At 57.4% G+C, this 115343-nt stretch carries 90 protein-coding genes and 3 pseudogenes (1 of these 93 running past the window's edge); 46 read left to right on the forward strand and 47 right to left on the reverse strand.

Annotation, left to right across the window (positions count from 1 at the left end; all coding sequences use genetic code 11):
• A partial coding sequence (locus GA0061098_RS26945; RefSeq protein WP_129590941.1) for a plasmid pRiA4b ORF-3 family protein occupies window positions 1-378 on the forward strand: 378 nt, incomplete at its 5' end.
• A 1921-nt stretch (window positions 379-2299) separates the two neighbouring features.
• Here GA0061098_RS26945 and GA0061098_RS26955 read toward each other — a convergent pair.
• The 3 genes from GA0061098_RS26955 to GA0061098_RS26965 all read right to left on the reverse strand — a co-directional run bounded on the left by GA0061098_RS26955 (window position 2300) and on the right by GA0061098_RS26965 (window position 9308).
• Window positions 2300-4438: a di-heme-cytochrome C peroxidase gene (locus GA0061098_RS26955; RefSeq protein ID WP_091964146.1), complete on the reverse strand. Its 2139-nt coding sequence runs from the start codon at window positions 4436-4438 to the stop codon at window positions 2300-2302.
• Between the two features lie 174 nt (window positions 4439-4612).
• Window positions 4613-5983 carry a hypothetical protein gene (locus tag GA0061098_RS26960; protein WP_245323615.1) on the reverse strand — a complete coding sequence of 457 codons (1371 nt, stop codon included), beginning with the start codon at window positions 5981-5983 and terminating at the stop codon, window positions 4613-4615.
• Between the two features lie 103 nt (window positions 5984-6086).
• Entirely contained in the window at window positions 6087-9308 is a 3222-nt protein-coding gene (locus GA0061098_RS26965; RefSeq protein WP_245323618.1) for a hypothetical protein, read from the reverse strand.
• 1529 nt (window positions 9309-10837) lie between these two features.
• On the opposite strand from GA0061098_RS26965, the gene GA0061098_RS26970 reads away from it, so the two are divergent.
• Together GA0061098_RS26970 and GA0061098_RS45680 are read left to right on the forward strand one after the other, a co-directional pair.
• Entirely contained in the window at window positions 10838-12301 is a 1464-nt protein-coding gene (locus tag GA0061098_RS26970) for a RelA/SpoT domain-containing protein (protein WP_091963742.1), read from the forward strand.
• 104 nt (window positions 12302-12405) lie between these two features.
• Entirely contained in the window at window positions 12406-12759 is a 354-nt protein-coding gene (locus GA0061098_RS45680; RefSeq protein ID WP_091963745.1) for a hypothetical protein, read from the forward strand.
• A gap of 241 nt (window positions 12760-13000) precedes the next feature.
• Here GA0061098_RS45680 and GA0061098_RS26980 read toward each other — a convergent pair whose 3' ends face one another.
• The 3 genes from GA0061098_RS26980 to GA0061098_RS26990 all read right to left on the reverse strand — a co-directional run bounded on the left by GA0061098_RS26980 (window position 13001) and on the right by GA0061098_RS26990 (window position 17081).
• Window positions 13001-13969: an NAD(P)/FAD-dependent oxidoreductase gene (locus GA0061098_RS26980; RefSeq protein ID WP_245323659.1), complete on the reverse strand. Its 969-nt coding sequence runs from the start codon at window positions 13967-13969 to the stop codon at window positions 13001-13003.
• A gap of 8 nt (window positions 13970-13977) precedes the next feature.
• On the reverse strand, window positions 13978-15972 hold the full coding sequence (locus GA0061098_RS26985) for a LodA/GoxA family CTQ-dependent oxidase (RefSeq protein ID WP_091963751.1): 1995 nt from the start codon (window positions 15970-15972) through the stop codon (window positions 13978-13980).
• Between the two features lie 83 nt (window positions 15973-16055).
• Entirely contained in the window at window positions 16056-17081 is a 1026-nt protein-coding gene (locus tag GA0061098_RS26990; RefSeq protein ID WP_091963753.1) for a catalase family protein, read from the reverse strand.
• 207 nt (window positions 17082-17288) lie between these two features.
• Between GA0061098_RS26990 and GA0061098_RS26995 the strand changes: the two genes are divergently transcribed.
• From GA0061098_RS26995 to GA0061098_RS27030, 8 genes are all read left to right on the forward strand, one after another.
• On the forward strand, window positions 17289-18524 hold the full coding sequence (locus GA0061098_RS26995; protein WP_129590944.1) for a zinc metalloprotease: 1236 nt from the start codon (window positions 17289-17291) through the stop codon (window positions 18522-18524).
• Between the two features lie 9 nt (window positions 18525-18533).
• Window positions 18534-19169, forward strand: coding sequence for a hypothetical protein (locus GA0061098_RS27000; RefSeq protein ID WP_091963758.1), 636 nt, complete (start codon window positions 18534-18536; stop codon window positions 19167-19169).
• 375 nt (window positions 19170-19544) lie between these two features.
• Window positions 19545-20042 (forward strand): tyrosinase family protein, encoded by a 498-nt coding sequence (locus GA0061098_RS27005; RefSeq protein ID WP_165637629.1) that lies wholly within the window; start codon window positions 19545-19547, stop codon window positions 20040-20042.
• Between the two features lie 101 nt (window positions 20043-20143).
• Window positions 20144-21043 (forward strand): tyrosinase family protein, encoded by a 900-nt coding sequence (locus tag GA0061098_RS27010; RefSeq protein WP_208610685.1) that lies wholly within the window; start codon window positions 20144-20146, stop codon window positions 21041-21043.
• A 36-nt stretch (window positions 21044-21079) separates the two neighbouring features.
• Window positions 21080-22852, forward strand: coding sequence for a hypothetical protein (locus tag GA0061098_RS27015; RefSeq protein WP_129590946.1), 1773 nt, complete (start codon window positions 21080-21082; stop codon window positions 22850-22852).
• Window positions 22849-23661 carry a hypothetical protein gene (locus GA0061098_RS27020; RefSeq protein ID WP_091963767.1) on the forward strand — a complete coding sequence of 271 codons (813 nt, stop codon included), beginning with the start codon at window positions 22849-22851 and terminating at the stop codon, window positions 23659-23661. Before GA0061098_RS27015 ends, GA0061098_RS27020 begins: the two co-directional genes overlap by 4 nt.
• Window positions 23662-23893: 232 nt before the next feature.
• Window positions 23894-25717, forward strand: coding sequence for a multicopper oxidase family protein (locus GA0061098_RS27025; RefSeq protein ID WP_091963771.1), 1824 nt, complete (start codon window positions 23894-23896; stop codon window positions 25715-25717).
• A gap of 12 nt (window positions 25718-25729) precedes the next feature.
• Window positions 25730-25987: a plastocyanin/azurin family copper-binding protein gene (locus GA0061098_RS27030; protein WP_091963773.1), complete on the forward strand. Its 258-nt coding sequence runs from the start codon at window positions 25730-25732 to the stop codon at window positions 25985-25987.
• A 156-nt stretch (window positions 25988-26143) separates the two neighbouring features.
• Here GA0061098_RS27030 and GA0061098_RS27035 read toward each other — a convergent pair whose 3' ends face one another.
• The 3 genes from GA0061098_RS27035 to GA0061098_RS44035 are packed head-to-tail and all read right to left on the reverse strand — an operon-like array spanning window position 26144 to window position 29710.
• A complete protein-coding gene (locus tag GA0061098_RS27035; protein ID WP_091963775.1) occupies window positions 26144-26644 on the reverse strand; it encodes a hypothetical protein in 501 nt (166 codons plus the stop codon).
• Between the two features lie 13 nt (window positions 26645-26657).
• Window positions 26658-29444, reverse strand: coding sequence for an outer membrane protein assembly factor BamB family protein (locus tag GA0061098_RS27040; RefSeq protein WP_129590947.1), 2787 nt, complete (start codon window positions 29442-29444; stop codon window positions 26658-26660).
• A gap of 29 nt (window positions 29445-29473) precedes the next feature.
• Complete coding sequence (locus GA0061098_RS44035) at window positions 29474-29710, reverse strand: cupin domain-containing protein (RefSeq protein ID WP_129590948.1); 237 nt, start codon at window positions 29708-29710, stop codon at window positions 29474-29476.
• A 2255-nt stretch (window positions 29711-31965) separates the two neighbouring features.
• Here GA0061098_RS44035 and GA0061098_RS27055 point away from each other — a divergent pair.
• The 3 genes from GA0061098_RS27055 to GA0061098_RS27065 all read left to right on the forward strand — a co-directional run bounded on the left by GA0061098_RS27055 (window position 31966) and on the right by GA0061098_RS27065 (window position 37012).
• A complete protein-coding gene (locus GA0061098_RS27055; RefSeq protein ID WP_091963787.1) occupies window positions 31966-33561 on the forward strand; it encodes an anti-phage dCTP deaminase in 1596 nt (531 codons plus the stop codon).
• Window positions 33562-33626: 65 nt separating this feature from the next.
• Window positions 33627-35501, forward strand: coding sequence for a toll/interleukin-1 receptor domain-containing protein (locus GA0061098_RS27060; protein WP_165637630.1), 1875 nt, complete (start codon window positions 33627-33629; stop codon window positions 35499-35501).
• The gene (locus GA0061098_RS27065) at window positions 35498-37012 is read left to right on the forward strand and encodes an argonaute/piwi family protein (RefSeq protein WP_091963793.1); all 1515 of its coding nucleotides are present in this window, start codon (window positions 35498-35500) and stop codon (window positions 37010-37012) included. The genes GA0061098_RS27060 and GA0061098_RS27065 overlap by 4 nt, the downstream gene beginning before the upstream one ends.
• Window positions 37013-37379: 367 nt before the next feature.
• Here the strand turns inward: GA0061098_RS27065 and GA0061098_RS27070 are convergent, their stop codons facing one another.
• Window positions 37380-38150: a DUF2971 domain-containing protein gene (locus tag GA0061098_RS27070; RefSeq protein WP_165637631.1), complete on the reverse strand. Its 771-nt coding sequence runs from the start codon at window positions 38148-38150 to the stop codon at window positions 37380-37382.
• Window positions 38151-38635: 485 nt separating this feature from the next.
• Between GA0061098_RS27070 and GA0061098_RS47480 the strand changes: the two genes are divergently transcribed.
• From GA0061098_RS47480 to GA0061098_RS27095, 5 genes are all read left to right on the forward strand, one after another.
• Complete coding sequence (locus GA0061098_RS47480; protein ID WP_430649278.1) at window positions 38636-39151, forward strand: recombinase family protein; 516 nt, start codon at window positions 38636-38638, stop codon at window positions 39149-39151.
• A 166-nt stretch (window positions 39152-39317) separates the two neighbouring features.
• Complete coding sequence (locus tag GA0061098_RS27080) at window positions 39318-41147, forward strand: AAA family ATPase (RefSeq protein WP_091964156.1); 1830 nt, start codon at window positions 39318-39320, stop codon at window positions 41145-41147.
• 2 nt (window positions 41148-41149) lie between these two features.
• On the forward strand, window positions 41150-41794 hold the full coding sequence (locus GA0061098_RS27085; RefSeq protein ID WP_245323660.1) for a 4Fe-4S single cluster domain-containing protein: 645 nt from the start codon (window positions 41150-41152) through the stop codon (window positions 41792-41794).
• Window positions 41795-42125: 331 nt separating this feature from the next.
• A complete protein-coding gene (locus GA0061098_RS27090; protein ID WP_245323622.1) occupies window positions 42126-48077 on the forward strand; it encodes an AAA domain-containing protein in 5952 nt (1983 codons plus the stop codon).
• Window positions 48074-49438 (forward strand): coiled-coil domain-containing protein, encoded by a 1365-nt coding sequence (locus GA0061098_RS27095; protein WP_091963801.1) that lies wholly within the window; start codon window positions 48074-48076, stop codon window positions 49436-49438. The genes GA0061098_RS27090 and GA0061098_RS27095 overlap by 4 nt, the downstream gene beginning before the upstream one ends.
• A 174-nt stretch (window positions 49439-49612) precedes the next feature.
• Here the strand turns inward: GA0061098_RS27095 and GA0061098_RS44040 are convergent, their stop codons facing one another.
• Entirely contained in the window at window positions 49613-49837 is a 225-nt protein-coding gene (locus GA0061098_RS44040) for a hypothetical protein (RefSeq protein ID WP_129590949.1), read from the reverse strand.
• A gap of 123 nt (window positions 49838-49960) precedes the next feature.
• Window positions 49961-50164 (reverse strand): hypothetical protein, encoded by a 204-nt coding sequence (locus tag GA0061098_RS27105; protein ID WP_129590950.1) that lies wholly within the window; start codon window positions 50162-50164, stop codon window positions 49961-49963.
• A 644-nt stretch (window positions 50165-50808) separates the two neighbouring features.
• Here GA0061098_RS27105 and GA0061098_RS27120 point away from each other — a divergent pair.
• The 3 genes from GA0061098_RS27120 (at window position 50809) to GA0061098_RS27130 (ending at window position 55176) form a co-directional block, all read left to right on the forward strand.
• Window positions 50809-51195, forward strand: coding sequence for a hypothetical protein (locus GA0061098_RS27120; RefSeq protein ID WP_091963815.1), 387 nt, complete (start codon window positions 50809-50811; stop codon window positions 51193-51195).
• A 641-nt stretch (window positions 51196-51836) separates the two neighbouring features.
• The gene (locus GA0061098_RS27125; protein ID WP_091963818.1) at window positions 51837-54365 is read left to right on the forward strand and encodes an ATP-binding protein; all 2529 of its coding nucleotides are present in this window, start codon (window positions 51837-51839) and stop codon (window positions 54363-54365) included.
• A 115-nt stretch (window positions 54366-54480) separates the two neighbouring features.
• Complete coding sequence (locus tag GA0061098_RS27130) at window positions 54481-55176, forward strand: hypothetical protein (RefSeq protein WP_091963822.1); 696 nt, start codon at window positions 54481-54483, stop codon at window positions 55174-55176.
• Between the two features lie 850 nt (window positions 55177-56026).
• On the opposite strand, the gene GA0061098_RS27140 is transcribed toward GA0061098_RS27130, so the two are convergent.
• From GA0061098_RS27140 to rpmD, 4 genes and pseudogenes are all read right to left on the reverse strand, one after another.
• Window positions 56027-57222 (reverse strand): IS3 family transposase gene (locus GA0061098_RS27140; protein WP_430649279.1). Its coding sequence is split into 2 segments (ribosomal slippage): window positions 56027-56961 and window positions 56961-57222, totalling 1197 coding nucleotides; the frame shifts between segments, so codons are not numbered across the junction.
• 48 nt (window positions 57223-57270) lie between these two features.
• The gene (locus GA0061098_RS27145; protein ID WP_091963827.1) at window positions 57271-57465 is read right to left on the reverse strand and encodes a hypothetical protein; all 195 of its coding nucleotides are present in this window, start codon (window positions 57463-57465) and stop codon (window positions 57271-57273) included.
• Window positions 57466-57595: 130 nt separating this feature from the next.
• Complete coding sequence (locus GA0061098_RS44045) at window positions 57596-58396, reverse strand: hypothetical protein (RefSeq protein ID WP_245323664.1); 801 nt, start codon at window positions 58394-58396, stop codon at window positions 57596-57598.
• Window positions 58391-58567: pseudogene (rpmD, locus tag GA0061098_RS46295) on the reverse strand (50S ribosomal protein L30); the annotation flags it as partial. The gene GA0061098_RS44045 and the pseudogene rpmD, both read right to left, overlap by 6 nt.
• Before the next feature lie 318 nt (window positions 58568-58885).
• Between rpmD and GA0061098_RS45685 the strand changes: the two are divergent.
• The 3 genes from GA0061098_RS45685 (at window position 58886) to GA0061098_RS27170 (ending at window position 61589) form a co-directional block, all read left to right on the forward strand.
• The gene (locus GA0061098_RS45685) at window positions 58886-59245 is read left to right on the forward strand and encodes a hypothetical protein (protein ID WP_208610690.1); all 360 of its coding nucleotides are present in this window, start codon (window positions 58886-58888) and stop codon (window positions 59243-59245) included.
• A 107-nt stretch (window positions 59246-59352) separates the two neighbouring features.
• Entirely contained in the window at window positions 59353-60210 is an 858-nt protein-coding gene (locus tag GA0061098_RS44050) for a hypothetical protein (RefSeq protein ID WP_129590951.1), read from the forward strand.
• Window positions 60099-61589 carry a hypothetical protein gene (locus tag GA0061098_RS27170; RefSeq protein WP_091963835.1) on the forward strand — a complete coding sequence of 497 codons (1491 nt, stop codon included), beginning with the start codon at window positions 60099-60101 and terminating at the stop codon, window positions 61587-61589. Before GA0061098_RS44050 ends, GA0061098_RS27170 begins: the two co-directional genes overlap by 112 nt.
• Window positions 61590-61595: 6 nt before the next feature.
• Here GA0061098_RS27170 and GA0061098_RS27175 read toward each other — a convergent pair whose 3' ends face one another.
• The 3 genes from GA0061098_RS27175 to GA0061098_RS27185 all read right to left on the reverse strand — a co-directional run bounded on the left by GA0061098_RS27175 (window position 61596) and on the right by GA0061098_RS27185 (window position 64202).
• On the reverse strand, window positions 61596-62330 hold the full coding sequence (locus tag GA0061098_RS27175; RefSeq protein ID WP_129590952.1) for a hypothetical protein: 735 nt from the start codon (window positions 62328-62330) through the stop codon (window positions 61596-61598).
• Between the two features lie 119 nt (window positions 62331-62449).
• Window positions 62450-63361: a nucleotidyl transferase AbiEii/AbiGii toxin family protein gene (locus GA0061098_RS27180; protein WP_091963841.1), complete on the reverse strand. Its 912-nt coding sequence runs from the start codon at window positions 63359-63361 to the stop codon at window positions 62450-62452.
• Window positions 63348-64202 carry a type IV toxin-antitoxin system AbiEi family antitoxin domain-containing protein gene (locus GA0061098_RS27185; protein ID WP_091963845.1) on the reverse strand — a complete coding sequence of 285 codons (855 nt, stop codon included), beginning with the start codon at window positions 64200-64202 and terminating at the stop codon, window positions 63348-63350. Before GA0061098_RS27185 ends, GA0061098_RS27180 begins: the two co-directional genes overlap by 14 nt.
• Before the next feature lie 391 nt (window positions 64203-64593).
• Between GA0061098_RS27185 and GA0061098_RS27190 the strand changes: the two genes are divergently transcribed.
• Window positions 64594-66363, forward strand: a complete 1770-nt coding sequence (locus GA0061098_RS27190; protein WP_091963848.1) for an SIR2 family protein — start codon at window positions 64594-64596, stop codon at window positions 66361-66363.
• Entirely contained in the window at window positions 66360-67760 is a 1401-nt protein-coding gene (locus tag GA0061098_RS27195) for an argonaute/piwi family protein (RefSeq protein ID WP_091963850.1), read from the forward strand. Before GA0061098_RS27190 ends, GA0061098_RS27195 begins: the two co-directional genes overlap by 4 nt.
• Before the next feature lie 14 nt (window positions 67761-67774).
• Here the strand turns inward: GA0061098_RS27195 and GA0061098_RS27200 are convergent, their stop codons facing one another.
• Window positions 67775-68482 carry a hypothetical protein gene (locus GA0061098_RS27200; RefSeq protein WP_091963853.1) on the reverse strand — a complete coding sequence of 236 codons (708 nt, stop codon included), beginning with the start codon at window positions 68480-68482 and terminating at the stop codon, window positions 67775-67777.
• 496 nt (window positions 68483-68978) lie between these two features.
• On the opposite strand from GA0061098_RS27200, the gene GA0061098_RS27205 reads away from it, so the two are divergent.
• Complete coding sequence (locus tag GA0061098_RS27205) at window positions 68979-69173, forward strand: hypothetical protein (RefSeq protein WP_091963855.1); 195 nt, start codon at window positions 68979-68981, stop codon at window positions 69171-69173.
• Here the strand turns inward: GA0061098_RS27205 and GA0061098_RS27210 are convergent.
• Genes GA0061098_RS27210 through GA0061098_RS27220 form a run of 3 tightly spaced genes read right to left on the reverse strand, consistent with a single transcriptional unit; the run spans window position 69137 to window position 71462 of the window.
• Entirely contained in the window at window positions 69137-69919 is a 783-nt protein-coding gene (locus GA0061098_RS27210; protein WP_245323623.1) for a tyrosine-type recombinase/integrase, read from the reverse strand. The two genes, GA0061098_RS27205 and GA0061098_RS27210, sit on opposite strands and share 37 nt — an antisense overlap.
• Complete coding sequence (locus GA0061098_RS46300; RefSeq protein ID WP_245323626.1) at window positions 69916-70842, reverse strand: B12-binding domain-containing radical SAM protein; 927 nt, start codon at window positions 70840-70842, stop codon at window positions 69916-69918. Before GA0061098_RS46300 ends, GA0061098_RS27210 begins: the two co-directional genes overlap by 4 nt.
• Complete coding sequence (locus tag GA0061098_RS27220) at window positions 70839-71462, reverse strand: hypothetical protein (protein WP_165637633.1); 624 nt, start codon at window positions 71460-71462, stop codon at window positions 70839-70841. Before GA0061098_RS27220 ends, GA0061098_RS46300 begins: the two co-directional genes overlap by 4 nt.
• A gap of 536 nt (window positions 71463-71998) precedes the next feature.
• On the opposite strand from GA0061098_RS27220, the gene GA0061098_RS44055 reads away from it, so the two are divergent.
• Window positions 71999-72223 (forward strand): helix-turn-helix domain-containing protein, encoded by a 225-nt coding sequence (locus GA0061098_RS44055; protein ID WP_283808005.1) that lies wholly within the window; start codon window positions 71999-72001, stop codon window positions 72221-72223.
• 119 nt (window positions 72224-72342) lie between these two features.
• Window positions 72343-72477: a type II toxin-antitoxin system prevent-host-death family antitoxin gene (locus tag GA0061098_RS47485; protein ID WP_129590976.1), complete on the forward strand. Its 135-nt coding sequence runs from the start codon at window positions 72343-72345 to the stop codon at window positions 72475-72477.
• Window positions 72478-73213: 736 nt separating this feature from the next.
• Here the strand turns inward: GA0061098_RS47485 and GA0061098_RS44065 are convergent.
• Entirely contained in the window at window positions 73214-73423 is a 210-nt protein-coding gene (locus GA0061098_RS44065; protein WP_129590955.1) for a hypothetical protein, read from the reverse strand.
• A gap of 259 nt (window positions 73424-73682) precedes the next feature.
• On the opposite strand from GA0061098_RS44065, the gene GA0061098_RS27235 reads away from it, so the two are divergent.
• Both GA0061098_RS27235 and GA0061098_RS27240 read left to right on the forward strand, forming a co-directional pair.
• Window positions 73683-75470: a hypothetical protein gene (locus tag GA0061098_RS27235; RefSeq protein ID WP_091963876.1), complete on the forward strand. Its 1788-nt coding sequence runs from the start codon at window positions 73683-73685 to the stop codon at window positions 75468-75470.
• Window positions 75471-75472: 2 nt separating this feature from the next.
• Complete coding sequence (locus tag GA0061098_RS27240) at window positions 75473-75982, forward strand: nucleoside 2-deoxyribosyltransferase (RefSeq protein WP_091963879.1); 510 nt, start codon at window positions 75473-75475, stop codon at window positions 75980-75982.
• Window positions 75983-75987: 5 nt separating this feature from the next.
• Here the strand turns inward: GA0061098_RS27240 and GA0061098_RS27245 are convergent, their stop codons facing one another.
• From GA0061098_RS27245 to GA0061098_RS45690, 3 genes are all read right to left on the reverse strand, one after another.
• Window positions 75988-77142, reverse strand: a complete 1155-nt coding sequence (locus GA0061098_RS27245; protein WP_091963881.1) for a pentapeptide repeat-containing protein — start codon at window positions 77140-77142, stop codon at window positions 75988-75990.
• On the reverse strand, window positions 77139-78485 hold the full coding sequence (locus GA0061098_RS27250) for a T6SS phospholipase effector Tle1-like catalytic domain-containing protein (RefSeq protein WP_091963884.1): 1347 nt from the start codon (window positions 78483-78485) through the stop codon (window positions 77139-77141). The genes GA0061098_RS27245 and GA0061098_RS27250 overlap by 4 nt, the downstream gene beginning before the upstream one ends.
• A gap of 302 nt (window positions 78486-78787) precedes the next feature.
• Entirely contained in the window at window positions 78788-79144 is a 357-nt protein-coding gene (locus GA0061098_RS45690) for a hypothetical protein (RefSeq protein WP_129590956.1), read from the reverse strand.
• A 211-nt stretch (window positions 79145-79355) separates the two neighbouring features.
• Between GA0061098_RS45690 and GA0061098_RS27260 the strand changes: the two genes are divergently transcribed.
• Window positions 79356-80147, forward strand: coding sequence for an alpha/beta fold hydrolase (locus GA0061098_RS27260; RefSeq protein WP_165637635.1), 792 nt, complete (start codon window positions 79356-79358; stop codon window positions 80145-80147).
• Between the two features lie 24 nt (window positions 80148-80171).
• Window positions 80172-80879, forward strand: coding sequence for a helix-turn-helix transcriptional regulator (locus GA0061098_RS27265; RefSeq protein WP_091963892.1), 708 nt, complete (start codon window positions 80172-80174; stop codon window positions 80877-80879).
• A 1001-nt stretch (window positions 80880-81880) separates the two neighbouring features.
• On the opposite strand, the gene GA0061098_RS27275 is transcribed toward GA0061098_RS27265, so the two are convergent.
• Entirely contained in the window at window positions 81881-82495 is a 615-nt protein-coding gene (locus GA0061098_RS27275) for an acyl-homoserine-lactone synthase (protein ID WP_165637636.1), read from the reverse strand.
• A 212-nt stretch (window positions 82496-82707) separates the two neighbouring features.
• On the opposite strand from GA0061098_RS27275, the gene GA0061098_RS27280 reads away from it, so the two are divergent.
• Window positions 82708-85125 (forward strand): TRM11 family methyltransferase, encoded by a 2418-nt coding sequence (locus GA0061098_RS27280; RefSeq protein ID WP_129590958.1) that lies wholly within the window; start codon window positions 82708-82710, stop codon window positions 85123-85125.
• A gap of 455 nt (window positions 85126-85580) precedes the next feature.
• On the opposite strand, the gene GA0061098_RS46305 is transcribed toward GA0061098_RS27280, so the two are convergent.
• The 3 genes from GA0061098_RS46305 to GA0061098_RS46310 form a co-directional block, all read right to left on the reverse strand.
• Window positions 85581-85913 (reverse strand): pyruvate kinase, encoded by a 333-nt coding sequence (locus tag GA0061098_RS46305; RefSeq protein ID WP_347337542.1) that lies wholly within the window; start codon window positions 85911-85913, stop codon window positions 85581-85583.
• A 21-nt stretch (window positions 85914-85934) separates the two neighbouring features.
• On the reverse strand, window positions 85935-86411 hold the full coding sequence (locus tag GA0061098_RS27295) for an Lrp/AsnC family transcriptional regulator (protein ID WP_091963905.1): 477 nt from the start codon (window positions 86409-86411) through the stop codon (window positions 85935-85937).
• Between the two features lie 498 nt (window positions 86412-86909).
• Window positions 86910-87542: a Tm-1-like ATP-binding domain-containing protein gene (locus GA0061098_RS46310; protein WP_245323632.1), complete on the reverse strand. Its 633-nt coding sequence runs from the start codon at window positions 87540-87542 to the stop codon at window positions 86910-86912.
• A gap of 422 nt (window positions 87543-87964) precedes the next feature.
• Here GA0061098_RS46310 and GA0061098_RS27305 point away from each other — a divergent pair, with 422 nt between their 5' ends.
• Window positions 87965-88564, forward strand: coding sequence for a hypothetical protein (locus GA0061098_RS27305; protein WP_091963907.1), 600 nt, complete (start codon window positions 87965-87967; stop codon window positions 88562-88564).
• On the opposite strand, the gene GA0061098_RS27310 is transcribed toward GA0061098_RS27305, so the two are convergent.
• Window positions 88538-88723 (reverse strand): hypothetical protein, encoded by a 186-nt coding sequence (locus tag GA0061098_RS27310; protein WP_245323661.1) that lies wholly within the window; start codon window positions 88721-88723, stop codon window positions 88538-88540. The genes GA0061098_RS27305 and GA0061098_RS27310 overlap by 27 nt on opposite strands.
• A 668-nt stretch (window positions 88724-89391) precedes the next feature.
• Between GA0061098_RS27310 and GA0061098_RS27315 the strand changes: the two genes are divergently transcribed.
• A complete protein-coding gene (locus GA0061098_RS27315) occupies window positions 89392-89604 on the forward strand; it encodes a hypothetical protein (protein ID WP_091963911.1) in 213 nt (70 codons plus the stop codon).
• Between the two features lie 977 nt (window positions 89605-90581).
• On the opposite strand, the gene GA0061098_RS27330 is transcribed toward GA0061098_RS27315, so the two are convergent.
• The 5 genes from GA0061098_RS27330 to GA0061098_RS44080 all read right to left on the reverse strand — a co-directional run bounded on the left by GA0061098_RS27330 (window position 90582) and on the right by GA0061098_RS44080 (window position 93556).
• A complete protein-coding gene (locus GA0061098_RS27330; protein WP_347337543.1) occupies window positions 90582-90881 on the reverse strand; it encodes a hypothetical protein in 300 nt (99 codons plus the stop codon).
• An 11-nt stretch (window positions 90882-90892) separates the two neighbouring features.
• Entirely contained in the window at window positions 90893-91051 is a 159-nt protein-coding gene (locus GA0061098_RS45200) for a hypothetical protein (protein ID WP_165637637.1), read from the reverse strand.
• Between the two features lie 30 nt (window positions 91052-91081).
• Complete coding sequence (locus tag GA0061098_RS47020; protein WP_283808006.1) at window positions 91082-91558, reverse strand: AAA family ATPase; 477 nt, start codon at window positions 91556-91558, stop codon at window positions 91082-91084.
• Window positions 91558-92715 carry an ATP-dependent Clp protease adaptor ClpS gene (locus GA0061098_RS27335; protein ID WP_283808007.1) on the reverse strand — a complete coding sequence of 386 codons (1158 nt, stop codon included), beginning with the start codon at window positions 92713-92715 and terminating at the stop codon, window positions 91558-91560. Before GA0061098_RS27335 ends, GA0061098_RS47020 begins: the two co-directional genes overlap by 1 nt.
• A gap of 616 nt (window positions 92716-93331) precedes the next feature.
• Complete coding sequence (locus GA0061098_RS44080) at window positions 93332-93556, reverse strand: hypothetical protein (RefSeq protein WP_208610686.1); 225 nt, start codon at window positions 93554-93556, stop codon at window positions 93332-93334.
• A 937-nt stretch (window positions 93557-94493) separates the two neighbouring features.
• Here GA0061098_RS44080 and GA0061098_RS44085 point away from each other — a divergent pair.
• Window positions 94494-94709, forward strand: a complete 216-nt coding sequence (locus tag GA0061098_RS44085; protein ID WP_129590961.1) for a hypothetical protein — start codon at window positions 94494-94496, stop codon at window positions 94707-94709.
• 524 nt (window positions 94710-95233) lie between these two features.
• Here the strand turns inward: GA0061098_RS44085 and GA0061098_RS27340 are convergent.
• The 3 genes from GA0061098_RS27340 to GA0061098_RS27350 form a co-directional block, all read right to left on the reverse strand.
• Complete coding sequence (locus GA0061098_RS27340; RefSeq protein ID WP_245323634.1) at window positions 95234-95545, reverse strand: hypothetical protein; 312 nt, start codon at window positions 95543-95545, stop codon at window positions 95234-95236.
• A 146-nt stretch (window positions 95546-95691) separates the two neighbouring features.
• Window positions 95692-96336, reverse strand: coding sequence for a hypothetical protein (locus GA0061098_RS27345; protein WP_091963916.1), 645 nt, complete (start codon window positions 96334-96336; stop codon window positions 95692-95694).
• Window positions 96311-97225, reverse strand: coding sequence for a DNA-processing protein DprA (locus tag GA0061098_RS27350; protein WP_091963919.1), 915 nt, complete (start codon window positions 97223-97225; stop codon window positions 96311-96313). Before GA0061098_RS27350 ends, GA0061098_RS27345 begins: the two co-directional genes overlap by 26 nt.
• Before the next feature lie 1159 nt (window positions 97226-98384).
• Here GA0061098_RS27350 and GA0061098_RS27360 point away from each other — a divergent pair.
• Window positions 98385-98669 (forward strand): hypothetical protein, encoded by a 285-nt coding sequence (locus GA0061098_RS27360; protein ID WP_091963925.1) that lies wholly within the window; start codon window positions 98385-98387, stop codon window positions 98667-98669.
• Window positions 98670-98844: 175 nt separating this feature from the next.
• Here the strand turns inward: GA0061098_RS27360 and GA0061098_RS45205 are convergent, their stop codons facing one another.
• Window positions 98845-99168 carry a hypothetical protein gene (locus GA0061098_RS45205; protein WP_165637638.1) on the reverse strand — a complete coding sequence of 108 codons (324 nt, stop codon included), beginning with the start codon at window positions 99166-99168 and terminating at the stop codon, window positions 98845-98847.
• Here GA0061098_RS45205 and GA0061098_RS27370 point away from each other — a divergent pair.
• Complete coding sequence (locus GA0061098_RS27370) at window positions 99167-99487, forward strand: hypothetical protein (RefSeq protein WP_165637639.1); 321 nt, start codon at window positions 99167-99169, stop codon at window positions 99485-99487. The genes GA0061098_RS45205 and GA0061098_RS27370 overlap by 2 nt on opposite strands.
• Before the next feature lie 1299 nt (window positions 99488-100786).
• On the opposite strand, the gene nodU is transcribed toward GA0061098_RS27370, so the two are convergent.
• On the reverse strand, window positions 100787-102448 hold the full coding sequence (gene nodU / locus GA0061098_RS27375) for a nodulation protein NodU (protein WP_091963932.1): 1662 nt from the start codon (window positions 102446-102448) through the stop codon (window positions 100787-100789).
• Between the two features lie 747 nt (window positions 102449-103195).
• On the opposite strand from nodU, the gene GA0061098_RS46315 reads away from it, so the two are divergent.
• The 3 genes and pseudogenes from GA0061098_RS46315 to GA0061098_RS27390 form a co-directional block, all read left to right on the forward strand.
• Window positions 103196-103447 carry a hypothetical protein gene (locus GA0061098_RS46315; protein WP_245323636.1) on the forward strand — a complete coding sequence of 84 codons (252 nt, stop codon included), beginning with the start codon at window positions 103196-103198 and terminating at the stop codon, window positions 103445-103447.
• A gap of 184 nt (window positions 103448-103631) precedes the next feature.
• On the forward strand, window positions 103632-103844 hold the full coding sequence (gene tnpB, locus GA0061098_RS47490) for an IS66 family insertion sequence element accessory protein TnpB (protein WP_165637640.1): 213 nt from the start codon (window positions 103632-103634) through the stop codon (window positions 103842-103844).
• 286 nt (window positions 103845-104130) lie between these two features.
• Window positions 104131-104452, forward strand: a pseudogene (locus tag GA0061098_RS27390) (DUF736 domain-containing protein); the annotation flags it as partial.
• 140 nt (window positions 104453-104592) lie between these two features.
• On the opposite strand, the gene GA0061098_RS27395 reads toward GA0061098_RS27390, so the two are convergent.
• On the reverse strand, window positions 104593-105918 hold the full coding sequence (locus GA0061098_RS27395) for a DUF3422 family protein (RefSeq protein WP_091963937.1): 1326 nt from the start codon (window positions 105916-105918) through the stop codon (window positions 104593-104595).
• A gap of 1341 nt (window positions 105919-107259) precedes the next feature.
• Here GA0061098_RS27395 and GA0061098_RS27405 point away from each other — a divergent pair.
• From GA0061098_RS27405 to GA0061098_RS27415, 3 genes are read left to right on the forward strand one after another with little or no spacing between them, the layout of a single operon-like run.
• Window positions 107260-108840: an amidophosphoribosyltransferase gene (locus GA0061098_RS27405; protein ID WP_245323638.1), complete on the forward strand. Its 1581-nt coding sequence runs from the start codon at window positions 107260-107262 to the stop codon at window positions 108838-108840.
• Complete coding sequence (locus GA0061098_RS27410; protein WP_091963941.1) at window positions 108837-109517, forward strand: HAD family hydrolase; 681 nt, start codon at window positions 108837-108839, stop codon at window positions 109515-109517. The genes GA0061098_RS27405 and GA0061098_RS27410 overlap by 4 nt, the downstream gene beginning before the upstream one ends.
• Window positions 109518-109520: 3 nt before the next feature.
• Window positions 109521-110486 (forward strand): NAD(P)-dependent oxidoreductase, encoded by a 966-nt coding sequence (locus tag GA0061098_RS27415; RefSeq protein ID WP_091963944.1) that lies wholly within the window; start codon window positions 109521-109523, stop codon window positions 110484-110486.
• Between the two features lie 658 nt (window positions 110487-111144).
• Here GA0061098_RS27415 and GA0061098_RS27420 read toward each other — a convergent pair.
• The 4 genes and pseudogenes from GA0061098_RS27420 to GA0061098_RS27435 all read right to left on the reverse strand — a co-directional run.
• A pseudogene (locus GA0061098_RS27420) lies at window positions 111145-112606 on the reverse strand (NAD-dependent succinate-semialdehyde dehydrogenase).
• Between the two features lie 9 nt (window positions 112607-112615).
• Window positions 112616-113545 carry a dihydrodipicolinate synthase family protein gene (locus GA0061098_RS27425; protein WP_091963949.1) on the reverse strand — a complete coding sequence of 310 codons (930 nt, stop codon included), beginning with the start codon at window positions 113543-113545 and terminating at the stop codon, window positions 112616-112618.
• Between the two features lie 170 nt (window positions 113546-113715).
• A complete protein-coding gene (locus GA0061098_RS27430) occupies window positions 113716-114867 on the reverse strand; it encodes a glycoside hydrolase family 88 protein (protein WP_091963951.1) in 1152 nt (383 codons plus the stop codon).
• Window positions 114868-115089: 222 nt separating this feature from the next.
• Window positions 115090-115343 carry the 3' end of a CaiB/BaiF CoA transferase family protein gene (locus GA0061098_RS27435; RefSeq protein ID WP_091963954.1) on the reverse strand. 976 nt of this gene lie beyond the right edge of the window, so only the last 254 of its 1230 coding nucleotides appear in the window; its start codon lies beyond the right edge, outside the window; its stop codon occupies window positions 115090-115092.

A 115343-nucleotide genomic window follows, 5' to 3' on the forward strand; every position in this document is an offset into this window, starting at 1 on the left:
GATGCTCGCAAGACGCGGCTCTCCAATATCGTTCAAGAGACCGGCGCGAAGACGATCCATTATCTCTACGACTTCGGCGACAGCTGGGATCACGTGATCAAGCTCGAAAAGTGGTTCGACAACACGACAACGGAGGGACTTCCGTTCTTGCTCGAGGCCGCTGGCCGTTGTCCTCCGGAAGACGTCGGCGGTGCGCCGGGTTATGCCGAATACCTCGACGCCATCGGCGACCCCACCCATCCAGAGCACGAACATATGCGCCTCTGGGGCCCGGAGCGGTTCGATCCCAACGTCGTCGACCGGAAGGCGCTCGAAGCCGCCGTCAACGCGTTGTCCGACGCATGGAAACCGCGGCGACGCGCCACGCGAACAAGATAGGCGTCAAGCGCCATTCAAAAGGGCCGCAGAGCTACGCTTACGCCCGAAGTGAGATCACACTCGAATCGGTTAGCTTCGATACTGAAACAGATAGCCACCTATGGTTCACAAGCAATCACGCCGCCGACGGGAATGATCCGCCTGGTGCATGCGCGCGAACTGACTTCCGATCGCTTGTCAGTTGCGCGTACTTCCAGGCTCGCTGACGTCATGCGCGGCCGACGACGCAACCGTTCTGACGAACTTGTTCGTGAGAGCTGCAGAATGGCAAGGCTTGCGGGACAAAGAGGACGAGAGCGTAATCTCACCTTGATCAGCGCCACCTAATAGGCTGTGCGATGCAAGCAGTCGACGCCTTGCGGTCTTCTCGCCCCTTCCGTTCGCCCTGCTGCTGGCTGGGTCGCTGATCAGGTCAGCCGCAGCGCATCGTATCACGTTACCCCTTCGTGCTCGATCACCACGAGCCATCGTGCAGCGCCCGCTCCGGAAGGTCTTCGGCGAGTGTCCAGCACTCTCCGCGTATCCGATTCGAAGTCACCACAGCGCTGCCCGTAGCAGTCGGAGGACCTCGCTACGGCCGGAGTGACAGTTCGCGACAGATTGCTCAATGGTTCCAATCAGTCGACGCGACATGTCAGGCCTGATATCTTTCATTGAGCCTCCTGCTCCGTGTCATCTTATTCAGCTGGAATAGTTTACTCGAACTTGCGGAGGTCCGCGTCTCTGCGTAGCAAATCGCCCAAGTTCCTTGCGGGCTGCTTGGTGAGTCACCAGATGCCGCTAAGATCCCGCTTCGCGAGACCCGCTGGCCAGTCCCTGAATTGACCCGTTAACGGCGACCCATGCCGTCTCGCGCTCTTAGCCGTTCCGGATCAGCTTCCACGACGGCGCGCTCCCGAATGCTTCCAGTTCGCGGGCGCTTTGCTGATGGATTCGGATCGGCGGGCTTAATCCTGTTTGCTTGAGCCGGTAAGTTCGCCGGCACCGCTACTTTCGGATGGAGATCGACGAGAACCTTGCTGAGGCCACATCGAGGGAGCACTGCTCAACGCGGTCTGCCCAACTTGCCTGAGAACTTCGACGGACGTCTCGCCGCGAGAGGCGGCTTCTAGAATTTTGGAAGCGACGTGCGCTCGGATGCCGGTCTCGTGCCGCGACAGATCCTTGCACACTTCATCCAGAATTCGACGGAGACAGGCGATAGTTTCGGAGTTGAGCATACAAGGTCTCCTCCAATGGAGCGGTGCAATGACTGCACTGCACGGCGAATCTCACGACATAAATGTTAGCAATTGCCAATGTGAACGGCGGGCGAGATTGGCGCTTAAACCTCTTCACTTAAGGTTGCATGATCATACAATGAAGAACGTCGCGCGTCATCAAGTCTAATGTCTTTAGAAGATTACCGACATGCTCGGGCAAGTCGTTCGATAGTGTGATGGTCTTGTCCACGCCAAGCTGAGCCTCGCGGTTGAACGTATCCGCTACGCGGCGCGTCATCAATGATCGGCGATTTGTTCGATCTCGTGAACCCAACAAGCGATGACGCAGATGGCCCGCGTGCGCGATCCAGTTCACGTTCCGAGTAGATGTCTGCGCAATCTACATGCGCAGCTCGAGAGCACCTCCTGAGTTAGCAGCACCGAAGAACATCACGGCTCTACTCCTGATAAACGCTCTAGTCCCGGCCAGTTCAGCCTTGCCTGATTGAATTCATCAGCCAAGCCTGGCGCGCCCCGGCACGACTTGGCAATCGAATCAAGGACCGTCGCCGTCATCCGATCCTAGAAAGGAAGTCCGGCGACTCTCTTTCACTGAGTGACACGTCCTCAATACGCGGATGAGTTTACGCGGATAGTGTTCTTCCCAAAGGTCAGCATGGTCTACCGTCGGGCGACGAGCTTCCAAGGTAACGGCTTTCTTACAGCGTCTTCAAATACTCTAGAAGCGCCCGCCGTTCGGCGTCGCTCAATTCTGGCCCGATGACTCCAGCCGGCAGCTTCGTTATATCGGTTTCCTTGCCCTCAAAAGAATGCCCGCGATTGCTATTCCCAAGCAGCGATACGTTGAAGTCCGTCAGGCCGGCCGCGCAGGCGTCGTTCGCTCGCACTTTCACAACGAGCCCGCCGTTAACAGGATCGAATTTGCGACTGCCAACGCAGAAAGAGCTCGGCCGCCGGCCCTGCGGTAATAACATGTCCTTTAGCGTCGGCACGGACCCGTTGTGCAGATACGGAGCTGTTGCCCAAACACCGTCCAGCGGACGCGCGCGGTACTGAGGTTGAAAGGCAAGGACTTCTTCGTCCTTGCCGTTACGGCGCGCCCGCGCTCCAATGTATGCTCGCGGGTTTTGGCAATTCTTCCTCGGCCCCCACATCTGCTGCTTGGTATCTTCGGAAGAGTTGTTCGCGAGGTTCCATTGATCGATCGTCTTGCCCACGACATCCATCAGCGCGAGGACAAATAAGGGATTTGCCGCATTATCGGCCGGAAGGCCGCACCCCCAGGCTTTGTTCAGGTCATCGACCGGATTGAGGCCGAGTGACGCGGGTAAGTGAACGCGCCGGGTCGTCAGGACATTGGATTGCTGAGGATCGGTGCCGATCACGTTCACCGGCAGCTGAGCGACGTTGAAATAATGGCGTCCGCCGATCTCCACCCAATTCTTTTCGCCCTTGGCAGAGCGGTCCGGGTTCTCCGGCTTCCAGAACGAATCGTCCGGCCACTTTGCATCGAATGCGGGATCATTGACCGGCCCTCGGTGGCATTCAAAGCAGTGCGAGCGATAAAGATCGCGACCTTTCTCAACGAGTTTTTCGTCGATGGCCCAGGCCGGGTCGCCTCGGAATCTGTCCTGCGCATCCTTCCATCGTGGCGCGACAAGCCCGTTGAATTTCCTGCCGCTTGCTTCCGCCGACGAAAAGGGATCGGTACCACGCAAAAGCTCCTCGAAACGCGCAATGTCCGACAGATGGATGGATGATTCAAAAAGCGGCCGTCCCGGCGCGGGTGCCCTCATATTGATTTTCGCGCTGACGCCGAGCGCTTCGCCAGAATTGCGAACAAGCTCGTTGAGAACAGAGGCGTCATACTGCGCCCAAAGGAAGTACGGCGTGTCCCAGATCGGCGGAAAACTCACGGGAGCGTCGTTCCGCGCAAAGTTGCCCTTGAGGAGCGGATCTGGGAGTTCGCCGGTCGCCGGATCTAGGAAATTGGTATAGAAGACTTGGTTGCCGATCCGGTTCAAGGCATCAAGTCGGCCGAACCCCTCGTCGAGATTCGTCACGCCCTGCCTCGTCAACAGGCTATCATTTGCCGCCTTTTGCTTCTTGATCTTTTGAAATGCGAGCTCCAGATCACGTCGAAGCTTCCCGCGGTCGACGCTTCGACCTTCAATGTTTTCCAGCCGGTCGGCGAAGCGTTCAAACCGCCAACGCAACATCAGCGTATAGCCGATCGATAACCCAATGACCCGTTCAACCTCGCCAAGATTGACCATCGCTGGCCCGCCATCGTAGCGAATGCTGACATTCTTGTACTCGAGATGCCCGGTATGACAGGCGGCGCAGGTTAGTCCGATCTGATCTTCGTAGAAGCCTCCCGTTGTCGGGTCGACGCCCCCTTTCAGGATCGCGAAACCGACAGGCAAACCATTGGCATTGTCAGGCGCGCTCGCTGTCCAAGTGGAGCTAACGCCCTTGGCGTCCTCCTGATAGCCGTACGCAGGTGAGCTAGCGTCAAACTCCTTTGAGCTCGGACTTGGGATGAAACCAAGGCGTCGCAAATATTCGTTATCGGTCAGGCTCGTGTAGCGGACCGACAACTCAGGACGCTCCAGAGCCAGGAACCATTTATAGGGCACAGGAATAGTCGCCGTGCCTTGGGACGTGTGGTGGAACCAGTAACGCTGCCGCGAACTCCAGTTCTGCGGCAGCCAGTATGCGCTGTCGATTTTCGATGGTGCGGGCAGTGTCGCGGGTAGCAATTGGGCAACCAGATTTGCGTCATTCTTGACTTTAAGCGCCGCATCGCGAAGCTTCTCGGGTGCGAAATACGCCATCCCTATTGACGCCGCCACGACGAATACAATCGTGGACACGAGAGCGACGACGTGAGGCCAGCGCCTCACCACGCCACCCACCCAAGAGCTGAACGAACGTGCCCCCATCCTAAACTCTCCTTGAATCTCAAATGCGCCTGCTGCGCGCGAGCGTGCCAGCCAGCAATGCGCTTATTACTTGTTCAGCAATTGGCCATTGATGAAGGTGACGACGTCAGCGGTCTCGGCTGCCGCGCGCCGCGTTATGGTCGCGGCCGCTGGGCCACCATGCAAGAACGAGGGAAACCAACCGAAATTGCGAACATTCCAGTCTTCTTTCGGTAGAACGGCTCGGTTCACCCCACGCACCGCGAAGCCTTGCAGTTTCCTGGCCAGCGGCTGCGCGGTTTCGGTGTGACAGCTCACGCAGTCCGTATTGAAGAAATGACTCTTCTTCGTATCCGCAATGACATTGACGATCTCGAGTACGCGGCTATTGGGGACGTTGGCATCGATGAAATCGGCCGTCGAAACACCCTTACGATTGGCAAGCGGCAGAGGAGGATTCTGCAGCGCCGCGTGGCGACACGTCGTTGGATTCTGGTTATTTGTGGCAGGCCGCGGGCGCACGTGCGTCCCGCCGACGATGCTGAACATCTGCGCGGCATGAAGGCCATCGAGCGTCGGGCCAGGCACTGGAATCAACCCGGCCTGCGGGTCCCTTAGCATCGAGACGAAAATCCAGGGTTCGGGCGGTGAAATCCCCATGACAGCCATGGTGTTGAGACGCTGCGGCGAGAGATGCTTTTCCAGTAAAGCTTTAACCGCATCACGAAACGGCTTTGCGGATGCACCGACAAGGCCCGGGTGCACGTTCATGTCACCGGCAGTCGAGACCTTGACATTGCCGAACTTTCCTGCCGCAAGTTGATCACGCAAAGATGCAACGTCACGAACGATTGCCTTGAAGGCTTGATCGTCAGGTTTAAATCGGGGGAATGGCGCACAACCATCAAGAGGTGGATCGGGCTCAAGGTTGAATCCGAAGATAAGATGACCGGCAGTATCATGGACCTTGAATCCTTCAGGGCCATTGGTCACCGGCTGAATGATCAGGCGGATTTGCGGTTGCCGGCCAAACTGGGCGATGACATCAGCAGATAATCCCGGGGCTCCCGGATCGATCCGGATGCCCGCAACGAACCAGGCATCGATCTTTTTCACGGTATCAGGCAGCTGAATGCGGCGCGCGCCCGAGGCCGGCACGCCTTCGCGTTCTGGCTTTTCGGCGTTTGCGATAAAACGCGCGAAGTCCTCGTCGGACAAAAGCCGCTGCGGAGCCCCAGCGGGGCCGGCGAGATCGGAAACCGCGATCAGATTACGGAGGTCTGCCGGAGCCTTGGGTGGAGGAAACAGGATAGACACATCGTTGGCCGAAAGCGGCTTCGATGGCGTGTCGGCCCGGACTGTTCCTGCTCCCCAGGCACCGGCGACAATCAGCCCAGCTACGGACAGACTTGTCAACAGCCGACCAAGCTTTGACTGGCGGATTTCACCTTTTGCCATCGTCGGCAATTCCCCTGTAGGATTGAAAAATCAAAAGCACGATGTAGACCGGTTTCCGGCACATAATCCCCCGCACGCGGCGCGCGGCCGGGGATCAGGATGCTTACTCGCTGCCGTAAAATTTGCTCTGCAATGTCTTGAGTTGCGTCGGATGTAGCGCGTCTTCGATGCAGTCGAGAAACATCTGGCTTCTTGCATTGACACGCTCCCTATCGGCTGGGCCATGCTCCATGTCGGTTTGCAACGCGCGAACGGCGATCCAGTCCTTCGACGAATCCTTGAGTAGCTCGAACAGCGTTCGGTTCTGATAGGGACGAAGCCGAAAGTGAGCGAAAGCGACCTTGGCTGAGATCTTCGCATCACGCAGCGCGTCGGGAAACGTGAGGAGATCGAGCCCCGCCAGTTCTCCGATCTCCTGCATTTGATTCTGCGCTTCCTGATATTGCTCGCGTCCCACCAGTTGATACATGCCTCGCGGACGAAACAGCCAACCGTCGTCCGTTCCCACCTGGTTTCCGAACGGGTTGCCCTCGTAACCAAGAACAAAGTTGGCCAACTCCTTGGGATGGTTTAGCAATGCGTCCATGCCGACGGGCGGTTTGTTCGTGGCCGCTAGGTCGGCGTTGTTCTTTTCTATCCGATCGCGCCATTTGCGCGGCAGTTGCGAGACCGCGCTGTAAGAGAAGTCTTCGCTGCTGCGTGTAAAGTCGGCGCTGTCGTAGGAGATTGCCCCCAGGATATAGGCCAGGATCCGCGGATCGGACTCCTCGATGCGGTCCCATTCCTGCAGCAAGGCTTTGACCCGCTCGGCCTGGAAATATGCCATATAGCTCTTTCGATATGGCGGCACCGGCGCGGGAGCCGGCGAATGGTCCTTGATGGACTGCGCCAGCTGGTGCTCGTACGCAGACACTTTATCCTGGTATTTCTGACGGCCGCGCTCCTGCAACCACTTGCTCTCATAGCAGGCAAGTAACGGCTGCGGTTTGATCTTTGGAGCGGGCCTGTATTCTTTGTCTAACTCGTCAGCGTAAGCCGCCTGAGCAAGCTTGGCTTGTTTGAGCGTTTCAAAGGCGGATGCGACGGATCCGTTCAAGAGATGAAACAACTTCACTTGCAGGCAATCGGCATTGCTCTGCTTCTTGCGGGATTGATCGAAGTCATCCTTTGGCACACAATCCCAAAAGCGGCCGCTGCTCAGCGAGATGAGATCTTCGGTTTTCTGGGATAGCGTCCAGCCAAGGGGCAGGTTGTAAAACGAGCCTGTTATGTCGATTCGACCGAACGTTGGGAAGCGTTGCACGCTGGCCGTTACGTCGCTCGTTGGCCGACGATCGATAATGTTCGCGTGGTTGAGGGCAACATAGGTCCGAGAGCTTCGCGTGCTCAAGAGCGCGCGCACCGGCTCCATGAGCTCACCGAACATGAAAGAGCCGTGATCTCCGAACTGACCGCTCACCAGCGACAGCAGATAAATCCGGAATTTTGGCGCGTCAGATGTGCCCTTGATGCTGTTGAGCCGTTCAATCAAATCGAGCGCGGTCTCTATTCCGGAATTCTCGACATATCCTCCGTCCACAAGGCGCGCCTGCGGATTGGCGGTAATACAATCATTCCGCAAGGAGACCGTCGCTGCCGGCGTCACCCATGGAAACCGCGCGCTCGTGAAGGCCGCAGCGCTAAGCGGAATCCGCAGAGAGTGGCTCTTGACAATTTGATCGGCTCCGGTGCCGGCACGATCAAGCATCGAGAGAATACAGAGGTCTTTGTCTTTCGCGTGGAGCGGGTCGATATCGAAGGGAGAGAGGACAACGCGTTTGCCGCTACCGGCATCTGTCGTGTTCAACAAAAGAGCCGGCATATTGTTGGAAGGTGTCCAATGTGACTGAAAATCGGCCTTTAGCAGATTGGATTGGTCGCCGGCGCCCTTTTGGTTCTTGAGCATTCTGTCTACAGCATTCTCGAGCGTGTACTCCAGAAAGCGCGCGCGATCAAAGCTTGGGATAGCGAGCGGAGAAAACAGCTGGGTGAAGTCGGTAAATAGAAAACCCGCAACCAAGGGCGAGAGAAAATCCGTTTCCAAGACACTTGCAACGCGCTGTTCTACCTGCCCAGAGGCATCGATATCCTCAGCCCGGCCGACGCCGGCCAGAAAGTCGGCGATCTTCGGGCATGTCTTTGCGTCGGGAGCAATCCTATCAAGTGGCGCATCGTCGGCATGAAGCGCAGCTGCGAAGATTGCCGAGCCGACGCTGCCTCCGGAGACGCCGCTTATCGCAAACAGATGCTGGCGAAATGCCGGACAGAGATCCTGCATCCTGGCAAGAAAGCGCGCCGCATTGTTGGCCGCGTAGATGCCTCCGCCCTGGGCGGCCACAATGAATACCGGATATTCTCCGAGCCTCTCGGCCTCGGCCAGGCGCGGTTTTTGCCGAAGCCAATCCCGAAATGCTTCGGCTGCAGAAATGCGCGTCTCTTCTGATGGGCCAGTCGCTCCGGCCACCCTGCGCAGCCCGTGGTCATCGCCTCCGAACAATGAGGCAACCAGGAATAAGCCGCCAAACACAACAGGTATAAAAGGAAAATTGAATCTGATCGTCAGCAGCGCAAAGTGCGTGGTGAGACCGGCCACGCATATCGTAAAGAAAGCGATTACGCCGAACGATCCGACGAATTGTGCAAGCCTGTCCGGAAACAAAACGAACCCGGTCGTACACAGGGCGATGCCGCCGATCGTGAGCGCGAGAAATCTATAGCGGATGAAATAGGCGATGTTTGCCCGGTTCGCGAGTGCGGCCGAGCGGTCCTTTGATCCCATCCGCCAAGCGAATACGACAAACAAGGCGAGCACGATCAACATGAAAAGCGCAAGGATGAGCAGCACGTTCCGCTCGAACGCGAGCGCTTGATCCTGGATGCGGAAGATGCTTCCGACTTCCTCGACCTCACCGATCTTTTCAGCCGGGCGCGAGGCGAGTTGACCGGCCGTCGCGGCGATGATCGGCAACGCACCGAGTACAATGGGTGCAACTTTGATATAAAACGCCACGCGCCCCCTCGCGGGCGGGATATGAGGCAGGGTTGCGGCGCTAAGCTGAAAAGCGGCCGCCCAGATCGTTAGCGCAATCACGCCCACGGCGACGAACTCCTTGAGCGTTACCCACCCAATGTCGTCAGCGGCTATCCGGTAGAGCTCCTGAATCTGATCTGGCAAGTACAGCAAAACTGAAATGAACACTGAAAAGATAGCGATCCACCGGAGGTTGCGCGACAATGTAAAGAGCTGCTCGCGCACAGTCATCGCCTCAATTTCCATACTGTCCATCGAAGATAGTCCTGAGCGAAAAAAGGCCTGGATTCTGCAAAATCGTACAGCCCTCGTCGAAGGCATTCGGCGGCCCGCGACAAATTGACGGGAGATCTCCTGTCGGCACCGCCCTGGAAATTGAGAACATAACCTACAGTAGTAGCGGGATTTATCGAATATTCTCTTGAATCGTCAAGAGATTTTCGATGCTGAGGATCAACACCCGTGATGTCAGCGTTTTCCGCTCTCGATCCGCCACCTTGCGCACTTTTTCTTCATTCATTCGAATAGAGCGCAACAATCCCGCATGGCCAGCTCGATCTCATCATCAGCCGAACCGACCTCGGATCATCATCACTCGCTATGGCCTCAACACTTGGCACTCGCGGCGCTTCAGGCAGTCTGCCGCTTTATTGAGGTCTCGCGATCTCACGCCGCTTGAACTCACCGATCCACAACTTGCTTATCCAGCCGCTGAGACACGTGACGTCGGCTCGTCCTGGTTCGTTCCGGGTCGCCACCAGCACATCCGCAGTGCTAGCCGTCGGACATGTCTCTCCCACTGCTCGACGGAACGTTCGAGACTGTTCCTGACGTGCCTGTAGTAGACTGCGCAATCCTTGATGCGGCAGTTCCGCTTAACGAGCACGGCTCGCGGTCGGACGGCGTTGGGCAGGATCCGGCCGCACGCCTTGTACTTCCCGATGAGCAGGTCGCAATCGACGACAAATCTGGAAGGACCGCGCTACCTTTCTCCGGCGCGAGCTGGTGTCAGTCACTCCAAACGACGGATACGCCGTGGGATAGATCTTTCGACCCGACGCGGCGTCGGCGCGTCGTTCAACTTCCTACCTGTAGTGCGCCCGCATCGCCGCGCTTCATGGATGCGGGCGCAAGCTCAGCCTCCTCGGTTCAGACCAGATGGACAACCTCCTGGGAGACCACAGCTAGGCGCGGGCTCATAACGCGCCGCCAGCCATAGCCGGACAGATGCGTGTTGGACAAAGGCAAGATAGTTTCGGGTATTCTCCTTCGCTGTTGGATCAGTCGGTCTCTTCGATGATGCGACGCTCACGGGGCTCGACAAGTCTCGCCGCGTTGAGGTCGGAGGAGAGGGTCGTCAGAGCAAAGAAGCAAGACAACTTCTATCTCGGCAGGCGCAAAGCCGGCGCATCGACCGGTCCGACATGCAACTGCTTTCTCTCATGCCGCTTGAACCAGCATCCTACGTGCACTTGACCGGCCGTTGCCAAACTCGAGGAAACTATCTTTGGCCGGCGGCGCGCCAAAGGCCGCCTCTGTACTTCGGGCTGAGCAGCCTGTAAGTTGCATTTAAGGTGAGGTAGATGTACGGGCGCGCGCAGCCGCGGATTTTTGCGCAGGCGGTTCAGACGATAAGGTCGTCTATCCACTCGATCGTTCCCGATGATCGATTTCTTGCGACGGTGGCGACCAAGTTCCCATGAATATTTGCCGACGCGCTTTTTGCGTCGTCTCCTTCGGTAAAATTGTCGTTCGCGAATATTGGGCGGAGAAAGAATGCGGCAATGAGTGATCTCGCTAAGGTAGAATCGTTCTGCTCAAGGAATCGGGCGGGTTTCAAGCGGCTTGTCGAAGAAGTCCTGGCAGCCTGCGAGCAGGTTGAGGATTCCACGGTAGGTCTGATCTATCGTTCGTACAGTAGGGGAGAAAAACAGGCCGGCGGAGAGGAGCTGAAAGACGCAGCGAAGATTTTAGACAAAATCGATCCTCCGCTCACCGATGGAAAATTGACGGAGCTTCATGACATTATTGGAGTAACGATCGTCATCTACTACCCCGATGATGCTTTGCAGATACTCGACATGCTTTCGGCCGTGCTTGGCAAAAAGGGAATCCGACCAGTCGGAGACCCGAAGTGGCATAGCGGAGGGTACCATGCGTTGCACGCCGTATTCCGCTCCAGTGGAGGGGCTCATGCCGGTCTACGTTGCGAAGTCCAGATCAAGACGGTACTTCATGATGCCTGGTCGGCGAAAATGCACGACCTTACCTACAAGCCCGCCGGCGCGATCGATGGTCGATTAAGCGGCCTAATGGGAGCAATTTCGAGCCAGATCGAAGGAATCGAGCAACAAAGCATCACTATACGGAATATTATAAATGGCAGGCACAGCCTTGAAACCAGAGCCTTCCAATCGCTTTGTGAGCACATGATTTCGGTTTTAGGAGAAGGAAGACTCGAACCACTCAGGGCGGGAAGTCCAGAAGCTGCGGCTCTATGGGAGCGCATTGATGTTCTTCGAGCCGAATCCGCCGACGGCAATTACGATGTCCATAGATTGAACGCTATTGTCGACGAGATCGACACGCTTTGCGCACAACCTCCTCTTGTGAAGTTCGGCTGGTTGCTTATGACAAAAGTGGCGAGCGGGCTACTTTTCGGGGACCGTTCGCGAGAACTCAGCATTCAGATCGAGCGGTTCATTGACTATTCGACGAGCAATCCTGCTGACCCAGATCTGAAATCTGAGGTATTGCTTTCGATACCCAACGCTTTTTATGTGGCAGGCGATCTGAGACGGGCTGCGGAATACTGCGAACGCTTGACGTCTAGCAATCTCACCGGAAGGTTCGACGCAGACACGCAGCTCGTGCTGAACTTCAATCGCATCACATATCTCTTGGAGCTAGAACATCTTCGGCCAATGAGAAACAAGTCACATCTCCAGACCTTGAAGGCTGATGTGGAGAAGATTCTCGGAGATGAGCGATTTCAGAAGTTGGATGCACTCAAATCTGCGTTCATGGACACACAGGGTCTGTTCAGGATCGTGTTCGGAGAAACACCAGCGGAGGTCCGGCAAGGAATCGAACTCTGCACAGAATCGGTAAAACTCGCCGCGGAATTTGAGAGGGACGTCGCCGAGGCCTGCTTAAACTGGCGCCTGGAAGCGGGCTGGCTGCGCTACTTTGACCTTACGGCCAAACCCGAGAAATTCAGCCCAAAACGATCGGACGGCAAATCATAGTAACCCTCCTCAGTGGAACTAAGACATCACTACCGCAAGCTTCAGATTCTTGCAATGCGGAAGTTCGACGGTCAGATAACACTTTCTTAAGGACTTTCAATACCATGCATATTGTGAAAGTTCCTCTCGCGGGTGGAAATACCACTGAAATCCAGGTCCCTGAGGGGATCTATAAGATTGCCTGTTCCCTCCCCTACGGGCACCGCTTTTACTTCGTCACGGACACAGGTGAAGAAATCCCGATCGCAAAATTGGCTCAGAAACGTGCTCGGCCCGATGGCATCGCGAACGCTGCACTCCTGATGCAAAAAGCCTCTTCCGGAATGATTCCGAAGAGGGAACCCATTTCCGTCACCCTCTTGGAAAATGGCCTATTCCTAGTCCTTGACGGTAATTCAACCGTCACGATAGCAAGAATGGCATCTTGGCCCGCAGTTTGGTGCAAGCGCAAACCCTGAGACTCTTATTATTCTCAATGCGCGTGTTCATGTTTTGTTCACAACCCAGAACCGGTTCGGTGGACCAGACAGACTGAAGTCAGGCGATGTTGTTCGGTTGCTCAGCCAAGGAAAAACGCCAGCGTGCCTGTCAGAGTCCCTCGGGGACGAGCTCAACGTCATCTTGCGCGACGAAACCGAGAGCTCGGCGAACGAAGCACGTAAGCCAGATCCGCACCGCAGGCTATTTTAGCCAATAACTTCACGATCTGAAGGGCGGTGTAGCGTTGTAGATGCTGAAGCGCCCCGCTTCACTGCGAACGAAAGTTGCGGTGACCGCGTCAGAATACAATCGAGCTGCGGTCGGACTCAATCGATCGGCCGACAACAATGCACCCGTAGCGACCAACGCGGACGACAAAGCGTTGAACAGCCCCTGAGAGGCGATCGGATCGAACGCCATCGCCGCATCGCCCACTGCAATCCAACCTTCGCCCGCAGCTTGTGAGAGGATGCATGCGGATGCGTCCACGCTGAGTAGCGCGTGTCCAGCCGGTGTCCCGGAGGCGCGAATGCGCCAATTTTGTACGCGCCCTTGCGGTCCATGGATGCGGTAGGACCAGGTCGGTCCATCGCTGCGATAATCGAGCCACGATGCGGAGTCGGCAGTCGCGTCGACGGCCGCATCCTCGACCAGTTCGGCGACCATGCGATCCCGGACGGCCACGCGTGCACCCCGACGCCGCGCGATCGCGGCGGCGCGGCCGGTGGCATCGACGACGATTTCCGCAAGCACGAGTTTCACCCCGGATGTATCGCTTACACGACAGATAACCCTGCGGTCCGGCATGACGCCGATTGCGCGCAACCCGCAGAACGTAACTCCGGCGGCGACAGCCTCTTCGCGAAGGCGCTCGTCGAAACGGACGCGATCGACCACATAGCCCAGGCGGCAGGGATGACGCAAAAAGTCTTCGTACTCCCGCTCGCCCGAGCGGCTGGTTCGCCGAATGCCGAGACAGCCCCTCGCGATCGCCGGATCGGCCAGCAGATGATCGAGTCCTAGCGCCGCGACGGTGACAAGCGACGCCGGCGCGAGGAGCTCCAGGCGAGTCGTCCGAGAGTTGCCGGATTCCGCGACAACGACCGCGCGGCCCTTGAGGGCTAGTAGGCGTGCGGCGGTCAACCCGGCAGGCCCCGCGCCGACCACGAGACAGTCGGTGCGCAACACGTCCAAAGTCAGATCTCGCCTTGGCGATAGGTCCGCTTCGGCGGCGGAGTCGTCGTGCGCGCGGCGCGCCGCTGCGCCAAACCTGCCATCGCCTGCTGCGAGAAAAGGCTCTCGATGTTTTCGACGGCGTGGTACTTCGGATCGGTCGTAACATCGATCGGCACCCCGTTATCGGTGCGTCCCTGCTCGACGCGCACGTCCTGCACAGGCAAAGATGCAGGCGCACTCTTCACCGGCAGCACCATGCCGAGCTCTGACCATTCCGCAATCATGTTCGACAGGCGGTCGTAGTAATCGTTGCCGCGGATGTCGCGCAGCCAGTCCACCCGGTTCATCAGGTGCTTGAAAGTCTGCTGTTGCGTCGCCTCACCGAGCGGCACGATCGCGGCCGCACGTAGATAATTTCCGTCCGCCAGAACCTGATCAGGTGCACGGGCCCCCCAGAACGTCGGCATCGACAGGAATGTCGAGGGGAAATAGTCGGCGGCCGAATTGCATGAGGTATGATCGGTCTGCCAGGGCACGCCGAGGAAACGGGTGAGGCAGCCTGCGGCAACACCGTCGTGTGGGCCGTTCGCTCCGGTGCAGACTGCCGGCGTGAGAGTGCTCCCAAAGTCCTGCCGCGCAGGTTGCTCGCCGGGCAGGATTTTCAGACGATACGCTGATGTCCACATTAGAGGAATCCGCATCACCCATGTCATCTCCATCGCGGGATGGAACGGGCCGCCGAGACAGTCGTGCAAAGGCGCGCGCTCGAGATGCGCGACCTGGACCTCGGGAGGCAGAGCGAAGAAGTCCTGCGGCTGCGCCGGCGTATTCGACGACCCTTCGGCCTCAAATGTTCCGGCGGCCCAGCGCTTGAGGTGCGCGTACTGAGTCTTGGTCACGGCAAGCAGCGAATTCGTGGGCTTCGGCGGATTGCCGAAGAACTCGTCGACCGCATCGCCGAAGATCTGCGGGATTTGATCTTCGATCAGGGCGCCACCCGCACCTGGATCGCGAAACAACGCCAACGCTGCGGTGCGCCACGCCGCATTCGTAGGAGACCCGTCGTTGAGCTTCGCGACGACTTGCGGATTCTGCACGTCAAGCGGCGAGCCAAAGCCATGCACCACGAAAAGTCCGTGATTGACCCATTGCAGTCCGGTCAGGCGCTGAAACACCGGCAGCACGTCATTGGTGAACGAGGTCTTGACCGGTCGTGGAATCCATCCCTTGTCGTAGAAGACCTCCCGCACCACGTCGTCCATCGTCACGAGACCGAACAGGCCTGGCGCGTAATTCGGCGGCGTGACGCAGACATAGCCGGGCTCTGCATCGATAGGTGCACGCCCCGGAAAAGTCACCTGCGCCCGCACTGGCCCGTCGCTGACGTCATCGTGCCAACCTGGATTGTTGGCGAATGTGAGCGGCCGTATCCCTCTGCGGAACGGCTGCGACACTCCGTTGCCCCCCAGGAAAATCAGCCGTCCGTCGCCGTCGGTGCGAAGCTCACCGAGATAGACCGGCGAGCCCCAGAACGCGCCGTCATCCAGCCTGATCGGGCCAGCCGTCTGCCCCGTAATGCTTTTTGGCGCTGGAGTGATGTCGAGCTTCCACCTGGCGTCTGGCGAAACCAGCTCGCGGTTTCGCTGCAACGCGTTGTGGCTCAACGCGCCGAGGTCCATCGCCTGGTTGAAGTCGTACCAACCGGCCTTGAGGTTTGCGATGGTGACGCGCCACTCGATCTTCGCGGAGGCGGCCGTCACCTCCTGTACGCTGCCGTCCTTCATGTGGGCGTAGATGCGGAAGCGCGCGGCCTGGCGCTTGATCTCTCCGCTCGCGGTACGGAAGTCCTCGACAAAGCGGGCCGGCTGCTCCGGCGTCGTGCCCGGCAGGGTCGGCGCGCCACCGATCACTTCGGGGCCGATAACGTAATCGTCGGCGCCTTGGGCATTGCCGACGCGGGCGACGCCGATCGGCGGATAGATTTTCAGCGCTGCAATTGCGTTTGGATCGACCATCGTCTGACCTCGAGATCAAAAAGATTATTAAAAACAAAGCGAGGGCGGTCGCACGAGAATTGCCGCATGCCGTCGGCCACCCATCAGCGTGGATGGTCCGGCTCCTCCATCAGCTGTCCGTTCAGGCTGCGCCTCACGGCGGCCGAGGCCGGATAGGAGATGCGCCTTGCGTCGGCAATCGAGCCGAGCGGCCTGTTCTCGTACAAGGTCCGCCATGGCGAGAACGCAAGGCTCTCGCCATAGGCGGCCTGACCCGCCTGATCGATGTCTTGCGCCGGAATATCCAGCCGGGCGACGGGCACGAAGGGAGAGATCGTCTCCTCCCAGCGCTCGGTTGCGCGATCGAGGGGCGTGACGCTGTCGTCGACGAACGATTGCGCCTCCATCACGAAACTGATCGCACCGGCCTTGAGCCGCGCCTTAATATCCTCCGCGAGATAGACCGGGGATGGGCCCGGCGCGGCGGTCTGCACCGCTTGTGCGGGAATGAGACGATATTTGACGATCTCCTCGCCCACCGCATATGGCAGCGTGCTGTAATAACGCGCCGCCGCGAGACTATTTTCTTTCTTTGCCATCTCATTCAGGATCAGTAACGACCGCTTGTGGATTGCGGTGAAAGCGTTCGTTTCGTCTTCCGACGAGATCGCCGCCATTTCCTGCGCGTTGTTGACAAAAAAGATATCGCTGTTCTGGAAGATCAGGTCGGCCGTAGACGCGAGTGGATTGTCGGTTGCCAGCGTCGGGCCTTTGACCCCGAACAGCTTGAGCGCGAAGCCGAGGGTGTTGTTGTTCTGATCCGGAATGTTTGGCGGCACGTCGCTGGACCAGCGCATCCAAACATCATAGGGGCCGCCTTGCCACAGCCCCTTGCGAAGCTTCGCTGGGCACTCGTCCGCGACCGTTAGCTTGCCCTTCGCGGCGCCGTGCTGCTTGCGGAAGACAGCACGTTCGGCGGGCTTTTCGCCGGCCTCGATGCGCCGCTTCTGAAACTTGTCGATGAACGAGGCACGGATGTCCTCTATCGGCTCGATCACCGAGGGTGGCGGCACTGTGCTCTGCGGAGCAACCGCCGCGCCGAGCCCGCGCGACAGAAAGCGATGCAACATCGGACGTCCTCCCGGATCACAAAAATCGTTCGCACCAGAACTTTAGCGCGCTGGAGCCGCTCCCGGTACTGCATCTGGCGGCGTCAGCCGTGCGCGTCAAAACGACCGACCGGCACCGGCTAGCTTGATTCAATCTTAGCGAGTACTATAATTTGACCATACACCCGACGCCCACCTGAAGTCCACACTGCAAAGTGAAAGCCGAGCGTGTTGCGGGTCATCAAAACCGGAAAAATCACCATGTGCATGATGTGTGTGCATCGCGGTTCGGGCGTTCCCAGAATAAAAACTCGCAAGCGCCGCGCGCTCGGTCTAGCTCAGCCGCAGGCCGGCGTGCAGGTGCGCGGCGTCGAGATCGTCCAGTGCGTTCAGGACCTGGCGAACTCGGTGCCACTGGTCGCCGATAAAGCGACGATCGTTCGCCTCTATCTCGAGCCGACCTCGCTGTCGCAGCCCGGGCAGATCACAGCCGAAATTGCCTGGAGCCGGAGCGGAGGCGGAGACACGTTCCTCCCCGCCATCAACTTGCTTCGAGTGAACCCGGGCTCGCCTTTCAGCCTCCGCGAACAGCGGGAGGATCTCGACAAGAGCCTCAACTTTCGCCTGCCGGCCGAGGCTATCGGCGCGGGCCAGCTCAACTTGCGCATCAGCCGCATCTTCCAGCCCGGAGGCGGTGACCTTCCGGCGCCGGCGTTCAACATCGCGCCCATACCATTCGCGGCGGCCCCGCCGCTGCGTATCCGGGTGATCGGTCTTCGGTACAGGGTGGGCGCGACGACCGTCACACCCGCTGCGGTGCACTTTTCGTATCTCAGGTCGTTTCTCAATCGCGCCTATCCGGTCGCCACGCTCGAATGGTCCCATATGGTAGTGGACGCGGACTTTACCGCGCCGTTCAACGACTCGACCGTCGACCTCGCCAATGCGCAGATCGCCGCACTCCGGAGCCGCGAGGTGAGCAGCGGCGTCGATCCGCGCACGCACTATTACGGTCTGGTCGACGACAACGCGTCTGCCAACTTCATGCGCGGAAAGGCGTTCGCCATTCCGGGAACGGCCCAGCCTGATACTGTAGCTTCCGGACCCGCGGGTGTCCCTAACGGCTTTGCTGGCGATCGGGACGCCTCATATGCCGACTGGTACGGCGCTCATGAGCTCGGGCATACGTTCGGCCGGTTTCATCCGGGATTTCCTCCCGGTTCGCAGGACGCAAGCGATCCGCAGTTTCCCTATGAGAACGGTTGCATCAGCAAGCCGGACAACAAATATATCGGTGTCGACACCGGAGATCACGAACTCGGCTTGCCGGCCGCTGCCTTGCCGGGCCTCACATATCACGACGTGATGACCTATGCAGACAACCAGTGGCTATCGGCGTACACTTATCAGGCGATACTCACCCGGTTGCTGGAAGAGGACGCCCTCGGCCCGCCGGTCGCCTAGGAGGATCCGATGAAGACCGAAATCAAGACCGGATCATTCGTTCACGTCGTCGCCACCATCAACAAGACCGCTGGCGACGGCAAGATCATGTACGTTAACCCCTCAATTTCCACGGTTGCGTCGGACGCCGCCACCGACGACGAGGTGGAGCTTGTGGCCTACGACGCCAACGGCCAGGAAGTGTATCGTAACCCTGTCGTCGTCCGCCGATCATCCGCCGAACCCGACCGGCCGAACGATGTCGGCCTGATCCAGGCGGACCTTCCGCGCGTCGCTGGCATGAAGTCGGTAAGCCTCCAGCTCAAGGGGAAGGAGGTCAGCCGGTACGAAGCCGGGGCGGCGCCTCCCAAGCCGGCAGCAGGCGCGTTCGGGCTTGAGCTTGGCGGAGCTGCGGCAGCCAGCCGGCGGCCATTGAAGATCAACCAGCTCGCCGGCCTACAGCCTGTTGCCGGAGTGACCTACTCGGTCCAGGTCAGGCCAGACAACAAGTCGACGTGGGACACGATCGCGGTGAGTCGTCCCACTCCCGAGGTAGACGTCGATCGCAATCAGTTCGCGGGCGCCAAACGCGCCGAGGTACGCGTATTGCGGACGAGCGGATTCGATGAGGAAATCATCGCGGAAGATACTGTTGATTTGAAGTAGGCGCGCGAGCGGTCACCAGCTATACAAGGCCCGCCGGAGCTGCTATCTTACGTTGCAAGCGGGGATCGAATAAAAAATAAGAAAAGCGTATCCCGTGAGATCGATATTGCTACGCCTGCGAGATTTTAGAATGGGCGCAGGCAGGGATTTACTGACGCTTGCGCCGCGACTGAGCCTCTTCATGATGCCTTGCGGGTTATGTTTCGCAAAGGATTTGTCCGCAGCTTCGACAGAAACATAACGTACTTTCTCGATCTCGTAGCGGAGAACGAATGAACCGTTCCTTTCTGAAACGATGACACCAAGAGGACGAGCATGCTGGCAGCCGCTCTGGACAGACGAAATTTCGTTGCGGGAGGCCTAACGAGTCTCGCAATGCTTCTCACCGAATCCGGCGTCAAACTCAATGCGCAGACACCTCCCGTAAGACGGGAGGTCCATGATCCGGCAGCGGCACCAATGCTCCAGCTGTACAAGCGGGCCATCAAAGAGATGAAAGATCGGCCGGTCTGGGATCCGACGAGCTGGTGGTTTCAGGCGAATATTCACTGGACGCCGCAGCAGGATGATTCGAAAGGATGCTACGAAATCAATTGTTTCAACGCGCTGTTTCAGCCGCTGCCTGGCGCAACGCCGGAAGTACTCGCACGCATCCAGGCATCGCGCAGATTGGTCGCAGGAGAGGTGCCCCTAGATCCGTCTGTTGGTGTAGGACGTGATCGCATCTGGTTGAAGTGCCCACACCGCACCTACGATTTTCTGCCCTGGCATCGCGTCTACCTTTACTTCTTCGAGCGCATTATCGAGAGCGTTGTAGGTGAGCCGTTTGCTCTGCCCTACTGGAATTATCTCGATACCAGATATCGAGATTAGCAAAGGAAAGTGATGGCAGCGATAATGCACTCTACTATTCGGACCGCAGTCCGCTATGCCGCGATCCGAACGACCCGTCCGTCCCTTCATCCGAAAAGCCGTTGATCCGCGACAGTGATTTGAACTGGCAAACGGCTGCCGACCAGCGCTTTCTGGAGCGAGGGGATGTCCTGGGCCTAGACCGTGGATTCTCTTTCCAGCTGGAGAGCGCGCCTCATGATCTGGTTCACGGCCGCATCGGCGTGATCACGGATCAGAATGTCCCCCTTGGAATGGCTACGCCAGCACTAGCGGCGCGTGATCCGATCTTCTATTTGCACCATTCAAATCTCGACCGCCTATGGGAATGGTGGAGGAACCAGCCGCCACTCGAGGGTGATCCGCCTCGCACGCCTGAGTACATATGGACCCAAGAACCCTATCTATTCGTCTCGCCGAACGCTAAGAAGACCGGATTTACCGCAGGAGAGTCTTTCGGAATGGTCGGGACGGCTTACAGTTACGATCAGCTGGCCCCAGTTCCGACGGCCGTGGCTGGATCCCCCCTGGCTGCTTCCTCACCTCGCCCACCAAACCGAGTGAGCCGAAGCGACGACGTCCTGTCCGTTACTCCCCGAGGATCGGCGGCGACACAGCTCGCTCCCGAACCGGGCGCGGGGGCGCCCGTAGCTTCACCGTCGAGCCGTTGGATATTGCGATTTTCGGAAGTCAGTTCGCCAGCTGCGCCCTCGGGTGTATTCGATATCTACCTTGATGGGCCGGGCGCGGGCGCAGTTGCTGGTCAGCCTGCTGGAAGTTTTGCGCTTTTTGGTACGCACGATCATGCAATCGCAGGACACGCCGGCCAAACGGCTTCTGACAAGGTTATCGAAGTCACGAACCGCATGCGTGAACTGATCGCGCAGGGCATCGATCCGGCCAGTGTGAGGGTTACTGTAATCTCCAATTCCACCAGCGCAGCCGCCGTCAGAATTGGGAGAATAGAACTGTTCAGTCGCTGATTACTATATCAGCGCCCTTTTTCATTTAGAGTTCCTATGGCGCCACTACTCAACGAGAACCATCGCACGACGAGTGATACAAATGCCCTCAGCTCTGGTGTCCCGCGGGCGGATACAAGAGCGTTCGCATGGTCTCGCCTGTCGGCCTTCGCATTGTTGCTACAGCTGCTCGGCGCCTCAGGCATAGCCTCGGCCTCCCCGCCAGTGCTGGAGGGTTTGCAAGCGCCGAGCCAAGTGCCACGTGGCCTCGTGCTGGTTCAGGGCACGAACCTCGGTAAAGCTCGCATTATTTGGGATGCCAATTCGCCAAATCCGAAGGTCCTGCGCGGAGCCGTTCAAGGCGCTGTGATGTTCTCGATTCCTCCCGGCGTGTCTCCCGGTTCTTACGCTGTCGCCATCGAGAACGACGAGGGTCGTTCATCTCCAGTTACAATGACCATTACTGGCGCTGCACCAGCTGCGCTTCCTAGGATCGACGACATCAGTCTTCTTGATACCAGATTTGACGATGGGGGAAGGGTTCGGTGCGTTCTGTACATTCAGGGCGCAAATATGGATGTAGGCGCGACCGTACTCGTGGATGGCGTCGACCGCACTTCAGACGCGCACAAGGCGCTCTTCAACAATATGTTTGGTGCGAATCCTGCGGTGCTGGGATTTCCCATAAGACATTATCTCTCGCGCGTCGTACCTCTTGACAGCTTCCCTGCCGGGTCGGAAATCCGCGTGCAGCTACGGAATGAACTCGGAGAGTTGAGTCTGGAGCGAATATTCAAGCTGCCTCTGGATGCAAGCTCCCTGGACAGTGATGGAGACGGTATCCCCGATGTCGTTGAGATCAACGGTTATCTCGGGAGCGAACCCGGCAGCACCTTGGTCGATATCAAGGCACTGGGCGCCGATCCGTTTCGCAAGGATATATTTGTCGAAGCCGATGTCATGGACGGCATGCTGTATCGGCCAATCGAGCGACTGGGAGCTACGCCAGGTACGTTCGATATAGCGCGGGAGATGTTTGCAAATGCCCCTATTTTGAATCCGTTCGGGCCAAACGGCATCAATCTGTTTGTTGATTCCTCGGGCTCTGTTCCCTCATGGGAGCTGCTTGAGTTCCGCTCGACGCATGACCTGGCAACCCGAACTGCAAGTTTTGCTCTTCTGAAGCAGGACCACTTCAGCCCCTCGCGCCGAGGTCTTTTTCACTATGCGATCTGGGCAAGAGCCCATCCGCTGGGATGGAGCGGCGAGAGCAATATCGATTTTGACGGGTCGAAGGTCGGTAACGACTTCATGGTAACGCTCGGAGATGCTCCAGTTCAATACCAGACATTGAAGTCCCAGGCTGCGACATTCGCACACGAGCTCGGTCACAATCTGGGCCAGCGGCACGGCGGCACAAATCACTCCCGTTTCAAGCCGAACTATTGGAGCGTTATGTCTTACGCTTGGCAGCTTCGAATGAGTCAGGCTGACGCATTCCGTCGACGGTATCCGACCTGCACCCGGATCTACTATGCGACGGATGGGGCTGAAGAAATAGATGGCACTGTGCCTCAGGTGACTGGCTTTGTGATTGACTATTCGGAGGGAATTGGACCGGAACTCGCCCCCAATGCGGGTAGCCTGAATGAACAAGTCGGGGTGTGCGGCTCGCCTATCGACTGGAACAAGAACGGCGTCATCGATTCCCAATACGTGACCGCCGTTGTCGACGAGGATGAGCCCGCGGCCACCAAGGTGACGGACTACCCGAATTGGCCTAATCTCCGGTTTGACGGTCCACGTCTCGGTGGGAGGGTCACACCGTGATTGTCCTGAGTCTTGCTCTGGCTGCGCTGACGACAATCTCCGCTCTCGGTGGCGCTTCTAATAGCGGGCGCTTTCGAAACCCACAGTTGGTGCAGGCTGATCCGACGATCGACGCCCTGAGGAATAAGCTGCAGCAGCAGGACGCCGTTGAGAACCGCTTGCGTGCTGTTGTGCCGCCCGGAAGAATGCAAAATACGGACCTGAACCAAGCCGTTAACCCGCCGACGTCGACAAGCGACGCCGACAAGATTGGCCGCGTGCAGCGCCTGATAGAGGAGATGGAACGCAGGAAAGGTGCAGAAACCGGTACCGTTCGGGTGCACCCTTCGACAGGCGGCACAGTTCGGCTGGAATTTGATGTGAAGAAAATGAATCGTAACTTCACTGCAGGTGTCGAAGTTCCGATGGGAAATACGATCGCAATGCCGCCCGATCCTGCCATTGACGCGGTGATCGCACCCGCAGACGTTGAATATCGGGTCAATTCGGACCACGCCTCCGAAGAACAGGTGGTGGCGGTAAAGCGAAACAGTGAAGTGCTCGCCACAGCGTTCCGGTCCGGCGAACTACCGGTCTCCCTCGACGTCCAAACAGCGAACCTTAGGGCCCGTCAAATAGCCGGCCCGGCAGGAGAGCTCGCTGTAGCGGTGACAGTTGGCGCCGAGACGCGAGAATTGACTCCGGGAATGTCGAGCCAGTTCGGCAACATTGAGGTCTCGATACAAACAAGCTCCAATCGCTCCAATACCAAGCAATACAACGAGGGGCCGGCTTACGCACTGCGGTTGCAGGTGCGGTCGATAAAATAACTTTCAGGCTCGGGACCGCTGAATACCATTCTCCTGAGCCGGAGTGAATCCTCAGCTCGCTTCAGGCGCGCACGTGTCGGAGCGCGAAGAATACCTATCTCTACCCGTTAGTTTGCCGCAGGAGAATGGCCGGTAATTCCTCGCCGGTCCTTCAGGCAATGCGTAAGCTGACATTTTTTCTTGCCTGCCTGACAAGCAGCGATAGAATAGCTCTGGTTGTGGATACAACGAAATGCACGGAGCAATGATGCTGTCTCGATGCAGTATTTCAGCCCCCTATATTGCTATTGTCCTCCTGGCCCTAATTGCGAGTACCGGGCTGGCTTGCGCGCAGGTGCCTGTCACGGACCCTTGCGCCCCCTACCCGCGCAATCCGCAGCAGCGTGAGGCTTGGATCAAAGAGCTCATCAGAAGCTTTGGCTTTGCCGATTTTCATGAACCTGCTGTCGTCCGACCGACAAACCAAAGCGCCCCCTACGAGCTCGTTGTCCAATACTCGAAGGGGAAGAAAGTCGCAGGGTGTGATGTTGAGCTTCGCTCCTATAACGGCGATCTCGTTGGCTCCACCATTCGCGCAAGACCGGGTGATACGCTCTACATCCGCCTGACGAACAAACTGCCAGATGTGACGCATCATCACCCGCAGGATCCACATCCGGCTGACCATGACGGTGATTTCAGCTTCAATATCACCAATCTTCACACACACGGGCTGCACACCTCCCCGTCCGGCTACGGCGACAACGTTTTCCTGGAGATACGGCCAGAGAAGTATCCGGGTGACCCCAAGGCTACGCAGCTGTATCGGATCCACATCCCCGACAAGCATCCGACAGGTACCTTCTGGTATCACGCTCACTTTCATGGCAGCACCGGCGTGCAGGTTTCCAGCGGGATGGCAGGAGCTCTCATCATCGAGGGTGGTCAGGATGCAAATGGTGGGCTGGATGCCGTACCCGAAATCAAGGCTGCCGAACAAAAAGTCTTCGTTCTTCAGCAGATAAGATTTGGACCTGACGGAAAGCTTGAGGACTTCGACACGGCAATTCCGGACCGGCAGTGGTCGCGTAACATTACAGTAAATGGCGTGTTCGTTCCGACGATCCGGATTCATCCGGGCGAGGTGCAGCGATGGCGCTTTGTTCATGCGGGCGTCGAAGACAATATCGCCCTGGCACTCGACGGCCATCAGCTCCATGAAATCGCAGCAGATGGACTGGCCTTGGGTCGCCGGGTGGACTGGCCAGCGGCCGAGCCTTCTCAAGAGGGTGTCCGCGAGTTGCTGCTCGGTCCCGGTTACCGCAGTGACGTTCTGGTCAAGGCCGCCCCTCTCGCCCCTGGCGAGACATCGAAGGAGTACTTCCTGCGAGACGGCATGTTGCCCGCCGCCCTGTCGTTGCAAGCCGCAACCGCGGCAATCCGGGTCGCGCAGTCAAGAGCGGCCTTCAATGCAGGGGATCTCATTGCCGACATCGGAAACAAACCGCAACGCATCATTGCACGAGTGCTCATTGAGGGCGCCTCCAGAGACATGGCATTGCCGAGTGGCGAAGAGCTGCGTGACCGTGTCCCGAGCGACCTCGTTCCGATCAGGGACGAGGAATTGACCGACGCGGAACAGTCGGTGCGCTTCGATGGCATGAGCCGCCGCTCCTGTACCCCGGACGGCAATTGCCCGATATGCCAGACCGAAACTCCCGACTGCAAGCTTCATTTTACGTCGAATGAACGAGTCTTTATGCCCGAGCATGCGCCGCGCGTGCTCAAGCTAGGTCAAGCATCCAAATGGACCATAACAGGTGATGGGATTTTCCCTCATCCTTTTCATATTCACGTCAACCCGTTCGAAGTAGAGCGCGAGGAGCCCGCGAAGGATGGCAAGATGCAGCAGGCGAAACTTTGGAAGGATACGATCATCCTGCCAGCCGGTGGCCAACCAAAGCCGATAGTCATCAGGTCTCGATATTTGGACTACGAAGGAGAGTTTGTCATGCATTGTCACATCCTCGGACACGAGGATATGGGAATGATGGAACGCGTCAAAATTGCAAAGTAAGGACCCTGTCTCATGGCCAGCTATAATGTCACGATCAAGAATTTCGCTTTTTCCCCGTCGCAAATTGAAATCAAACAAGGGGACAAAGTCATATGGACAAGTGAGGATACTGTTGCGCATACCGTAACGGCTGATGGTGGCGAGTTCGACAGCGGCGACATGGTCAAGGGTGACCCGCCCTTCGAGCATACGTTTGGAACGACCGGAGAAATCCCGTACCACTGTGACCATCACGGCGGAATGAGGGGAAAGGTTACCGTAAAGACATAGAAGGGAGGCCTCCTCACTTTTGGAAGGGCGTCCTGCACAAGTCGGACAGATTTGTCTCTGGTTCGCCTGCGCGCCAAACCGGCCCTCAGACAAGGACGGCCCCGTCCGTTAGAGACGAGACTATCGGTAAAGCGCCGAGTGCGGCGGCTGGCTTGGTTATTGATCTGCGAGCTGGATCGTCCGAAGAACCACTGAGTCATCCTCGGTCTCAAGCGTAACCGTGTCTGTAGGCCCCACGATCCAGAATTCGCCTAACCCGCGTTCCCGCCAGTTGCCGTTGATGATTGTCGTGAGCTTTCCTGCCCTCAACTCATAGATCAGAAAGCCGCCTTGGGCTTTGAGCGGGAGCGAAGACCCTGCCCCTGCCGCTGGCGAAGCCGCCGTAGTTGAGCCAGCCACGCGGGTGCCAGGGCGCAGACTTATTTCCTGATAGTGAAGTACCGGCACGTCCTGACCAGCACCCCCCGCTTGTGGCACTGCAGCTGGTCGGTTCCTCCCGACGACGCGTTGAGCGATCAGCGGGCCGGAGTAGCGGTCGCGAGCGAAAATGCCTGCCGTATTTGCGGCAGTTTGTGCCCAAACGGGCTCGCGAGACAACGAGAGTATGGCGATGGCGATGGCGATGACGATGAGGACGCGAAGTGGGACGCTGCTCATCGATGTTCTCCGGTTATCTGGCCATTTCGAGCATGTAGAGTACGCCGGCGGTTGTCGCAATGAACACTCGGCCATCGGCGAGGACGGGCTCGGTGAAAATGCGGTCACTAGTGTTACCGGGGTCAAGATCGATGTCCGCGAGGATTTGAGGACGGGGAACGAGTCTGAAACCGTTGGGCACGCAGTCCGCCTGTAAAACCTCCGGATTATCGCATATCGACCCCGCCGGTGGCCAGACCGATGGATCTGCGAGCACAACGAGGTGCCCTTGGGCGGTGCCCAGAAACACGATGCCCCGCGTGACCGTCGGCGGCCCAAGCTGGTAGGCCGTATTTTTCCTCGTGCCCGGAATGTCTGCTACCCACCGCACTGGACCAGAAGGCCCTACGCAGACGTCGAGCGCATGCAACCGGGTGAACCCGGGTGGTACCTGCCCGGCTTCCACCGTATAGCCACCGGTCGTCGTGATGAAAGTGTCGCGCCAAGCAGCGCCCGGAATCAGATAGCGCGTATCTCCGTGGGTTCCGCTTGTAAAAGGGATGCCCGTTGGAGGAAATTGCCAGCGTACCACCGGATTTCCCCCCGCACCGGCACCCGCACGTGCAGCATAGCTCCAGCCATCCTTCTGCGTCGAAGCAACCGTAGCTCCGCAACGTGCGTCCAGCAGGGTAGGACCTGACGCCCAATCGGGATCATCGTCCATGTTGAATGGCACCGGCTTGAGCTTCCACTCGAGTGCGCCGGTTGCGGCATTCAGTCTTAGCAGACTTAGCGAGTGATCGACACTTGGCTGCGGTTGACTTCCGCCGTTCCAGAGCCGCGCATTACCGGTTGTCGCGTAGATTGCATTGCCCAACAGTCCCCCCGCCAGTGAGGACCAGATTCCGCCGCCACGCGTGCTCGTAGCCTTGAAATCGAAGGAAGCAACGATGTTGCCGGAATTGATGTCGACCGAAGCGACACGCCCGTTCTGGATCGGGCTATCTGCATGGTTTGCGATCCCCACATACACACGATTTCCGATTACGAGTGGCGAGGAGTAACCGATATTCTCGTGCAGTTCTCGCCCATCGCCTGGTGTGAGCCCATTGAGAGCCGCGATCTCTGGAGACTTCCAGATTTCCGCACCGGTCGCGGGATCGAGAGCAAAGAGCCGACCGCTGCCCAACTTGCGTCCGACAGATTGGTCGGGCCCCCCGAAAATAACTGCATCTCTCTCCCTGACCCTGCCGATTGACGCGCTCGCCGGCAGTCCTTCGGAAGAAGGGTTATGTGCGGAGACTGTCTCATATTGCGAGCGCAGCGCTGGATCGCCGGCCTTTGGATATTGCCAGAGCAGATTGCCGCTCGCCGCATCGATAGCGTAGAGCCTCCCATTGCCGTTTCCGATGAAAACACGCCCCTGGTGGACGATGGCAGATGCGCGGAAACCGCGTGGATCATCCGGTGGCTGGAACGTCCACTTTACCTTAAGCGTCTTGACCTGTTGCGGGTCCGCCAGTGGAGAGTCGAACGGCTGCTGCGCGTCCCGCAGTCCACTGTGCCGGAAAGCAGGCCACTCCCGCGAACAGACTTTCGGATCACGGTCTCCACAGCCGGCGTTGGCGACGTAAACGAGATCCGCCACACAACGTCCCATCGACTGCACCACTGATATCTTCTCGCCTTCCTTTATCGCGCGCGTCAGAGCGACCTGGGCACCACCTCCATCCCCGATTTCTTCAGCCTCTGCGTAAATGCTGATCCTTGATCCGGGGACGAACTCCACTACCTCGATGATCGTATCACCCGGTAGCGGCTGACGAATCTTTGCGGCGGGCAGCTGGCTGCAGGGCTTCGCCGGCGTCTTCGGTCCCGGTGCACTGGCAGTACACAGTGCCTGAGTTGCCCAGTAGTTGCCGGTCCCCTTCCCGCGAGGGTTCAGTCCAATCTGTTGCGCACCGCCAGGAGTGGGCTGTCCCCCGACCTGGTTGGGATTCGGTATCATGTTGTCAGTGAACACCTTGATATCGGCACCGTTGAGCAGCGGACTCGATGCCGGCCCGCGCACCACAGCAACGGGGGCACCTTCATACACCGTGTCAACTACCGGCCCCGGCAATGAGGACGGTTGCGACTGCACAATCTCGGCGCGCGACCCCGGACTGACATCGCGGCAAATTCCGGACTGCGCGGTGATGCGTTGCCCCTTCCGAAACGCGGGGTTCACGAACGTATAGGCAAAATCCGCGTTACCACCTATCTCGGTTTTCGGACCGAAACCACCGCCCGCCAGCGGATCCTCGGCAAATACTTTCCACCATGCCCCAGGGATTACGTCGGCAATGCCGACTGCCCGCCCGCAATCGTAACAAGGCGCCGGATTCAACCGCGGCTGCGGCAGGCCTGCTGGATAGTCATCCTTGTAGGACGTGACCGTCACCGCATTCGAAGGCTTGCTTTTCACTCCACCCGCAACCTGGACAGCAGTGATGACTTGCCCGATTTCAAATGGCGTCGCTACCTTGATCGGCTGATTGGCGATCTCGGACGCAGTGGCCGAACCAATGGGATTTGGTTGGCCAGCAAGGTAGATCTCGATCTGCGCATCCGGAACGTAGCCGTTCACGACAACCGTCTGAGCGCATTCGTAGATCGGTCTTGTGAGCAGGACCGGCGAGACCACCTCCGGATTGTTTTGAAATCTTCCGCCACCCGGTTGCAGATGCGGGTCTCGCTCGGGCGCTGGCTGTGCGCTCACGACAGGGCAACCGACCATCATTGCGCTCACGATGATGGAAATGGCCAAACGAAACTGCATGCGCCCCTCCCTTTCCAAAAAAAGTGCTCTCAGTGCCGTGCTGGCGAAAGCACAATCAGTCGCGCGACAAAGGGGCGTTCCCCGCCAGTATTGTCGACTGCAATCCGCTGGTCGCTATCGAGCGCAATGACAGCGCCGGGACGCACCTGCTGGGACTTGCCGTCAACAATCAGAGTCGCTTCACCGGCCTCTACGTCCAGCATTGCACGACCAGGCGCGGCAAGTTCTTCGGAGGCTTTACGCGCACCGACCAGCAGGTCGATCACCTCGACAGTCCGACCTCCCGCGTCACCTTTGAAAATTGATCGGCTGAGCAGCCCGGGCACGAGTTGTCGATACCCGCCAGGCACGTCGACCTGAGCAAAGGCACTTTTGACTGGGACAACTATCGAGATTGATATGAGGACTGCGCCGCAACAACGGGAACGGATCGCCAGAAGCATATCATCCACCTAAATAAGAAGACCAAATCTTGCCACTTGACTGCAGGCCAAACCTTCAGACCTGTCGCATTCGGACATGCGGTATCAATGTTGGCTTCGAGTCAGAGCTACACACTTCTCGAGATAAAGCGCCTCTGGAAAAAAGGCCGGCTTACTTCCCTTGGTACCACTTGAAAACTTTTTTCGGCGCTAACAGAATTGCGGCTACATTTCGAAATCCTTTCGTTGATCCAAACTTGCCGAAGCCTAGAACTTGGAAAAGTGCCTTGGCCCGCGACTGGTATCCTCCCCGGAGCGACCACGATCTCGCCGGCGTAATCTTTAGCTCACGACTGTTTGTCGCACCTCCCGCTCGGGCATAAAGCTTAAGTAGCATTATTATTCGCTCACGCTTTTATAGATTTCAATCTAAAAGAGTGACAGCATAGCTTACTATTTTCGCGAGCTCTTACCTCCGCTCATAACGTTAGGACACTGAAATCGTCACGACGGCCTGGGCAACTTCCGCGCGGGGGCACAAACGAGGTGAGTAACCGCGGCACGACCTGTTGACTTAATGGCCTGCGCGCGCCGCCCAGATAGACACCGGACGCCGCTTGGCCTAACCGGGACACCCAAATAGGTGGTCTCTGCTTCTCCGTCCAAGTGGAGTGAAGCCCCCTCTTGAGGCCGGCTGGCACCGCTCACTTATCCGACAAGCAGCGGGGACGCCAGTACACCCAATCCATTGCCAGCCAGGAGGTGACCGACATGCGAGCGAGCGACATCCTGGATCATCTCGTCTCGTGATTCGACGGCGGCTCTCCGCCAGCAACGTTGCACCTGGTCGATGACATAACTGTTCCAGGGATTGTCGCGCTTTATGTTGGCGCGGTTGCCGGCATGTTCATTCAGGCGTTAATAATGGTGGATATAGCAACGGGGTGGGCGGAACGCTTTCCGCTCGTCGTGCGTGAAGGAGCTCTTGTGGTCGAGGCTCTCAAGCGCGCAGAACCTATTCCCCTGGCCCATTCGTGGGCTCGATTTTGATAACGACAGCGCCTTCATGAACGACGCGGTCGTGTCGTGGTGCTGTTCTCACCCTGTCGAAGTCCCTTGTTCCAAGGCCTACCAAGAGAAGGTCAGGCGTTCGTTTAATAAAAGAACTGCCCAGATTAGGGAGTGTTGGTTGCGGTCAGGGGTAACACTCGATTGCTTGCGATTTGATAAGAGGTCCAAGGTTTGCTGCATGCGAGGACGCTTACGGGCCATTTGATTAAGAGTGAGCCTCGACGCGAGAACATCAATAACTTACCGGCCGCACCACAAGGGTCAGCCTACCCAAAGTGACGTATTGTCGGGTTATCGGCGGACGAAAACATCGAGAACACGACGTATCGTCGCCGTCAGCCTCGCCATCGATCCGGATGCGGTGCCCGGTATCAAGAGCAATGTCGATGATGCTCTGGTCCTTTCGTTGACGCGCTGCCGTCGTCGTCAATGGCGCTTCGGCCACTTCCCGCGGCGGTGCGGACGATCCAATCTCGACCGCCACGAAGGCGCTATGAACTCGCTTCAGCGTGCTTGCAAAGCTCCTTGCGCCACCTGGACAGCTGACTCACATGAGGCCGGCCATGCGAGCCGCCGCGGAAACACTGGTACCGAGCTCACCGATGCTGCAACAACTCGCTCCTTCTCACCCAGCGACCAACGCGCCGCCGCTCTACCGATGTGATCACCTCCGCTCTCGAAATCGTCCTCGCGCTTCTCACGCTGGCGATTGTCTAATCAAAGTCGAGGTTGGAGGCGGCTTGACCGCTTCGTGACACCGGACGCGTGCGGTTTCGGATTGCATAGGCAGCAGATCAACTACTTGATCCTTATAACTAATTTTTCTGCTAGCGACAAGCTGTTACACAGCTATGTGCCGCCTTTACCGCCGACAGCCATTAGGGCCTCGATAGGCGTTCGATTGGTCGCCTACCGAGCGCGGAGGAACGCTCCAAGCGCTCCTCGTGGAAAAGTTGGGCTAACCGCCGTTTTCAACTCAGAATCACAGTACAATTCGAAGTTTGGTTAGATCATTCAACGGGGCGCAAATGGAAACGCAGGTAAGCTCAGCTCCGGATGCCTCTTTCACATCCGTCAAGACGGCCAAAGCGCTGGTTGCAGAACAAGCCAGCAACGAGATCGTGTTTGCAGTTGTCGGCTATGTCGGATCGGGCACGAGCGAAATCGCAACTACTTTGAAAACACTCCTGGAAAATCCGGCCCTGCCTGGCGGCCGGTATGAAGCTCACATCTTGAAGGCGCGCAAGGTCATTGAAGACTGGGCAATAAACTCCGGTGAGACCGTGCCGGTCACTCCGCAGAACGACCTAGCTACTACAACGAGATTTCAAGACCTAGGCGACAAGATGCGAGCAGGCGGCGATTACGCAATAGTTGCGAGACGTCTGGTTGATGTGATTCGCCTCACCCGCGCGGCTAAGCTTGGTATCAGTAATCCGGGCGAAGACCCTGTCCCTCCCGATGGTGTGCGAAGAGCCTACATACTCGATTCCATCAGGCACCCAGCAGAAGTCGAGCTATTACGGCGCGTCTATCAGGACGCATTCGTTTTGGTGGGAATTGTTTGCGAGGCCAAAGTTCGTCAGAACCGCATAGTAAATAAATACACAAATGCGGGCGCGGGAGATGCAGAGAAGTTCATGAAGAGAGACGCTCGCGATATCGAGAAGCATGGGCAGCGTGTCTCTGATGCTTTTCATATGGCCGATTTCTTCGTCGATAACACGACCGACCAATTTCTCGAAGGGCAAGAACCGAATCCTGATTGGGACATAAGCGATAATCTATCACGACTTATCCGAATCATGACCGTCGCAGACGTTGTTCGGCCGACCATTTCGGAAACCGCAATGCATGACGCATATGGAGCTTCCCTCCAAAGCGCATGCCTGTCGCGCCAAGTGGGTGCCGCACTCCTGGACGCCACGGGAAATATTGTCGCCACCGGAACGAATGAAGTGCCACGCGCAGGAGGGGGCGTTTACGGCGAATCCTTTCAGTCTCACCAGGACGACCACCGCTGTGTATTCCAAAAGGTCGGGAAGTATTGCAGCAACACAAGAGAACAAAATACCATCATCAACAAACTTATTGAAGACATTCCAGAGTTACACGCTCTCGACAATATTCGTAAAAATAAGCTGCGATTGGACCTGCGCGAGAGCCGCGTCGGCGACCTTCTGGAATTTAGTCGGGCAGTGCATGCGGAAATGGACGCTGTCTTTTCAGCCGGCCGGAAGGGCGTCACTACGATCGGGACCCGACTATTTGTGACGACATTCCCTTGTCACTATTGCGCCAGAGGCATCGTCGCCGCAGGCATTGATGAGGTGCAATACATTGAGCCGTATCCCAAAAGCCAAGCCCTATCACTTCATCCGGACGCGATTACGATCAACGCGAAGGACTGGAGGGAGCCAAGCAAAGGTGGAAATAAAGTGTTGTTTCGAGCCTTCACAGGAGTCGCTCCACGTCTTTACAAGCGGGCGTTCCTCAAAGATCGAGACCTGAAAGACTCAACCACAGGCAACTTTCAAATTGGATCGCCGGAATGGGGCTCGCCATGGCACCTTCATGGTGTCAGCTACGTGGAACTGGAATCAGCTCTAGTGAAGTCAAAATGATGGGCCGCCCTGTCAGACCAAAAGCTAATTTTCTTCGATTGGTCGACTCCGGCCCTGCGGAGCCCTTGACTGAAAACTCTTTCGCTCGACCAGCATGGCAAAACACCTTGTTTGCCAGCGCGAATCCTTCGCTGATTGTCATCGTCGACTGCGAGCATGTCACCGAACATGAGCTAACAACGACACTTGCCGGCTCGAAACCAAAGTACGTGTTAGACATTCGTCGCGTTCCCCGATTTGACATCGGTCGCCTTACGCGACGCGCTGCTTTTGTAGCGTTCCAGGCCGCTGGAGCACAATATATCGATTTGACGAGCATTCATCGCCAGAACAAATCTAGTTCAGCCCCCGACAGCATTGGACGAGCGATTAATGACGCTCTTTCTTTTTCGTCGAAAGATGGCGCGATAGCAGTACTGGTTGAGAACAATCAATTTTCTGAGGACTACATCACTGCTGTTTTGGACGCATTGCCTTCGGAGAACGATGAGCCCTGGGACGTGTTTAGAGTCCCGCTTGCTGCAAGCGCCGTACCAGCACCGAGCTATCGTGAAGTTGTCTTCATTAGTCATGCGAACCCGAAAGACAACGAATTCGCAGTATGGCTTGCTCAACAACTCACCCTTTGCGGATATTCCGTTTGGTGTGATGTGAACAACCTTTCGGCCGGCGACAGATTTTGGGAGGACATTGAGAATTGCATCCGCAATCGGTGCGCCAAAGTCATAGTGGTGTTATCGAAAACTTCGCAATCGGCCTCCGGCGTCCTCGACGAAATTGATCTAGCGATTCGGGTGGAAAGGGCATCTCAGCTCACGCGATTTGTTCTGCCAGTGCGACTTGATGATCTACCTTTCGCTGAAGTTCGTGCCAATCTCGGGCGAAAGAACATAATCGACTTCCATAAGAACTGGGCATCGGGACTTAAAGCGATCATAGATGCCCTTGCCCGAGATCGAGTGCCTCGGATAGACAGCGCGGGGCTTAGCGTCCTCAATTTTGGCGCGCAAAAGAACCACGCCAATCGCGTGATTGATCGACCCGAACGGTTGACGAGCAATTGGTTGGCGATCAGAAAGCTTCCGCCGTTCGTATACTATTACGACGTTGCGGCACCCCTAGAGCAAGTCGATGCGATAGCCGCCGCCATGCGAACGCCTTCGTTCAGGCATCTTCGCCTCATCGGGACGTTTTCTGACGCGAAGCAATTCGCCCTTTCCGATCACCCCGATATACTGACCGAAAGATACAAGGTCGGCATTGAAGACTTTCTGACTGGTCACTCAACGAATGCCTCTTCCGTGAAGCCACGTGAAGCGCACAACATAACGATCAGCATGTTGCGCCAAGCTTGGAACAAAGAAATGGCTGACCGAGGCCTCAGAAGCTTCGCCATGGCCTCCAACTCTCTTGCTTGGTATATGCCGTCGAATCTTTTGGACCGCAACACAGTCACCTTCCTCGACTCCGACCAGAAAAAGCGCAGGAAGGTGATGGTGAACTGGAGCGAGCGGAGAAAGGTCTTCTGGCATTTCGCGGTCGAGGCCCGCCCCAGCCTTGGACTTCAACCAAGATATACACTTCGCCAGCACGTGATTTTTACGGCTGACGGGCAGACACCGCTTGTCAGCAAGGAGCGGATGCATGTGCTGCGCAGGCGGTTTTGCAAGAGTTGGTGGAACGACCGTTGGCGCGATCTGCTCATTGGATTTGTGGCATGGCTAAATTCTTCAAACGGGTTGACATTGGACGCGAGCTTGCAGGTAGAGCTCGACCAGCAACTCCTAAGCTTCGTCTCCCCTGTGTCTCTCGAAAGTGATCAAGACATCATCGACGGTCACACCGAGACGGATGATGACGAGCTTTCGGATGATGACTTTGACGTCTCGGACGAAATGGACGATCTGGGTTCAGATATGCGGGATACTAGCGAAGCATGATTGAATCCGATCGGATTGAACTCGTGCCGGAGCCAAAACTAGAGTTTGGCTTTAGGCAACAATTGGAGGACCCCCGCGACGGTCTCTTCCTCTTCGGACCTATCGCTGATCATCGTAAGCCAGCCCAGATTCGTGCAGGGGTAATAGGGACGCAACAAGGCGTATCTATCTTCAGAGAATGGTTAAGGAAGGTTAGCTCGTTCATTCCCGCTCCGGCTAACAGTGCATCCCGCCAATTCGCGTTTCCAGGGTTTGAGGCCGCTTTCCGCACGCCCTGGCCAATAAACTCCGTTGCTGAGCTTGCCGTATCTGCAACCGACGTCGGAAACGCGATCCGCCAGAGTGACCGTCACAAAGCTATTTATGACACCGTTTCTCTGTTTGAACGTTCAATTAGGAGGCAACTCCGAGATGACGACGCGCAAGTGGACGTTTGGTTCGTCGTGATCCCGGACGAGGTTTGGCGACTTGGGCGACCGCTATCCAGACTGAGCAAAGCTGAAGCGATAATTTCCAAACCTTCGATGGGGGCCCGCGTCGCTCGGCGACTATTCCGCGAACCTTCGTTGTTCTCCGAGGAAATGAACGAAGCGGAGATGTACCGCTACGAATTGAACTTTCATCATCAGCTAAAGGCGCGATTAATTAGGTCGCGGGCTGTTGTTCAAGTTGTACGCGAGAGCACCCTTCTAGTAGGCGAAATTGACGACGCCTCCCAGAGGCGACTACAAGATGGCGCTAGCGTCGCGTGGAATCTCTGCACTACCGCCTACTTCAAGAGTGGGGGCCGACCTTGGAAGCTAGCCAACGTTCGCGAAGGGGTCTGCTATGTTGGGCTCGTCTTCAAGATGAACACGACGGATACCACTCAGGGCAACGCGTGTTGCGGGGCGCAGATGTTCTTAGACTCAGGGGATGGGCTAGTCTTTAAGGGAGCAATGGGCCCTTGGTATTCCGGCGAGACGAAGGAGTTTCATCTTCCTAGAGTTGAAGCACGGGCTTTGATGTCTAGTCTGCTTCAATCCTACTATGACGAGCACAAGCGAGAACCTGTAGAGTTATTCATCCACGGCCGTACTCGTTTTAGCGACGAAGAGTGGCAGGGCTTTCGCGAAGCTGTTCCCGAAAATGTAAATCTAGTCGGAGTACGGATAACTCGATCTCAGGAGATGAAGCTGTTTGCGACGGGTCGTTTGCCAATCCTACGTGGCACGACCTATCGGCTCAGCCAAAGGCGTGCATTGCTTTGGACGAGTGGTTTCATTCCCCAGCTTGGAACGTACCCCGGCCGTGAGACGCCGAACCCACTTCTTATAGAAATAACGCGGGGAGAAGCAAATCTTTCAACGGTTGTTGCGGACGTCATGGGCTTAACGAAGGTGAACTTCAACGCATGCCTCTTCGCTGATGGATTGCCTGTGACGTTGCGGTTCGCGGACGCTGTCGGAGAAATCTTGACGGCCGCACCAATCTCGGAAGGTGCTCCGCTGCCGTTCCGGCATTACATTTAGCGAAGAAGCATTCCTCGCTCCTCACACTTGGTACCCGCGAGGCCGGGCGAGATCAGCTCGGGGTCCCAACTATGAGCGGCTTCCTCGTAGCAACGGCAAGCGGATCTCTCCCCGTGCCCGGTCAGTGGATTGGAAACAGCACAACGCGCCAATGCCTACCAAAACCGCCTAGCGCCGAAGCAAGAATCTAAGATCACCGAGGCTTTGCCTGTCGCGAATGCCCCCTATAACGAGCGCAGCGATGAGAGCGAAGAATAGCAGTGTGGAAATCTTACCTTCCACGCTGAAACCGGACCAGCCGACAGACACACGCTCGCGTTCGTGATGATTTTCATCTTGCAGTACCTCCCGCAAGGCCGTCGGCTAGTTAAAGCGAAATTAGCGATTCGGACAAGGAGTCAATTCTCCAGAGATGGCTCGCCTGTTGACACAGTCTAAGCGGGGTTATCTCGACCGGGGGCACGCTCGGCTCCAGGGGAACTATATTGAAGGACTTCAGCGCAAGCTTGGCTTTGAACGTTGTGACGTTGTTTCTCAGATAGTGCCTGTCAACAATCCTTCGCAATTCCTCAGACCGCAACGAAGACTGCGCACCGATGATAACTTCGGCTAGTTGAAGCTCGTTATCGAACGGCAGAAAATGTAATCGCCCTTCCTCGGTGCAATTCTCTAGCGGTACGAGGATGCGATGCTCGTTCTCGTACTTCCAGCTCGCGAACTTGGTTTCGATGATTGCGTCTTCTAAAGCCTGGTCGGCTGAGTCGCCTGAAAATTCGGTCATTCTCTCGGTGACGTACTTCACCTTACGCAGGATGTTGCGTTTTAAATTGAAGCCCAAGCAAATTCCGGTGTGCCTGGCGCCGTAGTGCGTCCACAGTACCGGGTCTACCCAGTCGCCGCTAAAGCAAACTGCGCCGTTCATTTCGTCGAACTCGCGTTTGAACTTGCTCATTGACTTCCGCAGGATCGAGTTCGCGAACTTCGGCGCTAATAGTTCGAATGGATCGTTCAGCAAGCTGAAGCGTGCCACCTTAATGCGGCCGAAAACGATATTGCTGAGCGCGTGCTCGGCTGAAGTGATATAGTATACCCGCTGATATTTTTTATCCGGCGGGACGGTAACGGCGGCGCTGCCCATTTTCGAATGGTAAGGCGGGTCCGTCCAAAATCGGCGTAGGTGATTGTTCAAAGGCATCGCTCTAAATCCAGGCGCTACGAAAGAGCCGCGCAGCCAACGCTGCATCAAATCATGGGGAAAGGCTGACTGCCAAGCGGTCCGATTGGGATTGCTAGCGGAAATTCATGTAGCGATGAGCTTAGATAACAGCGATCACCTGTGACGCTCCGCCGGCCAAAGCCGCTTGCAGGGTATCGTATCTGAGACGTGACCTCGTGGCGGCGGCTCGATGCTTTCCCCCCGTACCCCCTAGCCAACTTCTGAAGCCTTCTTCATCCAATGGAATGACGGGGGTTTCCGGCCGCGCCTCTCGCTGCATTCGCTTCGATCACACTAGCGCTCATCATCTTAAGTCCTGAGTCGATTTGACTCACGCCCTGCCTGTTGGCGAGCGATTCCGGCCTCACTAACAATGGTGTCTGTTAATGGGCAGTGAGAGCGGAAGCATGAAGGCGAAGCAACGGTTTGTCGCTTACTATCGAGTGTCCACGCGCAAGCAGGGAGCGTCAGGCCTAGGCCTAGAGGCACAGAGGATTGCCGTAGGTAACTATCTCGGCGACCGCACAGCGAAGGTGGTGGCTGAGTTCACTGAGGTCGAGAGTGGGAAGCGCAGTGACAGACCAGCCCTGGACCAAGCACTCACCGCAGCGCGGGTGCACCAAGCAGCCCTAGTGGTGGCTAAGGTGGATCGGCACACCCGATCGGTGGGCTTCCTGTCGAGGCTCCTGGAGGCAGGTGTTGATGTGAGGTTCGCAGACCTCCCCGCCGTTGAGGGACCCATCCTAAAAGTCCGAGATCTACCTGCATTCCGATCGCTCACGGCGCCGAAGATGGGCCTCTCTTTTAGCGGGTCCGAATTGCCTTCAAAAACTCGCCGCCTGGCCAAAAGACGATCTCCTAGAGTTAGCGGTTGCCGGCGCACACGATCTGAAGCGCTTGGCCGAGCAGATCGCCAACATTAGTGATGTCCCTGATGCGCCGGATGTCCCCTTCCGACCTCGATCGAGGCCGCCCTTGTCGTCATTCGTCGCCTTATCCCATTTCCCTATGGATTCATGGGAAATACCCTCGAAATCGGCGAGTATGATAGCTTATAGTCGCGTCTTACGCGTACAAGGGGGGTTCTCGGTGCAGGACAGTTCGGTGGAAAGAGCCAGATGGCTCCGCGATTTGCTGCGCTTTTTGCCTCTGCGCAGCCAATTCGTGCTCTCCGGCAATACGCGGGACCTCCAGATCCACGAGGTCGGTCCGGGTGAGATGACCGCAGCGCCGTTATCGAGGGTTCTGCCGGACGTTTTAAAGGCAGCTGGTTATGGGCGGATCGCATGGTTCGATCTTCTGAACGGATTTCGGGACATTGAGCCGGCCGACGGAAGCTACCTCACTCAACTGGGTCTAGTGCCGACTGCTGGCACAGCGGCGGGCGGGATCGATCTGTTATCGACGACGCTCGAACGGCACGTCATGGCTGAAGGCCTGCCCTCCGCCCTTATCGTCGACTTTGCCTCAAGACTGATCGCTCGAAACGAGGCCTTATCACCTGCCGAGCACCAGCTTTTCGCCCGGGCGCTGATCCTGTCTCATGCGGCGCGGCCGCGTCCGGCGGGCGATAAGCGGCTGCCCTTCTTCAATACGGTCGTCTGGATCGTCGACAAGGAGGGTGACCTGCCCGATTGGTTCCTGATCGGAAACCCGAAGATCAGACACGTGCCCATCGGGCGACCGGATCATCTTGCGAGAAGGAGCATGATCCGCTCCCTTGTCCGAAGTCTGCCCGGCGCGCAGAACGCGGACCAATCTGAGCTCGAAAAGTGTACTCAAGGATTCGTGGACGAGACTGAAGGCCTTCTGTTGCTCGACGTCAGCGCGGTTGCGCAGCTCGCCCGCAGCGAAGGCGTGCAGTTCGATCGGATCGGGGATGCCGTGCGGCGCTTCAAGGTGGGCGTGACTGAGGATCCCTGGCGCAAGATCAGTCGCGACAAGATCACTTCGGGTGAAGAATTCGTCAGACGCCGCGTCAAGGGACAGTCCCACGCAGTCACGCATATGCTCGATATCGTCAAGCGCGCGGTGACGGGGATCGGACCATCGCCGCGCGGCGGCCGGCCAAGAGGTGTCGTCTTTCTTGCCGGGCCGACCGGTGTCGGCAAGACGGAACTCGCAAAGACCATCACCAGCCTGCTTTTCGGCGATGAATCTGCGTATATCCGCTTCGATATGTCGGAGTTCAGTGCCGAGCACTCGGACCAGCGGCTGATCGGGGCACCGCCCGGCTACATCGGGTATGACGTCGGAGGCGAGCTCACGAATGCGATCCGTGAAAAGCCGTTCAGCGTTGTCCTGTTCGACGAGATCGAAAAGGCCCATCCGAGGATTCTCGACAAGTTCCTGCAGGTCCTCGACGACGGCGTCCTCACTTCGGGACGAGGCGATCGTGTCTATTTCTCCGAAGCGTTCATTGTCTTCACCTCGAATTTAGGCATCTACGTACCCGGGCCATCTGGTGAGAGAATTGCCAACGTCACACCCGAAGAGACCTTCGAAGCCGTGCGGAGAAAGGTCCGAAGCGAGATCGAAAAGCACTTCAAACAGGTCCTCAACCGGCCCGAGATATTGAACCGGATCGGAGAGAACGTCATCGTTTTCGACTTCATCCGGACCGAGGTCGCAAACGAGATTTTCGATCAGATGGTCGACAATCTGCTCAAGGACGTCAGCTCGCGGCGCTATGACGTGACGTTGACCGGAGCTGCCCGGGAGGTCCTTCGCGGCCTGTGCCTTTCTGATCTTTCAAACGGCGGCCGCGGCATCCGCAATCAGGTTGAATTTCACCTTATCAACCCACTGTCGCGAAGTCTCTTCGATCGCGGAGCGGAAGCTGGACACAGATACAGGATTGAACAGATTCGCCCTGGGCCATCGACCACGATCGATCTCGTGAGCGAGCAGTCCCCATGAGGATGGTCAATCTGTCGCGCATCCATTTTCCGGTCACAACTTTGGGGCCGGGCCGAAGGATCGGGATCTGGCTTCAAGGCTGTTCGATCCGCTGCCCAGGATGCATCTCCATGGACACCTGGGCGCACGGACGAGGAACGACGACCGTAGAGGAAGTTGTCGAGGCAGTCTCGCCGTGGCTGTCGACCGCCGACGGGATCACGATTTCGGGTGGCGAGCCCTTTGATCAGCGCGAGGCTTTGTTCGATCTTTTGGCGCGGCTTAGAACTCGAACGAAGGCGGACATCCTGGTCTTTACCGGCTACCGGTGGACCGCGATCTCTGAAGCGCTAGCCACATCGCCATCTCTGATCGACGCGATCGTTTCCGGCCCATTCGATATCGATGAAAAGCAAACCCTAGCGCTTCGTGGCAGCGACAATCAGGAGCTGCACCTGATGACGCCCCTGGGCCGCGCCCGGTTCGCGAGTTTCGAGCGGCCGATCGACGAAAGAGACCGCACCTTCGACGTTATGTTCGACGATAATGGCGACGTCTGGCTTGCGGGCATTCCGGCTCGCGGCGACTTCCGCCGCCTGCGAAATATGCTCGAAAGCGGCGGATCGACGCTGAGAATTTCGGAAGATACACGTTTCCCCTCTATTTAGAATTTTGCTGATGATCAGACTTTGCCCGAACTGCAATACCGAACGCCCCGTCAGCGAGATCTTTTGCGAAGGCGCGTTGAACGGCCAAACCTGCGGCTGGGACCTATCGGCGGTCGATATAACGCCTGCGGCATCGGCGAGACCAAGGCCAAATCCAGCTGTAATTCCTCTTCCGAGTACCCCGACCTGCCGAAACGGTCATCAGGGCTCTCCTGGCGACCTGATCTGCAGCCTATGCGGCGAGCCGATCATCGACCGGAGCGAGGCACCCTCACCGACCGCGCCCATTCCGGCACCACAGCCCGCGCCAGCGGCCGGCCACGAAACGGTCGTGGACGGTTGGCATCTGCAGGATCGGATCGCCTCGTCCAGCACAGTTCGCGAGCGCTTCGTCGCCACGCGCGCCTCAGACGGACAGCGAGGAATACTTACGCTTTACGCTATAGGCTCGGAACCGGACCAAGCCATCTACGATTTGCTCTTAAAGCTTCCTCGAGATCACGTCCCGGAATTCTTCGCAACGGGTCGCTGGCAAGATCGCGCCTACGAGGTCGCGGAGGAATTCAAGGGGGGCACTCTGGCGGATTTTGCCGTCGATCCAGGTGATCCGGCGTCTCTTGCAACATTGGTCGGCGAACTCGCCAAGGCCGTTCACGCTCTCACCGAGGCCGGATTGCGACATAGGGATCTGCGGCCGTCCGTGGTCTTCGTGCGGTCAAAAGAGCCACTTGACCTCGTCATCGGGGGCTTCGGCTCGGCACGGCTCTCCGAATTCGACCTCGATATCGTGTCTCCGCTTGAAACCACTCGCTATATGGCCCCCGAGGCGATCGCCGGCGGGGTCGCCCCGGCGTCCGACTGGTGGAGCATGGGGATGATCTTGTTGGAGAAGATCACCCAAGGCGCGTGCTTCGCAGGCATCAATGAGCAGGCCTTTCTGATCCACATTCTCACCAACGGCGTACACCTCCCCGAAAATCTGGATGAGCGGATCAACACGTTGCTGCGCGGCCTGTTGGCGCGTGACAGGCGTCAGCGTTGGCAGTGGAAGGAAGTTCAGGCGTGGCTACGCGGAGAAAGCGTATCAGCGCCAGCGCCCGATACCGCGGCCGACACAGAGGGGGGAAGCTCGATTTCGCTTGGCGGCAAGCAATATCGATCTGCTAACATGTTCGCATTGGCAGCGGCGGAAGCTGCGAACTGGGACCAAGCCAAGGCGCTTGTCCTCAGGGGCGCCGTTGCAAGCTGGACTTCGGAGGCCGGCTTCGAAGCGGCTGTTGCGGCAGGTCTTCGGCAAATTCTGCGGACTGAGGACCTTCAGGAGGATTTGAAGCTCTCCATCTCACTTAAAACCCTCAATCCGTCGATGCCTCTGATCGTCAGAGGCAATATCGTCACACCGGGTTGGCTGCTGGACCACCCGAGCGACGGGTACAGTCTGATCACAGGTCCTGCACCCGACCTGCTGCGGAAGATCGATCCGGACGATTGGCTCTGGCGCCTGAAGGTCCGCTCGGACACGGTTCGTAAGCGACTGGACCAACTCGAAATCGCGGTCGACGAGGATGCTCTGCGCGTTCACCTGCTGTCCACCTCTATGGCCCGCCTGGCTGCGCTCTGGGAAGAACGGCGAAAGTTTTTCCCCGATACCGACCATGCCGGCGTAGCAGCGCTCACTGAGCGGCGCATTTCGGCGGAAGAAGACCTCGTCATCCTGCTCAGCGCGACCTCTAACCAGTTCCGCTCGGTCGCCGAGGTCATCGAAGAAGCAGAAAAGGAAGCGTCGACGGCCGGGCTCGGCAACTTTTCGGCAGAGGAGGCGACAATGCTCCTCAGCCGCCCGCGTCGCGAGATCTACCAGGCGATTGACGAGCGCATTCAAAACTTCGCCAGATGCGGCATCAAGGACGTCGACGAGTGGGCGGATCAGTTTCGGCTGGACAGACGGATGCCCTTAGGGCGCTCGCTTGCCCTTCTTTGTGTGCCCGCCGAGACGTGGAGAGCGCTTCCGAAGCAAGGCTATGTGTCGACGATCTTGGACTTCTTCGCCAAGCGGATTTCAGGCGGCGTATTGCGCGGGCCACTGACGCGCATGCTGATCGGCAAATCAGCCAGGATCGATCTCACCGAGCTCAATACATCCAGAGTGCCGGCAGCTGAAATTCTCGACCAGCTGCTTGGTCGTACGAACCGGACCGTGAACGTCGATCCGGCGGCTTTCGCCGATGGCGACGGGCTTGAGCGAAGGTTGCGCTCCTTGCACTCCCATGCATTGCTCTACCGGCGCGATACCGGCATCGATGGCCTGTTCATGGGATTTCCGTTCCTGATCATGCGCGATCATCGGCCGAACGCGAGACCGCGGATTGCGCCGGTCCTGCTGTGGCCGGTGCGCGTCAATCCGGAGGTCGGAAACCGCGGTCATGTCTCTTTAGGTTATGGGCGCGAGAGAAATCCCGATACCGAGATCGAGCATGTTCTCGTCAATCCCGCACTCGAAGGAATGGTCGGCGTCCCCGAGGCGAGACGTTGGCAGGAAGCGGCCAACGAGCTCCTGACCCATGCAAGCTTGTCCGTCCAGGCGGTAATGGACGCTTTCAGCCGATTGGCCAAGCCTATCGGCAACGAATTGACTGCTCTTCCCGGAAAGGACGTCGAAGTCAGCGCGCAAGAACGGCAGCTGGTGCCAGCAGCCGTGCTGTTCCATCTGGCCTTCATGGGCCAGGCGGTGATGAAGGATCTCGAGACGCTCCGGGGCTTGCCGCCGACGGCCACAGCACTCGAGGCCGCCCTGCGCCTGAACGAGCAGCAGGCGGCGCCTTCGGCATACCCTCTAGTGAAAGAGGCCGACCGGTACTTTACTGCGGATAGTGATCCCTCGCAGGAGGCGGCCGTCCTCGAAGCACGTCAGGCCCCGGGATTGGTGATCGAAGGACCTCCCGGAACCGGCAAGAGCCAGACCATCGTCAACATGGTCGCGGACGCCATCGGCACGGGAAAATCGCTCCTCGTGATCTGCCAGAAGCAGGCCGCTCTCGAGGTGGTCCGCAAGCGCTTGGATAAGGAACGCCTGACGGATCGCTTCGTCATGATCACCGATGCGCATCGCGACCGTGAGCCGATCGTCGGCTCAATCCGTTCGCAGGTCCAGGCTTTGCACAACCTGTCTCCCGGAGGGTCTCCGGCCTGGAAGCGAGAGCGCGATCGCCTCGCGGCCCGCATCGAGACGCTCGAGACAGAGCTGGATCGTCGCCAGGATGCACTTCATTCCGAGGATGATCGAACCGGGTTGTCCTATCGAGCGCTGCTCGGCGAACTGCTCGAGATCGAAGAAGGCAGCCCGAAACCCGTTGACGCTCCGGAAATCCGCCCGTTGCTGGCAGATCTACATCCCGCGGACGTGGCGAGGATGGAGGAGAATTGCGGCCCGCTCGCGAAATTCTGGCTTCCGTCGAAATTTGAAAACAATCCTCTGTCCGCCCTCAAGCCCTTCAATCCCGATCGAGGAACCGCGGCCGCGCTAGCCTTGCACCTGCAGGCATTTTTGCAAGCCGACGCGCGGCAGGAGCAGACCGATGCTGAGACGGCGAATTGTCTGAAAATATCGGATGCGGCGGAATTTCAGTCTTGGCTCGCCGAAGCGGCTGAGCTCCGCTCGATCAGCGATTCGGTCTGCGCAAATCTCGCGCGATTGCGGCCGCTGTTTCGGAACGTCGAGGATGGGACATCGGAAGCAGCGCGCATTCTGGAGGGCCTATCGGCGATGAAAGAAATTTTCTCGTCGCTCGACGGCCCATCCTACAAACCGAACTTTTGCTCCAAGCTCATCGCCTTCAATGAGGAAGAGCTCTGCTCTGCCGGGGAACTCGCGGGCCAAGTTCGCTTGCCAGCAAGCGCCCTACAATGGCTCAACCCGCTCCATTGGTTGCGAACGCGCCGTGTACGCCAGCTCCTTGCGTCATTGCAGCTCCCGCAAGATAACGACGCCATCAGCTCGTTGTATTATGCGGTCGAGCTCGAATTGGCCATACGCCAGCCAAGGCACGAACTCGAGCAATATTTCATGGTCCTGTTCGGCCGCGCCCCCAATCTGGATTCGTCGCCTGGTAAGCTCGCCGATTTCGCCGAGCGCCTCGCCTCGTTCCTCAATGGTCTGGGAGGCCACAATTTGCTTATCGATCGGTGCCCGAACCGGCTTGAGCTGGAGAGAGCGCTCTCGGCCGGAACGACTGAGGAGCTCGGCACGTTCTTTGAGCTGGCTGAACTCGCGCTCAGAAGGCATGACACGCGAGAGGAGAGCCGCGCCGCATTGGACCGGCTCACGACCTATTTCGACGAACTGTGGCTTGGAGTGAGATGCTCGGCGATCGAGAATGGTCGCTCTAATGCGAGCGCCATTGACCAGATCGTGCAGGCTCTGCCGATGCTGAGCAGCTACCAGGAATATCGACTTCGCTCTTCGCGCCTGGACGACAGGGAGCGCGCCATTTTCGCCACACTCAGGTCCAGAGAGTCCGAGCTTTCGGAACTGGCTTCCGAAGACCTCGACGCCAGCATTCGCGCCGCTATAGGACGCGAGGCCCGTTTAGCATGGAAGGCCGATATGGAGGGCGCAAATCCTGACGTCTTGTTCGACGCGGACGAGCTAGGTGCCAAGGTAAAATCGCTTGCGCAAGCCGACGCGCAGATCCGGCAGTACAACCGGGATCTTCTGGTCCAAGGTATCGACGCAGCAAATGTGCGTCCGACCAGCGAGTGGGACGCGATCACCAGGCTGCGTGGCCCAAGAGCGCTAAGATTGCGTGAATTCATCGATCGCGGTACTCCGCTCGGCCTTTTCGCGCTCCGTCCGGTCTGGCTCATGACGCCAGATGTCGCGAGCCGCGTGCTGCAACCTCGCGCGGGACTCTTCGATACCGTCATCTTCGACGAGGCCTCGCAGATGCCAGTTGAGTATGCGCTGCCCTCCCTGTTCCGCAGCAGGCTCGTCGTCGTCAGCGGCGACGAAAAGCAGATGCCGCCGACCTCGTTCTTCGCCAGCAAGGTCGAGAACGACGAAGCGGCAATATTCGACGGTGAAGAACCTGAAGAAGGAGCCAGCGAGGAGGAACGCGAAGCCTTCGCGGAGACGTGGAATCGCAGAGAGATCAAGGATTGTCCTGACCTCCTCCAACTCGCCCGCTCCGTACTTCGGACCCGTACTCTGCAAGTGCACTATCGTTCTAAATATCGAGAGCTGATATCATTCTCGAACGCATCGTTCTACGCCAACGGCCTTAGCGTCCCCGTTCGCCATCCCGTAGAGACAATCCGCAGGCTCAAGCCGATCGAAGTCGTGCGCTCGGACGGCACTTACAAGGCCCAGACGAACCAAAAGGAAGCCAGCGATGTCGTACAATACCTATCGGAGCTTTGGGAGGATTCATCGCCACCGTCGGTCGGTGTCGTCACATTCAACCGCAAGCAGGCCGACGCCATAGAAGATGCTTTGGAAGATCGCGCCGAAAACGACGCAGCGTTCCGAGAGGCATTGATGCGCGAGCGCGAACGTATCGAGCATGGCGAGGATATGGGCTTTTTCGTCAAGAACGTGGAGAACGTGCAAGGCGATGAACGTGACATCATCGTTTTTTCTACGACATTCGGCCGCAACGAACACAGCGTTTTCCGCAAGAGCTTCGGCGCGCTAGGCCACGCTGGCGGCGAGCGCCGCCTGAATGTCGCGGTAACACGTGCGAGAGAAAAGGTGGTCATCGTCACATCCATGCCGATATCAGAGATATCGGACCTGTTGACGAGGCGGAGTGGTCCCAGGGTGCCGCGCGACTATCTGCAAGGCTACCTGGAATATGCCAGGACGGTATCCGATGGTCTTGCAGACTCCGGAAAGACGCTCCTGGACCGGATGGTAACCGAACCACGTCCCCACCACGAAGCTGGACGTCATGAGGACGACGGCTTCACCAGGTCCGTCGAAGCCTTTCTGGAAGCGAATGGCTATAAGCCCAGTCGGGCCCGCGATGGCGGCGCATTCAGCCTTGATTTTGCCGTGACCGATCCCCGGACCGGCCTCTACGCCATAGGCGTGGAATGCGATGCGCCGCGACATCATTTGCTTCAAAGAGCTCGTGCTCGCGAGATCTGGCGTCCCAATGTGTTGGGAAGAGCCGTTCCTTATGTCCATAGAGTTTCGTCGTATGCTTGGACTCATGCTGGAGAAGCCGAACGCCTCCGGCTCAAGAACGCTGTCGAGCACGCGCTTCGTGGGGGAGGACTGCAATGAGCGGACCTAAAGCCTTCAGGATCGTTACCCGAGCCGAGATCATCGCCATCTGCCATCGCAACCTGGCGCGGCTTGACGCCGCAATCGAAAGCTGGACCTCCGCCGGCAAACGCAACGGGACCATTGAGCAGAAGGACATCGACAAAGTCATAGTCCGGCGAGATGAGCTTCGTCGCCTGCTCGAGGCCGATCGTTTCATCGAACTCCAGAAACAGGTTGCCGCTGAGATCGCCTTCCTTCAGGCGGATACCGAGCGCCGGGTTGAAAGAGCTGCCGAAATGGCGGCCCGTTCGAACCGCGAATTCAGGCGCTCGAAAGCGGCAGCCGAAGCGCTGCTGCAGAGGCTGCAAGCTTTGAAAGTCGAAATTCCCGCCGACATTCGAAGCGAGCTCAGTGGCTCGACCGGATCTACCGAGCGCTTGGAACCGGCCATGGCAAAAGCGCTGCTGCTGCTTCCTTTTCGGGCACAGGATAGCGCGACAGACCGCCAACGCGAGCTTGCTACTCGCCTGGGCGCGGGCGAGCGCCGTGACACCCTGCGGGACTGGATTGCCGGGCAAGCTCAGGAGATGGAGGATCCCGCCTTGGGACGCGTCGATGCTCTTCTCGGCGAGTTGCGTGGGCTTGGCATCGATCCCTCCACATTCTCGGACCGTGTCGCGCAGTTGGAAGCAGAGCCTGCGGCTCGAAGATCGCTTATCGCAGATAGCCTTCTGTTGGACCTGGCCGCGGCCGTAAAGGACGGCCGCGCCAACGGCCGACTAGCGGACGAGCTTCGGGCGCGACGTGCCGAGCTTTCCGTGATGAAGTCAGCAGAGGCTACCTCGCTGCTGACCGAAATCGAGGAAGCCCTCGCCTCTCCATTGCCCAGCAATGGGCAAGACCTCGTCAAACGCGCCGACCTTCTCATCGAGGAAGAATTCAAGGCGATGGCGGCCGAGGAGCGCAGGCGCGCGGTGCTCGAAGGTCTTGCCGGTCTGGGATACGAGGTGTCCGAGGGAATGGCGACCGCCTGGGTCCAGAACGGTCGGATCGTCCTGCGTAAAGCGGCCAATCCTGGCTATGGAGTAGAGCTCTTGGGCGGATCGAGATTTGATCTCCTCCAGGTGCGGGCCGTCGGTATCGGCAGCCCGGCCGAAGCTCGCGACTCCAACCGTGATCGTGACATGGAAACGATCTGGTGCGGTGAGTTCGATCGCCTGAGAGCGTTGGTCGCTAAAGCAGGTGGGCACTTTGCAATGGAATTCGCAAGGCCGGCCGGCCAATTTCCTCTCAAGATCGTGTCAGCTCCGGATGTAAGCCACGGAGCGGAAGTTGTTGAAAGTTCATATCGAGCACTATCAATCAACCCGCTCAATTAGCAATTTGCAAGAATCCAGCTACTGACCTAACAGAGATCATCTCGCGCATGTCCGCGAAGATCACACAGCCCGAAGTATTTCTTTCGCGCAGTCAAGAGCTGTTGCGGCAACTCCTTTATAGCCGTCCCTTATGATCAGACTGTCTATTGCCCCGCGCACAAATTCGGATTTAGCCTATCGATCTGAGCGATGGTTTCGATCACGTTCCTTTCGATATGGGTTCACCTCGCGGATCAGTTCGGCGGAATGATCGACGCTCGCTGCAGCCATATCAAAGAAATCTCGCGGTTTGATATTCGCTCCACGAAAGATGATCACCACACCTCGCAAGATCTTCGCTACGCAATCGCTTTGAATTGCTTGACGGCAGTCTGCCATTTCGCTCGACGAAACGCTCATGCCTTAAGTCCCATCCTGTAACGCAGAAAAAACACTGGATCAACGCGAAGAACTGCGGCTGAGCCTCTCATCCGATTGGACACGCCGGGCTGCATTTCATCCCGGCCCTCACCCTAGAGAGTTCTAGCGCGTTATCCGAATATCGCCTGCGTCTTCTGGCAGGCGCCGCTCGCCATCAAAGTCATTGTGCGAGAGCAGCGCTCCCAAACCGAACAGAACCATGCCGTCAGCCCAGGTGAGGATGGCGGTGACAAAAGCCGAAGTGCCGATCCCAAACGAGCTAGCCCAGCCAAAGAGAGTGCCCGCATTGAAGAGAAGGCCGATCACGCACCAGAGCAAAACAGCGCAGTTAGAAAGCCCCTTCCGGGACCCTGGCGGCTTCGTAGCTGAAACGTTCGGCTCCCATTGTTGCCCACGCGTAAAAAGCGCCCCATCGAATGGTCGCGCCTCGAGTCCTGCCTCTTCGCTTGTTATCGATGAGTGCCGTAACGGTTGCCAGTTCTCGAATTGACATAAGTCCCGCCACGGTGTGATGAGCCGGATCCGCCCAAATAGCTGCCGCCATGACTGCTAGTGTGATGTCCGCCGCCGTAGCTGACGCGCCCTCCATGTCCTCCGCGTGCGTTTGCTTGTCCGATCACGCCGAGCAGCAACAGACCGGCAGCTATTGCAATCAACTTCATATTTTGCCCGCCCCTTTCGAATGTGCAAGCGTATCCAAGCGCGGCCGATGCGGGATTACAACCTTTGATACGGCGCAAATATGCAGCTTTACGCCGGGAACAGCGGGAGCGGAGCCGTTTTCCGGCGCGAGCAAGGCGCGCCCTCGTCCCCGAAACTTCTCGACCTCCAAATGGAGTTTGAACGCCCAATCCGATCGAGCAGAAATACCGCAGATGAAGGACCCGCTACGCTGATTATCATCATGGCCGCGATGGTAACGTAGGCCTGCTACTTGCTTGGAGCCAACATTGACATCGCAGAAAATTTCCACCCAGTCGACTGCTGCAACCGATCGGGATCTAATCTTCGTCGTGATCGAGCGTCACCGCGAGCTGTCGGCGCATTACGACGCGGCCTTGTCCGTATCGGCGAAGCTCAATGGGGGCGCCGGGTTCGATGCCGCCGACGAAATCAGCAGTCAAAGGAACCATGCTCTCGCGGAGCATGCGAATGTGCTCATCCGTTCAGCGCCGACTACAATCGCGGGCGTGATTGCTCTGACCCGTTACGTCGGCAGCCTACGAGAGTGGGAGCTTCCCGATGATGATGCATGGTATCGGGTTTTCTTAGAAGTGCTGGCAGACGCGATCGATGGAATCGCCATGGCGCAGCGGCTTGGGCGAGACGGGGATTAACATGACCCTCGCCTTCATCTTCCGCGGCATACTTTTCTGGGGAGCCATTGCTGCGCTACTCTACCTCCTGTGGAAGTTGCCCTTCTGAAGCTCGACGATTAGGGACTCGCCCGAGCCAGTGTCGAGGCAATCAGGAGCGGCGGCTTTTCAAAATCGCCCGCTCCTGGAACATGGCTGAGATATCAGTTTCGGTCGCCCTGCCCGAAGCTGATCCGTCCTGAAATCGTCGACCGCGGCACCGGGGGGATTATGCTGAGGCCGTATCGATGCTTCTCGGACAAGCCGGAAGCCGATTCAGAACACCGATGAACCTGGCTTGGTTCCTCGGGGCCTGACGTCCTCAGCCAATGCGGAGATGTTCCGCGCTTATCTTGAGAACGTCCGGCTTTCAGCTCGTACCTGACCCGGGCGCCTTCCGCGAGGTTGGTGTACCCGACACGGCGAATCGTTGAGAGGTGGCTGCGCGCGCCACTTTCCTCCAGCCATTTAGAGAAGCCGGCTGCGCATCGACTGAACGAAAGTGGCGTTGATATGTCGGCCCGGGTATGCCACTCAAACACACAGAATGGTAAAGAACAACTATCGCGAGTTAACGCGCGACCTTATGCAGCCTTGGTTCTTATCGAAATTGGTCGAATCAAATGTCTTTCGAGCATGACGTTTTTGTAGCTCACTCAGCGGGTAAGCTCGATCAAACCTTAATCGAAATGTTTTTGCCAAAAGGGCAGATCAGGAACATCGAAGGACCGATGTGGGATTACAAGGTGGGCTTCTGTAATCCTAAAGCGACCGTTCACGAAGAAGCCCTACTGTGCTGCGAACTGCTCAACGATATTGCTGCTCTGTACAATGCCTTCGGAGGCTACCTAGTTGTAGGATTCAAAGACGAGCAAGCTGCTCATTTCCGACGCTTCCTCAATAAGGACGACTTCGACAAGCTTGCAGACCGGTACCTAAGGACCTACCTCCCTATCGCTCCTTTCCATACGAAGTCGCAAATTGGCGGGGATGTCGCAAACGTTCTGATTATTCACGTTGCCAAGCGAGCGGTCGGACCGCCCATTGCCTACAAGCGGAACTCTGCGTTGCGAGAGGATAAGAGTTCGGTCTTCAAGACCGACGATATTCCGCTGCGGTACGGTTCAAGCACCCTGATCATCAATCAACGACATGACCTATTGATCTTTGCCTTCGGGGATCGAAAGGCTGACGTCGGAGAACTGCCGGGGCCGTTGAATGAAATCGATAACAATCTGCCAGCCCGCGACCCCAATTTGATCGAATTTATTGGCCGTCGCGAATATCTAGTTCAACTATGGAATTGGCTCGCCGACGTTCGCAATCCTGTCAAGGTTCTCACCGCGCTGGGCGGCACCGGAAAAACCGCGATTGCCTACGAGTTCTGCGAACAACTTGTGAAGTCGAGGTCGGAAGCATTCGCAAAAGTCATCTGGCTGACTGCAAAATCGCAAACCTATGCCGCGATGCTTCAGAAGTACGTTAGTACGACCAGAACAGACTTTACAAACATCGACACTTTCTTGGATGCATTTTTGCGGGAACTAGGTTGCCTAGACTCCGATTTTGAGGAGTTCGATCTCCTTGAAGACAAATTAGACTTTGCTAAGGAGATCGTCTGCGACGTTCCAATTCTGCTTGTCATCGATGACTTGGATTCATTGGACCAAGATAAGCAAATCGAACTGTATTCGCGTATTGCCCAGTTATTCGACCAAGCACTTTCGAACAAACATCCTAGTCGGGTTCTGTTTACATCGCGACTGGAGCCCAACGCGGGCGCAAATCGGCTCATACGCATCGCTGGCTTTTCAACCGAAGAGTCATTGGATTTCACTACATCTCTAATAGGCCATCTCGCCGGAACTAACACTTGGGGTCCTGAGGTTTTGAGTTGGATGAATGCAATTCAAAATGCGTCGAAAGGATCGCCGATTTTCATCGCATCGATACTGAGACTAATCAGCTTTGGCGATGACGTGGAAACTGTGATCAAAAATTGGTACGAAAGGGATGGTGAGGAGGTCCGTCGATTTGCGTTCAAGAGAGAAATTGACAGTCTCAGCTACGCCGATCTGCGGGTGCTATACGTCCTTCAATTGATTTCGTCGTCCACCTTTGAGGAGTTGATGGACGTTCTCTCTGAAGACCGCCAGGCATTGCAGGCGTCTCTTTTGAGAGTTAGTCAATTTCACCTATTCGCTTCTAGCGGAAACCCCGCCACGGGCGCTCAAATCAGTGTGCCCGAGCCAATTCGCCTCATGGTAAAGATCACAGAGGAGCGCCTGAGCGACAGCGACGCAGACGAGCTAAAGAAACGAACTGCGACTGCCGTTGGCAGAGCCAAGGATGGTCAAAGTGAACTCGGTCAGCGACTGCGTGGCATTTCGCTCCTGTGGACGCGCAAGCGGTTTTCCGAAGCGTTGGCTGAGGCTCGACGTGCCACAAAGGATTTTCCCGGAAGAGGTGAGGCAAGCTTCGCGCTTGGCAGAACCTATCTCCTCCAAACTCCACCCGACTACGACAAGGCAGATGAAGCTTTTAAGGAGGCTAGTCAGAAGAAATTCTCCTCCCGAAGTCTGCTCGAATACTGGAGTCTAACGCGACTAAAAAAAGGAGATATCAACGGGCTCCTTAAAATCACAGGACCATTCTTGGCGCCTAATCTCTCCGGCGCAGCCTTGCTTTACCGATTGGCCGGTTTTTATCGGCTCGCCATCACGCGCGAAAAACAACGAGATTACCCCGTGGCGTTGAGAGATTATCAAAGATTGATGACAGAAGCCGGAAACGCCCTGAGAGAACAGCGAACGGAGCCCGTCACGGCCTACGTGACACGGTTAGCATCTGTCGTGCCCGATTACATGGTAGACATTGCTTATCGGTACTACCAACGTGAGAGTGTTGACAGAATTTTGGAGCTGGCGGCAATTTCGACTCAGGAAGGATTTCCGCCGCTGCAAACGATGAAGAAAATTCTGTCCGATGTATACGCACAGTCTAACCGAGCCGCGACGATTACCGCGTTGCGCAAGAGAACAGACCAATGCTTTCGGATAGCAAAGGCTCTCGTCAAGGCTCTAGGGAAGGAACATCCGCTAGTCAAGGAAGCGTTCAGTACCGCACACAAGCTTCAGGCATTAACGCGTTAGAAGCGCTGAGACCTGCTTTCTCCATTTTGTGGATGCGCATATTTTCCCATATGCCGGTCGGAGGCTTCGCAGCGTGAAGATTAGCCGCCCCCCCCTTCCATTTAAAGAGGCGCCAATGCTCGATGCCTATCTGAAAAACAAGGTAAAGCTTCCGACCTACGTCGATGGCGCGCGTAGAGCGATCGAGGACTCAATTACGTCCACGCTATTCACTCCGCTTAAGTTTATGTCTCCGCAAGATGCTGGGAGGATACTGTCTTGGCTGATCCAACCCACATCCGCGCGCGCCATTGAAATAACCCGAATCGACTTCTGGCCTCGCTTCCGAGTTGATGAGGGCGCTTTGAATGCTTACACGATTGAGCCTGATCTAATCTTCGACGGGCAGCTTGACCAAGAACCTGCGCGCTGGATTGTCGAAGTAAAATGGGATGCAGATCTACTACGCTCCCAAATTGAGGAGCAAGCCCGCCTGTGCGCTAGACCCGGCGCTCGGACCTTCCATGTATCATTAGTTAAAACAGCCGCTCTTGAAGCGTTTCAAAGCCCAAGCAGTACAATCATTCAATGGTACCAACTACTGTCCTCTCTTCGCCGCGCTTACGGTCAGGAAACAACGGCCGGAGCATCTGCGGCTTGGTGCATCGATGCGATAGCATTTCTCGGAAAGCTTGGCATCGGACCCTTCAACGGATTTGCTCACCTCAACCTGGAGAAGGTCCAAGTTGGAGAGTCCTATCGCTTCTCGCGACGGGAATGGTCACTGCCCGAATTGATTGACGTGACGCCCTCTCTGTTTTCCCTCGCTTGACGAAAGAGTCAGATGTCCAATATTTACAATTCCTTCTTGAACGTCGTTCGGGTGACAAGCGAGTTGTCGTCTTTGCAACAGACGGCTCGCGATCTGTTCAGTGCTCCGGCTGGCTTTGACCTCTCTTCCTTTCGGTGGGCGCCGCATGAAAGGGATGCGGAACACGAATGGCTTTGTGTCTGGTCGGCTATTAGCGCCACTGTCCTAGCCCAGGGCCCGCGAAACAATAGGCCAATCGGTAGACTCATAATTTGTATGGACCTCTTCCGAGAGACCGCCCCCGCCACCGTTCGCACCGTGCTACCCCATGCCAAAGAAAGCTTTCTAACGATCGTCTTCATCGCGGGAAACAATGTGACTGACCAAACCTATGATCCACTTAGTCTTCAGTTCGATACGGACGGTTGGCCCCTATGGGCCGAGAGTTACGTGCCGCATGAGGAAGGAAGGCTCCTTCAGTATCTAGACGAGAAGGAAAAGGAGCAGGACCAGTCTTGGGCCAAACGAGCGTGGTTGTTTGCTGTCCCGCTACCGGCTCTTGATGATAGAGATTGCTTTCGCAAACAGATCGTGACTCCGTTTTGGAACGCCCTCATGAGTCTGCCAGGCGGCTCGATATTTCCGGCTGATAGTGCTGCCTTGAAGTTCCCGCTGCCGCAGCCCCCTCATTGATCATGCAACGCTATCCGTCGGCCCGTACAGAACTTGATCCCTCGCAGAAGCGATTGATTCTGGTTAGCGCTAAGCCCGGCTCTGCAACTTTCGCTTCCAACGAGCTTCAGGTTTGAGATAGTGAGGGTTAAGGAGTTCTGTTCCTAGTCGTTATTCGAGTTGACCTGAGCCCCAAAGGTCATCCAGCGATGGGCGGAATCCTTTGGTCATTTGAGCCTGTGTGGCTTGGTGATGCAACGGGACGGGGCGCGGAGCCCTCGACACAGCGCAGCGTCCCGTCCCGTTGCATGTCGGACGCTGTTAGCTTGGCGTAAGTTGATGGCGGCAGGTTGCCGATCCCGCTGTGCGGACGAACGGTGTTGTAATCGACCTGCCATTCGGCGAGCAGCTCCCGAGCATGATCGAGTGACGAGAACAACGTCTCGTTCAACAACTCGTCGCGCAGTCGTCCATTGAAGCTTTCCACGAAGGCATTCTGCTGCGGCTTGCCCGGCGCGATGTAGTGCCACTCGATCCGGGTGAGCTGCGACCAACGCAGGATGGCCATGCTGGTGAGCTCGGTCCCGTTGTCGCTGACGATCATCGTTGGGTGGCCTCGTCGGGCGATCGCGGCATCGAGCTCACGACCCACCCGGATCCCCGACAACGACGTGTCGGCCACCAATGCGATGCATTCCCGGGTGAAGTCATCAACGACAGCCAGGATACGGAAGCGTCGGCTGTCGGTGAGCGTGTCGCTGACGAAATCCAGTGACCAGCGCTGGTTCGGTCCCTGCGGCAACTCCATCGGAACCCGTGTTCCGAGAGCTCTTTTGCGTCCACCTCGCCGGCGAACCTGCAGCCGCTCCTCGGCATACAGCCGCCTCAGCTTCTTGTGGTTGATAAGCACGCCTTCACTGCGGATCATGAGAAGCAGACGGCGATAGCCAAAGCGCCGGCGCACCGACGCCAACTCGCGCAGCCGGACGCGAATGGTCGCGTCGTCAGGCCGAAGGCTGAGATAACGCACCGAGGACCGATCAGCCCCAATCACTTCACACGCCCGCCGCTGACTGACCTCAAAACTCGAACAAAGGTGAGCCACAGCCTGCCGCCTTGCAACGGGCGTCACCATTTTTTTGAATTGAGGTCCTTTAGCATGGCGTTGTCGAACATCGCCTCGGCCAACAGCTTCTTCAGCTTCGCATTCTCGTCGGCAAGGACCTTGAGGCGTCGAGCTTCGGATACGTCCAGGCCACCATACTTGGCCTTCCACTTGTAGAACGTCGCGCTGCTGATCCCGTGCTTCCGGCAAACATCACCGGTCTTCGATCCTGCCTCGTGCTCCCGCAGCGCCGCAATGATCCGCTCTTCCGTGAACCTCGACTGCTTCATCTCCGTCTCCCTCAAGGTGGACGGATTCCACCCATTTTTGGAGGAAGTTCAGGGGCTCAGGTCATCGGCCGCAAACTCCTGCGGCGTCTGCTCGGTGAGCACGATATCCCGATTGAGCATGACAATCCGGCCCTTGTAGTCCTTCTCGGGCTTGAACTCGGGATTGGCTGCGGGATCAAATGGCTCGACGAACGCGACCTGTTCGACAGGTACCAGCTTCTTTCCGATGGTGATGACTTTCATGTTGGATCTCCTTTGTTGTGTGGGAAGGAGATTCAGGTGTACCGAAAACAGGCGTGATCACGGATCGAAAGGGTTGGGAATCGGCATGGAAGGAATCGGAATCCTTGGCGATCCATGGCCAGGCAGCAGCCTATCTACCAAACTCCGGGCCGCGAATGGGAAAAGTAAGACCCGTCAGCCGTGCCTGTTCAAAGGGTCGTTGAAGCCACGCGAAATGATCAACGTTGCGCTTGAGCTGGATGCCCTCTTTTTCGATCGCGTGCTTTTCCATGGGACCAAACGGATCATCCGCACGGTGCCGCCCGAGATGATAGAAGTCGGCCCAGTTCTCAAGGTTTGATTTTCTCCAGGCATATCCGCTGCCGCAGAAGACAAGAATGCCCGGACCCAGCCGGATCGCCTTGGCCGCGGCAAGCCGCTCTTCGAAGGCCATCGTATATTCCAGAAAGTGAGAACGCGAAGTGAAAGCGTCCCCGTAGATCGCCCCGCCCTGCTTCTGCGGGTTGACGACAAATTCAACGTTACTGGGGTGATGTTTTTTGCGCTGCTCGAATTTTTGATAGGCCTCGCGCGTAGCCTTCGTTTGAGGCCGCACGGTTTTCACTTCGACATAAAGATTGTCTTTCCCTCGATCGATAACGAAGTCGATCCGTCGGCCGTCAGGCAGCATATCCGGTTCATATTCAATGCGCGCGTTCGAAAGCGCAGGATCGTTGGCGAGGAACTTGGCCATCGCCATTTCATTCACGACTTCAATCAGGCGGCTGTCGTCCTTGCCTTGGCTGGCATGATAGGCCTTAACGGCACTCTCGAATTGGCTCCACAAAACGTTGCCGCGCACAATCCTGTTGCCGGCCCCAACCAGTATAGTCTTGTATTCCCCGGTGGCCTCTTCGACAAACGCGTCGAGATAACATGTCGCATAGAGCACACGGATGAGGTGTTTGACCTTTACAAGCTGTCCCCGCGTTGCCGGCGTGCCGAGAAGTTCGACGATGCGGCCGATCCGATTGAGGCGCAGGCCCTTGAGAATTTAGCGCTGATAGGCCGGTCGGCGAATGGGGCTACCGGTCTGTTCCACCGTAATCGTCGATGGCGGCACAACTGTCTCCTGATCGAGCGGATGATTTTTCACATAGGCGAGGCACAAGCACACACGCGTATGAACACCGTAACGGTTGTAAACCTTTTGCAGTGCACCCTTTTTCCTTTGACTTCAGACCTGCCAAAAAAAAGAAAATGAGCACGTTCCCTCGGCTCCCTTTTCGAAGCTCTAGGCGGGCCAGGATAGCGGGATTACCTGTTTTTGGCAGGACGAACAAATGGGCCAAAACAGCGAGGTGAAAGCGAACACTCCCCGCTGCCCCGGGAATGTCCTTTGCAGCCGCCGAGGACCAACCAATAGACATCGGGAGGACACATGGAGCCGAAGGCCGCCAGCTTGAACTTACGTGCTGACGACATACTGGAAGGTGCTGCTGCAATCGCAGAATTCCTGTTTGGATCACGGGAGCATCGGCGCAAAGTGTATTATTTGGCCGAGACGTCGAGGCTACCCGTCTTCCGGTTGGGCTCCGTTCTCTGTGCGCGCAAGTCGGTGCTCGCAGGATTCATCAAGGGTCAAGAAAAGCAGCCGATCAGATTGCTTCATCTTCGGGCGCAGATCGTTGCACTGACTGGGACCATACGCCAACTTGAGCAGGCCGGGTTCGATACCTCAGAAACGCGTCACCTCGTTGCGAGGCGACGAGCCGAGCTCAAAGGCATGTCGCGCCGGTAGCACTTTGTCCGATCAACCGATCTCGTTCCACAGACCAGCTCTGAAGCGTTGCGGTCCTGCACTTGACCGCTGCCGTCATTTGGCTTTCTCTCGCTTCGGGAGGCGCAATGACGGACTTAGAACAAGGTTTGCCGGGCTATGAACGATTAGAATTGCCGCCCGATCCTGAACTCGCTGATACGCAGGATTGGGACGCTGGCCAATGGCAAACCGATTTTGAAGCCAGCCTCGAAGCAGTGACCTTGTTTTTGAGAATTCGTGATCCCGTTGCGATTCTCGCCCGTACCGCATCGCGCTTTATACTCACCAACCCGCGCATCGAACGTCCAGAAGCGCCGAAGCAGGTCGAAGTTGAGCTCACGCAGATATTGATGCTGCTCAATCGGCACCGACCATCAGCCAATCCGGTCTCGCCGAACAATCTGGCAAGATACTGGCGCCTTGTTCGGCGGCACCTGCGCGGGTTTATGAACAAGCAGCCGAATACAGGCAATGAGTCTGATATCGAGAGGTTCGTGAGCCGCCGTGCTCGTCTTTTCACTCTGTACTATCGAAACATATTTTCACGGGAAGACTGTGAGCACGCGCTGAACGGAATATTGAGGCAAGTTGATAGCCCCTCCGAGGCCGCGCTCGGCTACAGGCTCTCCGATTTGTTTCGCGCCGCCATTCGCATGATGGACTTGGTCCAGGAACGTTTTAAGATCTTCACAGAGCGTTTGCACAACCTTCTCGATACGAAGCGACGATCCGAGCTGGTCGAATGTATCGATTCTTCTGTTCCTCATATCCGCTCGCAAACCGCGTATGGGGAAATTGCACGAACCGGTGGGTCGATCTGGAGGATCTCCGGATGGCTGCATTTCAAATGTCGGAGTTCGCGCACCCCTGGATCTACACACTTTCACGAGCAGATCTCGACGCCGCCTTTCCCGCACCAATCGTCGACGCGCTTTACAGCCTAGCAATTAGACCGAACAGCCTTTCGGAGATCAATCACGAGTACATATACCTGAACAATCCCATCTGGCGGCGCCCCTACGTCCTCCTTGATGATGGGAGCCTCTTTGCGCCGCTGCCTCACCTCATAGTCTCCTTCCCATTCGTAATCCTCGAATCGCTAATGGAGGGTCACCGCTCGCTCGAAGTTGCTTATGAAAGCGCGCGCGCAAACTATCTTGAAGAGGCAATCACAGATCTTATCACGACCGCCATGCCAAGCGCATCCGTTTATCGTGGCGTTGCCTGGGATGATCCGGACACCGGCCAGGTTTGGGAGAACGATGTTGTCGCGGTGGTCGGCAATTTCATCTTTATCTTTGAAGCGAAGTCAGGCCGCATCAAAGACGCCGCTCGGCGCGGCGGCTCGCTGAGCCTACGAAAGAATTTCAATGAACTCTTCGTGCAGCCCGGCGTGCAATCGGGCCGCCTGCAGAATTACCTTAATACCCGCCAGAAGAGCGCGCGTTTGAGACTCAAAACTTCGGGACAGCCGATCAACCTCAATTTAGACAAGCCTAAGGTGGTGTTCACTTTCAGCATCTGTATTGAGCACTTCGCCTCGCTTACCAGCGCCCGTCATTATTTGAAAGAGCTTGGCTTGGTCTCCGAGCAGACGCCCTGGGCGCCCGTCCTATCGCTCGGCGACCTGCAAATGATCGTTCGGTTTCTGGACAGCGAGGTGTCACTCATCCATTACCTTACGCGTCGGGCTACGCTCGAACAGGTTCTCGACTTTGAGGGCGATGAGCAGGACATACTCTCGGCCTACCTGACAAACGGACTATGGGTGGACCGAGACGCACTGGATGGCAAGCGCATCGTCTTTTTTGCCTCGGACTCGCTGGTGCGTAGATCCAAAATGCCGCGGGCGGACAGGACTGTGGTCGACGTTCATGGCGTCTCACTGCCGCCGTTGTGGGAGGCGATCGTCCGCGAACTCTATCGCGATGGTACGCAGCGTCACCGGTTCGACATCATCAACGTCATTCTCAATCAAATGCCGCCGCAGCTTGCGGAGCTCGAACGCAGAATCCGACGGTTCAGGCGCGGAGTTCCTTCGCCCGAGGACGACATCTCTTACGTCACGTTCCGGATTGGCAGCAAAGTATTCGCATTGGCCATCCATCTGCTAAAAAAACTCCCAGACCGGCAAGAGTGGCACGAGATGGGACGCAATGTGGCTGCCGATCTAATGCCGGACGAAGGGAGCGTCGAATGCGCGGTTTTCCTATTCGTGCGCCGCACACGGCACGCCACCTTCGACGGAGCAAGCTTCTACCGGTATATCAGGCCACCGCAATCTGATTCAACGCAACACCCTCAGCCACGCGGCCACATCTAAATGGATCTACTTGTATTTCTTTTCCGTTTCGCGCTGAATTGCACCTGAGAGCAACTTAGCGTTTTCAATCACGTCCGTGAAATATGGTTCGTCCACGACCAATTCCTCTCCGACCGCCCCTCGTCCTTTCCTTCCGGCTTTTTCTACATAGATCTTGTTGATCGCGCCTCGGTTGTGAACGATCACATCGCGCGACGCCTTCATTTCGATGAAGCTTTCAAGGATCTCGGTCTTGATGTCGATCGAAAGAACCTTCGCGAATTTCTCCAAGTAGTCCTTTGGTTTCGCGAATAGCAGTTCCTGACAGCGCGATTCGATCACGGCTTCGAGAAGGACATCGCGATCCTCCAATTCAAGAAAGAGATTGAGAGGGATGTTCTTGTCGCCAATCAGGACTAGCTTCTCCGGCTTATCGAGGATCGCAATTCTGAGGCAATCTTGAATAAATGCCTCGACGCGAGATACTATTGCCACGATATTTGTTTCGAAAATTCCCCGATCGCACTGCGCTTTAAACACGTCACCGACATCCCTATCGCGCCGTCTGCTCACGACATCCTGGTTTCGTTTGGGTACCGAGTATTCCTTCTTGGCACTCGACTTGCTGTTGCGCAGCTCCTCCGCCTTTTTGTCCAATTCAGGCCGAAGCAGATGCGTAAATATCCAAGCATCATTGAGGTAGCGAAAGAGTTGAATGTGCTTGTCGTAGATCTTTCTGGAAACCGGATGCTTGCGCGTCACTTTGGTTATCATCGCCTATGGACTGGATGTGAAAGGAAGAGACCAAAAGCAGGCCAGCATAGCATGCTCCCGCAACAGTTGTAGTTCCCTTTCGGCGGAAGAAGGCCCGCGCTACTGCGCTATTTGATGAGAACCTTTTCAAGATCGGCGACAAGTCGATCCCGTTTTTCCTTGGAGAGCTTGTCGAGGTTCTGCTGGCGCCATTTGATGGCCGGCAGATTGGTAGCATCAGATACGCCGAGAAGATCCCAATCCGGTTGACCACATTCGAAGGACACAAGGAATTTTCGGTGATCCTCGGGCATCTTGCCGACGATCTCATCGACGAGTTTCTTGCGCGCGTCTATCAGCTCGTCCCTCGACACGGGCTCGTCGGTCATCCCTTCGAAGCCGTGAAGGAATTCGTCGCTGATATCTTTCTGAGGAGAGCCAAGCACCTCGAACATCGGCCGGTCGTGACTCAAGAGATAAACGATGAAGGCCTTGCGTAATTCGTCCGTAATTCCTTCATTGGCCAGCAGATCGCGAATATCGAACAGGTCACGCGGATGCTGGCGATCCAAAGCGGCGACGATTTTTCCGCCATAGAGGTCGGCGAAGGAAACCGAGCGGGCCTCTGCAAACCCAAACTCGCCTTCGACGGCGGGACGCACGGAGGTCAGAACAGGCTCAAAGACGCAACCGCGCAGCACCGGCGTGACTTCAATCTTGATCTGGACGAGCTGGCTACGAACGACAAGTTTGACGATGGCCCCCTCTTTTTGGGTTTCGTGGACCTGTACACTTGGGATTTTCTCTTTGATCTTGCCGACTAAGCGCTTCATCGCCCCGTCAATGTCGGCAAGGGATTCAGCTCGCGGTGCTATGGGAACATAAGTGAGATCTATATCCACGGAGAGTCGGGGCATGTCGCGAACGAACAGATTGATCGCGGTGCCGCCTTTCAGGGCGAAGCACTCTTCCTCGGTGACGAACGGAAGAGCGCGCAGCAGTAGCGCGACCTGCTTTTTATAAACGTCAGCGAACGCCATCGAGGTCTCCGGGGACGGTTATCTGATAGGCAGGATTGAGGACGCCACCTCTAACGAGCATGCGTTTGCCTTGGCCCAGATCGACGGTTTCTTTGCTGAGGCGTTTGAGCCAGGCATGCTTGTGGCGATCTGCAAAGTAAAAGAAGAGGCGTTTGACCTTCACGCTCACACAATCTTGCAAGAGCTTTTGTAGGCGGTCCGGCCGAAGATTGGCGAGGCCGCCAAGCAGTGTATCGACTTGCTCGAAACTTTCACTATTGGGCAATTCGTCGAGCAGCTCAAAGGCAGCGCGCTCAGGCGTCGATAAGGTCAAGGGCCAATCCCATTGTCCCCAGTTCAATTGAGCTACGTCACCTCCGCGAAAGGCCGTGACGTCGAGCATCTTCCCGGTTTTGACGTTCCAACGGACACTGCTTATGCCTTTTGCGACGGGCTCGTTTTTGAAGAGCCGCCGGTCGTTGTGGTAGACGAACTTGACGGACAGCGGCAGCTTCTGAACCCAGCGCGGCGGCGCCTTTGGTCCGTAGAGATGAACGCGCGTCGTCGATTGCGGGAGGTAGTGTGCATAGCCTTGCAGCTCGAGCGCCGTCCGCCCGCCAACCACAAGCGGTGAATAGTTGAGGATGGTTTGTAGGGATATGACGACCTGCTGCCAGCTTAGGGCGCCACGCGGACGCCGGAAGACACCTCGGTTGGGCTGTTCGAGCCACCCTGACTTTACGTACAGGTTTTGAAGCTGGGTGGAGTAGCCGTGGCGTTTGAGCCAAGCTGAATCCACCAGCAGCCCTTCCGGGAGGAGCTTGTCGAGCTGGTTTAGAAGATGTCCCTTTGATCTAGTCATGCTTGACAATATAGCATATATTCAAACCGATAGCTAGTTTGAAGATTCTCACATAGATCAATTAATACTTGATAATCTCTAAGAACAGCAAACCAGCCAGAATGCAGCGTAAATTTATGCGGTTCTTTCAGTACCAGCCGCGGCGGAGCCGTCTTAGACAGCCGGATGCCGGCTCGGCAGGCCTTCTGAAAGCTGTGGACAGCCGGAACACCCCATTCACGCGAAAGAACAAATCACGCACGCTTCGGGAGCAATTTTTGCGAGGCCTTTCCGTCCCCGATCCGCATCGCGACCACCGATCGGCCTTCCCTCGCGCCCACCAACCCAAAGGCGATTACACAAGTAATATTTATCAGTGGTTGTATGCGCCCAGCAAAGCTAGCCTGAACCAATGGAGCAAGCAGAGTTCATCCGCATCGTAACGGAAGCGCCAGGCATGTTTGCTTGGATGCTCGGCGCGGGCTCGTTCCAAAGTGCAGGCCTACCTACAGCCTGGGATATCATTTGGGATCTAAAGCGGCGCTACTACTGTTCTGAAGAGCACCAGGAAGTTTCGTCGAACGATCTGCAAAACGCTGCGGTCCGCGAGAAGATCGAATCCTATCTGATGTCGCGCGGCTTTCCCGCGTCGAGCGATCCCACGGCCTATAGCCGAAGTTTTGAGTTGATCTTCGGCGCCGACCTCGAACGGCAGAGCCGTTATCTGCAAGCCAAGCTCTCCGAAAAAGCATCATCCCTCACCCTCGGTCACAGAGTCTTTGGCGGCCTGTTCAGCACGGGAGCAATCAAGGTCGTGTTTACGACCAACTTCGATACGGTCGTCGAACGCGCTGTTGCGGAAGTGACCGGCAAGAGCCTCGCTGCATTTCATCTCGAAGGCAGCTACGCCGCAAAGCAAGCACTGAACAACGATGCCTTCCCGATCTACTGCAAGCTTCACGGCGACTTTCGCTTCACGAGCATCAAGAATCTTACGGAGGACTTGAAAACACAGGATGCCGAGATGGGCGACTGCCTTGTAACGGCCTGCAATCGATTCGGCATGATCGTGGCAGGCTACAGCGGTCGTGACGAGAGCGTGATGCAGCTCCTTCACCGCGTTCTTGACGGCCCCAATCCATTCCCCCATGGCCTTTACTGGACGACCCTGAAGGGGCGGCAGCCGCTCCCGGCCGTGACCGCGCTATTAGAAGCGGCTCACGCCAAGGGTGTGCGCGCGGAACTCATTGAAATCGAAACCTTCGATTCCATGATGTCGCGGATCTGGAAGCAATTCCCGGACAGGCCAAAAGAACTGATCGAGAAGATCGACCGGACCGGCTCTCAAGCCGTTTCTATTCCGCGCAAGGGAGCAGGCACCGGCGAGCCAATTCTCCGCCTGAATGCGCTTCCGTTGATACAGCTACCCGACACTTGCCTTGAACTCAGTTTTGCGGCCCCCAAGGACTGGGATGATATTCACGCCGCGGAAAAGCAGGCACGTAATCAGATCATTGCGACGAAAGGCTCTTCGATTTTGGCGTGGGGCAGCGAACAAACCTTGCGACAAGCGTTTGGCAGGGATCTCAATTCCTTTTCGCCCTGCTCGATCAAGGACCGCCTCCAGGATTACGCGAACAATCTCCAGCTTAAGGGCTTCATAGAGCGTGCGATAGGCCTTTCCCTTATCCAAGGGAAGCCGCTGCTGATGCGGGATTGGCGCGGCGGATCGGTCCTTATTCTCGATCGGCTACATCTTAATCTGGACCTGACACGGGGCATCTCTCAATGTGTCGGGGGCAGTCTGCATGGCCGGATTGATGGCATGGTCTCCGCGATAACCCCGGATCATCCCAAATCCGAAGAAGTGTGGTGGGCCGAGGCGGTCAGGCTCGATGTGGACGAAATTGACGGCCGGTTCTGGCTTGTCCTGAAACCCGATGTCTGGATTTGGCCTAAGCACGTACGACAGCAAGCCACGAGTTTTCTGGATGAGCGGCTGGGAAACCGGTTCAACAACCGGGGCGACGCATTGCTCTCGGCATGGATCAATGTCCTGCTTCCCAGCTCGGGGCGGGCGGCCGATCACGTTTTGAAGCCATTCGAAGGACTGGAGGGTCCCGGCTCGCCGAAGATCGTCGTCAATGCGCGCACGGCTTTTAGCCGGAGGATGATTGCATGACTGCATCGCCTTCGGAAATGGATGGATATGCGACGATCCCCGAACCGGACCTCGTTTTTGCCGGTAACGGCTTGGACAAGCATCCCCTCCGTGGCCTTCTTCAGCATGGCCCGTATAGCCTGCCGCTCGGTATCCCAACGCGGGTACGCGTCGCCTTACTGGCTCCGAAGGGGTTGCTGCCAAAGCTGGACGGCATTCTCCGCGAACTGAAGGGCTCGGCTCGGCCGCGCGAAGCGCTCAACTACTATCCGGAATATCCGGGCTTCGAAAAGCTGTTCCGTACCCCGCTGATTTCCGAGACAGCACGCCGGTTCGAAATGCCGGAGGATCTCAACCAGCTCGCGCTTCAGGGTAATCGCAATGAACTCGCGCGTCAGATTTTCGATGCGATCGGCAAACTGAGCCTGCACCGTGCTGAGTTTGACGTGCTGCTCATGTACCTGCCGAATTCCTGGGAAGCTTGCTTTGAATCGCCGGGCTTCGACCTGCACGATTTTCTCAAGGCATTCTGTGCACCAACCCGGATTCCGATCCAGATTGTCCTAGAGGGCGCCCTCCTGCGCAAATGCCGCGCGAATGTGATGTGGGGCCTGAGCGTGGCACTTTATGCCAAGGCTGGCGGAATTCCCTGGAAGCTCGCCGGCCTTAACCCCGACGAGGCCTATATCGGCATCAGCTATGCGATGAAGAAAGGCAGCGACGGGACTGACTATACGACCTGCTGTAGCCAGGTGTTCGATCCGGACGGCACTGGCTTTCAGTTCGTTGCCTACGATACCAAGAGCTTCACGCAGGATCGGCGCGGCAATCCGTATCTCGACTACAATGAAATGCTGGCCGTGATGTCCCGCAGCCTTGAAATCTATCAGAGCGGGCACTCCGGTCGCCCTCCCAAGAAGGTGACGGTACACAAGAACACCCCCTTCAGGGAGGAGGAGATCCTGGGAACCCTCGATGCGTTCAATGACCGCACAAACGTTGAGCTTGTCCAGATTGTAAAATCATCGAACTGGATGGCGCTCGCCTATGGCGATAACAAACGCGCCTCCGGCTACCCTCTTCTCCGCGGGACACACTTACCACTAACCGCCGATGCCGCATTTTTCTGGTCACAAGGCAGCGTGAACGGCGTCCACATGACGGCATCCAAGCCGGTCTACAAGGAAGGCAATCTCAAACCAATCCCATCCCCGCTTCTGCTCAAACGGTTTACCGGTGCGGGAGGATGGCACGATACCTGCGCCGGTATTCTCGGGCTTACGAAAATGGATTGGAATAACAATACGCTCTATAAAAAACTGCCGGTGACGCTCGAATATTCTCAGCGCTTCGCGCGAATTATCCAGCAAAATCCCAATATGGTCGATGACGTCTTCGATTTCCGGAATTTTATGTAGATTTCCGGATCAATTTATTTGCCGCGTGCGCGATCGATCGCCGCGTCGATTTCACGCTCACAGGCGTCGGCGGCTTCCAATATCCATTCCCGTAACCGCTCGGTTTCCTTGATAAATGCCTTGTAGCGTCGAAGTGCGCTGTGCGGATTCTTTTCCATGCGCAGCTTGTCCGCGCGCTGTGCCCAACGTTGGATTGGGTCGCGCTTGGCTTTTAGCGGATAGTTTTTGCCGAGCCACTCGACGAACTGAAGTGGGTTTCCGGAAAAACCGCGCTTCTGCGCAAACGCCAGCGCCTCTTGCGAGAAGGCAAGAGGCCATGTCTGACAATCAACAACAGCCTGATCCCGTGTCGTCCGCTGATTTTCATAGACCCCGTCGGCTACGATCTTAATGCAAGTGTCCTGTTCCTGAATGATCTCGTCGAGATGATCGGCAAGGGTAGCGACCGTGGTGACGCTATTGTGCGCGCATGCGGCAGATAATGTGCCACAGCCTCTTCCAAAATCCTCGATCTCGCCGGGAAAGCTAGGATGCCCTTTGAAATATTTCTTCGAACGATCTGGGAGACGCTGACCGGATGACCACCCGAAATACGATGGCCGGTACCCGTTGAGGAACCCGCACACAACATCGAAGTAGAAGACAGCAAGGCTTGGCAGTATTGCCTCGTGCTGCAAACCGGCGTGATAGACCTCGTTTCGCACGCCATGCATGATGAGCAAGGTCTGCGATCTCCTCGGTCATCTTACCCGTCAATCGGGCAAACGCGACTTTCTCCGGAAAGGTCCGACCTAGGGCCTTGTCGAGGGCCTCTTGGTGCTCGTAGGCCTCCCCCCGAAAAGAGAATGACTTCAGCTCAGAAGCCTTGTCCTTAGCGATCTGATGCAAGACGAGTTCAAGGGCGTTGCCGGTCAACATCACGCCGAAGCGCGCATTGTTAACGTCGCCCTTCGATAGGTGCTCGAGGGCCAAATCCAATTGCTCTAAAACGTTCGCAAGAAACAATAGCATCGTCGCAGCATGCACGATCAGAGCCAGCTAGAAAAGGCGACTTGCGTGGAGTTGGAAGAGAGAGAACAGGTCGTACAAAATGGGAAAGCTCGTCACTGAGCCGCATTTCCAAGAGATTACGAAAGACTTTTGCGGCTCGCGGTGTTCCGATTGTCGTGCACAACCGGGCACGCCGCGATGCAAGGAGCCTCAGCATCTCAGCTTACGATGATCGAGCGCATCGAGCGCGCACTGGTGCTGCTCGCTTATTTCATCGAGCAGGATGGCGACTTCTGGGTCCCGATGTACGAAAAATTTGAGGCAGAGCATCAGGAACTGAGGGACAGAGAAGATACCAAGGCGCGCGCCCGTCGCCGGCTGTTGGCCTACAGCGAAGCAGGGGCCTTGAAGGCGATCCGCTGAAGATACTTCAGCTTCAATTCAAGCGATGGGCCCTTCCCATACTTCGGCTTGTAGGTCTTATGGCCCATGAGACTGTCGATGAGACTGTCCGGAGCTTCAGCAGCAATCAGCCGATCCTTGAAGCTATGCCGCAAAGAACAGACCGTGTGTTCTTTCGTCGGCCGCAGCCCGTTCTCCTGAAGATACTTGTTCAACGTCGCGGAAAGGTTGGAAGACTTGTCACGATAGCGCGGGAAGCCCTGCGGGCGCCTTTTCATGGCGGCGAGTGCAGCACCCACCAGCGGTATCTCCCGCTGCGAATCGGCCGTCTTGAGGCGACGCCCTTCCGGCAGGATCTTCACGTGAGGTATCGGTCCCTTCAGGATGATAGCGTCCTCTTGGAGGTTCACGACCTCTGAAGGCCGCAAGCCGGTGTCGGCCACCACGTACAACACCAAGCGGGCATCCTCGTTCAAACCATCCAGAGCGCCCTTCGCAAGCAGGCGCTTTTGGACGAACTCAGTTTCATAGGGCACCCGCGGCCGCTCAATCTCACCCTTTAGCCGGAGTCCCTTGAAAATGTCAGGCAGGTTGAGCCGCCGCCGAATACTGACCTCCTTCAGCATCCGGTTGAGCTGACCAATATCCTTGTTGGCCGTCTTAGGCTCGGCCTCTTCGGCAATGATGCGGCCACGCCACCATTCGCAGTAATTGATACCGTCCTCTTCGGTGATCTCATTAACCGGCTTGTCCTTGGCAATTTTCACGAACCGCTCGACAGCACGCGAGCGGCCATTGCGCCAAATGCGGAGCTGATCCGCCCAGTCGCGTCCCAACGCATGTCCAGACGAGCATCGACAAAGGCACTCAGCGTCGTTCGCATCAGCCTCTGGTTGGCAAGAAATAGGTCGTCGACAAATCTGACCCTCTGCACCCCGAGCCGGGTCCCGAGATCCAGGGCCTCTGCCATGATGCTATCCGGCTTACGCATGCGGATGGTGATGTCTGGATTGCTGCTGACGGCGGCACCGCAAAACGAGCAGTCGAAGGGACACCCGCGCGATGCCACCATCGCCGACTCCAGAACTCCCCCGTCAGAATAGGGATCATGATCCAGGTGGCTTCTGTCCAGGAGCGGCATCGCGTCGAGATCGGGTGCCAGTAGAAGCGGGTCTTTGGCACGCACAGACGGCATCACCGCAGTCTGTCCTTCGCGCCAAAACACTCCCGGCAATTCACCGCGCGATCTCTTATCACCGAGCAAACGAGGGACACGCGTTTCCGCTTCTCCGAGGACGAGCGCATCGATACGCGGGATCCGGAAATCTTCGAGTATGGAGCGCGGGAGTGCCTTGGCTTGATGTCCACCCAGCATTACCGATATCGCGGGATCGAGCTGCTGCAGGAGGCGGACACTATGCACATAGGTCGGCGCCAGCAGGTTTAATCCCACCCACCGTGGACCGACGCGGTTGAGCAAGGCAGCGACCTGGGAGAGACCGAGACCCCGGGCTTCGGCATCCAGGACCCGAACCGCAAAGCCGCTCCGATTGGCACAGGTCGCGATATAAGCCAGTCCGAGCGTCGGCAGCGTGAAATTGTTGCGCCGAGGCTCCTGGTCATAGTCTTTGAGCGGTGAGTTCACCAGGACGAGGTCCACGCCGCTCTCGATCGCCCGCTCCTCCTTCACGAACTGTTCCTCTGGACCATCGCAGCGATTTCGGCGGCAAGTTGCCGCGACAACGTCATCGCGTCGAGCGTAGCATCCACGACCCGCACGTCGTGGCCCTGTGTCCGCAGGAACGCCGCGGCCTCGTCGTACAATTCGATTTCCTCACCCGTGCCGATCCGGTCCTTGAACCAGTCCGATTTTCGCGGTCGACTGCGACGTCTTTCCTCCAGTGCCTCCGACCCAAGACGCAAGACGAACGTTGTCGATCCCTTCAAAAACGGTCGGTTCACGTCGTAGAGATAGTCGATGGGCACACCGGCAAACCGCTGATAGACGAAGGTCGAAACGACGAACCGATCACAAAGCTGGAGCTGGCGCGCGCCCTCCCTCAATTCGGCGCGAGCTGCAGCAGCTGCAAGGGCCAAGGTGAACGGTCGGTCGCCCGCACCGGCCAGATCCCGGATCACAGCGCTCCAGCGGCCACTGTCGTTGTTGCTACACCTGTCGAACGCAACATCCGCCCGGATCAGGTCCTCCGAGATCAGATCAAGTAGCCTGGACTTTCCTATTCCGCTCGGCCCCTCGAGGGCGACGATCGGAAAACTGGCCACGCCCCCATTGGAATCGTGTGAAAACATCGATTGAAATATCCGCAATATCTTCGGGGCCCTGTCGAGGGAGCCCCTCTGTCCTGACGCCAGGTGCTCAATCCCTGGATGAAATCGAGGCATGATGCCGCCTTTCCCGCGATTCGGAAACTACGACTTTTCGCCTATTCGCTTGATCCCGCTGGGTCGCACGACCGGTATCTGTCTTCGCCAAGAGGGCTCTACGCGGCAATCATGACGGTCAATGCGATGACAGGACCGAGGTTATGAGTTCCATCGCCCGGTCTCGAATAATGCCGGATCCTGCAAACGCAAAGCTTCTTCCGACACCTTTCGAAGCATGACCTTTTCGAGGGCGGCGGCCGTTGATAGGGAAGTTCGTGCTCAGCAGCGGCAATCGCGACGTTGTCCGAATCAAGTCGTGGGCCCGTTTACGAATCCTTGAGCGACGAACAGCGTGGTATCGGCGGCTCCGAGGTGGCAGTATTTGCCGTGAGCGTGGGCCAAGGATTTGCGGAGCGGACCGTGGAAGAGGACGAATCTTTCGCCGAAGCCCAGTCGACTCTGTGTGCCAACTGGGGCGCCGGATCAGGGAGCTGCGGCAGACGTCTCGCATGAGCCAGCGCGATCTGGCCGAACGCGCCGGGATTTCTCTGGTCAGCCAGATCGAGCTGGCCGAGGCCAATCTGACACTTGCTTCCCTGCTCAAGATCGCAATGCGCTCGGTATCGACCTTGCAGCCTTTTCGCTCAATGTTTGATCGGGCGAGCGGCAGGTCGGCTTGGCTTTGAACGATGACATTTAGGTAAAAAAAGCGTAGTTTATGTGCTTGTCTATGCGTTTATTCTCATCATTGGACCTGCAGCAGCAGTCGGGCGAAATCCAACAAGCTGCTTAAGCGCCGGTCGTTATCACCAGCCACGGGAAGCCGCGCGCTGTAGTGATGTCGGTCGAGGAATTCCTGACTGAAGACCGAGGCTCGGGAAGAAATCGCGATCGAAGCGATTACACGGCAGCCGACAGTGTTCGGCCCCGAGCCCGATGATGTGCTTGGCTATCCCGAGCACGACCCAGTCGAAGCCGTCCGTACATGGCAAAGGATGCCGCTGCTGGCATCAACCAGGACCTGGTGCAATGAGAAGCCGACAGGATTACAAAGCACTTTGTTCGAGGCGCGAAGTGAACCGCCCGAGGATGCGCCGGAAATGAAAGGACGACGCGGCGTGAACATCGAAGGCCTCGCGGCCAGCGATGGCCTCCTCCATTTCGGCTTCAGGGGGCCGGCCATCGACGGAAGCGCCCCGATCCTGTCGCTGAATGCGAAAGCTTTATTCGAAACGTCAGGTCCGGATGGCGCAGTCACCTTCCTAAAGATTGGCAAGGGCCGCGGTGTCAGAGATCTCGCGGCAATCAAGGGCGGGATTTGGTCCTTGCTGGGCCTGACGACGATAAGGCGAACAAGGATGTGCGATGGACAGTCGGCGTCTGGGACGGAGTTCCGAGCCGGACTCCCGATTACAAGGAGCTCGCGACTTTAGTAGTCGATGGCGTCAAGCTCCGGGACTGCGATAAGGAATTGAAGCTTGAGGCCGTGGCGGTGGTCGAGGATTTGCCTACTGCCTTAACGCTAGTGGCCATGTCGGACGGCATGTGCGACGGCGGACCCGTCAAGTTCGAGATCCCGCGCCCTTAGCGTTGGCCTCGAACACAAGCAAAAGGCCGCGCAAGCGCCGCGGCCTCCTCAAGCATAAGAGCAATCGTCGACCCGCGCTGCGCCGCCGTCAGCGGACCTTTGCGCCCACAGACCCGTTGATCAACGTCATGTCGTTGTCGGACTTGATGTTCTCGGTCATACGATCGGTGAGCTGCTGCAGGATGGCCGGGCCACGTTCGCCATAGACCTCGCGGAAACGCGCCACGACGGTCTCTTCGGCGGAATCCGCCATCCGCCGGCTCGCTTCCTGATAAGCCTTGTCAGCAATAATGGTCACGCCAAATACCTATTCCGTTTAGGGACCCCGGCCCGGGGTCTAGGGCCTAATTCTACCTAATTATGGTGTCTCTGCATTGCAGCGTACCAGCTATGCACGATTTGGTAGTGTGAGTCGATGGCCGCGTTCGAGGCGGCCCTAGGGGAGTCACGGGTTGAACTTTTGCTCAGATTGCCACTAAAAGTTTTAACGCGCTGTAAATACAACAATTTTTCCGCACCTTCGTTCCGGCGGCGCCGCGGACAACCACGAAGAAGTTATGCCCACGAATAATCCTTTGCTCGTTTCGGACGTGATTTCCAGGGTTTTCCCAGACGGTACAAACGAGGAGGGAAACGGAGCTCCTGCTTTCCCGCCCGATCTTTTCGCGGTAACATCATACCTCCTAAAGGTTGGCAGCGTCTACCACAACATCATCCCGCGGGGTGATCCGACGTTCTGGAAAAGCCCGTGCGTCTGTTTGGCGGAAGATCAGCTCGAAGCTTGGCGCGCGGTAGGTCGCAGGTGGTCCGTGGAGTTTCCGCGAATTCCTGTCGAGGTCACGGAGCTATGGAGCGCGTTGGTCGAGCAGGGCAAGTCGCTCGTTTTCGAGGCATCCACTCTGCCGAAACCTCCGAAATGGTGGGAGATCTGTTACGGCCTGATGGTCATTGCCGACGAAGCCAGCGCGGATGCCGGTTACGTCCATGTCGAAGGGAAGGAAAGCAATAATCATTTCGCGGTCACCGTCGACTTCATCCTCCGTCGCGCGGCAGACGCCGTCACCCCAAGCGATCGGCATCGTCGCATCGACGCGCACATCGCCAGCATCTGCACCAGGGCGGACCGCGACGTCGTTTGCGTCCAACCGAAATCACATACGCCGGAAGTCGGCTGCACACCGCGCGTATTGGCGCACAACCTGGCACTTCTGCCCCCACGCGGGGAGATGAGAGTCCATTGGCAACGCCCCCCGTGCCGCCCACTGCCCGAAGCTCAAGTGGACCTAAAGCTCCTGCTGATTCCGTATCCTTACGAAATCCCCGACGAGGCATTTCAGGCAGAGCCGGTATCGACCCCAGCGGAGGTCGCCAACAAGACCCGTGCCAAGCCGTGGGGCTGGTTCTCGCTCGACCAAACGTGGCTTCCGAGCGATCCGGCAAAAATGGTCCAATACGTCGAAGCTCTCATAGCGCAAGCGAAGAAAAAGACCACGCACATCCACGCGGTCATGTTTCCCGAATACGCATTGAACTGGGCCTGCTATGAGGCGATCGCAAATCATCTGCGCGACTTCCACCCCGACGTGGAATTTCTACTGGCCGGGTCGAGCGAGAACTGCGCGGGTATCAAAGGAAATTTTTCGCTGTCGTCCCACTTCTTCGACGAGAAAGGCCCGGACGGCGAGCAAGTGCGCCTCGCCGCCACGACCAGCAGCGGCAAGCACCATCGCTGGCGTCTCGATCGTCATCAATTGAACCGCTACGCTCTCTTAGAACGCCTCGATCCCAACTACATGTGGTGGGAAAAGATGGCGATCACCCAGCGCGACATATACGTGAAGGTTATTAGAAGCGCGTCCGTATTCACGACACTGATCTGCGAAGATCTCGCCCGAAGCGACCCCTGTCACGAAGTCCTGCGCTCGATCGGGTCCAATCTCGTGTTCGTTCTGCTCATGGACGGTCCGCAACTCATCGCACGTTGGCCAGGTCGATATGCGACGGCACTTTCCGACGATCCCGGGTGTTCGGTCCTCACGTTCACGTCCCGAGCGCTCATCAAGCGGTCTAACGAAACCGAGAAGGCCAAGGATAAGAAATTTGTCGAGTCGTGGTCGGTCGGACTTTGGAAGGACGCCGAAGGAAGTGCCAAGGCTATTCCGTGCGCGACGGGCTCGCACGCGGTCGTCATCGCCATTCACGGAACTCCGCATTTCGAGGCCGCGCTCGACGGCCGGCAGAATGCAGATGCGGTCCGATGGAAAATGACGGGAGACCCGTTGCAGGTGAAGCTAGCGGCCAAAGACGCGAACAAACTACTGAAATCGATCAAACCTGAGAGTTAGCCATGGCTGATCGCGACAAGAGCCCCAAGGTCTATCTCGCCGGACCAACCGTATTCCTGCCCAACGCCCTCCCCGCCGGAAGATATCTGGTCGAGGTGTGCAGTAAACTTGGGCTGAATGGTTGCTATCCCATCGACCCCCCCGCTCCCAATACGGTGTCGGCGCGCGAAATCTTCAAACACAACGTGGGCCTTTTGCGAAGATGCGACCTGATGGTCGCGGACCTTTCGCCCTTCAGAGGGCCGCATGCCGACGACGGCACGTCCTTCGAAGTCGGGATGGCCTACGCTCTCGGTCTGCCGATATTCGCGTACACGACCGACGTGCGTCCTCTTTCCGAGCGCATACCCGCCTCTCGCGACGAACTCGGAACGATGCGCGACGCATGCGGCCTGGAAGTAGAGAGCTTCGGCAACTTTCAGAACCTGATGCTTTCCGAGAGTATCGTGTCGGTGCATGATCGACCGGAGGATGCGATCCTCGCGGCCGCGCGACATTTCCGCCTAGCATAGGTCTATCAGCGGCAGAGTTCGATTCCGCCGGCCCGCTGAACCCGGGCTGCCATCCTCGACGGAAGGCTCGGCGCGATCGATGACCACGTATTCGTCGGGTCGGCATCTCGTACGCAAGCGGATCTAATCTGCTCGACCGTTAGGTTGTTCGCCTTCGAGAAATCGGCGCGGGCGATGTTGGCGCCCCATAAGCCCGCACTGTTCATATCCGAGTCGCCAAATGTCACCCCGCTCAAGTCGGCCTTCTCGAAGTTCGCTCCGACAAGCCGAGAAGCTCCGCTGAAAGACGCGCCTGCCAAGTTCGCGCCTTCCATGCCAGCTCCATCCAATTGCACGCGCTGGAACTTTGCGTTCGAGAAATTGGCCCTTAAACGCGCCAACTTCTCCGCTGCGACCTCATGATGCAAGGACCACGCCCCCAGTGCACTGTATTCGGACCAGTTCGTATTGTGAACGACTCCCGCCTCGACACCTCTCATGTCGGAGTCGGAGATCGTCGTTTCCCCGGCACTGATCCGAAGCATCTTGGCGCCAGGAATGAACAACCAGCTCAAGCCGCGCGTGCCCCAGGCATCCGCATTCGCAAGGCACGTTCCATCGAGGTCGTATTGCCTCCGAAGGTGATCATCCGCCCCCCGTTCCAGGAATAGACGGGTGGTGGCGCTGACCGCGGCATCTTGCGCGAAAGCAGCGTCTTTGTAGGCGTCATGCTTCGGAGCGCCCGCATTCAGGCCGCATACTGCTCGTGACCGCACGCTGATGAACTGGGCCATCGCGGAATAGGTCGAGGCCCTGTAGAGAGGATCGGATTCGGCGATGCGGGCCAAGACGTTGAAACTACCAATGGTTACCCACGTGTTGTCTGGTGCTTCTTTCAATTGCGAGAAGGCTTTTGCGAATTGATCGGCCGTGGCCAGATCGGTCTTTTGCCTGTAGTCGAGACTGTAATTCACCGAACTCTGCATGAACGTGGCGACGAACGCGAGCCCAGCTACCACTTGAGCCATGGTCGATCTGATCGCATTTCTGGTGGTCGCGACCCGTAGAATCTCGTCGTACTTAGCCGAACTAGAATTCGGTATGATCACCCGCGGCGCGAATACAATCGCAGAAAAGCCCAAAGCGGCGAAGATCAGGACGAACACTTCAATCGTCGTCATTTGAGTACTTCCTTCTCGCCGTCGGTGGAGATTCTCAGATGGCTGTCCAGAAGGATCGCGTCCACACTGATGGGCGAAAGCGGTTCGCCATCCCACCCCACGATGCCAATCTCGGGATTCGGCTGCCCGTATCCGCGCTTGATTACCTCGAGTACCGCCTGGAGATTTTGCGCGGTATACCCGAGTTGGGGTACGCAAAAGGCTCGCATCAGTACCGAGACGTGAATGCGTTCCTCGATCGGCTCGGCGTGCCTATCCCGGCTGACGTTGACCACTTGGGGGATGCGGCGACTTGTTGCAGCTACCCGATAGTTCGAGATGGATCTGAATGCGTACGGGAAAAGACGGAACAGCAACGTACGGGAATCGTGCAGCTGGCAACTGGCTCGGGATCGCACTTCGTCAGCATCCAAGTCCTTCCAGGCCGTTTGATCAATCGGGAAGTCCGGGTAGTAGTGGCGAATTCGCTTGATCATCCAATCGAGCGAAAGGTCGTCCAACGCGTGTTCGCGCTGCGCCTCGGTGTCTTCGTTGACGTACCCCCCGCCAATGTCCGAGTGAGCACCGGCGAACCAAACCTGCTCGGTTTTCGTTTCGAAGTTCTTGAATTTGCTCTTTCTCCACAAGGAGGCCTCAAAGGCCTCCCGATGCTCGTCGATGGCCAATGCATGAAGATTGACATCGGTGATCGAGGAGAGCTCCACATCGTGAAATTCGTAGGTATCGCGGTTCGCAACTCTGAAAGCGCTCGCCGGGATGCCAAGTGCTCCCACGGTATCGTAGACACCGAGAAGAGCCACACGGAGCGTCGACCTGTCGTGTATGTGGGGAAGTAACGAGCTCCATACACCGGGAAGACGCTCGTTCAGCGGACACCGATAGAAATCCCAAGCCTCCTGTTCGAGGTCGGCTGTACAGGTTTCGCGCCTTAAGAGGCCGGCAGCATGGATGTACCCTACCAGCGACCTCGCGGTATAAGCTCCCCGGGAGAAGCCGAAGATGAATATCTGGTCACCGGGCTCGTAGTGGAAGGACAAGAATTTATATGCCCGGCGGATGTTGCCATCTAACCCTAAACCAAAAGCGCCCCCGAAAAAGCGATCCAGGAAAGCCCCGGTGCCTACTCCTCGTTCATAAAAGATGATGTTCTTCTTGTTCTTGGTCGTGATCGGTTCGACCCTAGTCTCGGGACTGCTGCCTGGGACGGCTTCCCCCTTCGACGAGCCCTTGGCTCTCAAGGTCCGCGAGATCGCTTCGCGCATGCGAACGATGTTCGTGTCGTAAACTCCGAAGTCCGAGTCGTTCCAAGTACCGTCGAGCAAAAGAATGATGCGCTTTGTCATGGATGGCAATCGGGTTGAATATCCAAGGCGGAGTTGCGCGGATTTCGATCGAGAACATTGCCGAGAATTTTTGGTCCGGTAGACTAGGAACGTCCCTAGTCGGCTCCGAATTCACGCTCCAGGTGAATACGCCTTGAGGTTTTCTCAGACCAACTTCAGCCAATTGTAGATTGCGCACAGAGCAGCAAAGAAACATTGCGCGGAAGATGCGACGGCAAGGAGCAGCTTGACCTTGGTCACGGTGCGCATACGATTGAACGTTCTAAAAACATCCCGAGGTGACCGCGACAGAACTATCGCGATCAGGCAATCTTCGGTGAGGTCGGTGACCATGTATCCGGCCGGCAGCGCATAGAATAGTCACCAGGGCGCGCCGGTGCCCTTGGCCAGTTCATAAGATCCAGCAGCGAGAAATATACCGAGGCAAAGAAGGAAACCGACATCGAGCGGTAGGACCACGCGAACATACCCTTCGCGGCCGAAGCGTTTGGCTCAAGCCAGAGCTTAAGGCTCGCTGCAGACGGCGGGGTGCCGGCCGGGGGTATGTTGTCACCCCGCTCCAGAAACCTGGCGCCCACGGCAGACCCGAACCTGAGTGCGCGATCGGGAATGGCGAAGCTCAGTGCGAAGGCGACGCCAGCCAAAACCAAAGGAAACATGCCGAGGTCCACGCCGAACCGTGATGGTTCATTACTTCCCGATATGTCCCCGGTAGCTCCAAATTCCGCGGATGTGAACTAGGGACGTCCCCAGCGTCTTTCGTCGACTCTACGAGGCACGCTTTCTGCACATTGTTACCGCACGATTCGGCAAGCGGGCGCCATTCAGAATATGACATCCTCACCCTTGCAGAGCCTGGTCGTCCAAGGCATGAACATCGCGTTCACGCGATCCGAGAAGGGCCGGGGGACGATCCTCCTCATTCACGGCAACTCCTCCTGCAAAGAGATCTTCGCGGAGCAAATCCCCTACTTATCTCGAAAGGGGTTCGGAGTAGTCGCAGTCGATTTGCCCGGGCATGGAGCTTCGGACGATGCCGCCGATCCTCGCACGACCTACAGCTTTCCCGGTTATGCGAAGGTACTCGATCTGCTCATGACGTCTCTCGGGACCTCGCAATATCACGTCGTGGGTTGGTCATTGGGAGGCCATATCGGCATTGAGATGTGGGCCAACTTCACAAGCGTCCGTTCGCTGCTTGTCACCGGCACCCCGCCGGTAAGGCTCAGCGCGCTCGGGGCGTCGGAGGGATTTCTGTCCTCTCCCGACATGGATTTGGCCGGCAAGGAAGCGTTTTCGGCGGAGGATTGCCGGCGTTACGCGACGGCGATGCTCGACGGCATGCCGGAAGAGACTTCCGTCCTATGGCGAACGGTCGCGAGAACAGACGGCCTCGCGAGACGCTTCATGATGGAGAACGGTCTTGCCGGGCTTGGCACAGACGAGGTCGACGCCGTCGCGACATGTCCCAAACCGCTGGCGATCGTGCAGGGGAAAACGGATCCGTTCGTCAACCGCGATCACTTAAGCCGCTTGACGTACAATAACTTATGGTTGAATGATCCCATTTTGATTGACGGAGGGCATGCTCCCCATTTGAGATGCGCTGCAGTATTTAATAGCCACTTGGGGGACTTCCTCGACATCGCCGACGCACATTAGCCAGGCAAGCAAGCTGGGGGCAGCATGATTGCAAGCATTGAGAATTTCATTAGTTCATCTCGGTCCGCGGAAACGGTCGGAGCTTTGAAGGACATCTACCTTCAAGCTGTCGAGGCGGAAGGCTACCAGAACGCAGTCTATGCCAAAACCCGCAATCGTTCGGTGGTGGATATTCCGTGGCTGAAGTTTCCCGCGGGATACGCTGAGTCGTATGTTTCCAATCGATGGGACGAGCTGGACCCCGTCGTCCATTTCGTACCGTCCGCGCGAAGGCCCTTCACGTGGAGCGAAGCCTGTGGCAGCCAAAAGATTTCGCGCGCTCAGAGAACATTCATCGAGAACTGCCGAGATATGGGCGTCCACTCAGGAGTCACGATTCCTCTTCATGGGCCGGGTGGGGAAGTGCATCTAATCAGCCTCAGCATGCGGGACGAAAGGCGCGAAGCTCCCAACATTCTGCCCAAGCTTTTAGGACTTACGTATCAGTACAGATTCAGGTTGAGTGAGTTGGAATGCGACGAAATCCTTCCTCCGAATGATTTGACTTCGAAGGAAGTCGAGTGCCTCCGATGGTGCAAGGAAGGCAAGACCAATTGGGAGATCGGAGAAATCCTTCACATCTCGGAAAAGACGGTCGAGTTTCACGTTTCGAATACGATACGCAAGCTCGGGGTGAGCAATAGAATCACCGCGGTGGTGAAGGGCATTCAGTGCCGCCTTATCTCCATTTGAAGCGTTAAGCCGCACGGCTGATCGCGCACACGGCGTCGATCGCGTTCTCAAGTCAATTCAAGCCTTCGGTGAACAACGTTATCTCAATGTTCAATGGAGCCATTATCTGCTACCTCATCGTGAGGACCGCAGCTCTCAATCAGGACTCTAGGGTCTCGGGCCACCTGCATCACGGCCTCCGTGACTGCCGGATTCTGGAACTCAAGCCCCGCCATCATCCCGATGCCCTTCTTTCGCCTACCGCCTAGGAATGCCTGGAGACAACGCCATCGAGCCATCGATCTAGCGCTTTGGATCTTGAAAGCATCTCGTCCGCGAAGCTCCCGCGGCCCCAGTGCAATCGAGCCCGTTACGGCAAGTGCTCCGGTCGTCATTCCGTTGAAGGCATTCGTAAAGGCGACAATCGATCGGCCCTGTCACCTTTTCGCGCCAGTTTCAGAGCAGCCTCGACGCCGTTCGCGCCCGTAGGCCCCGTAATTGAAGCACGTACTCGAGCTTGTCTTGGTTGCAAGATCAGCTGCTGCAACCGCTCGATAAACTTGCTTTCGCTTCGGTATGAAAATCCAGAGCGTTCCCAATCGCGTCTTCCAGCAGATAGGCTATCAGAGCTTGTTTCATCTGCGGATCATTGTGACCAAGATTAAGAGATCCGCAAGCAGACATAACATCGATGAACTCGCGCCCCTCCCGTCCCAAACCCGCGAGCCATGGCCTTGGTGAAAACCTTGGTCCGTCTGCAATAGTAACGTACTTGCGACTCGAGCTCTTCGAAGATCATTTTGAATACCGCGCTTCTATATGATCCGTTTCATTCGACGCTGGCGACGGCGGAGAGGCGTCATCTACCTTTGCTCTCGCCCGTAGCTTGCGCCGGATCGCGAGCAGGTCAGACGAGATCGAACCCAACCCCGCTTCCCTCGCCACCGTAATGAGATAAGCGACAGCGTCCGCCATACGCTCCGCAACGACAGCGTCCGACTCCTTGCGTTTGCGATCAACGGTCATGCGGCCCTCTCGGTAGCTCTTCCAGAGCAGTACAAGACGTTGCCGATTCCGTATTTCATGCAGTGATAAGCAGGCCTGATGTGCTCCCACGGCACATAGAACGCGCGCTCGATCTCGCCCTCGATCAGATCCGGCGCGCCAAGCCAACAAACCCCGTCGCGCACGAAGTGACTGATCAGATGTGGACGCGTCACACCTATCACGCCAATTCCATCGGATCGACCGACATGTTCCGATACTGCGCAAAGCAATTCGGGAATGATGGTTCGCCGAACTTTCGGCGCAACCGATTTATCGACACACACTCGCGTCATTTCCCATATCTGCTCCGAAGAGGGAGCATCACCCTCAACCAAATGAGGCCAATGGCTCTGGAGCATGTAGGGTCTATCGGTCCGCAGCAACCGGATCAGCCCGCGGACTACGCGCTCGCTATCACGCCAAACGAGATAGAGCGCCGATGGAGTATCGAATTCGTCGAACTCCAAATCTTCGTAGTGCTGGTGAGGTAATCCGCGCCTCTCGACGAAGACCTTGTATCGCAGACGCGCCTGCGCCACCATCGCGTCCTGGAACAAATGAGCTGTCGAGAGCGAGAAGGATTCGATCATGTCGGCTCCATCGTTGCTCATAAGAAGCAGGCGGCGCCGATTCTCAACACTGGGAACATCCCTAGTAACACCACCGCGGCAACCTCCACCGACCAAAGGTGGCGACTGGAACTGGGAAGGTCCCGAGGTTACTCAAAGAATGCTGCCGCTAAGCTGCTCGCTCTTCAGAGATACGCTTCAAAATCATGACACCTCCCTCCCAAGACCATCTGTTGGCCGCTCTAACCCAAGCCGCCGAGCACGCAATCAGCATTGTCCGATCAAACAGAACCAAGCGCTCCCAAAAAGAAGCGTTGCGCTTCACCGTCAACAAAAGAGCCTTCTCTCGCAATTTCAAGCAATTATGGTTCTATTCGAACACCTTCGAGAGCAATAACAGCCTCAATCGATTGACAGGAACGGTGTTCTTTCTTTTTTGGAAGAATATGTCGGTGACCAACTTGGCCATCAACGAATTGGTCGCGCTAGTTCGACTGAATAGCAAGGTACGTCCAGAAACCGCGACCGCAGATAGCGCGAATACATACTTCGTTAGCGACTCAGACTACACCTCCTTCATCGAGGAGATCTGGACGTCTTTCTTCGGGGAGCAGCCGCTACCACGCAAGGACGTCGTACAGCGCATCAAAGAAGTCGGCGATCACCTGATACGCTACCATCGACAATCTTTGGAGCGGACGATCATTCTCGAATACTATCACACGTCCGCACTCCTCCACATTCCGCTATCGCTTGAAATTGACCTGCAAAATGTCGTTTCGGCATCGGGGTACATTCAGTCAGCCGGACCGGGGCTTTACGCCAGAAACATAGAAAAAGCGGCCAAGGGCGACTTAATCGCTCAGCTCAATCGCTACCTAGATCGTACCCCGCAGAAGAAGTTCTTTCTTGTGCCATATGCCGATGAATTCTTCAGTCCTTGGGAGAAGGCCCATTCCGCATCCTCCCTCAGAAACGGCCTTGACGGAGTACGCTTTTATTTCAGGAAGCACGCAATCGGGGAACTGACGCTTCAGCAAATGCTATCGCTCATCCCGAGCGAAACGAACGGACGAGTAATAGTCGCCAGCGGATTGAAAGAATATTGGGTTGAAAGACAGCAAAGCATCAAAGCAGGTGCTTGCGATGACACCACGATTTGGTTCGTATCGGACCACAACGTCCACGAAACCGATTTGCGCGGATACTTTTCGCGTGGAACGAAGCAATACTTTTTCGTGTATGCTCAGTTGATCTACAACGCCAGCCAGCTGAACTTATTTAAGGAAAGAAAGCCCGCCTGGCTTGCCCCCGTGACGTTGCCCCACACTCTATGTGGCGCGATGGTCAACATCGCTCAGGATCATTGGGCAAGAACGCAAGAGGGGAATCCCAACACCCCCCCGATAATCCTGGATGCATTCTGCGGAACAGGCACAACGTTAATCGATCTCGCCTACCGCTTTCAAAATGCGATTGTCGTGGGCTTTGACAAGGACTCGTTCTCTTATTCACTCTGCCGCGACAATCTCGAGTTCTTGGCTGCAGACATCGAAGATGTTGAGACCTTCAAGACTTCATACTGCGACCCCGTCTATGCCGAGCAACGCTTCGCCGACGACATCAAGACTTTTCTGGACGCATTCGGTCAACCGAAGTGGGACAAACGAAAGTCGCCGGAGAATCTTTTGGTCGCTGTGGTCGAGAGACTTTTGTACGAGCTAATCAACGACCGCTCGACTACCTCGATACAGCTGGAAAACGCCAAGTTCATTGGCTGGGTTCAGGAGGTCCTCGACAAAGGTTTCGGCGATTCCTTCCAGACTTTTCTAGAACCACTGAAATCGACGCACAAATGGCTGTGTTACCTCGCTTGGCGCGGCTTGGTGAACGGAAGATCGTCGGTTCGCTCTCACGATGATCTCCTAGCAGTGATCCGTCGTGAGCTTCAGCAGTTCTCAGTCGAACTCAAGCAACATGTCGAGGCGATGAGATGCCCGACGTGGATCACAGACGGACACCAACGCTTCGCCCTTGCAAAGGGCACCTATTCCCCGCAATCGCTTTTGGATCGGAAGCGACTGAGCGAACTGGCGGAAAAGATCAAGCGGATTACGGTATCCGAATTAAAGCAAGGCCTTCTCGCGAATAAGCTCGAACCGGGTATCTATATCGCCAATGTCGAGGACTCAGCGCGAGCGCTCGAGAATTTCCCGGGGGCGTTCGACATCTTGATCACCGACCCGCCATACGGCTTCAATACCCATTTCGAAGGGGGCAGCCTGATGGGACTCTTCGGAACGTTCTTTCCGCAGGCGGTCAGATCGCTCTCTCCGAAGGGGCAACTGATCGTTTCCCTCCCGGAGCATTCCCGGAACGGCAGACAGGTCCCGTTTTACCAAACCCGATCTGTCGTCACTCAGCAAATCATCACGGCAGCTCACGACCAAGGCAAGCAGATCGTGAATTTTTCCGACGGCCTCCCCGATCGCGCTGGTATATTCCGGCCCCCATATTATTGGTTTTCCCCAGCCGGTGTGTCCCGCTCGATACTCAAATTCAGCTTTTTCACTTATACTCGACAGAATGTGGAGGACGAAAGTGATGGCTCTCAGGAAAACGTCAGCGTGGACGCTCGCGGCCCTATCTAGTCCGCTCATCTTCGATGAGGACGGAGAGCAGGACACCTTCACTCTCGGAGAGTCTTTCGTGCGCGACCAACGCATCGACAGGATTCGGGAATTGATGAGTACCCGCCGTGACCTGACGATGAGCCAAATTCAGGAAATCGTCGACCGGGAAATCCCGACGCGCTAACCAGGCCGTATCGGCAATAACTAGAACGACGACCTCTGGCCTTCGGCGTAGCCACGACGGCCGCGCAATCTCCTTCCGTGCAAACGTTCAGTGAATACCGCGCCTTGGAGCGAAGGTACGCCACTGCGCAACGATTTCTCCGTCTTTTGGCTCGGTAACCCTCAAGCGCACCCGGCCGGCGTCAATGAGAAGTTCTCGTCCGGGATGGATGGCTATAAAAATCTCCGAATGAGGCAAGGGTATCGATTGCTTCGCTCCTTTGGCTCCGTCGATCACAAAGCGGACCGTTTCACCAGTGCTCAAAGCCAGCCTGCCTTTCAAGGGAGTCGATGCGAAGCTTTGGACCTTGGAGATACCGCAGGATGCCTATCGGCCGGCCGAATTCCCGCTCGAGTTCACCGACACACACATAACTCTTGGCGTGGTCTTCGTGGGTTCCGTGACTGAGGTTTAGCCGAAAGATATCGACCCCGGAAAAGGTAGAGAGCTCGTATCTTCTCAGGCTCGGTACATGCCGGACGGATGGTTGCCAGATCTTGGCGTGACGCGAGCGACGCAATGTATCCCCCCATCTGAAAGGCCAAAGCCGACCCTTACGATGCGGTCGACGGCAGTTGTGCAAACAAACGTCTTCGTCCGTCGCTTAAAACCATGCGATGGACGCTATTGGCAAAGTGAAGCCTGCTTTGAACCGATCCATGACAATCATTGTTTCAATGCGTCTTATCTCTGAACTTTCGTCTGTAAGACGCCGGGCAAACCGCTCGTAATCTTCCATATCGTTTACGGTAACTAGCAAGACGACGTCGGCCAGACCTGTAACGTAGAATGCGCTCATCACTTCAGACATCTTGCGAATTTGCCGCTTTAGGCGATCAACGGTGTCGGCACGCGTGCGCTCTAAGGAAATGAGAACCACTGCCGTCACATTCTGCCCAATTGCTTTTGGAGAAATGATGGAAACGTCGGCCTCAATGATACCCTTGGCTCGAAGGCGCTTCAGCCGACGTTGAACTCCGGATGCGGATAGGCCGACCTTCCTTCCAAGATGTTCACTGCAGAGGCGATTGTCTCGTTGGACGAGATCAAGAAGACGAAAATCGATCCTGTCGAGTTTCATCACTGCCTCGCGGCTAGCGGATTGCAATCGCGTCCGAGAAGTAGACGCCTGCGCGGCTTGTCCTGGCATTTTCAACTCGTCACTACGCAGCCTAGCTGTTGAACGATCGATTTCTCCCGCTGTCATCTGTCTTGGAACACCTATGGGAGCCCAGCTCTTCGCGATATTCGAAGACAGTTGATGCGGCGATCTCCCCCTCCGCCGGAGGCTCACCACGCTAGAAGCCGGCCGCCATCTCGAGAATGTGGCCAGTCGGGATCTACCTTTGCTGAGAGCTGCAGATGAAGGCTATTTCACTCTAGTCCTATCGATGCGCGCCCCGGACCCGCACACATATTCCCTCGGCACACACGAGTGTGGTAGACGGTCAAGCTCTGGAAGCGCGGCTTTTTGCTCCTGATCAGCGGAAAGCACTATTGCGTTGAACGTGCGATATGCGAATACGATGGCGCGACCGATTGTTGTGCCGGCCGCGGGATAAAATACACGCACGGGAAGTCATGTCGGCGCCGCAAGCATGAAGACCCTAGATTGCGTTGCCTTGTGCACCCAGGACGCTTCCGTAACTGTCGGTCGCCAATCCGGCGGGCGTGCCAAGCGTTGCCTGAATGATCGGAAACGCGACAAATGTCCGTCCATGTTTGGTCCAAGATTTGGATTTTTTCCACGGTCGGATCGCCGAAGGTTCGATTGAAAGCCGTTTTCCACACCATTCAAGAGGGGATCCCGTCCTCGGGCAGCGTGCGCATTGTGTTCCTCGATTGTCTTTTTAAGCTCAGCGGAATCTAGTCCCAGCTGCTTTGCGAGCTCCGAAATCGTTTCACCTGCCTTGATGTAGCCAAGGCGGACAAGTTTGCGATGCTCGACGTCCAGGGCCATAGCTGATCCCGGCAGGTCACCAACCTTACTGCGCGTCCTTTCAGCAATCTGCTTCAAGACTTCGTTGGGCGCCTTCGCATCGGCTTGTTTGTTAGCGCCATCCCTCTTAGTGCCGACGTCAATCAGTATGGCCTTGCGGCCGCACGCCTCGATGATGTCGGCAAGGTAAAACGCCTCGCGGCCCTTCGTATCCAGCGTGGCCACGATCGCGACCGCCCCCGTAGTCGCGGAACCAATAGCCAGTTCGGACACGTTACCATCCCGGACCAACCTCTGGCCGTCCGTGCAATGGCGAGACACGATCTTCCTCCCACTCCTAACAACAGAAGGTCTAGACCTGGTTGTACCCGGGTATAAGATCGGTGAGGCGCGCAAGTGGGTAAGATTGGGTAGAAACGGTGAGAGCGGAAGTGCCGGCAGACTTGCCACACACATGTCGGACATAGCTAAAGCCGGACAATTGCAAGTCTACGCGCCCTCTTTGCGCAGCCTTCCAGAAGGCCCTCCTAGTGGTCATGGCGACCCTGCCAATCCTCGACTGGAAGGACGCCGGCATCACCGGCGAGCCCAAGAAGTTCAATGCCGGTTGCTTGGAAATAGGAATCTGCCGCTTCCCGATTTTGCGCTACAAGTATCGAGCTCTCAGCTCATGCAATCCAGCCGAGGGTTGAAGCATGACCCACGATCAAGCAACCATCGAAGCTTCTAAGATCAGCGCAAGAGCCACGGTTGAAGCAGCTCGAATAGCCGCCGATGTTGCCCAGACCAACGGAATACTTACTGCTATCGGAGCAACTGCAGCTGTTCTAGCAGCCGCAATTACGGCGTACGTTACTTTTCGCAACGCCCGCGACACCATCCTCCTCCAACTGGGAAAGGAGCAGGAGCAGAAGGCGACGCTCAGTGCAAACCTCCGCGCCACGATTGAAGACACTATAAAACAGGTTGATGATGCCGTAATGATCTACAAGGGAGATTTTGCCGAACCCGTCGAATTACGCGTGCTTCCGTTGCCGAGCGCTATCGAGCGATCCGACCCAAAAGGTCTTTCTTCCTTAGGTCCAGAGATTAACGAAGCCATCGCGTTAGCTAGATTGTGTTTGAACGACTATCGGCGGGCCAAGGAGCCCATTCAGAACCGGCACCGAAAACCAAAAGACACCAAGCCAGCCCAATTGAAGGAACGACCTTCGGACTTTGATACTGTAATAAGTACCGCCGAGGCATACAGTACGGCGCTACGCAGGCTAAACTCCCTTTTGGCAACGCGTTGACGCCAGCTTGGTGATGCGCAGTTCGTCAATCCAGTCGTTGAGCGGGTCGGCATTGCCGAACAGCCCGGCACCACCGATGTAAAGATTGCTCGGACCGTTCACAGCGCTGTTGGCTGGCGTCGCGCTGCCAAGCATCGCGCCGTTCTTGTAGCGCCGGATCTTTCCAGTTGCGTCCCTATCGACGGCGAGGTGATACCATGTGGCCGCCGCGCGCCTCGTACAGAAACGGCGCCCGTGGTGGCCCCAGCATCAGGCCGGGGGGCATGACGATGCTGGGGCCGCCGGACAGGCTCTTGCCTCGTGGGACGAGGCCGTCACCCGCCAGACACAAGCACATTTGCGATCTGCTGTTCCTACGATTGCCTATTATTCCCGGATGTGTGTCCAGCAGGGCCGCAGGCGCCGCTCTGGTACGACCCCTACGGCCCGAGCCGCGACGTTCCGCACGATCGGCGCGGCGCTTAGATCCTAAGCATATCGCGGGCCAACTCTGCCACGCTCATGGCCCGTCATTAGCGCGAATCTGTCAGTGTTGCTCTTGGGATGGGGTCGTGGGGGACATACGCGGCCGTCAGAGGTGAAGGCCCGCCAGCCCCGGCGGGGCTTCCCTTTCCTCGATGCACGTTAAGCCTGCGGAACATTGTGAAGTAGATCATATTGCAAGCGAGAAAGGCTGCGGTACGCTCCGTCTCACCGGGGCTGGCTCCATATTTTACTTAGACCTTTTCACCCGGTCTATTTTGACCATCGCGCTGGCCGCAGCAGTCCCCCTGCTGCGGCCTTCGTACTGACGGGGACGCCCCCCGATTCACTTCGGAGAGACCTTTATGCCCAATGAGAATTGCCTGATTGTTCGTGCTGCCGGGAAACAGCTTGACCTGTTGCGGGGCGAAGCTTCCCGCATCGCAAAAGCTGCTAACATTGGTTGGTGGACCGACCGCGCGGAGATCGGCACTAGGTTCTGTTTTGAAGATCCTAAATCAAAAGAGTCTTTCGCACTCACTTGCGATCGCCTCGGCATCACCTGCCAGGAGGGCTAGTCGATTGAAAAACCCGGCGACCTGGGAGCCGGCGGGTTCTCAACGATGGGCTGCATTGCGCCCCCAAGATCACCTCTTGCGACCCAACCGAGCCGGACGGCGCACACTCTCTTTTCATGGTGGCTGCGGATATTCGCGTCATCGTTTTCTGCGCCGATTATGGCGGTAGCCACAGCGTTGCCTTGAACGGCGATCGATGGGCTGATGATGTGCGGCTACGGGACATCGGGTCGCGGTTCGTCTGCCGGGCCTGCGGTAGACGCGGCGCCGATGTCAGACCCGATTTCGAGAGCGGCAAGCCGCCACTGGCTCTGGGATATCGATGAACCTGACTAACGAACGGCCCTATTCCAATCCGAGGCTGCCGCACGCAAGCTCCTCGAGCCCGCCGCCGGCATCGAGGCGGTCCAGGACCGCCGCATCCATATCGAGAAGATCAACGCGCCGTTCCTGTCGCAGAACGGCTGCAAGGCGACAGATTCGGGGCCGGCATCAAGTTCGCAGCCGAGCGCGGCTGGCTCGAGCCGCACGAGAGCGGCACCTATGTGAGGCTGCTGCCTGGCCGCAAGACCCAATAGCCGTTTCCGGCCGAAGAGAGTGCCTGACAAAGGGACACACGGAGCGAGGGTCCATTAATTAAGCTGACCGGACCACAGGTGGTTGGCCGTCATGGGCATCGAACGCCATTTCACTCCAACGTATTCCCGGGATCGAGCGGAGGAGTTCCGAGCGAAAGCCGCCATTTGCGAGCACCCCCAAACCAAGGCATCGCTCCTCAGGGTTGGCACGGCCTACGACGAACTGGCTCGTCGATCTGACACGATCCGCACAGTGCAAAACGCCGAGTACGGCTGCCTAAAACACCGGGAACAAAGCAGTGGAGTAGTGACTTAGCATCTCCGCAGACACGCCTCGACAAGGTGTCGCTGACACAAGGCCTCAGCTCCCGCCAGCCAACAGCGACGTTTCGTTCTGTTTCAGTTCGTCGGGGATAGGCTCAGGACGGCTAGCGAGTTCAACGCCACCTCGACCAATTCGATTGCGCGATCCTTGTTGCCGCTCTCGTAATAATACTGCGCTACCGCACCATAGGACAGGTACTTGAAGCCGCCGTCCCGTTGCGGAGGATTCAGCGCAAGAATGTGTTCGGACAACTCTTTGCCCATAGCAAGGCGCTCGGCAGACGGGAAGTGGGAGTTGTCATTCGCCCGATTGAAGAGTTGGCGCAGCAGCGCTATTGGCGGAAAGCACGTGGTCCCGGAACCGAGCACGAACAATCAAAATCCGATCACTTCTCGACACGCGGCGGTTCACCGGAACATGCCGCCTCATGGTCCGCCTGCATGCGCTGACGCACGAGCCGCCTGCGGGATCCCATCTCGCCGGTCAGCTCGCCGCCGATCTGAACGTCCGCCAACTGACCGACTTCGGACAACTGCGCGGACACTTTGTGGCCGCTCCTGCGCCTTGTCGCGGCTCACGGCCCAGCTTGCCCGGTCTGCGATCCGCGCCCCCTCAACGGCAGCATAGCGTCCAGCGCCTGATCGATATCATTGCAGATGACCGTTTTGCCGCCATCGCGCGCGATGGACGATTGCGCGATGCGCCGCATGAACTCCTTGATGAAGGCGGCGCTGACGCCCTCGCTCTGTCGCACGGCTTCAGCGACAACGGCCTCCGTGAGTGGCAGGCGTTTGCCATAGAGCCGCACCAGCTTGTCGCGGCCATGAGCATCAGGTAAAGGCATCTCGATGAGCTGGTCGATCCGGCCAGGCCGCTCCGCGAGCGCGCCCTCGAGCTCTTCCAGTCGGTTGGTGGTAAGTAAGAACAGGATGTCGGCGTCCTCCTTCAGCCCATCCATCTCATTGAGCAGCTTGTTGAGCAGCACTTCTTCTCTCGTTTCTCGCATCTCATTGCGGTCGCGCGCGATCAGATCGACGTCCTCGATCACCACTAAGCCGGCTGCAACAGCCGGGCGAGGTTCATATATTCACCGAGCGCACCGACCTCCCCGGCTGCCATTATTAGGGTGGTCTGATCAGCCAGGTTAGTTGCGAGGTATCGGATCGTGTGGGTCTTGCCGGTGCCGGGCGGGCCATAAAGCAAGATGCCCTTGCGTGTCGATTGGCCGAGCTGGCGCAGCGCATCGCGCATTCCGACAAAGCTCAATACATTTCCATCGAGTAGTTTGAGCGCCTTTTCGGGCAGGATCACGTCCGCGCGGTCTACCCGGGGCCAACGATGCACCGTAACGCCGCGCGAACGGCCGCTGTAATTCGGATCGCTCTCGAGGGACAGGATCTTGCCACGGTACGATCCGGCGGATTGCACCGCTCTCTCCAGTTCAACGAAGCAGTGCTGCGCGAAAGACTCGCCGGCCCCGCCGGCGGGCACCGCGACCTCAATGAGCATCATCTCCTCTGGGCTTGTCCCGCATTGTTGAATGGGCTCGCGGTAATAGGACAGCACGACAGCGTAACGAAACTCGTTCGCCTCGGATAGCCACAGCCCATTGTGCAGGCATTTGACTGGCATAGCCTCGCCGATGTCGATCTCGTGGTATTGTGGCGACGCCACCAAGACGGGATCGTCTCCGGCGCGCCGGAGCTCCGCGAATGACAGCTTCTCCAAAGTCCATCGCTGCTGCAGCAGGCCAAAGAAGCGGACCGGCGAAGCGAACAGCTTGTCGATTGCGATCTGGATGTCCGCGCGCATGTGGCCGGGAAATTGCCGCAGCATAGTCACGAGGCTGTTCGGCGGGATATCGGCGAAATGCCAGGCAACCGCGTCACGGGCACATTCGAACTGGATTTCGGACGGATCTGGCGCCTCGGTTTCGCCAGCAGGCTCGGAGGTGATTTGCAACGTATGTCCTTTAGCTCGGATTCGTTCCTGCGCCGCATCGAAGAGCGCCTTTGCAACTGACGGTGGGAAGGGGCCGCACGCGGCCTTGTCCTGCCGTTCGATCAACATGGAAAGGGCGTAGGCATCGCGCTGATGTCTGCCGAACACCTCCCGGAATAGATCCACCACGAAACCGCGTGGCGTCTCCCCGGCATCTTGAAACACCAGCCGAGCAGACTCGGGCACAGTGCAAACTTGTTCATCCATCCGAAGCTCCTAGTATGAGTGAAACGGTTTGTCGTCGGCCTTACTACGCCTGATGCGCTCCATTCGTCGTCCGGTTGTTAGATGAACTTGCGCTTTGCCGTCCAGGCACCATTCAGCCACATGGACTGCCGGAGGATTCATTGGCGCCTCACGGTGCGCCCCATCCAGTTCGGCGTCGATTGGCCCGAATGGCGCAATCGACTGGGATAGCCGAGTAAGGACACGCAGGACCCGCCGGACCAAACGCACAAGCGCGTAGTGGACCCGGGCGACGGCATGTTTGGGCTTTGTCAGTATCCTCACAATTCTGCTCTCTCCTATAGTCTTGAAAAGACGCGCCGGTGTTGGTGTAGTTGACGAATGATGTCACTGCTTGTCATCAAGCCTCTCTCGTTTCCGGATCTTTCAGCAAATTGCATGCCGGTCGCGAAAACGACGCTCAAACTGTTCTTTGCAGGAGAATCGGGACCTGCCCAGGAGCATGAGCTTCGCTTCTTGAAGCTCGCGAGTTGCAAGATTAGCGAGCGGACGTTCACGCGCATCGCGGTTTTGCCGACGGCGCTAGCCACACTCTGGCCGGACTTTTCGCAACCGATATCCTCCTTTTGGACAAGCGCTAGCTATAGGCCCCGCCGCGCCAGGATACGGGCGCACTGGCGCTGACAAACGCACCACCGATCACCACGATGTCCGCTGACTTGGGCTGCGCCTCATCACCGCTGATGTGGTGGATAATAGGCGGCATGGGGCCTCGGCAATCAAGAAGAGCTAGCGGCATCGGCGACGCGGTGCCGCCTAATGCACCGACAGCTGCGGCATTTTGGTTCTTTGTGCCGAACATCGCCGGCATTCGGGAGTGCGCTGAAGAGGCACAGCCACCCTCGAGGCGTTTACGCGGCAATGCGGGACTGCTTGCGCCGGTGAGACAAGAATCGTCAAGCGACATCCGGATTTAAGGCCCAATTGCGCAATAAAGAATGTTACCGGACAACTTCCTTGTCGTGTCTCGGGCGGAGCTGCCGAATCGTTCGGTGGCGGCATGGCAGGAAAGATCGGCACGCGCGCAAAGCGCGAGACCACATCAGCGCTGGCGAAGCATTATCGGGCGAGCGGGCAGCTCGAGAAGGAACGGATTTCAGACGAGTTTTGCGCCGTTACGGGGCGGCACCGTCAGCACGCGATCCGAGCACTGTCGGGTTCGGCGGTGCCGCGGCGACGGGGCCGGAGCTACAGAGCTTTCATTCACGTTGCACTAATTGTGCTGTGGGACGCCTGTGACCGGCTCTGCAGTAAGCGGCTCGTCGCGATGATCCCGTTCTTGCTTCCGGGTCTCGAACGGCAGGGCAAGTTGAAGCATTCTGCCGATGAACGGTGGGAGGTTTTGAAAGTGAGCGCGGCGACGATCGATCGCCTGCTGAGCGAAGTAAAGAGCGCAGCAGCCGGGGGACGCCGAGAGGGCGCGGGCCTTTCCAGGGCCGTACGGCGCGAGTCCCGGTGCGCACATTCAAAGTCTGGGGATCACCTCCGCCGGTTATTGCGAAGCTTATCCGGTTGCGCACGGCGGCATGTCCGTATCCGGCGCGTTCATTCAGACGTTAACAATGGCGGATATAGCAGCGGTGGACCGAACGCTTCCGCTCGTCGTGCGTGAAGCAGCTCTTGTGGTCGAGGCTCGAGCGCGCGCAGAGCCTATTTCCCTGGCCCGTTCGTGGGCTCGATTTTGACAACGACAGCGCCTTCATGAACGACGCGGTCGTGTCGTGGTGCCGTTCTCACACTTGTCGAAAGTCACGTTCCAGGACCTACCAGGAGAAGATCAGGCATTCGTTGAACAAAAGAAAGGAGCTATCGTTCGCCTAGTGAGTTACGGGCGGCTTGAAGGCATTGATGCCGCTCGCTCATTAGCTCGCCTGTTTGCGGCTGCACGGCTGCACATCAATTTCTTCCAGCCTTCCTTTAAGCTGAAGGAGAAGCACCGCGAAGCCACCACGTGATCAAGGGCTATCTTCCTCCCGCTACGCCGTACGAGGTCCACCCGGGCTCAATGAGGCATTTAAAGGTTGGCTGCGGGACATTGACCGCATGCTTGATCCGGTGGCATTGCTGGCGCGGATGCGGCACGCTAAAATCAGCTGGGCAAGCGCGTTGATCCGCAGGCTGGAAAGCCAGCGAGAACTGTGGCGCCGTTGCGAAGCGACTTGGGCGGCCCCCTGACGGAGAGCTCGGCAATGTTGGGAACGGGGTGAGCAGCGGGGCATTCATCGGCGCCGCTATGTGCGGCGCAAGCCTGTGCCACGTGGCCATCGACGCTCGAGCCCTCCATTCCCATCATCCAGGAATGGATTGGCGCGGCTAGCCAAGCTTCCAAACAGCGATTGAAATCGCTCACGAAAATACCCCTCAGTTACCCACCTCTTAGAACCTCTGTTCTGGTGGGTAACAAACAGGCTTTCCTCTGTTCGCGGGGAAGGAAATGGCGGAGATCGTGCGTGACCTCTCGCAACGTCGGCCGCGTCAGCTAAAAAGCCGCCGGCTGACATTGATGATGAAGCCAGCGGGCGCGCCGATGATGGCGCCGAGCAAGCCGTAGCCAAAGGCGCCAAACGCGCCGACCATCACCGCGCAGGAAGAAGCCTATTCCGGGGCACAAGACCATCATGCCAATCAAGGTCTGATCGTTTTTCTCTTCGATCCGGTGCAGGCGTCGCTCTTCGGAGCTCTCCACATAGGGCCCGGCTGGCTCACGCGGGCAAGCCAAGGCCGAAAACGAGACACCGCTGCCGCAGTCGTTGCAGCCTATCAGTTCGTGTTGTGCGCGCTGACCCGTCATGAGCCCAGCCTCCTCAGTACCCCGCGGCGCTATAAGGTCCACCCTTGACGCGATGGGGGTGTCGGCGGGCATTTGTTGTAATGGGTTAGGTCGAGCTGACGACGATCAGCTTAGACGCCATCGCCACGCCCCCCCGGCGAAGCTCTCTATTTCAGCAACTCATCGATCGAAACCTCGCCAAACGGAGTTGGAATCGCGCGCCTGGCGACGAAAAGACCGATCACGCGCGTCTGTGGCGCGCGCTCCAAAATCATCTCCTTGATGGCCTTGAAATGGGAGCCTGTCGTGAGAACGTCGTCGAAGATGCCGACAATACCACGCAGGTTTTGCAGGTGGTTTTCCGCGATCCTGTAGTTCTGCTTGAGTTCGGCCGGTGCCTTCCGGTTGCCGCCTTTGAACGTGTCGGTAGAGGCGATCTGCTCAATTAGTTCCCGGACGTCTGGCGGCGCCGACGCACGGATTCCTCTGCAAACCTGCACCATCCGATCATCGTAGGCAGGATCGGTCTTCACCTTCGATGGCGGTATCGGAACGATCGTGGCCTTGGCTAGCCATTCGGCGTTCAAGACCGCAGACAGGTCGCGAGCGCATCTGGCAACGGCCGGAGCTTTGTAGTGGTAGCCACCATCGTTACGCTTCTTCTGAAGATTGTGAATCAGCTGATTGGTGTCGCCACCCTGCCAACCCTTACCGGCCGTGTATTCGTAGAGGTAATGACAATCGTCACCCTCATCAAGGTACCAGTGGTCCCGGCGGTTGGTTTCGTCAATTTGCTGAAGGAGGAGTGGCATTACCCAACGCACCCCAGATATCGCTGAGGTTGCGGACACGGATCGCGCCCCGCTTCTCGAAGTTCGCCGGCCAGGTGATGTCGTCCCGCTTGAAGCAAGAATCGAGAATGAACAGCTTGCGGCCCTGCTGAAGGGCGGCGCGGGCTTGCGTGAGCGTCCCGCTTGTGTCGCTGGCCTCGACGATGATCGTTCCCTCGGTGAGAGCGCTCATGGTGACATTGCGCTCAGGGAAAAACAACTTGTTCTGGGGGACGTGCTGGCTGGCGTACCGGAGAACTGGCACCTGAGAAATAAGCAGATTCTCCTCCGCGATCCTGCGCTGGAGCGCCTGATTTTCCTTCGGGTAATAGGTCCCGATCGGTGTGCCGATCACAGCGACCGTATGGCCCTTCGCCTCAAGCGCGGCCGTATGAACTGCTGTGTCGATACCGGTCGCGAGTCCCGAGACGACGGTGAAGCCGCGCTCAACCAACGCACGTGACAACTTTCCCGCACGCAACTTCCCGTCTTCACTTGGATTGCGGCTGCCGACAACGGCAACGCATCGGGTCTCAACGAGCTCCCAAGCGCCTTGAAAATAGAGCATCTCGACCGGATGCCTCGCATCTCGGAGCTTCGCAGGATAGTTGCCGGTGAGATTCAGCCGAGTGCCGAACCTAGACACGCCTGCCCTCTTGAGCCCAGCTAAAACTTCGGATGCGCGAGCGTCGGCCACGATCCCTGAGACGAAGTCGGAGGGCACGGCAGTCGGATCTGACGCGAATTTATCTGCGATCGTTTTGAACGTAGCCCCCTTCTCGAGCCACAGCGCTTCATACGCACCCAACTCCCTGCGCGGGGAGATTGACCGTACGGCCGGCCCATCATTCATTCTTGCGAGAAGGTTCATCGTCCAACCCTAGCTAGCCCCTGCCGCGGCGTCGAATCCGCAGAATCGAAGTCCCCTACTTTGAAGAGCCAACGCTTTTGCGGGGCCAAAGCGGCAGGAGAGCGTATCACGTTATAAGAACGAATCAAGAACATCGCGATATATCGTTACAAAACATCGGGTTAAACGGTTAAAATTTTCTTGATTTGCACTTGGCGTGCCCGTTCATCGGGCCCGACCGGGACTCTATCGGTCGGCCGCCTCAGCCCCCACGCGATAGCGGCGTACGAATCGCGGCCTCCATGGGCACCCGATCAGCCAGCCGCCACTAAAAACAGCTGCCCCCACCAAAAAGGAAAAGGTGTTGATGAGTTGGCGCCGTTCGCTCGCAGCGCCCCGGGTCGACGACTGATCCCAGCTATAGTCTTGGCTAGGCAGTGGTCCGCGCGGCTCTGCCTATGGTCGCCGCCGACCCGTTAGGGTGCGGCGGCTTCCAAAGCGAACGATCCGTAGAGGGTCGGTTGGGGCGGGGCGCTTTGCGGGGGACCGCGCCCCCTTCCTCTTGCGGACGTTGACAATCAACATACGGGAAAATCGCCACCGTCCCATGCGGAAAATCCGCAGGGCACACGTGTTCACAGTCTGCGATAAGCAGTCACGGCAGCATCCACGTCACGCGATTGTCCGCATAAGCGAGCTCCGCGAGGACATCACTGAGTTCTCCCTATGGGCGGACGCAGTAGTGAAATCAAACGTGCTGGACGCCCACGACGAACTGCGACGGCAAATTTCGTCGCGATTTCCCTTCGTATTCGAGAGTCTTCGCGATTGCGGTGGCCGGATCGGTGGAGTGGCGATGCCGCGGCATCTTTGCGCTCAGTACGGTCACTATCTCGAAGACAGCTTCGCGCGGCTCATGAAGGAAGTCGCATCCGTTACCGAGCAATCCTGGCTTTGGGCGGCCAGGTCACGATGGCTTGGTACTGATTTGCGCTGAACCAACCGTGTGGCGACGGCGCTGCCGGAACGCGCTGCTAGCCGGAAACCTCGTTGCCGCTCAATTCCGGCGCGTGCATCAACACGCGCGATGATTTTAGGCGTGTGTAATTTGGATTCCGCCGGCGACTCGCGGCGCACGTGTGGTACGGCGCGCTACCCTTTTACTTTAAGGAAATCAGCAATGGGCGTCTATTTGGTCACTTGGGATCTAAACAAACACAAGCCGAACTATGCGCAGGCGCGACAGAATCTCGTCGATCACATGTCGCGCTACCCACATATCAAAGATGAGGGTCTCGACTCGGTATGGTTCATCCAGTCCGCCTCCACAGCCGACACGCTGGATTCTGACATCCGGCGATACATGGATAACAACGACAGGCTGATGGTCACGAAACTGGTGAATGGTCAGCATCAAGGCTGGTTGTCCCAAAAGGTCTGGGACTGGATCAACGCGCGCATCTAACTGAAGGACTTCCAGGGCTAAGGTGCAAAACCCGAGTTACAACGCAAAGCAAGAAAATGAGTTCATGGGACGGACTTAGTCCTGGCCAGTTCTTGGCACGAGTAGCGTTTTCAGTCGCGATCACGGCCGCCGTGATCGTCGGAACATTCATCGCAATCCGCTACATGGTGGGCTTTCATCGGTGATCACAGCAAGAGAGCGCAGCAATGGCGAATGAACGAGATGTTTTCGGCCGGATCGATGAGATCGAACTCACGAGTCGGCAGCGATCATAGTTGAGCAGGCCGACGACGAGATCACCGCGGTTATTGCGAGCGTTGTAGGCGTCCACTTTCAGGTCTCGGCGGATCAGGCGCTCAAACTCTCTCGTGCCTTGGCTGTTGCCGCGGAGAATGAGAAGAAATTCCGTGTCACCGATTGACTTGACAGACTTGCCGACCGGCGGACAGAAATCGCCGATGAGCTTGGGGAACTCTTGCAGAGCATCCAGTTTCATCATGCATTTGTACGTCATGGTCGGGATTGCCGTGATTGTCGCGGTTTTGATCCTGGCAGCACCGCTTATCCTCACCCTGCTCGGCGACGGCCTGCATTGGAAAATCTTGGCAGTAGTCGCGACCGCGGCCATTGCCATCGTTATGCTCTGGATCCCGGCCGGCTTCGTTGCTTATGCAGCGGCTGTTGGATGCGCCAACAGAGCTCAGGAAAAGCGTAAACGGCGGCTGCAGATCGAAGCTCGCGGACTGGCTGCAGTGAGAAGAGCTCTTCACGTGCCCTGGTCGGCGAGGCTTCTGCGCAGGCTTCGCCTGCGATCTTGATGGTGCCCGCGGCCGGAAGCGAGGCCCGGCAACGGAGGCTAACCCAGCCGGACCTCGCAGCCGCTTGATCCCGGAGGGGATCGACGTGAAGGATCGCATAGAAAGCGTGCCGTTTTCCGTCCTAATTGCGTATCGTTTCGCCGGAAAGCACCAATGCGATACGGGGCGGCGAACCAAAGTCCGCCAGCCGGCGAGTCAAGGTGTCAAACGACACGAAGATCGATTTTGATTTCGCGGCTCACTACAATGCGCGTACCGGCGTCCATCGCAATAGCCGCAGGCCAGCACATTCATCGCCCGATCTCGGAAACGCTCGATATGATGCGAGCATAATTTGGAGATTCTTGCACGGTTGTTAAGGCTACCGGGAAAGAAGGCGGAGTCGCCTGCGCCGCGTCGATGTCCACAAAGAAGCATAAGAAGCAAGCAAAGAAAGCCGCTGCTGCACGTCGGTCCGGAGAAATTCGACAGGTAACGCACGGCACCAATGATCATCCCCTCCGCATCGGCGATATCGAAATCCCGTGCTATGTCCTCGACGATGAAACTCGCGTTTTATCGCAACAACCCTCTGCCGGGCTAGGGCGTGTTGGTTGCGGGAGGCCTAACACTCGATTATTGGGATTGATTGAACAAGCGGATCCAAGGTTTGTTGCATGACAGGTCGCTGACGGGGCCATTTAAGAGTGAGCCTCGACCTAAGAACATCAATAACTTACCGGTCGCACCACAGGGCCTACCCTACCCAAAGTGGCGCATTCGTTGGATCATCGGCGGACCAAAAGCACCGAGAACACGACGTAGCGTCGCCGTCAGCCTCGCCATCGATCCGGAAGCGGTGCCCCGGTACCAAGATCAATCTCGATGATGCCCTGGCCCTTGCGTCGACGCGCCGCCGTCGTCGTCAATGGCGCTTCGGCCACTTCCAGCGGCGGCACAGAAGCCCCAATCTCGACCCCCACGAACGGCCCTATATACTCTTCATCGTGCTTGCAAAGCTCCTTGCGCTACCTGAACAGCTGACTCACATGGCCATGCGAGCCGCCTCGGAAACACTGGCGCCGAGCTCCAGCGATGCTGCAACAAGCCGCTCCCTCTCATCCAGCGACCGCCGCGCCGCCGCTCTACCAATGTGATCAACTCCGCCCTCGAAATCATCATGGAGGTACTCCTAGGATTATCCCTACGCCCTGCAGCGATCGCGTTCGTCAAACAAGGCGGCCTCTGGCGGAGGTATACGATCTTCGGCGTACGGCCCCGCTTCCGCGCGCTGAGAGAGAAAGACGCCGTTGGCCACGCTCAGTCGCCGCCCGCGCGTTTCGTCCATAGCACGCCATCGCACCACACGTGGTCAACGCGGTCCCACTGGCACGCAGATGCCGCATTCGGGAAAAAACCACGTCCGTTGTGATTGGCGCTGGTGTTGCATAGTAGCGGAATGCCCGTCAGCCCTTCGTATTCGACGAGAAGTTCGGCGATTTTGTGCTGAGAGGTCCTGCAAATAGTCTGCAATCGCGCAGATCCGTCCAGATGCACAACAGCGGGGACCTTATCCCGCCATTCTGCGCGTGTTAGGTGCTCGAAGAGCATGTAAGGGTCTGGCGTTCCAGGACTAAAAATATCCGGCGCACGATCTTCCAGGCATATTGGCGCTACCGGCCGAAAGTCCTCGCGAAGTTTGATGTCGTTGAGACGGTCCTTCATTTGCGGCGATGTCGCCGCGGCGAGTATGCTTCTGCTACCCAAAGCCCGAGGTCCAAGCTCCGCGCGGCCTGCAAGGAAAATGACCGGCTTGTTGCTGGCGAGGATGGTGGCAAGTTCACGTATGCTGCATGGTGAGCCGCCCCATCCGGGCGGCACGTCGCCTGTTTCCACAGCTGGACCACTATAGACGGACCAATCCAATGGTACAAAGCCTTGGTCTGCCGCCAATGCCGAGCAAGCGGCACCTATTGCGGAGCCACTGTCATTCGGAAAGGGGGGCACCCAGATAGCATCGAACAAGCCGGCAGCTCGTAGTGCGCTATTCCATTTTATGTTGAGACCGCAGCCGCCGGTTATGCACAGATTGCGCGCGGGAAGGCTCGAATGCCTCTGTATAGCACTCGCGAGCTTGCTAACGAGGAGTCGCTCTTGGAAGCAATGAAAGGATGCAAGCACATTTGCGGGGGGGTTGGCCTTTAACCGTACCGCGCAGGCATCGAAGAACGCATGGACAGGCTCAAGCGCAGCGTCCTCGCTGCAACGACCGACTGGCTCCGTGAACGTGCCAAAATGATTTTCGTAGAGCCCCTGAAACACCTCGACGATGCTTTCATCGACTGAACCGAGCGCGATGTAGGCCATCAACTTGCCCGCAACACCGAGGTCCCACTTGGTCCGGTTCGCCTGCTTGTATGGTCCGAAGTGATAGCCTGCGGCAGCATAAGCATGCCCGATCAGCGGGAAGAGACACTCGAGGAACCTGGCTGCGCGGCGTTCCACATGGTAGAGACGCGGAAAGGAGGCGCCGTCCCAAACCAGACAGAACGCGGGCTGTCCGGCCTTGGCGAAAGGGCTAGTACAAAAAGCGGAAGCCACATGGGCTGTGACATGCGGATAGCTTTGATAAGGGAAGGCGCTCCCGTTTAGCATCAGCCCAGAGCCGTCGTGCGCTATGAGGAGGCCTTCGGCCTCGCCCTCAGCATACGGCGCCCCTTTAAGGGTAATGGGTGCAGTCCCACTGAGAACCTGAAATTGTGACTCAACCTCGCCCCACCATCCGTCGATGACGAACCGATCAACGTCACGCGTATCAAAACCGTGCTCTGCCAAAGCGACAACAACTGCATCGAGATTGTCGATTTTTCGATATCTCGGATTATTGTCTCGCTTTTCCTGCTCGACACAAAAGACAAGCCGTCCGTCCTCGATAAGGGCGACTGCTCCGTCATGGGTCAGTTTGATACCGCAGATGCGCATACTGTCTTCGAACCTAATGTCGGTGATCCACACGATTTCAGGGCGCCGTAACTGTTGCTCATGTCGCGAGACTCAGATGGGCTCCCATCTGTCACGATGCACGCTCTGGGCCAGTTCCAGTGAGTTGAATAGCTGGCGATTGTCTGATCAACGTCGGGATTGGAAGCGGCTTGACCTATTCGTGACAACGCACGCGTTCGGTTTCGGACGAAGCATTCTGGCCAACGACGACAATATGCGTGCGTGCGGCCTGCGGCCCGCGCGCCTTCTCCGACGTCGAGCGAACGAGCGCAGCGGAACTCTCTACCGGATGAACGAGATCATGGCCGCGCGATGCCAGCGAGTGGCTCACGTTGAAAAAGACGCACTTTTGAAATTCAGTTAGAACCTAGGCATTCGCGTTAGCATCACCTCAAATAGGTCGTCGCGAACCGCGCGTATCATAGGTGCCCTATACTGAGATGGCGGGGTCAGTAAGACCGAATGCGCTTGTCTGCACCGCTCTTGGGTTGAAGCGTAAGCGCCGTTCAGGGGCCACTTACTGGGGGACGGGGTGAACTGCCGAGTTTGCGGTTCGGTTTGGACCGTGAGGCTTAGAATGGCCACTGTGCATACTGCCCTCACGGAGCCGGTGCGGCGGCTCGAGGTCTTCACCGGAGCCGGCCTGGGCGGAAGTGGAGCGACGAGGAAGGCCCGGATTGTTGCGGAGATCGTTATGAGTGGCGAGCCGGCGCTCGACGGCATGGATTGTCGCCGCAGCAGTTGTTTGGCTGGCGCCGTCAGTTGCGAGAAGCAGCGCGCGGTCATTTCGAAGAAGAAGTGCAGTTTGTGCCGGCGGTGGTGGATGCCGTGGTGCCGGCTCCAGCTCTTGGCCGTGAGCGCAAGGCACCGCGCTGCAAGGCCAAGGCGGATACCGAGGTCATCGAGATCAAAGTTAACGGCATTACGATCCGGGCTCGCCGTAGTGCGGACCCGACGATGATTGCGTCGATCGTCTAGGCGCTGAAGGCGAGCCGGTGATCGGTCCGTCGGGTGCGGTCCGGGTGATGGTGGCGACCAAACCGGTTGACTTCCCCCAAGAGAATGGAGGGCTTGCTACCCTGGTGCGAGAGCATGGGGGCAAATCCCTTCTCGGGAGCTGTCTATGTGTTCAGGGCCAAGCGGGCGGATCAGATTTAAGCTGATGTTCTGGGACGGAACGGGCCTGTGTCTGTTCATCGGGCGGCTCGAGGATGGGATCTTCTGCTGGCCGAAGATCGAGGATGGCGTGATGCGCCTGTCGGCGGCGCTATTGTCGGCATTGCTCCAAGGTCTCCTGGCGGCGTGTCTACGAGGGACGAGAGACGCCGGCGCCAACGCAAGCGGGATAGTTGTTGGCGGCACTGCGGCGAAGTGAATCAGGCGCGTCGGCCGCGTCGCCAGATGGCGGCGGATATGCTCTGAATTGGGTGTTAGCGACGCCCTGCCTGACGATCCCGAGACGCGCAGCGATGCTGCTTGCCGAGTAAGCGAACGACTGCGTTAGACATCAAGGAATTGCAGCGGCATCGGTTTGGCCGCGCCTTTGCGCCGAGGCTATAGACGCCTGCTCATCATAATTTGCACCGCCTGTTGACAGCCGTTCGTCCAGCCTAAACGGCACCGGCTCGCAGACTCTGGGTTTTCAAGTAGAGCGAACTACGATGGCGACCATCGGTACCTTCAAGAAGACCAGCAGCCACGAGCTCACCGGCGAAATCGTCCCCCTCTCGCTGCAGGCCAGGAACGTCCGGACTGTCCCCGAATCCAACCGCTTCGGCGAACGGACCGAGCCACCCGGTCTATGTCGGCCGCGTGGAGATCGGGGCCGCCTGGTTCAAGCGCTCCAAGGAGGACCGCAACTATCTCGGTCTGAAGCTCGACGATCCGAGCTCCACCGCTCCGATCTTCGCCAACCTCTTCGCCGACGAGCAAGGTGAGGGCTTCAGCCTGATCTGGTCCCGTCCCAGCCGTCGCAACGGCGACTGCCCCGATCCACAATGCCTCGCCCGGCTCGTCCGGGCGGGGCATTACCTTGCGCAGGAGCCGGCCGCGATCTTGCGATAGCGTCGCACCCCGACTATACGAGCTTCGCAGGACGAACGCACCGATTCCCTCAAGGAGCTTTAGTCACAAGTAACCGAGGGCGCGTCATCGTGCTTGAGGTGTCGCTTTCGGACATTGTAACTCACCAGCCAGATCACGCCGACCGCGATCGGAACGAAGGCTGCGGTCAGGAACGAGGGCTCTACTCGCAGTCCGACATCATGCGCGCCCTTGGCAAGATAGCTAAACAGGCTGACCACATAATATCCGATCGCCCCCACCGACAATCCTTCGACCGTGCACTGCAGCCGAAGTTGCTGTCTCGCGCGCTCGTTGATAGCCTGCAACAGGTCACGATTCTGTCGTTCGATTTCGACGTCGACCCGGGTTCGCAACAGATCGGCGGTGCGCGCGAGCTTGACCGACAAAGTTGCCTGGCGATCCTCCACAGTTGCGCAGGTTCGCATCGCCGGCGCCATGCGGCGTGCCAGAAACGACGACCAGGTTGGGTAGCCCGAGACATCGTTGCCTTCGATGATGGATAGTCGCGATTGGACCAGCTCGTTATAGGCCCTGCTGGCGCCGAACCGAAACAGGCTGCCCGTCGCGCCTCTTTCGAAGGAGGCGGCCAGAGCCGTCAGCTCGGCAAGCAGATGGTTGTTGAATTGCAACCCCTCACCGGTTTGCATTTTCTCGAGCGCCTCTACAAGACGGCGGTCGATGCGATCAACAGATGGTGCAAGCTCAAGGGCCGCCGACAGGCCAAGCAGCGCCAATGGACGGTAGGTCTCGATTTCCAGAAGCCGTTGCACCAGCGCTCCGAGATCGTGCGACGTCAACCCGAGGTCGCAGACGAGGATTTTCGTGAAGCCTTTTTCGTCTACGCGGAAGTCTGAAGCGGCAACTGCTGCGCCGCTCTTTGTGGCGACCATGGCCAGGCTGTTCTTGTCAAAAATCTGTTCGGCCCGCCTGGTCGGCGAGGCGTCCCGCTCCACTTCTAGCCTGATCGCGACCAGCAACTGTCCGGTCTGACGTAACGCGCGGATCAGCGATCGGACGGTGCCATCAACTTTGTTAAAATGGTCTGCGGTAGAACAATTTTCGTTAGTCCAGATCCACGTGAATGTTGTAAATTCCGAATGCTGCTCCCAGCGTAGCGTAGCGGGCCCGATGACAATCTGATGAAGTTTCGCCGATTGCTCAGGCGGCGTAAGATTGCGATCGAGGCAAAAATCGATAAAACGGCAGCGATCGCTTGTGGCCGCCTCGCCCTGTGCAAGAAAAGCGAAGTGAATCACACTGAAGGGCGAAACAAGGCGCGTGAAGGGGCGCGCGTGCACTTCGCCGAGCACAGCGTCGCGTTGCGGATGTGGCGTGAAGGTTCGCAGATCCAGTTCATCGATCATGTATTGACGCCTCGCTTCAGGGTGAGCAGGCAACCGTCAGCCTTGACGCGGGAGGCAATGGCGGTGCTGGGAAACGGTTGCGCGCGGCTAGGTTGCTGATCGAGTCATGTCGACGATCACTACCGAGGCCGCCCTGAACTCGGGAAAGAGGTCTTGCGGAAGGAAGGTCAGGCCAGGCAGATTGAGATGGTGCCGCCTCATCCAGCTTTCGAATGACGCCAGGCGCTCTTCTGAAAGCAGTTGTCCGGTGGGATGACCGATGCCGCGCGAGGCCGTGCCAAGCTGGAACGTCTTCCGTTCTCCCAGCGTGGTACAGATAAACGACCTCCGGTGCGGCAACCGCATTGTCGATTGACGTATCGAGGCCCAAACTCGGCTCCCATCTTTTGCCGGCGCCACGCCTCCTGGCGCCGAGAGCCGGTGCAGGATTTGGGCCAGCACTATAGAAGGGGCCCTCTCGCGTCTTTTTTGCGCAATGTGGCTTTCGAAGACAGTCGGAGGCGGTTCAGACATGAGGACGCTTGGATTCTCACAGAATGCGCACGTGGCACAGGCCACAGGGAAGGGGCTGTTTTCGGCAAGGTGATCGCTCACCCGGCCGCTGCCATTGTTTGAGCCGCCACGCTCTCGTTGGATTTGTCGATGCAGAGCCCTGCGAGTGACTCCGCCCGCCGACCGGGCAAGGCTCGGCGATGGCTGATAACGTTACGTCGCGTGAGGTTGACTGGATCAAGCAACTGGAGCCTCCTCGCCTTTGAAGCGTCACTGAGAGCAGCGCAAGCGTTTGCGGCTCGACCGGTTGTCGCGGCGAGGCAGACCCTATTCCGTTCATGCCGTGTTCGGACCAGCGTGCACACAGCGGCATCAAATGTGAGTTGGCCAAAGAACGCAGGTTAGCTTAAGTCCATTCGTTGCTCTGTCCCGCACACGGACGGGCGCACTTCGTCTGTCCAGACCCGGCGGGCCGGTCTCGGCAACCGCGCAATGCACTCGCGCTGCGTCATCTGCCGACTCTTTGCTCGCAAAATTCGAAAATACCAGCTCGCCGCTATCTGGCCTGCTTAGAGCCCGTAAAGACCCGCTTTGGTGGCTTGCCGTGGCGCTTTTCGCACACTGTCGTCGCATCTTGAACACCGTGTGAGGGCCTGAACGACGCACAAGACGCACTGAGTGGCTAGAATGGCTCGTCTTCCAATTCTCCTCGCTCCAGAAATGCCAGCCAGTATACTCAGAGCACTGGTACGACGCTTGCTAAGGATGAAGCGAAGTTCCGCCTTCATAGGCAGATTTGCCATGCGAGGCGGCCCGCCAGATCGGCTCCTTAACAAGTAGGTGACTTATATGTCCGGTGTCGCCGGTGCATTTCTCTGCGCTTCAAGCGAACCATCGCCGCGCGTTGTTGATCAGCTAAAGAAAATGATTCCGACACTTGCACTCCGCGGGCAAGCAGGTGTCGTCGTCTCTGCCTTCATGCAAGAGCGTGGGATCCGATGCGGCAGGGCGTTTCAATCGAACGACAATTCAGTGCGCATTGACTGCATCGAACAGGAGCCGCGCTTTCGGCCTCATGTCGCAATCGCGCAGATCCGTAGCGGATCCTGTGGAACTGGGGGTGACGGCGATGTGCAGTCAATTCCTAGCCGCCATTTTGCAATTTCTCTGGATGGCGCCTTGGTGAACGCCCGTGAACTCAGGAGCGAATTACGCGCTCAGGGCCAACTGATAGCTCCCAACACAGACACCGAGCTCCTGCTGAGGTGGATTGAACGATCTTGCGAACAAGAATATTGGCGTCACGGCTTGCCCGCAGACTACGAAGCTATCTTTCGCGAGCTTGATGATCGTATCGATGGTGCCATTACCGCGCTTTTGCTAGATAAGAACGGAGATCTTGTTGCATACCGCAATCGAAGCGGCTTGCGGCCATTGGAGACTATGCGGACAAACGAGGGATTGTTGCTCTTTGCTTCTGAAACTTGTGCCTTCGCTGGCTTGGAAGGTGAGATCCAGCAGCTCTCGCCTGGGAGCATACAGCGCGTGGATGCTAAGACGGGCGGCAGCGTTGACCACCCCCTGAACAGCCGAGGATGTAAGGCCAAACTCTGCGCCTACGAGACTCTCTATTTGGGAAGTCCGAACACGTCGGTCGAGGGCCATTCACATCGCCAAACCCGTTACAACATCGGGCTCGCCTTGGGGAGAATTGTTGCGGAGCGAGTTCGAGCAGAGCTGCTCTTGATGCCGCCAATCGTGTCCTCCATGCCAAATACTGGGGGTCCGTACGCCGATGGTCTGTTTGACTCTCTCGCCGAACACGGTGTGCTCGCCCAGCGTAGTGACGTAGTGGCGGCGCAATTTCCTGAGCGAACGCTCCTGGGCAGACCCAGGGCTCGGCAATCTCGCATTGCTCAGAAGTATCGAGTGTCGGAACCTGCCGTCGCTAAACGGACCATAATAGTTGTCGACGAGGCCCTTATTCGAGGCGATACCAGCCAAGCCGTCACAACGATGCTCCTTGCCGCTGGAGCCAACGCCGTACATTGGGCGATTGGTTCGCCGCCTATAGTTGCTCCAAACTACTACGGCATGGGTATTGATACGCTAGATGAGCTCGCATTCTGGCAGGCATTGAAGCGACTGCCGCCCGAACTGCGCGCCCAGTGCCTTCGTTTTCACAGAATGGACCCGCCAGCCCTCAGCCTGATTGAAAGCAACATTGCGACGGCGATCCAAGCAGCAACAATAACTTATCTGCCCTTCCGCGCGCTTGTATCCATATTGGCCAACAGGCTAGACGGCATCGATTTGTCACCCTTCACGTTGGAGATGCCGACCCCCGCTGGGCGGCGGCGCGCGGACAGAAACTTGGAAGCGTTCCTGGCCGCTCTTCCTGTCAATCCCCGTCTGAGGTCAGGATCATGAAACCCGCTCTCGTATTTGACTGGAACGGAACACTGCTCGATGACACGTACGCGCTACTCGAAACGATCAATTTTATTTTGGGCCGCTTTGGTCGTCCGAGCATCGATATAAACACCTTTCGAGAGCATAGTGATGTTCCCCTCTCTCGTCTCTATCATGCACTTGGAATGTCGCGGGAGGAGGTTGAGGCAGTTGAGCGCGACGATGGCGCACTGTTTCACGACACATACGAGCCTCTTGCGGATAAAGCCGATTTGCGTGAGGGGGCGCGCAGAGTGCTGGAGTTAGCGCGACGAGAATCCGCTCTACTCATCATCCTCAGCAACCACATAGTCACGCCTTTACAGTCCCAGCTGAGAAGACTTGGAGTGGATAACTACATCACCGATGTGCTCGCTTTTGAAAGCCGTGCCACGCAATTTAAATCGATGAGCAAAGGCGAGCGGCTTCGCCTTTATATGGAAAGGCACAACCTGAAGCCCTCATCAACCTTCATCATCGGCGACATGCCCGTCGAGACTGATATTGCACGTAATCTCGGGCTGACAAGCATATCCATTACCGGAGGATTTGTTTCGACATCGCGCCTGCAAGCCGCGCGTCCAGATTACACGATCAACAACCATCACGAGCTGCTGCCCATCCTACAAAGCCGTGACTTCTTTTCGGAATGCTAAATTATGAACAAGGGACCATCAGCGAACGCAGCTCCCAAAACGATCGAGCAGAGCATAGGGCTTGTCGGAGCGGGGCGCATGGGAACAGGTATAGGCATCAGCCTGCTGCGACGGCACAGCGAGCTCCACATCAAAGTCAACAAGAACCGGTTCGGTGCTGATCGCCTGATAAGTGCAGGGGCCTGCGAGCATACGTCGATCGCTGAGTTGGCGCAGCATGCAAGTGTGGTGGTGTTGTCCCTGCCGTCCAGCCGCGAAGTTGAGACGGTGTGCCTCGATGACGATGGACTATTTGTCCACATGTGCCGAGGAGGCTTGATAATTGATTGCACGACTTCCTATCCTGCCTCGACCGTTGCATTGGCGAAAGAGGCGCAAAGACGAGGTCTAAGCTTTATTGATGCTCCAGTAACACGAAGCCCCGAGCAAGCAGAGCTCGGCCTTCTCAATGCGATGGTTGGATCGGATGCAACACTCTTTCCCGTTGCTGAACGCATTCTTGCTGCGTTTTGTGAGACCGTTATGCATGTTGGAGATGTCGGACAAGGCCATAAGCTCAAGCTTGTTTACAACAGTATGACTATGGGCATAGCTGCGGTCGCCGCTGAGGTCTGCCAATTCGCGGATAGTCTTCAGATAGATCTTGTAACGCTACGCTCTTTGGTCGGTCGGGGCTCTACGAACAGCGGAATATTCCAAGCCTTCGCCGCCTTTTTGTTGGGAGAGAAACCAGATGCACTGGCAATCTCAATTGCAAATGCTGCAAAGGATATCGAGTGTGCCGTGCGCCTAGCGCGCGAGAGTGCCGTTTCCGTGCCGGTCCTGGATGCTGCCGCGCAGGAATTCAAGCTTGCGGTTGTCGCAGGCAAAGGTGAACTGACCCTGCCACATTTGGCCCGATCGTATGTTCGCCACGAAACAGGAAGGCAAGGTTTCATCGCGACTCCTCACTCGATCGCGTCGCTTTGAAATGTCTGTTCTTGAAGTTACGTCGGCTTTAGGACGAGTACTTGCTGCGTGAGAAAAGTCGACGGCCTCAAGCGCCAGCATCAATCGAGCGGCGTCGGGCACGGTATCTTAGATCATGAAGTGCGTGCTCGAAGTCGCAATGCGTTTGGCGAGCATCCAAATCCTGTGCTGGTCGGGGCGACGCGCGGACGGAGAAGCGACGAATAGCCCATTTCGCTCCCGGGTGCTTGCTTGCCCTCCTTGTTCGGTTCGACTAGTGCCCGCACTGCACAGCCGCCTTGAAAATCTTCGGCACCACATTCAGCACTTCACTGTCAAGGCCACGGCGGATTCGAGCGCGTCGCGCTTGAATACAAATGTCTGTATTCGTGTTGCTCGCGGGCTATTATTGACGGCGATACTTGAGCGCTTTGGCACACATAGTTGTTATCCGAACGCGCTGATTTGTCGAACAAAGTATCTCATTTGTGCTTCACCCGAATGAACAAGTCAGTCCAGCAAAGAAAAGGGCCGCTGCCGTATTTCTCCGACAGCGGCTCAAGTCTGGGGAGAAGGCAGACGTACCGGTCTGCCAGCGGAGAAGGGTGGAGCGCTTGAGGCGGTCCCGGCACTGTAGAACGAAGTCGTTCTGCTCCAGTTTGCGTCTGCTATTCCGGTTCTAGCTCGCCTGGCTCACAAATTTGGTGTCGAGATAGCCCTCGATTGCCTCGAGGCCACCTTCCGAACCGAAGCCGGACTCCTTCGTTCCTCCGAAGGGCACTTCGGGAAGCCCAAGCCCATGATGATTGATCGATACCATCCCGCATCGGAGATCGGCCCCGATCGCGGCCATGGTTGCGGCGGATCGCGTGTAGGCGTAGGCGGCGAGCCCGTAAGGCAGTCGATTGGCCTCCGTGACAACCTCGTCATAGGTTTTAAACCGCGCAATCGGGGCGACAGGGCCGAACGGCTCTTCATTCATGATGCGCGCTTGAGGTGGAACATCGGTCAGGACCGTCGGCTCGAAGAAGTACCCCGCATTACCAATACGCTTGCCGCCGGTGCGCAACTGGGCGCCGCAATCGAGAGCGTCCGCGACAAGGCTCTCCATTGCATCGACCCGCCGCGAATTAGCGAGCGGTCCCATCCGGCTATCTCTTTCAAGGCCATTGCCAACCTTGATCGCGCTGGCCTCGGCAACGAACCTCTTGGCGAAATCTTCATAGATACTCTCATGCACCAGAAACCGCGTGGGCGAGACGCAGACTTGGCCGGCATTGCGGAACTTGTTCGCCGACAAGATTCTTGCGGCTTTCTCGACGTCGGCATCCGGGAAAACGATGGCAGGCGCGTGCCCGCCGAGCTCCATGGTGGCGCGCTTCATGTGGGCGCCGGCAAGGGCTGCGAGATGCTTTCCGACTACGGTCGAACCGGTGAAGGAGACTTTCCGGATGATAGGATGGCGTATGAGATGATCTGAAACTTCGGATGGCACCCCGAAGACGAGATTGATCACGCCCGCCGGCAAGCCCGCATCCGCGAAACTACGCACCAGCTCCATGCAGCTCGCTGGCGTCTCTTCAGGTCCCTTGGCGATGATGGAGCAGCCAGCTGCAAGGCTCGCCGAGATCTTCCGCACGGCCTGGTTGATCGGAAAATTCCAGGGCGTAAATGCCGCAACCGGCCCGACAGGTTCCTTGGTCACGAGCTGGGCGACATTGCCAAAGCGCGCCGGCACGATCCGCCCATAAGCGCGCCGCCCTTCCTCGGCCAGCCAGTCGATGATATCGGCAGCAATGAGCGTTTCAGCACTCGACTCGCTGAGCGGCTTACCCTGTTCGAGCGTCATGATCGATGCCGGCTGCGCGCGAGCGTAGGAGATCGGCGGCCTTGCGCATCGTCCTGTATCGGTCAAAGGCCGAAACCTTTCGCCAAATCTCAAAGCCCTCCTGAGCGGCCATGATCGCACGATCGAGATCGCCGCGGGACGCATAAGGAGTTTCACCAATTGGCTGTCCGGTCGCGGGGTTGAGGATCTTTTCCGAGCGATCCGAACCCCCTTCTGTCCATTCGCCCGCAATGAACATCCTAACTTTGGGGTACACAGGTTCTGCCTGCGCAGCTTGTTCCCAGCGCTTCATGCCCGCACCTCAATGTCCCCAGCGAAGAGCCAGCGGGTTGAGCTCACGCGCAAGCTCGATCAATCCGGCTCTCGTCGCGGGATGGATCTGCTCGAGCGGATGCCGCACGGCTTCGCATTTGATCACGTCACCTTCAGCCATCACGCTCTTGGCGGCGCGCAGGCCGCACTGGCGGCTTTCGCAATTGATGAGCGGCAGCACTCTTGCATACGCAAGGGCGGCTTCCTGCCTGTCGCCCGCTTTGTGATGATCGAGCACTGGGCGGAGCAGATCGGGCAATAGCGCGCTTGACATTGTTCCACTCGCACCGGCATCGAGGTCTGCCATCATGGTAATGGCTTCCTCCCCGTCAAAAGGACCAATGATGACCTCACCGCCGAGCTCGATCAGACTGCGCAGCTTGGCAGCCGCAAACGGCACCTCGATCTTGAAATATCTGGCGAGCGACACCTCGCAAGCGAGCCGGACCAGAAACGGGACCGTCAATGTCACGCCGGAGAGCGGCGCGTCCTGGACCATGATAGGAATCCCGGCTGCGTCCGCGACCCGACCGAAATGGCCGATCATGGCGCCTTCATCCGCCTTGAGGCTTGCACCATGATAAGGCGGCATCAGCATGAGGAGGCTTGCGCCACGTTCGGCCGCATAGCGGGCGCGTTGCACCGCAATCTGGGTGCTGAAATGGCTGCAGGTCACCATGACTGGCTTGCGGCCCGCGACATGCGAAAGACAGAGCTCGACCAGAATGTCGCGTTCCTGATCAGACAGCAGGAACTGCTCGGAATAGTTCGCCAGAATGCAGATCCCGTCCACGCCTTGATCAATCATGCAATCGAGAACGCGCCGCTGCCCTTCGAGATCGAGATCTCCAGAGTCCGTAAACGGCGTCGGAGCGACCGGGAACAAGCCGCGATAGATGGGAGCTTTCGCATTTCTCATGAAAGGGTTCCGGACAGGAGGCAGTCAGTTGCTCTCGAGTTCGATCAGCCATCGCAAACAAAGGATGGAGCCGATGCCGTCGCGCTTTTTGGACAGATTGACTGGCCTGGCGTCACAAACAAGATTGGTTTGAGGCTTTGCTCGCGTTGGAAGCCTTTCGCGCCTCCTCATTAGATCCAGCCAGGCGGCACCAGATCCGTCAGGATGGCAAGGCATTCAAACAGGAAGTAGCTTCCGAAGATTAGCTCGACGTTCTGGGCCGCATCGATATCGCGCACGATCGCCTTTCGGGTGAAGCAGCCGCCGGTGAGCATTCCAGGCGGGCGCGGGTCATCGGGAGCAGTCGGTGTCAGGTATTTCGAGCTCAGCTGAGTAACTGTGCGCTCCGCAAATGATCGATATTTGGCGCCGCGCTCAGGACCAAGTGCGGATGCGAGGCGCAGCGCCGCGGCAGCAGCGATCGCAGTGGCCGCAGTATCCCTGCTGGTGTTGGGGATCGCCGGATCGTCGAAATCCCAGAAGGCAATGAGATCCGCAGGGACATGGTCGATCCACCAGTCAAGAAGGCGCACGGCGTAGTCGCGCCATAGCGGTTCGTCCGGGCGGACCATGGCGGCGTGAGCGGTGTAGAGCATCGCCCATCCCTGCGCCCGGCCCCAGGTGCTGATATCGCTATATCCCTTGTGCGTGTGCGTTCTGAGCACCTTGCCGGTGTGTGGATCAAGGGTGGAAGACTGGATAACTGAATTGTCCTGCCGCACATGGATCTCCAGGACACGCCGCATATGTGCATTGGCGACCTCCTCCATCCGGGCATCGGAAAGCTCCTCCGCGGCCCAATAGAGCAGGCCTGTCGCCTGGAGCGAATCGATGCTGCTCTCGGAGGCTCCGACTGCGCTCGCCTCCTCGGCATCCCTGCCCAACGGTATCAGTCCGAGGTGTGGATCGAACATATCACGAAGCGACCTCGCAGCTGTCAGAGCCACCGCGCGCGCGTTTTCTTCCTTGAACAGGATGCTGGCCAGGGCGCCAGCATGATAGAAGCCGAAACCCTTGAAGGCCGTAAGCCGCTCGGCACGCGGCAACATTCGGCTTAGCGCAGCACGCGCGTCTTCGATTGGGAACTGCCTGGGATCAGCGAGATGCGCGAGCCAAAGCTCACCGACAAATGCCCCGCCGGTCCAATCACCATCGGGCGTAAACGTCCATTTTCCGTCGGCGGCGCTCGCCCAGTGTGGCAAGCCCGAGCGTGCAGTGTCCCTGGTCTCGGCAATGCGCTTCAGCATACGCTCGCGCGCGGGCAGATATTGGCTTTCCGACATGGCTTCTTGTCCAACATAAAACTCGCCGCGCGGCTTTGGCCTGGCGGCAACTTAAAGCTCTTTACCAACAGATCCTGGACTGGCGTGAACGGTGAGTGTTCACGAGACTTCCAAGCGTGCTTGGTTGCATCGCTGCCGAGGAGCACGTCTCATCAGCAGCACCGAAAGGAGAGCCGCGCGCAAGTTTATGCCGATCACCATGCCCCTCCTGACATAAGCGTGCTACTTTCGAGAAGTCTCTTTGTTCGTTGAGTGATGCGGGTCCGCAGCGCCGATGGCGCCCATCTCGTAAAGATCCTTCAATTTCCTGGCGTCATAGCCCAGCTCATTCAGAATCTCTTCCGTTTGCGCACCGAGCTTTTGCGGCGGCAAACGCACGTCCGGCTGCTCGCCGTCGTAGCGCACGGGATGGCTGACGAGGGTGATGGGAGTTCCGGTCGCGCCGGTCACGACCTGAAAATTTTTGTTGTGCGCGA

The organism is Bradyrhizobium shewense, assembly GCF_900094605.1.
GTDB lineage: Bacteria > Pseudomonadota > Alphaproteobacteria > Rhizobiales > Xanthobacteraceae > Bradyrhizobium > Bradyrhizobium shewense.

Coding starts and splice junctions, on each gene's coding strand:
- GA0061098_RS27305 (WP_091963907.1), top strand. CDS start 87,965: ATGACCCACGATCAAGCAACCATCGAAGCTTCTAAGATCAGCGCAAGA.
- GA0061098_RS44040 (WP_129590949.1), bottom strand. CDS start 49,837: ATGAGCGTTTCGTCGAGCGAAATGGCAGACTGCCGTCAAGCAATTCAA.
- GA0061098_RS27235 (WP_091963876.1), top strand. CDS start 73,683: ATGCCCACGAATAATCCTTTGCTCGTTTCGGACGTGATTTCCAGGGTT.
- GA0061098_RS44080 (WP_208610686.1), bottom strand. CDS start 93,556: ATGTTCGGCACAAAGAACCAAAATGCCGCAGCTGTCGGTGCATTAGGC.
- GA0061098_RS27245 (WP_091963881.1), bottom strand. CDS start 77,142: ATGACGACGATTGAAGTGTTCGTCCTGATCTTCGCCGCTTTGGGCTTT.
- GA0061098_RS27180 (WP_091963841.1), bottom strand. CDS start 63,361: ATGGCGTTCGCTGACGTTTATAAAAAGCAGGTCGCGCTACTGCTGCGC.
- GA0061098_RS27065 (WP_091963793.1), top strand. CDS start 35,498: ATGATTGAATCCGATCGGATTGAACTCGTGCCGGAGCCAAAACTAGAG.
- GA0061098_RS27000 (WP_091963758.1), top strand. CDS start 18,534: ATGAAGACCGAAATCAAGACCGGATCATTCGTTCACGTCGTCGCCACC.
- GA0061098_RS27275 (WP_165637636.1), bottom strand. CDS start 82,495: ATGATCGAATCCTTCTCGCTCTCGACAGCTCATTTGTTCCAGGACGCG.
- GA0061098_RS27340 (WP_245323634.1), bottom strand. CDS start 95,545: ATGACGGGTCAGCGCGCACAACACGAACTGATAGGCTGCAACGACTGC.
- GA0061098_RS27260 (WP_165637635.1), top strand. CDS start 79,356: ATGAACATCGCGTTCACGCGATCCGAGAAGGGCCGGGGGACGATCCTC.
- GA0061098_RS27430 (WP_091963951.1), bottom strand. CDS start 114,867: ATGTCGGAAAGCCAATATCTGCCCGCGCGCGAGCGTATGCTGAAGCGC.
- GA0061098_RS26990 (WP_091963753.1), bottom strand. CDS start 17,081: ATGTTGCATCGCTTTCTGTCGCGCGGGCTCGGCGCGGCGGTTGCTCCG.
- GA0061098_RS27095 (WP_091963801.1), top strand. CDS start 48,074: ATGAGCGGACCTAAAGCCTTCAGGATCGTTACCCGAGCCGAGATCATC.
- GA0061098_RS27295 (WP_091963905.1), bottom strand. CDS start 86,411: ATGAAACTCGACAGGATCGATTTTCGTCTTCTTGATCTCGTCCAACGA.
- GA0061098_RS27360 (WP_091963925.1), top strand. CDS start 98,385: ATGGGCGTCTATTTGGTCACTTGGGATCTAAACAAACACAAGCCGAAC.
- GA0061098_RS47480 (WP_430649278.1), top strand. CDS start 38,636: ATGAAGGCGAAGCAACGGTTTGTCGCTTACTATCGAGTGTCCACGCGC.
- GA0061098_RS27410 (WP_091963941.1), top strand. CDS start 108,837: ATGAAACCCGCTCTCGTATTTGACTGGAACGGAACACTGCTCGATGAC.
- GA0061098_RS27395 (WP_091963937.1), bottom strand. CDS start 105,918: ATGATCGATGAACTGGATCTGCGAACCTTCACGCCACATCCGCAACGC.
- GA0061098_RS27405 (WP_245323638.1), top strand. CDS start 107,260: ATGTCCGGTGTCGCCGGTGCATTTCTCTGCGCTTCAAGCGAACCATCG.
- GA0061098_RS27030 (WP_091963773.1), top strand. CDS start 25,730: ATGGCCAGCTATAATGTCACGATCAAGAATTTCGCTTTTTCCCCGTCG.
- GA0061098_RS44050 (WP_129590951.1), top strand. CDS start 59,353: ATGACGGACTTAGAACAAGGTTTGCCGGGCTATGAACGATTAGAATTG.
- GA0061098_RS26955 (WP_091964146.1), bottom strand. CDS start 4,438: ATGGCGTATTTCGCACCCGAGAAGCTTCGCGATGCGGCGCTTAAAGTC.
- GA0061098_RS27145 (WP_091963827.1), bottom strand. CDS start 57,465: ATGAAAGTCATCACCATCGGAAAGAAGCTGGTACCTGTCGAACAGGTC.
- GA0061098_RS26965 (WP_245323618.1), bottom strand. CDS start 9,308: ATGGACAGTATGGAAATTGAGGCGATGACTGTGCGCGAGCAGCTCTTT.
- GA0061098_RS27190 (WP_091963848.1), top strand. CDS start 64,594: ATGGAGCAAGCAGAGTTCATCCGCATCGTAACGGAAGCGCCAGGCATG.
- GA0061098_RS27125 (WP_091963818.1), top strand. CDS start 51,837: ATGTCTTTCGAGCATGACGTTTTTGTAGCTCACTCAGCGGGTAAGCTC.
- GA0061098_RS27085 (WP_245323660.1), top strand. CDS start 41,150: ATGGTCAATCTGTCGCGCATCCATTTTCCGGTCACAACTTTGGGGCCG.
- GA0061098_RS27025 (WP_091963771.1), top strand. CDS start 23,894: ATGCACGGAGCAATGATGCTGTCTCGATGCAGTATTTCAGCCCCCTAT.
- GA0061098_RS26970 (WP_091963742.1), top strand. CDS start 10,838: ATGAGTGATCTCGCTAAGGTAGAATCGTTCTGCTCAAGGAATCGGGCG.
- GA0061098_RS45690 (WP_129590956.1), bottom strand. CDS start 79,144: ATGTTTCCTTTGGTTTTGGCTGGCGTCGCCTTCGCACTGAGCTTCGCC.
- GA0061098_RS27220 (WP_165637633.1), bottom strand. CDS start 71,462: ATGTTTTCACACGATTCCAATGGGGGCGTGGCCAGTTTTCCGATCGTC.
- GA0061098_RS27070 (WP_165637631.1), bottom strand. CDS start 38,150: ATGGGCAGCGCCGCCGTTACCGTCCCGCCGGATAAAAAATATCAGCGG.
- GA0061098_RS27055 (WP_091963787.1), top strand. CDS start 31,966: ATGGAAACGCAGGTAAGCTCAGCTCCGGATGCCTCTTTCACATCCGTC.
- tnpB (WP_165637640.1), top strand. CDS start 103,632: ATGTTCTGGGACGGAACGGGCCTGTGTCTGTTCATCGGGCGGCTCGAG.
- GA0061098_RS27240 (WP_091963879.1), top strand. CDS start 75,473: ATGGCTGATCGCGACAAGAGCCCCAAGGTCTATCTCGCCGGACCAACC.
- GA0061098_RS26960 (WP_245323615.1), bottom strand. CDS start 5,983: ATGGCAAAAGGTGAAATCCGCCAGTCAAAGCTTGGTCGGCTGTTGACA.
- GA0061098_RS27205 (WP_091963855.1), top strand. CDS start 68,979: ATGATCGAGCGCATCGAGCGCGCACTGGTGCTGCTCGCTTATTTCATC.
- GA0061098_RS45205 (WP_165637638.1), bottom strand. CDS start 99,168: ATGATGAAACTGGATGCTCTGCAAGAGTTCCCCAAGCTCATCGGCGAT.
- GA0061098_RS27335 (WP_283808007.1), bottom strand. CDS start 92,715: ATGGATGAACAAGTTTGCACTGTGCCCGAGTCTGCTCGGCTGGTGTTT.
- GA0061098_RS27035 (WP_091963775.1), bottom strand. CDS start 26,644: ATGAGCAGCGTCCCACTTCGCGTCCTCATCGTCATCGCCATCGCCATC.
- GA0061098_RS45685 (WP_208610690.1), top strand. CDS start 58,886: ATGGAGCCGAAGGCCGCCAGCTTGAACTTACGTGCTGACGACATACTG.
- GA0061098_RS27040 (WP_129590947.1), bottom strand. CDS start 29,444: ATGCAGTTTCGTTTGGCCATTTCCATCATCGTGAGCGCAATGATGGTC.
- GA0061098_RS27195 (WP_091963850.1), top strand. CDS start 66,360: ATGACTGCATCGCCTTCGGAAATGGATGGATATGCGACGATCCCCGAA.
- GA0061098_RS45680 (WP_091963745.1), top strand. CDS start 12,406: ATGCATATTGTGAAAGTTCCTCTCGCGGGTGGAAATACCACTGAAATC.
- GA0061098_RS27005 (WP_165637629.1), top strand. CDS start 19,545: ATGCTTCTCACCGAATCCGGCGTCAAACTCAATGCGCAGACACCTCCC.
- GA0061098_RS27265 (WP_091963892.1), top strand. CDS start 80,172: ATGATTGCAAGCATTGAGAATTTCATTAGTTCATCTCGGTCCGCGGAA.
- GA0061098_RS27370 (WP_165637639.1), top strand. CDS start 99,167: ATGCATTTGTACGTCATGGTCGGGATTGCCGTGATTGTCGCGGTTTTG.
- GA0061098_RS27350 (WP_091963919.1), bottom strand. CDS start 97,225: ATGAACCTTCTCGCAAGAATGAATGATGGGCCGGCCGTACGGTCAATC.
- GA0061098_RS27415 (WP_091963944.1), top strand. CDS start 109,521: ATGAACAAGGGACCATCAGCGAACGCAGCTCCCAAAACGATCGAGCAG.
- GA0061098_RS27185 (WP_091963845.1), bottom strand. CDS start 64,202: ATGACTAGATCAAAGGGACATCTTCTAAACCAGCTCGACAAGCTCCTC.
- GA0061098_RS27015 (WP_129590946.1), top strand. CDS start 21,080: ATGGCGCCACTACTCAACGAGAACCATCGCACGACGAGTGATACAAAT.
- nodU (WP_091963932.1), bottom strand. CDS start 102,448: ATGCGCATCTGCGGTATCAAACTGACCCATGACGGAGCAGTCGCCCTT.
- GA0061098_RS27130 (WP_091963822.1), top strand. CDS start 54,481: ATGCTCGATGCCTATCTGAAAAACAAGGTAAAGCTTCCGACCTACGTC.
- GA0061098_RS27345 (WP_091963916.1), bottom strand. CDS start 96,336: ATGCCACTCCTCCTTCAGCAAATTGACGAAACCAACCGCCGGGACCAC.
- GA0061098_RS27315 (WP_091963911.1), top strand. CDS start 89,392: ATGCCCAATGAGAATTGCCTGATTGTTCGTGCTGCCGGGAAACAGCTT.
- GA0061098_RS27425 (WP_091963949.1), bottom strand. CDS start 113,545: ATGAGAAATGCGAAAGCTCCCATCTATCGCGGCTTGTTCCCGGTCGCT.
- GA0061098_RS27250 (WP_091963884.1), bottom strand. CDS start 78,485: ATGACAAAGCGCATCATTCTTTTGCTCGACGGTACTTGGAACGACTCG.
- GA0061098_RS27170 (WP_091963835.1), top strand. CDS start 60,099: ATGGCTGCATTTCAAATGTCGGAGTTCGCGCACCCCTGGATCTACACA.
- GA0061098_RS26985 (WP_091963751.1), bottom strand. CDS start 15,972: ATGGTCGATCCAAACGCAATTGCAGCGCTGAAAATCTATCCGCCGATC.